Below are 115,343 nucleotides of genomic sequence, written 5' to 3'. Positions count from 1 at the left end.
GCCGAGCCCGGCCGGGGCGATGAGGGCGTAGCCCCACCACTTGTCGCGGTGCCGGAAGCGGCGCTCGCGGCGCTTCAACTCCCGCTGATTCAGCGGCTGTTGGTGACTTCGCTGCGCGGGAACCGCCGCTTTCGGCTGCGTGTCGACGCTCATCAGGCCCTGCCCTTCCTCTCCTGCGCGAGCAGCTGGTTCATGGCGTCCGCGAGGGAGTCGGTGGCGGAGTCGAGGCTCACGACGCCGCTCCACGCCTTGGCGAGCCACATCTGTTCCTTGTGCTGCCAGGCGGCACTGTTGGCGGAACCGGGGAAGGGCACCGCGTAGTCGAGCGCGTCCAGGTGTGCCTTCAGGTTGAAGTGCGGCATGCCCGCGGCCCACGGCTGCGCGGTGCCGTTGCGGGCGGGGATGGCGGTGCCGTACTTGCCCTGGAGGAGGGAGATGCGTTCGGTGCCGAGGAAGCGGACGAAGTCGCGGGCGAGTTCGGGGTTCGGTGTGCGGGCGTACACGACGTTGGCGAGGCCGTGCAGCACACCGGCGCGGTGCTTCCCCCTGGGCATCGGCGCGACGTCGACCTTGGCCCGCAGCTCGCGGTCGCGGTAGAAGGTCGCGGCGTTGTAGGACGCCTCGTAGGTCATGGCCAGCGTGCCCGACTGGAACATCTGGGTGGGGTCGGTGTCGGCCATCTGCTGGAGGGTGGGCGAGGAGCGGTAGCGGTGGATGAGGTCGATCCACAGCCGCAGGCCTTCGCGGGTCCGCTCGTCGGCGTATCCGGAGCTCCGCTTGTCGTCGGAGATGACCCGGCCGCCGGCCTGGGGTATGGAGTTGTAGTAGTTCTCCTGCGCGCGGACGGGCGCCCCCACGCCGTAGATCCCCCGCCCCCGGTCGGTGAGCCGCTGGGAGTGCTCGATGAGGTCCTGCCAGGTCCAACTGCCGTCCGGGTACGGCACCTTGGCGCGGTCGAAGAGTTCCTTGTTGTACCAGAGGGCGACGGTGTCGAAGTCCTTCGGGGCGCCGTACTGGGTGCCCTTCCAGCGGTACAGGGAGACCAGATCGGCCGGGAAGTCGCGGGTCCGCAGCACGGCGTCGCCGCCCTCGGTGTCCAGGGGGAGCAGCTGCCCGGCGTCGGCGTACATGCCGAAGTTGGGCCCGTTCATCCAGAACACGTCGGGCGCGGAGCCGCCGGTGCAGGCGGTGCGCAGCTTCGTCCAGTACGTCCCGTTCGGGGTCAGCTGGACGTCGACGCTCACGCCCGGCCGCGCCCGCTCGAAGGCCCGGGCCGCGCGCTGCATGGCAGGCAGTTGGTAGACGTCCCAGACGCCGTACGTGAGATGGCCGCGCCGCGCGTCGCCGCCGGCGGCGTCCGAGGCGTTCGACGAGGAGGGGCCGCAGCCGGACGTCAGCGGCGCCGCCGCGAGTGTCGTGGCGGCCGCGGCGAGGAGAGAGCGCCTGCGCACAGGGAGCCTTCCTGGTGAAGGGTCGACCGGAATGCAAGGACGCTATTTGCTCGAAGTTGATGGGTCAAGGCTTGTTTCGATCACCTTTACGCAAACGTGGGAGCGAACGGGAAGAATACGGGCATGCGGCGGCCGCAGCAGTCGAGGTGTCACCCGGCGCGGGCGACGTGCGTCCGGGCCGTGGGCCCGACAGTGCCCGGCAGGAGTGCTTGTCCCCCGCCGGGAGGGCGTTGTCATGACGATCACGGATACCGCCCGGCCCCTGGCGGGCCGGATCGTGCAGCAGCTGGTGCACGTCACCATCCTGGACATGGCGACACGCCTCGCGGCGCAGGCCTTCCTGGCCGCCCTGCCGATGCTCATCGCCCTCGCCTCGTTCTTTCCACAGCCGGTGCGGCACGAACTCCTGCGCTCGCTGCGTACGTTGCTCGGGGCGTCGGGACCGGTGGTGGAGCAGGCCAAAAAACTGACCGGGGGCGGCGACTCCGCCCTGCACAGCTGGGGCGCGGCCGGCGTGCTGGTCGCGCTGCTCTCGGCCACCGCGTTCGCCCGGGCCCTGCAGCGGCTGTGCGAGCGGGCCTGGGACGTGCCCCGCTCCGGAGTGCGTGTCGTGGCGTGGCGGTGGGCGGTGTGGCTGCTCGTGTGGGTGGCGATGCTGATCGTGCAGGGCGCGCTGCTCCGGGCGTTCGGCGCGGGCGCCGTCATCGGCTACCCCTTGCAGCTCGGGGCGGCCGTCCTGATGTGGTGGTGGACCCAGCATCTGCTGCTCGCCGGGCGGGTGCCGTGGCTGCCGCTGCTCCCGGGGGCGCTGCTGACCGGGGCGGGAGCGGTGGCGTTCTGCGGGGTGTCGGGGCTGTGGCTGCCGCGGGCGCTGCGGATGAGCACGGACCGCTACGGGGCGCTCGGGTCGGTGTTCACCGTGCTGTCCTGGCTGATCCTGTTCTTCACCGTGGTGGTGTTCGGCGTGGCCGTCGGGCGCGTCCTGGCCCAGGAGGAGTTCCTGCGGCACAGGTTCGGCGGCACGACGGCCACCGGCTCACGCTGACTCCACCGTCACCCTGCCTGCCCGCGCGGCCGCGGCCAGCGCCTCGTGGTCCCGCTCGTTCTGGTCGGCGTAGGCCTCCGCGAAGCGGCCGAGCGCCTGGTCGAAGCGGTCGGAACGACCCAGGTAGGCGGCGAGGGCGACTCGGTCGCCGGAACGGGCGTGGGCGCGGGCCAGCGTCGCGCCGCACGCCCGGCCGAACAGGCCCATGACGCGCGGGGTCATCAGATCCGCCTGCGGAATCACCTTCCAGTCCCTCAACTGCCGCACATAGAAGTCGCGTTGCTCACCGTCGAGCCCTTCCACCCGCTCCCAGCCGAGGAACATGTCACCGGCCGCCTGCATGAGGCGCTGGCCGACGACGACGCGTTCGCCCTCGTTGGTGTGGTCGCCCTGCCCCGCGAAGTCCGCGAGCACGGAGGTCCCCGCCTCCTTCGCCTGCAGCAGCAGTGGATCCCGGTCGTCGCGGCCGAGCAGCAGAATGATCCAGCAGCGGGTTCCCACACTGCCCACCCCGACCACTTTGCGCGCCATGTCGACGACGTGGTACTGGGAGAGCAGCGCCCTGCGTTCGGCGCTGAGCGTGCGCGCGTACCGCTCGATCAGGTCCATCAACTGCGCTTCCAGCTGCTTGCGTTCGACGCCCGGCAGCAGCTGGTCGAGCGGGGTGATCAGAGGCGGATCTGCGGCGATGCGCAGTTCGCCGTCGACGACGTGGGCGAGCTTCTCCAGGGCCTGCATGTGGTCATGGCCGCGGGCCTTGCCGAGCGCATGCGACATGCGCCGCTTGGTGCGGCCGTCCAGCTTCGCGGACACCGTGGCGTACAGCTCGTCCGCCTCGATCCGCGAGTACCAGACGTCGAGCGTGCGCATCCCGGCGAACCGCTCCATCGACTGCCGGTACGAGGCCGCCGTGACCTGCACGACGCGCTCCCGCTCCGTGCGGCCGAAGCCGTTGCCGCGGCCCGCGATGACGAGGCTGGCGGCGAGCCGTTTGACGTCCCATTCCCACGGCCCGCGCAGCGTCTCGTCGAAGTCGTTGACGTCGAACATCAGGCGCCGCTCCGGGGAGGCGAGCAGCCGGAAGTTCAACAGGTGTGCGTCTCCGCACAGTTGGGCGCGCATTCCGGTGACCGGGGTGTGCGCCAGATCGGATGCCATGATCGCGGCAGCGCCCCGGAAGAACCGGAACGGGGACTCCAGCATGCGCCCGTAGCGGATCGGGATCAGCTCCTGGAGCCTGCTCGCCGACTGCCTCTCCAGGATGTCGACGGGATCGGGGCGGTCGGCGGCGGGGGTGTAGGCGTCGTGCCCGGAGCGCGGGACCCTGGACCTCGCGGACCTGCCCGTGCTCGCCCGCTCGCGCGCGGTGCGGCGCCTGCTCGTCATCTCGGTCATGGCGGAGCTCCCTTCCTGGCTGTGCGGCTGTGCCCACCGTGCGCCGGGCCGGGCGCCGCGACGTCACCCCGCCGGTGTGAGGTCGCCTCCCGGGGGTGAGTCCCCGGGGCCTTCCCGGTCGCAGACTGTCGGTCATGGAACCGACGAAACACCGGCGGACGACACAGCAGCGGGGGCAACGGTGGCTGGCGCGTGGGTCGTTGGCCGCCGCGGCGGCCGCCGTGCTGGTCCTGGCCGTCTTCGCGGGGCTGCGGACCTTCGCGCTGCTGGGCGTGGGGATCCTGGGGACGGCGGTCACGGCCGCCGCCGTGTGGTGGGTGCTCAGCAGGCGGGGCCCCGCGCGGTATCTGGCGCTGCTCCTGGCGCTCGCCGCGCCGGTATGGGTGGTGGTCGAGTACGCCCGCGGGCACCTGGTGTGGGTGGTGCTGGTGTCGGGCGGGCTGTGGCTGCTCGCCGCGGGTGCGGGCCGGGCGGCGCTGGGGCCGCGCTCGTCCCCCGCCCCGATGCCCGAGACGGCGGCGCCCGCGATCCACCGGCCGGTGCTGATCATGAATCCGCGCTCGGGCGGCGGGAAGGTCGACCGCTTCGGACTGCGCGCGAAGGCCGAGCAACTGGGCGCCGAAGTCGTGCTGTTGGAGGGTCCTGAGCCGGTCGACGTGGCGGCGCTCGCCCGGACCCGCGCCGCCGCGGGGGCGGACCTCCTCGGCGTCGCGGGCGGCGACGGGACGCAGGCCCTCGTCGCCGACGTCGCCGCCGAACTCGGCCTGCCGTTCCTGGTGATCCCCGCAGGGACCCGCAACCACTTCGCCCTCGACCTGGGCCTGGACCGCGAGGACCCGTCGAAGGCGCTCGACGCGCTGTCCGACGGCGTGGAGCTGCGGGTCGACCTGGGCCGGGCGGGCGGCCTCCCGTTCGTCAACAACGTCTCGTTCGGGGCCTACGCCGAGGTGGTGCAGAGCCCGGCCTACCGCGACGGCAAGACCCGTACCACCCTCGATCTGCTGCCCGATCTGCTCGCCCGGCACCAGGGCGCGGAGCTGACGGCACGGGTCGACGAGCACGAAGTCACCGACCCTCAGGCGCTGTTGGTGAGCAACAACCCGTACGGCGCGCGTGACATCGCGGGCCTCGGCCGGCGCACCCGCCTCGACGGCGGGATCCTCGGCTGCGTCGGCGTGCGGGTCACGAGCGCCGCGCAGGCAGCGGGACTGCTGCGGGGCAGCCGGTCCGCCGGCGTGACGACGCGGACCGCCGCCTCGGTGGTCGTCGACGCCGACCAGGACTCGATCCCCGTCGGCCTCGACGGCGAAGCGGTGCGCATGGACGTCCCCGTCCGTATCGAGGTGCGCCCCGGCGCGCTGCGGGTGATCGTGCCGAGGCAGCGCCCGGGAACGTACCAGGAACGCCCGCCGCTGGACTGGCGCGGCATCACGGGCCTCGCGCTGACGGTGCGGCGCCCCTGAGCGGCAGGGCCCTGTCCGCCTAGAGCGGCGCCCCGTAGACCTTGTGCGCCTCACGGTGTCCGTACATGGCGAGGGCCCAGATCACGAGGATGTCGAGGGCGATGAGGATCGCCGACCACACGGGCTGGTACGGGGTGAAGAAGAAGTTCTCCAGCGCGCTCATCGCAGCGATGATCATGACGACGATCCGCGCCCAGGTGCGCCCGCTGAAGAGGCTGACCGCCGCGGCGAAGACGATGACCCCGGTGATCATCTGCACCCAGCCGCGCGCGTTGACGTTGAAGTCGAACGCGTAGTCGTCCTGCGCTTGGTAGAAGTTCTCGTTGAGTATCGCGGCGAGGCCGGCGATCGCGTGATAGGCGCCGATGATGCCCATCACGAACGCGGCGAAGACGACTCCCCCGACGACACCCACGTTGGCGCGGGGCGCCGGCTCGGGCGCGCCGGAAGGGCCGGAGCGCGCCGGGCCCGGCGACATCTGCTCGGTCATGTCGAACCTCCTCCTCGACGGCCCCGGCTCGATGGCCGCGGAGCCGATGGACCCGGAGCATGCGGCCCGCACCGCCCGGCCCGGTTCACCCGCAGCGGATGAGCCCCGCCCCACGCGCGGCTGTCACCCGTCCGAGGTGATGCCCCCGACCGTGCGTTCGCCGGGAGAATGGCACGCGGGGTGATGCTCGCACTGGAGGTGACGTCATGGACGGGTCACACTCGGGTCCCGGACCCGATCGAACCGGAACGCCCTCCGGAGGCAGCGACTTCGAGATCCGCGTCAGGGGCAGGCTCGGCGATGCCTTCCGGTCGGCGTTCGGCGAGCTGACGGTCGTGCTGCGCCCCGCCGAGACGGTGCTGGTCGGCGCGGGACTCGACCAGGCCGCCCTGTACGGGATCCTCGACCGCATCCAGGGCCTCGGCCTCGAACTCCTCGAGGTCCGCCGGCTCCCTGGGCCGCGGGACCCGAGGGAATAGCCGGACACACAGCCCCTTTCGGCCGCGCAACGGGCCGAACCTCCCGGAAAACGGCGCGGAAGACCCCTTCCGCCGGGCTCGCGCGGGCCCCACCGTGGTGGGGTGATGCCCTCCACATGGGGAGGTGAGGGGCATGCCCACAGTACTGTGCCCACGCACGGTCGATGATCCGGGAAATTCGGGGCGCGCGTCCGCGCTGCGCCTCCAGCTGTGCTCGCTCAACCAAGAAGGTACGGCGGCTGCCGACGCCGCCCTGACGACCTGTCTGATGTGGGTCGCCGGGGTCCTCGTGGAGATCGCGGGGGACGTGGCTGATCCGCGGACCGCCGGTGCGCTGGTGCACCGGGCCTCGGACGCGCTCGCCGCGGTGCCGGCACCGGCGCCCGTCCCACAGGCGAACGGCACACTGCCGTCGCCACAGCGGCTCACCGGCCGTGAACTCGCCGTACTCCAACAGTTGCAGGAGGAGGTTTCGCTGCGGCAGATCGCCGACGATCTCTACGTCTCGCACAACACGGTCAAGAGCCACACGCGCGCCGTGTACCGGAAGCTGGGCGCGCGCTCGCGCGCCGAAGCGCTGGTCCGGGCACGGGAGTTGGGGCTCGTCTGAGACGCTGCCCGGCCCGGCATGCTCACAGGATCTGGAGCTCGCGGGCCCGGCGGACCGCCGCCGAGCGGCGGGACACGGCCAGTTTGCGGTAGACGCTCTTGAGGTGTGTCTTCACCGTGTTGACCGAGAGGTAGAGCTCATCGGCTATCTCCTCGGTGGTCATCATCTGCGCGAGCCGGCCGAGGACATCGCGTTCGCGTGCGCTGAGCCGCTCGGCGGGAACCTGCGCGAGCGGGTCCTGCTCGGGCGGCGCGGCGGCGTGGGCGCGGTGCGGCTGCGCGGGGCTCAGCAGCCGGGCGCAGGTCGGCGCGACCGTCCGTTGCACCGTCTGCGGCAGCCGGGACACCGTCACCGCGTTCGCGACGGCCTCCGCGCCCCGGCCCCCGCGCTCCACCGTGCCCGCGATCCGGGCGACGATCCCGCCGATCTCGGCGAGGAACGTGTCGGAGCCCTTTCCCAACGCCGCTTCGCTGTGGGCGAGTTCGTGCCGGGCCCGGACGGGCTCACCGCGCGCCAGGGCACCCCAGGCCCGCACCAGGTGCAGGGTGGCGCGCGAGGGTTCGCCCGCGGTCCACGGCGGCATCGGCGGCTGGACGGCCTGGGCGGTGAGCTCGTCCGCGGCCCGGAAGCGGCCGCGCAGCGCCTCCAGGAGCGCGAGTTCGACGAGGCAGTCCCGGCGCAGCGCGCCGTTCCCCGCGGCGCCCGCCGCCTTGAGTCCCCGGGTGAGGGAAGCCTGGGCGGCCTTCAGGCTGCCGGCCCGCAGCTCTCCGCTGCCCCGCACGGTCAGGATGAGGGCCGGGATCTCGGGGCGCTCGGCCAGCAGGGTGTGCGGCACTTGCGGTGCCGCCGCCTCCGCGTCGGCCGCGGCGACGCCTGCGCGGCGCGGATCGTGGCAGCGCAGCCGGTCCATCCGGATCACGGCGTGGGTGAGCCGGCACCGTGCGACGCGGTCGTCCTCCCCCTGCGGCAGCCGGTCGAGGAGTTCGGCGGACCGCTCCAGGTTCGTGGTGCACGCCTGGTCGTCCTTGCGGGTCCTGGCGACGGCCGCCGCGAGCAGCGCGGACTCCGGTTCCTCGGCGGGCAGTTCGTCGGGCGAGGGCCGGCCCGCGTCGACGGACAGCCGGGTCCTGGCCAGGCCGAGCACCTGCCCGATGGCGAGGTGGTGGACGATGAGCCGGGCCGCCTCGTCCCCGTCGCCCGCGGCGAACAGGTGCCGCACGGCGTCGGCGAGCAGACCGCACCCGGCGAGCCATGCGGCGGCCGTGCGGTGCAGGGGTGCCACGAGTCCGGGCGTCTCGTGCCGCAGGCAGGTCCGCAGCACGTCGGCGAACATCTGGTGGCAGCGGTACCAGCCCTGCCCCACGGGCCGCAGGAAGGAGTTCTCCCGGACGAGTCCCGCGAACAGGGCGCCGTCGGTGTCGCCCGCGAGTTCGGCGGCCAGTTCGGCGTTCACCCGGTCCAGGATGCTCGTCGTCAGGAGCAGCCTGCGCATGCCGGGCGACTGCTGGTCGAGCACCTCCTCGACCAGATAGCTGGAGATCGCCTCGTCGTCCCCCGCGAGCTGCGCGACGAACCGTTCGGGGTCGCCGCGCCGCTCCATGGACATCGCGGCGAGCCGAAGGCCCGCGGCCCAGCCGTCCGCGCGCCGCCGCAGCGTGCTCACCGTCTGCTTCGTCACGTCGATGCCGTGCTGGGCCAGGAGGGCCGTCGCCTCCCGGTCGTCGAAGGCGAGGTCCGCGGTGCGTACTTCGGCGACCTCGCTGGTGAGCCGCCCGCGGTACAGGTGCAGGGGCGGGTCGCGGCGGGCGAGCACCACGAGGCGCAGCTTGTCGGGGGCGTGCCGGAGCAGGTGCGTGACGCCGCGGGCGATCGGCGAGTCGAGGGCGGGCTGGAAGTCGTCGAGGACGAGGACCGACGGGTCCCCGTGCTCATTGAGGCAGGTGGCGAGGGTCGCGACGAGCAGCGGGCCGTCGTCGCTCGAGGCGGGTTCGGGCACCGTGACGCCCGCGGCGCGCAGCGCGCCGAACACCCGCTGCCAGAACACGCCGGGGTGCTCGGCGGGCCCGTCGCAGGCGACCCAGGCGAGCGGCCAGGGCGGGCGCCGGGTGTGCGCCCACTCCAGGGCGAGGGCCGTCTTGCCCGCGCCCACGGGGCCGACCACGACGGTGAGCGGACCGCGCACGCCCCTGGCCAGTTGGTCGGTGAGGCGGGGGCGCGGCACGATCCAGCCGGGCAGTGCGGGCACGGAGTCGGCCTGCTCCGCGCTGTGCTCGCCGTGCTCGCCGTCGGGTGTGCGGTGTGACCACTCGGCCATGGTGCCCCTCGCTCTCGCAGCGCAGTGGACCCGCCCCGTTGCGGCAAGTGTGGGGGCGGGGGCGCTGCGTCCGGCACATGCCAAGCGCCATCTCACCCGGGTGAAGTTCCGGTGTGAGACGGCGCGTCGACAACGAGGGCGGCCCGGTGGGCGACCCGGCGACTACTTGGACTGCAGAGCCTCGACCAGCTCCTCCTCCCGGTCCTTGGTGAGGGAGGTGTGGATCACGGTGGGGCTGAAGGGGCGCAGCGCTTCCTGTACCCGGTCCGGCGTGGTGCGCCTGACGAGCGTGAAGAGGGCGGCGCGGCCGGGTTCGAGGGCGCGCGCGGTCTCCTTGACGAAGGCGTCGTTGATGCCGATGTCGGTGAGCTTGCCCGCGGCGGCTCCGGTGGCCGCGCCCACGGCGGCGCCGAACACGGGCATCAGGAAGAGCATCCCGAACAGCGCGCCCCACAGGGCGCCGCCGGCCGCTCCCGCTCCGGTGGTGCTGTGCGTCTGGTGGACGTGCAGCTTTCCGTCCATGGTGCGCCAGGCCACCACGGCGTCCTCGAGCTCGAGCAGCTCCTGCCGGGACAGCTCGCCGGCCAGGCGCAGCACCGATTCGGCCTTTTCCTTGTCCGAGAATCCGAGTACGACGAGTTCGGCCATCAGGTCCTCCTGGGACGGTTGCCGGGTTTGGGTACGGGAGTGGGTTTGGGGGCGACCGGATCGCCCAGGCGCTCGGCCGCGGCGGCGAGTTCGACGGCCACGGGCTCCAGGGCCTCCTCGGTGAGGAAGCCCTCGGCGACGGGCACGCCGCCCGCGTCCCTGACCGCCTTGCGCAGATGCTTCGCCCAGACGTGTTCGAGCAGGATGTACGCCGCCGACGTGCCCGGGTCCTGGGCCTCGGCCATCTCCCTGATCTCGCCGGTGCTCAGCCCGAACGCGTTGCCCTCGGTCATGCTCGGATACGCGTCCTGCACGGCACGTATCCGCTCCCGGGAGATTCCGAGCAGGGCGGCGACGGTCTCTCCCATCCCCTCCTGCTGGAAGTCGAGGGAGAACAGGCCACCACTGGGCTCCTTGCTGACGAAGAGCACATCGAGGACGCGGATCTGTTCGTTCGCCTCGAGAATCGCCAGTTCCTCGATGATGCGCCCCTCGAACTTGGCGTCGGGCCCGAACTCGATGGTGAGCAGCTGAACCGGTCCGATGACCGCCATGGCGTCTCCCTCCGACTGTCGACGGAATCTCCACCGTCATCACATCGTTGCCGCCCGCGCCACGCGTCACCCGCCGCAGGTGAGCACCGCGACGCGGACCGCCGCGACGCTGGCCGCTGGAGGTGCCACGCCATGAGCGATGACAAGGCCCCCGGCCCCGGCGAAGCCGCGTCCGGCCCACCGTCCGCCACCGATTCGGAACTGGAGCGGCTGCGCGCCGAGGTCGAGGTACTGCGTGATCGCGCCGGCAGCCAACGCAGGCGCCACGCCCGGACGTTCGCGGTGCGGCGCACGATCGCCGCGATCCTGATCGCGCTCGTCGCGGTGCTCGCGGTCACCTCCGTGGTGGGCGGGTGGGGTTCGCGGACCACCCTGAACACGGACCGCTGGATCTCCACGGTCGGCTCGCTGCCCGAGGACCCGAAGGTGAACGCCGCGGTCTCCAAGTATCTGGCGGACGAGATCTTCGATCAGCTCGACGTGGAGCAGCGGCTGTCCGATGCGCTGCCACCGCGCGCCTCGTTCCTGGCGGGCCCGGTGACGGGTGCCGTGCACGACTTCATGCACGACAAAATCTCGGAGCTGATCGCGACCGAGCGGTTCCAGGAGCTGTGGCGGACCACGAACCGGTTCGCGCACGAGCGCATCGTCGCCCTCCTGGAGAAGCGCAACGAGAACATCAAGGTGAAGGGCGACACGGTCACGCTCAACCTGCTGCCCGTGGTGAACAACCTGCTGGGCTCCCTGGAGACCGAGCTGCCGTCCGTCTTCGGCAAGAAGATCGACCTTCCGACACTGTCCTCCGGGGAGCTGCCGCCCGGTCTGCACCAGCGGATCGAGAAGGCGATCGGGAGGGACCTGCCCGAGAACTTCGCGCAGATCCGCCTCTACAACCGGAACGAGCTGGGTCAGCTCCAGGACGCGGTCCTGCTGTTCAAGAAGGCCGTCATCGGTCTGCTGATCGCCGTCCCGGTCCTCCTCGCCCTCTCCCTGTGGGTGTCACCGAACCGGCGGCGCACCCTGCTCCAGCTCGGCCTGTGGCTGGTGGTGTCGGTCACGGTGCTGACGGCCGTCCTACGAGGCGTGCGCGACCAGTTGCTGGGCCAGGTGCCGGAGGGCGTCTACCGCGACGGACTGCGCTCGGCGCTGTGGACCATCTTCACGATGCTGCGGGAACGGGGCGATCAACTGCTGTGGCTCGGCGTCGCGATCGCCGTCCTCTGCTATCTGATCGGTCCAGGACGGTTGCCGTCCGCGCTGCGCAGGCGGACCGCGCAGGGCGCCCGCGCCACCGGACACGGGGTCTCGAGGGCGAGCGAACATCTTGGGAAGAACAAGCAGTTGAGGCCGTGGCTGGCCCGGCACGTGGATGTGCTGCGCGTCGGCGGGGCCGTCCTGGCGGCCCTGATGTCGATCCTGCTGTCGTCGTGGACCGCGCTCCTCGTCATCGCCGTGCTGCTCGCCGCGTACGAGATCGCGGTCACGCTCGCGGCCCGTGCCGGGAGCTCACCCCCGGAAGGTGAGGCGACCCCGCGACCCCCTGCCGAGACTGGCGCCCCGGGCTGACCCATGAGCACGTGGAGGGTTCACATGAAGAAGGAATCGCGCGTCGGGCCGACCGGCGACGGAAGCGGACGCTCGCGCCTGTGGGGCCCGTACCTGAGCGAGCGGCAGTGGGGAACGGTGCGTGAGGACTACAGCCCGGGGGGCGACGCGTGGTCGTACTTCCCGCACGACCACGCCCGTTCGCGCGCCTACCGGTGGGGCGAGGACGGACTCGGCGGCCTCTGCGACGACAAGCAGCGCCTGTGTCTCGCGGTCGCCCTGTGGAACGGCCGCGACCCCATCCTCAAGGAGCGCGCCTTCGGCCTGACCAACGCGGAGGGCAACCACGGCGAGGACGTCAAGGAGTACTACTTCTACCTCGACGCCACGCCCAGCAACTCCTACCTGAAGTACCTGTACAAGTATCCGCAGGCCCCGTACCCGTACAACGACCTCGTGGCCGTCAACGGCGGGCGCTCCCGGCAGGAGTTCGAGTACGAACTGCTCGACACCGGAATCTTCGGCGAGCAGCGGTACTTCGACGTGACGGTGGAGTACGCCAAGGCGGAACACGACGACATCCTGATGCGGATCACCGTCGACAACCGGGGCCCGGAAGAGGCGACGCTGCACGTCCTGCCGACGCTGTGGTTCCGCAACACCTGGTCGTGGGGCGAGCACTCCGCCGCGGGCCAGAAGCCGGTGCTGCGCGCGGCCGAGGGCTCGCGCTCCACCCGCACGATCCGCGCCGACCACCCGGAGCTCGGCAGCTACGACCTGCGCTGCGACGCCACGGCCGAGCTGCTGTTCACGGAGAACGAGACCAACAGCGAGCGGCTGTTCGGCTCGCCCAACGCCTCCCCCTACGTCAAGGACGGCATCGGCCGGTACGTGATCGAGGGCGACGAGGGGGCCGTCGATCCGGCGCAGCAGGGCACCAAGGCCGCCGCCCACCACACGCTCACCGTGCCCGCCGGCGGGTCCGAGACGCTGCGGCTGCGCCTCGGGCCCGCCGGTGCCCAGCTCAGCCTGGCCCGCGGCTTCGACGCGGTGTTCCGCGACCGGATCGCCGAAGCGGAGGCGTTCTACCGGGAGTTGACGCCGAAGGGTAAGAGCGAGGACGAGGCGCGGGTGATGCGCCAGGCGCTCGCCGGGATGCTGTGGTCCAAGCAGTACTACTCGTTCGACCTGGAGACGTGGCTCGCCGAGCACCACATGACGCCGTGGAGCATGCCACGGGCCGGCGTGCGCAACCGCGAGTGGTTCCACATGGTCAGCGACGACATCGTGTCCATGCCGGACAAGTGGGAGTACCCGTGGTTCGCGGCCTGGGACCTCGCCTTCCACGCGGTGGCCCTGTCCGTCGTCGACATCGACTTCGCCAAGCAGCAGATCGAACTCCTGCTGCGGGACTCCTTCCAGCACCCCAACGGGCAGATCCCGGCCTACGAGTGGAGCTTCGGCGACGTCAATCCGCCGGTGCACGCCTGGGCCGCGTACTTCGTGTACACGGTGGAGAAGGAGACGACCGGCCGCACGGATCACGAGTTCCTGGAGCGCACCTTCCAAAAGCTCCTGACGAACTTCACATGGTGGGTCAACCGCAAGGACCCGACCGGCCGCAATGTCTTCCAGGGCGGCTTCCTCGGCCTCGACAACATCGGCGTCTTCGACCGCAGCGCACCCCTGCCCACCGGCGGCTCCCTGGAGCAGGCCGACGGCACGGCGTGGATGGCCCTGTACTGCCAGTCGATGCTCCAGATCGCCCTCGAACTCGTCGAGCAGAACGAGATGTACGACGATCTGGTCCTGAAGTTCGTCGAGCACTATCTGTGGATCTCCGCGTCCATGGACCGGCTCGGCAACCTCGGTGACGAACTCTGGGACGAGGAGGACGGGTTCTTCTACGACGTGCTGCGGCTGCCCGACGGGGAGGCGGTGCGGCTGAAGGTCCGCTCGATGGTCGGCCTGCTGCCGCTGTGCGCGTCCACCGTCTTCCAGCCGCAGCAGCTGGAGCGCCTCGACGGCCTCGGTGAGCGGTTGCAGCGGTTCGCCTCGCGCCACCCGTCCCTGTCCGTGACGCTGTCACAGGCGCAGGCCGGCAAGGCGGGCGGGCCCCGGCTCCTCTCCGTCGTCGACGAGAAGAAGCTGGTGCGCGTCCTGTCCCGGGTGCTGTCGGAGGACGAGTTCCTCAGCCCGTACGGGATCAGGGCGCTGTCCAAGTACCACGAGGAGAACCCCTACACGTTCACGGTGCACGGCCAGGAGTACTCAGTGGGCTATCTGCCCGCCGAGTCCGACACCGGCATGTTCGGCGGCAACTCCAACTGGCGCGGCCCGGTGTGGATGCCGATGAACGCCCTCGTCATCCGGTCCCTGCTGCATCTGTACGGTTTCTACGGCGACGAGCTCACCGTCGAGTGCCCGACGGGCTCCGGGGTGCGCATGAACCTCTTCGAGGTCGCGGAGGAGATCTCCACGCGGCTCGGCCGCATCTTCCTGCGCGACGAGGACGGGAACCGCCCGGTGTACGGCGGCCAGGCGATTTTCCGGGACGACCCGCACTGGCGCGACCTCATCTCCTTCTACGAGTACTTCCACGGCGACAACGGGGCCGGCATCGGCGCCTCGCACCAGACGGGGTGGACGGGGCTCGTCGCGGCCCTGACGAAGATCTTCGGCACGCTCGGCCCCGACGCCTTCCGACCGCGCAACACCAGGAGGTAGCAGCGATGGCCGCTTTGCCGGCACAGCCAGTCATCCATGAGGTCAACACCCGTGTGTGGCTGCGGGAGACGGGACGCAGGCTCGGCCGCGAGATCGGCCTCGCGGACGTGCCCAAGGACATCTGGGACGAGATCACCCCGTCCGGGGTCGATGTCGTCTGGCTGATGGGCGTGTGGGAACGCAGCCCGGAGGGCCGCGCCATCGCCCTCCAGAACCCCGCGCTGCGGGCCGCGTTCCAGGCGGCCGTCCCCGGCATCGGCGAGCAGGACATCGCGGGCTCCGCGTACTGCATCCGCCGCTACGAGGTGGACGGCGCGCTCGGCGGGGCCGTCGGCCTCACCGCGGCGCGCGCCGAACTCGACCGCAGGGGCGTGGGGTTGCTGCTCGACTACGTGCCGAACCATGTGGCGCCCGACAACCCGTGGGTGGGCGAGTACCCGCAGCTGTTCGTCCGCGGCGACGCCGAGGACCTGCGGCGGGACCCGGACGGCTTCCTCGACACGGGACGCGCGGTGCTCGCGCGGGGCCGGGACCCGTTCTTCCCGCCGTGGCCCGACGTCGTCCAACTCAACGCATTCGCACCGGAGTTGCGGCACTCGACCGTCGAGATCCTCGACCACATCGGCCGGTTCTGCGACGGCGTGCGCTGCGACATGGCGATGCTGATGACGAACGACGTCTTCGAACGCACCTGGGGCGAGCGGGCCGGGAAGCGTCCCGCGGAGGAGTTCTGGGTCGAGGTCATCGGCGCGGTCCACCGCGAGCGCCCGGACATGATCTTCGCCGCGGAGGCGTACTGGGACCTCGAATGGACGCTCCAGCAGCAGGGCTTCGACTTCTGCTACGACAAGCGGCTCTACGACCGGATCCTCGCCCACGACGCCGCGTCCGTGCGGGCCCACCTGCACGCCGACGAGACGTACCAGCGCGGGCTCGTCCGCTTCCTGGAGAACCACGACGAGCCGCGGGCCGCGCACACCCTGGCCCCGGACAAGGAGCGGGCCGCGGCCGCGCTGATCGCCACGCTGCCCGGCGCGACGCTGTGGCACGAGGGCCAGTTCACCGGGCGCCGGGTCCAGCTGCCGGTGTTCCTCGACCAGCGCCCCGAGGAGCCGGCCGACGACGAGCTGCGCTCCTTCCACGAGCGGCTGCTGTCGGCCGTGCACGTCAGCGGCATGCGCACGGGGAGCTGGCGGCTCCTCGACTGCGCGGGCTGGCCGGACAACGACTCGGCCGCGGCGCTGGTCGCGTCGTGCTGGACGGGCCCGGCGGGCCGCTTCCTGACGGTGGTCAACCTCTCCGACCACCGGGCACAGGGCCGGATCCGCCTCCCGTGGTCCGAACTGGGCCCGGAGACCTGGCAGTTGACAAGCCTCCTCGGCACGGACCGCTACGAACGCGCGGGCGCGGAGCTACTGGAAACGGGCCTGTACGTGGACCTGCCGGCGTGGGGAACGCACCTGCTGGCGGCAGCCACTTAAGCCCCGCCGGCGATTGAGGCGCGGGGCCCGGGGCAGAGCCCCGCAACCGCGCCCCCGGCCCCCGCGACTCAATCGCCGCGGGGGCTCGCCGGCGTGGCCGACCACTCCACCCCGGCCCTCTCCCGAAACGCCTCCACCGCACTCTCCACGGTGGGGTAGAACGCCTCCGGCCCGAACGTCCGGGCCAACCCGTACCGCTCGATCTTCCGCCGCACCGGATCCTTCAGCTCGGCGAACACCAACTCCACCCCCCGCTCGCGCAGCGCCTCGTGGAGCTCCTCCAGGACATCCGCCGCGGTCGTGTCCACATCGGTCACCGGCTCCGCGGCAACCACCACACACCGCGGCTCGACCGCCTCCCGCACCGCCCCCCGCACCTCGTCGCGGAACGACTTCGCGTTGGCGAAGAACAGCGGCGCGTCGAAACGCAGCAGCACGAGCCCCGGCAGCCGCTGCGCACCGGAATGTGAACTCACGTCGTGGTAGCCCTCGAGCCCCGCCACCCGCCCGAGCACCGCACTGTACGGCCACCACGCGCGCCGGAAGACGTTCAGGATCGACAGGCCGACCGCGACCGCGATCCCCGGCAGCACACCGAGCAGCGCGACGCCGAGGAACGCGGCCATGCACAGCCAGAACTCGGCCTTGCGCTGCCGCCACAGCCGCCCCGCACCCGACAGGTCGGCCAGCGAGAGCGAGGCCGTGATGACGACGGCGGCGAGCGCGGGCTGCGGCAGGTTGCGGAACAGGCCGGGCAGCAGGACGAGCATGAGCAGGATCAGCGCCACGCCCACGAGTCCCGTCAACTGCGTCTTGGCGCCCGCCCGTTCGGCCACCGCGGTCCGCGATCCGCTGGTGCTCACGGGGAAGCCCTGGAAGAGACCCGCGGCCGCGTTCGCCGCGCCGATGGCGATCATCTCGTTGTTGCCGCGGACCTCCTGGCCGCTGCGGTTCGCGAACGCGGTGGCGTTGGAGATGGTGTCGGCGAGGGAGACCAGGGCGATGCCGAGGGCGCCCACGAACAGCGGGCCGAGGTCGTCCCAGCGGATGTCGGGGACGGTGAACGGCGGCAGCCCCTTCGGCAGCCGGCCGACGAGCTTCACCCCGTGCTCCCCGAGATCGAACACGACGGTCGCGCCGATGGCGAGCACCACCATCACGAGGACGGCGGGCACCTTCGGCAGCAGCCGCTGCAGCAGCAGGACGAGCGCGATGCAGCCGACGCCCACGCCCACCGCCGCCGGCACCGCCGCCCCGTCCGCCAACCCCCGTACCAGCGCGTCGACTTCACCGATCAGACCGTCCGCGTCCACGGAGAACCCGAACAGCTTCGGCAGCTGGCCGACGAGGATGGTCAGGGCGAGCCCGTTCATGTAGCCGATCATCGTGGGCTTGGAGATGAGGTCGGCGATGAAGCCCAGGCGCCCCACGCCCGCCAGCATCGTGATCGCCCCGACCATCAGGGCGAGCACCGAGGCGAGGGCGATCGCCCGATCGCTGTCGCCGCCCGAGGCGACCAGCGGCAGGATCGTCGCCGCGATCATCGGCCCGAGCGAGGAGTCGGGGCCGAGGACGAGGATCCGGGACGGCCCCGCGACGGCGTACGCGAGCAGACACATCACCGACGTATAGAGCCCGGTGATCGCCGGAAGCCCGGCGAGCTCGGCGTACGCCATGCCCTGCGGCACGAGCAGCGTGGTCAGGACGACGCCGGCGACGAGATCCTTGACCAGCCAGGAGCGCCGGTAGGTGCGCAGCGTCTGCACACCGGGCGGCATCGGCAGGGACTTGGGCACCGCTGGGTCACCTCCGCCGGACGATCAGCTTGCCCAGCTCCCACAGCGCGAGGAGCGCGAGGGCGGGCAGCAGCGCCCAGCCGAACTGGCCGATGTGCAGGGGGACGGTGCCGAGCAGCCGGTTGAAGACATCGGTCTGTGTGACGAGCACGGCGAGCACGAACTCGCCCAGGATCGTCCAGTTGAGCTGCTTGCTGTCGAAGGTGTCGACGGTGAGCACGGTCCCGGTCTGGCTGCGGCACTCGACCGCGGCCACGATCAGGCACAGCGCGAACGCCGCGAACGCGATGGAGTTGCCGATGCGGACGCTGTCGTAGCGGGCCTCGCCGAGCTTGATCAGGCTCAGCAGCGCGACGGCGATGCCGGCGCCCACGAGCCCCACCGTGAGCATCAGCGCCGGAGTCATCACCGGTTCGCCGCGCGGCCGCGGGCGCCGTGTCATGAGCCCCGCGCCGACCCGGTCGAAGCCGAGGGAGAAGCCGAAGGCCGCGTTGACGACGAAGTGGATCCACAGCACCTGCGCGGGGTTGAACGGCTCGGCGTCCGCGATGTCGAAGAGCGAGGCGCCGAGGAACGTCAGGACGAACACGACCAGCAGGATCAGCACGAAGCGGATGTACTTGGTGAGGTTGTCGTAGATCTTGCGGCCCTGTTCCACCGCGTGAATGATCGTGGCGAAGTTGTCGTCGGACAGAATCATCCGCCCGGCGTTCTTGGCCACCTCCGTGCCCGATCCCATGGCCACGCCGATGTCGGCGGCCTTGATGGCGGGCGCGTCGTTGACGCCGTCGCCGGTCATGGCGACCACGTCGCCCTTCTTCTTCAACGTCTCGGCGAGCAGCACCTTGTGCTCGGGCGCGACCCTGCCGACGACGCCGATCCGCTCGATCCGTTCGAGCCGCTCGCTCTCGGGCAGCGCCGCGAACTCGGCGCCGAGGATCGCCTCTCCGCCGATCCCGATCTGCTCGGCGATCGCCGCGCCGGTGATCACGTCGTCGCCTGTCACCATGCGTACGCGGATATGGGCGGCCTGGGCCGCGGCGACGGCCGCCTTCGACTCGGGGCGCGCCGGGTCGACCATGCCGACGAGGCTCGTGATCCGCAACTCCCGTATGACGTCCAGGAGTTCACCGTCCGGCTTGAACGTCCCCGGGTCCAGGTCGCGCGTCGCGGCGGCCATGACCCGGCGGCCCGCCCGCTCCATCCGCTCGACCTCGGTGTCGGCCCGGCCGCGCAGTTCCGCGTCGAAGGGGATGCCCGCGCCGTCCGACAGGGCCGTGGTGGTGAGCGCGAGCACGGCGGGCGCGGCGCCCTTGATGAAGCAGCGCACGACGGGCCGCCCCAGCCCGTCGTGCGCCGCGTGGAAGGTGGCCATCAGTTTGTACGCCGGGTCGAACGGCAGGGTGGCGAGGCGGGGCAGCCGCTCGCGCGTGGCCGTCACGTCGAGGCCCGCCTTGTGCCCGAGTACGAGCAGTGCGCCCTCGGTGGGGTCGCCCACCACTTCGCCGTCGACGAGCGAGGTGTCGCTGGCGACGAGGTACGGAAGGATCGCGTCCTCGATGCCGGGCGAGCTGCCCGCCGCGTGGTGGATCCTGCCCTCCAGGCCGTAGCCGGTGCCCGAGACCGTGTACCGGTCGAAGGCGTCGACGACCTCGACGACGGTCATCTGATTCATCGTCAGGGTGCCGGTCTTGTCGGAGTTCACGGCCGACGTGAAGCCCAGTGTCTCCACGGACGGCAGGTCCTTGACGATCGCGTTGCGCTTCGCCAGGTCGAGCCCGCCCATCGAGAGGATGGTCTGCGTCACTGTCGGCAGCGCCTCGGGCACCGCGGCGATGGCCAGGGACACCGCGCTGACGAACAACGCGTCCCAGGGCTCGCCGCGTCCGCGCCCGAGCGCGAACATCACGACCATGGTGAGCGCGGCCGCCCCCACGATCCACAGAGTGAGCCGGTTCAACTCCTTTGACAGTGGGGACAGTTCGCGCGGCGTCGCCGTCAACATCCCCGAGATACGGCCCAGTTCGGTGGCGGACCCGGTGGCGGTCACGAGCAGCACACCGCTGCCGTGCGTCACCGGAGTGGTCATGAACGCCATGTCGCTCTGGTCGGCCGGGCCGAGCTCCTCACCGAACACCGGGTTCGCGTCCTTGGCCGCGGGCACGCTCTCGCCGGTGAGCGCCGACTCGTCGATCTGCAGCGCGGTCGCAGAGACGATCCGGCCGTCCGCCGGCACCTCGTCCCCGGCGGCGAGCAGCACCACGTCCCCGACGACGACGTCCTCCGCGGGGATCTGGGCCTCCCTGCCGTCCCTGCGCACCCGTGCGGTGGCCTTCGTCATCGCCTTCAGGGCGTTCATGGCGCTGTCCGCCTTGCCCTCCTGGCGCAGGCCGATGACCGCGTTCAGGACGGACAGGGCGAGCAGCACCACCGCCGTGCCCCACTCCTGGATGGCGAGGGACACGGCCGCGGACACGACGAGGATGATCTGCATGTACGAGGTGAACTGGCCCAGGAGCCGGCGCAGCGCCGGTGTCGGCTTCTCCTCGGGCAGGGCGTTGGGCCCGTACTTTTCGCGCCGCGCCGCCGCCCGCGCGGTGTCGAGTCCCTCGGCCGGGTCGACACCGAGTTCGCGGGCCACCGAGTCGGCGGGCTCGGCGTGCCACAGGCGCGCCGGCGGGGCGCCGGGCCCGGTCGCCGCCGCGGTCACCGCGCCCGCCTCCGGGCAGCGTACGGGTCGGCCGCGGATCCGGACGGCGCCTCCTTCTCCAACTGCCGCTTCTCCAGCTCCAGTTCCTGACGGGTCTTGTCATCGATCACGGGATACCGCGGATCGATGTCCATCAGGGTGTCCGCGAGCACACCCGCCGCGCAGATCCGTGCGTACCACTTGTGGTCGGCGGGCACGACGTACCACGGCGCCCAGCTTGTGCTCGTGGCGGACAGCATGTCCTCGAACGCCTCCTGGTAGTCGTCCCAGCGGGCGCGTTCACGCGCGTCCGCCGCCGAGAACTTCCAGTTCCGCTCCGGTACGTCGATGCGTTTGAGGAAGCGGACCCGCTGCTCCTCCTTGGACAGGTTCAGGAACAGCTTGACGAGCCTGAATCCGTTGTCCGTCAGATACCGCTCCCACTGGTTGATCTCGCGGTAGCGCCGGCGCCACAGCGCCTTGCCGCTCTGCTTGCGTCCCGGAAGCCGCTGGCGGTCCAGGAGTTCGGGGTGCACCCGCACCACCAGGACCTCCTCGTAGTGCGAGCGGTTGAAGATGCCGATCTCCCCGCGGCGCGGCAGGCCGCGGGAGTAGCGCCAGAGATAGTCGTGGCTCAGCTCGTCCTGCGAGGGCACCTTGAACCCCGCCACGCGCACGCCCTGCGGGTTCACGCCGCTCATGACGTGACGGATCGTGCCGTCCTTGCCGCCGGCGTCGATCGCCTGCAGACACAGCAGGACGCCGTGCGTGCCCTCGGCTGCCAGCCTGCGCTGGTGGTCGGCGAGCAGGGCGACGCCCTCGGCGAGCAGCTCCTTGCCCTGCCGCTTGTTCTTCAGGCCCGACGTGTGGGCGGGATCGAAGTCCTTGGACAGGCGCACCTTCGTTCCGGGCTCGACCCGCAGGGGTGCGATGAACTCGGCGATCCGCTCGGCCCGCTTGTCCTTCGTGCGCGCCCGTCCGTCCTTCATGAGCCACCTCGCTCCGTGTCCACCGCGGGTCGAGCCGGTCCTGTCACTACAACGTGTCCCGCTTCACCACGCACAGGCCCCAGATGACGAGCGCGTTCATCGCGATCAGCGTCAGGGACCAGAACGGGTAGTACGGGATGGAGAGGAAGTTGCCGATCATGATCAGGACAGCGAGGGCCACGCCGAGCACCCTGGCCCATTTCATGGCGACGAAGAGGCCGAAGCTGACGAGCACGGCGACGATGCCGAGGAGCAGATGGATCCAGCCCCAGGTCGTGAGGTCGAACTGGAAGGTGTAGTCGGGCGTGCTGAGGAACACGTTGTCTTTCAGAATCGCCATCAGGCCGCGGAAGAAGCCCATGGTCCCCACGATGAAGAGCATCACCGCGGCGAAGATGGTCAGCCCGCCGGCGGCCGCTTCCCGCGCGCCGCCCATGCCGTGCTGCGAAGTGGTCGAGGTGGCCATCACAGGACCCCCAAGGGTTGAGGAGGGTGCCGATTGCACCGCTGTGCCGCCGAGTGTCATGGCCCGGAGGAGCCGCGGTCGTCACCCTCCGGGGGTGACGACCCGACAGTGCGCCGCGCGGAGGCTGTCGGGGATCCGGCCCGCAAGCTGAAGCGAGGCGATGAGCGTGGCAAGCACTCCCGGGGCGGCCGACGGCCAAGGGCCCCTCCCAGAAGCCGGACCCGGCCCTGACCGAAGTCGGCAGCGCCGCATTCTCGCGCCGCTCGCGCTGGCCCAGTTCATCTGCAGCTTCGCAGGGTCGAACATGAACGTGATGATCAAGGACATCAGCAAGGACCTGGACACCACCGTGCAGGGCGTACAGACCGCGATCACCATCTTCCTGCTGGTCATGGCGGCGCTGATGATCCCCGGCGGGATCCTCGCCGACCGCTACGGCCGCAAGCGCTGCCTCGTCATCGGGCTCTCGATCTACGGGGTCGGGGCGCTGATCAGCGCGGCGGCGCCGGGCCTCGGCGTGCTGATCCTGGGCAACTCGATCCTGGAGGGCATCGGCACCGCCCTGCTGATCCCCCCGGTCTACATCCTCACCACCCTCCTCTTCACCGAAGTGACGAGCCGCGCCAAGGCGTTCGGCACGATCATGGCCTTCGCCGGCATCGGCGCCGCCACGGGACCGCTCCTCGGCGGCCTGATCACGTCGGCGATCAGCTGGCGGGCGGCGTTCGTGTTCCAGGCGGTGGTGGTGGCGGTCATCATCGTGCTGAGCCGCAAGCTCGAGGACCCGCTCCCGGCCGACCCCTCCCTCGACTTCGACACCGTGGGCGCGATCCTGTCGGCGACCGGACTCGTCCTCGTGGTCTGCGGGATCCTCGCGGCGGACGACAACCTCTGGCTCATGGGCGGGCTGCTCCTGGTCGGCACGCTGGTCCTGGTGGCGTTCTTCCGCTGGGTGAAAAGGAGGGAGCGGACCGGAGCCCAACCGCTCCTGCCGACCTCGCTGTTCCGCAACCGGACGTCGAACCTCGGTCTGATCACCCAGCACACCCAGTGGCTGATGCTCATGGGCGTGTCGTTCGTGGTCGCCGCGTATCTCCAGGTCGTCCGCGGCTACAACGCCATCGACACCGGCATCATCTTCACCGCGTCGACCGTGGGCCTGCTCATCAGCTCGCTCGGCGCGGAGCGGTTCGCCAAGCGCCGCGAACAACGCACCCTCATCATGGCCGGTTTCATCGTCACGGTGTGCGGCATCGGCGTGCTCCTGGCCGTGGCGGACGTCTCGTCGAAGGCCTGGGCCTCCACGCCGGGACTGCTCCTGATCGGCCTGGGCGTCGGCCTCATGCTCACGCCGTCGGTCAACGTGGTGCAGTCCAGCTTCCCCGAGGACATGCAGGGCGAGATCTCCGGGCTGTCGCGCAGCGTGTCCAACCTCGGCTCCTCCGTGGGCACGGCGCTCGCCGGCACGATCCTCGTCGCCGACCCGTCCGCCGGGCCCTACGCCGTCTCGCTCGTAGTGCTCGCGGTGATCGGTCTCGGCGGTCTCGGGGCGGCGGCACGGCTGCCACGGACACCGCCGGTGCCGGCGGCGCCGCCGGCACCGGCCCCTCACCCGTAATCGCGGTCGTACGTCACGACGCTGCGCACCACGAGGTCCTGCACCGCCGCGCGATGCTTGCTGAACGGTATCCAGAGCAGCCCCAGGGGAAAGGTCACCGACACCGCGGCCCGCACGAGGGCCCGCACCGTCCGCAGCCGCCGCCCCGCCCGGTCCGTCACGCACACGCCCAGCAGCCGGTCCCCGGGGGTGGCCCCGACGATCGCCCACGAGCCGCCGAGATAGCAGACGGCCAGGGTCCAACCGATCGGCCCGGCCACCCAGTTGGGCACGTCCGGCACCTGGAACGGCGGCCCGACGACCATCAACCGCGCACACCCCGCGCCGACTTGGACGATCAGACCGATCACGGCGAGCACGAGCACGTCGACCAGGGCGGCGAGGCCACGCGAGACGATTCCGGCGGGCCGGGAGCGGAGAGCGGGCCTGCTGTCGGCCGCGGTCACGGAGAGCGCTCATCCGAAGGATCCGAAGGACCGGATCGCCGCAGCATCCTGTCGGCGAACCGGTTGACGCTCCGGTCCCCGCGCTGCCCGAGCAGGCGCACCGCCTCGGCCGCCTCGACGGTGAGCCCTCCCCCGGTGTCCCGCACGATCCGCCCGAGATCGATCTCCCGCAGCACACCACGGGTGATCCCCACCAGGTCGAACCGGGCGAGCACGGCGTCGACGTCGAGTCTGGCGGCGATGTGGTCGACGTCCACGCGAGCGACGATGCGGTCGACATCCACGCGCGCCGCGATCCGGTCCACGTCCACCCGCGCGGCGACCCGGTCCACATCGACGCGGTCGGCCACACCGTCCACATCGACGCGGCGGGCCACCCGGTCCACATCGACGCGGTCCGCGACGGCGTTGACATCGACGCGGGCGGCGACCGCTGCCACGTCCACCCGAGCGGCGACCGCATTGACGTCCACCCGGCCGACGACCGCTGCGATGTCGAGCCGTTCGGCGATCCGGTTCACGTCCACGCGGTCGACCAGCTCGTCCAGGTCGAGGCAGTCGAGCACCACCCCGACCGACCGCCGGATCACGACCCGCGGCACCTTTCCCACCACTCCGATCACACCGAGCACCCCCCGTGCCATCCGACCTGCCACCGCCACCGCGCCGTCCGCACTCACCTCGACCATGCCGCGACCGAAGCAGCCGGCGGCGCGCCCGGCATCCTCCGCGACGGGTGAGTGACACGGATCCGCGACCCCGCACCCCGTGGACGTACGGCAACAGGCCTCACCCCGGGGGCAGTTCAGGCACCGGACGAAGGTCCCCCGCGAAGCCGAACGCCACGCCACGCTGCGCGGCCAGCAGCCGGGCGAGCCGCAACACGCTGAGCCCGCTGACCCCCAGTTCGCGCGCGTGCCGCAGGTCGACCACGACGCCCGCCACACCCGGTCGGATGGCCGCGTGCAGCACCTGCCCGATACGGGCCTCTGCGGCGGGTCCGATCGCCTCGAACACCTCGATCACCAGACAGCCCGCGACGCGCCGCACCACCACGGGTGGGACGTCGGAACGGGGCAACACGGCCTTCGGCCTGCGAGTCACGAGCGGAACGTTCCATGCCATGAATAAGTCCCCCCGAGTGCGCCGGACTTGGGAGAACAGCATCGTCACGCCGGACGGCGGCGGCATCGCTCCGCGAGGGTGAGCGGGTTCGACGGGATCGACAACGACGAGTCCCGTCCGCACTGTTGATCATCGCCCGGGAGGTTCTTAGTCTCGACCCCGTCGCACCGTGGACACGTTTCCACGCCCCGCACGGCCTTGACGAAGGTGGAACACCGCATGAGTCACGCAGATCAGGCACAGCAGGACCAGCAGGCACAGCACACCGGCCCCAGCCGCCGCCGAGTGATCGGCGGCGCGGCCACGCTGGCCGTCGCCGCGACAACGTTGCCCACCGGCATCGCGTCCGCCGCCCCGGACCGGTCCGCCCCCTCCGACCTCGCCCGCTGGAAAAGACAAGCGGCCCGGGTGACGATCACCCGCGACGACTGGGGCATCCCGCACGTGGTGGGCAAGACGGACGCCGACGCGGTGTTCGGGATGATGTACACGCAGGCCGAGGACGACTTCAACCGCATCGAGCGCAACTACCTCGTCAGCCTCGGCCGCCTCGCCGAGTCCGAGGGCGAGAGCGCGCTCTGGCAGGACCTGCGCCAACGCCTGTTCATCGACCCGGAGGAGCTGAAGAAGGAGTACGCGAAGTGCCCGTCGTGGCTTCGCGCCCTGATGCGCGGCTGGGCCGACGGCCTCAACTACTACTTGGCGACCCACCCCGACGTACGCCCCCGGGTACTCACCCACTTCGAGCCGTGGATGCCGCTGAGCTTCTCCGAGGGCAGCATCGGAGGCGACATCGAATCGGTGGCGCTGAGCCAGCTGGAGGCGTTCTACGCACAGCGCGAGATCCCCTGGACGGACGAGGAACGCGGCCTGAAGTTCCGCGAACCGTCCGGCTCCAACGGCATGTCGATCGCCCCGGGCAACACCCGTGACGGCAACGCCCTCCTCCTGATCAACCCGCACACCAGCTTCTTCTTCCGCGCGGAACAGCACGTGACGAGCGAGGAGGGTCTCGACGTCTACGGCGCCGCGACCTGGGGCCAGTTCTTCATCTACCAGGGCTTCAACGAGAACACCGGCTGGATGCACACGTCGAGCGGCGTCGACAACATCGACGAGTTCGCGGAGACGGTCGACCGCACGTCGGACGGCACGTACACCTACCGCTACGGCAAGGACCACCGCCCCGTAACAACAAAGGACATCACCCTCACCTCCCGCACGGAGAACGGCGACACGGAGCGCCACACCTTCACGACGTACGCGACCCACCACGGCCCGATCGTCCGCGAGGCGGACGGCAAATGGATCGCATGCGCGCTCATGAACAAGCCACTGGAAGCCCTGAAGCAAAGCTACTTGCGCACAACAACCCGCAACTACACCGAGTACATGAAGGTGGCGGAGCTGAAGGCCAACAGCTCCAACAACACGCTCTTCGCGGACTCGAAGGGCGACATCGCCTTCCTGATGCCGCAGTTCATGCCGGTCCGCAATGACCGCTTCGACTACATGAAGCCGGTCGACGGCAGCGACCCGGCCACCGACTGGCACGGCCTGCACACCCTGGACAGCATGCCGCAGGCGGTGAACCCGAAGAGCGGCTGGGCGTTCAACAGCAACAACTGGCCCTGGACGGCGGCCGGCACGGACAGCCCGCACGCGTCGGACTACCCCCGATACTTCGACAAGGCGGGCGAGAACCCCCGCGGCCCGCACGCGATCCGCGTCCTCACCTCCAGCCGCAACTTCACCCCCCATTCCCTCATCGAGGGCGCCTTCGACCCATACCTGACGGCATTCGCCCGCCTCCTCCCGGCCCTGACGAAGGCCTGGGACCACCTCCCTACGAGCAGCACCCAAAAGCGCAAACTCGCAGCTCCGACCGCCCTGTTGCGCGACTGGGACCACCGCTGGTCGGCCGCGTCGAAGGCGACATCACTCGCGGTGTTCTGGGGCGAGGCGCTCTGGGCCCTGGTATCCAAGGCGGCAGCGGACGCGGGCCTCTCGGTCTGGGACTACATGGCGGACCGCGCCACGGACACCCAACGCCTCACGGCCCTCGAATCGGCCGTCGACCGCCTCACACAGGACTTCGGCAGCTGGCAGGTCCCGTGGTCCGAGATCAACCGCTACCAGCGCAACGACGGCGCGATCACCCAGACCTTCGACGACACCAAGCCCAGCTACCCGGTCCCCTTCGCCTCCGCCCAATGGGGCTCCCTCGCCTCCTTCGGCGCGAAGCGCTACCCCGGCACGAAGCGCTACTACGGCACGAGCGGCAACAGCTTCGTGGCAGTCGTCGAATTCGGCCCACGTCTCCGGGCCTGGGCAGTGACAGCGGGCGGCGCGAGCGGCCACCCGGACTCCCCCCACTTCGGCGACCAGGTGAAGCGGTACGCGAGCGGGGACCTGCGGCCGGTGTACTTCTATCCGGAGGAGTTGGAGGGGCATGTGGAGCGGAGGTACCGACCGGGCGAGTGATACGACGCACGCGGGGAGCGCAGCAGTTGAGCTCTCCCCTTGGTCGACTACTTCCCCGGACCGAAGTACTTCCCGACGCCGTCAATGGCCGCGTATCCCCTGGCCGTCAGGTACGGCGTCACGTAGCGCGTGGCGCCGTTCGCCGGGTCGGGTCCTGACCACGTCCTGCCACGCTCGGGCACCTGGGAGTCTCCGCGTGCGGCGTGCAGACGGAGGACGCGCGACGTCAGGCCGTCCGCCTCGAAGACGACCCGGAGATCCCAGATGTCGGGGGCCTCGACGGAGTCGTCCGTCAGGCGGCGCGGGGCGACCACAGCGTCGAACGTGGCGTGTTCGCCGTCCTCGCCGGTCCGACGGGCAGGCACGGTCAACTCCGCCCCATGGATGCGGCCCAGCAGAGAGAGCGAGGCGCGGGCACCGTCGACACGGACACCGCCGGCCGCGGAGACGACAAAGGTGAACAACTCGTCGTCTCCCTGCTGCTGTTGCACCATGAGCACGGCGTCGAGAGGCGCGGTCTCCCCGCCGATGTCGAGGACTCCGAGGCCGCCTCTTGTCCGCAGAGCGCGCCAGTACCGCCCGCCGTGCGGAGTGTGCCGGTGGGCCGACATGGGCCAGGCGGCATCCGCGGGTGCGGTCAGCGGGACGTCGCGGACGAGACCGCCCCCGCGCAACCGGGCCCACAGCGCCCACACACCGTCGCCCGGTTCGGACAGTGCCAGCTGTGCGCTCCACGAAGCGTCCGGCCCTTCAGTGTCGGTGTCGGTGTTCGTGGACAGAGCACGAGAGGTACCGTCCACGCGGTGGCGCAGCTGGACCTCGACGTCGGGCGCTCCCTCGTGGCCGGGCAGCCGCAGCACGGCATTCCCGGTGAGGCTGAGGGTGCCGTCCTCCTCAGTGAGGGTGGCAACAGTGGCACGGGCCGGGATGGTGTCGGTGACGTCGTAGACGTCGTCCGGGATGCGCTCCTCGGGGGCGTCGTGGAACCGGAAGAACGGCCACGTCCGGTACGCGCGGCCGCCCTCGATGAGCAGGTCGACGTCCGCTCGATGGCGGTGGAACCAGCCGAGGTACAGCAGCTCGTCGAGCTTGCCGCTGGTCAGGCAGTGCACCATGAGTCGCTCGTAGGGGCCGATTTCGGAGGCGAAGTCATCGCTCCAATAGCGGTCGAAGAGATCCAGCGTGGAGGCGAGGATCTCGGCGGTGTACGCCTCGTCGTAACGGGGTCCGGTGCCGGGGTCGAAGCGGGAGAAGCCGATCACCGGCAGCAGAGTCTTCCCCAGGATGTTCCTGAAGTGCCGGCCGAGGAGCGTGCGCCGCCCACGCGGATCGCTCACCCGCTCGTCCACCATGCTCAGCAGCCGCTCGAACATGACGACCCGCTCCTGAGCGGACTTGGGGCGCTTGCTCAGGTTCTGGCCGTCGTCACGGGCGCGCGCGTAGTAGCACGTGTAGTCGCCGACGACGGAGATCGTCCGGGCCGACAGCAACGCATCGGTCACGAAGACCTGGTCCTCGCCCAGCCACAGGTCCGTGTCGAACCGGATGTGGTTGTCGTCCAGGAGGGAGCGCCGATAGAGCTTCGTCGGACCCAGCGAGCGGTACACCTGACTGGTGTACAGGTCAGCGCGCGGAGCGTGCCGGAAGGCCGCTTCCGCCATACGGCGACCGCCGACACCGGCCATCTTCCCGACCACCACGTCACTGTCCTGCTCGTCGGCCATGGCCACCATGCGAGCAAGCGCCTCGTCACCCAGGTAGTCATCGGCGTCCATGAGAAACACGTAACGGCCGCGGGCCTGGTCGATGCCCTGGTTGCGGGGAACGCTGGGCCCACCGGAGTTCCGCTCGCGGGCCACGACACGGACTTGAGGGTGGCGGTCGGCGAAGCGCCGCAGCTCCTGGAGGCTCGCGTCGGTGGACTTGTCCTCGACGGCGACGATCTCCATCTGCTCGATTCCGAGTGTCTGCCCGACGAGGGAGTCGAGACACTCGGTCAGATACGGCATCGCGTTGTACACGGCCACGACGACCGAGACGGCCGGGGGCGTGGGCTCGCCGGCGGAGGCTTGGGGATCGGTCACGATGGCGCCTATCCATTAAGTGGGCCGGTCGGTCAGGCGGGCTGGGGCCACGGCGAGGGCGCGGCTCGGCCCAGATCGTGGACGCTCACGGTGTGCGCCGCGGCCGGCGACACAAGCGGGCCGAACACGGCGACGACACTCAGGTGGTGCTCGCCGGCGTGCCACGGCTCCTCGCCGAGGAAGGACCAGGAGGCGTCGGCGCGCACCGGGGCCCGACCGATCCGCCGTTCGCCGTCGAACAGGACGACGGCCGACGCGTGCGGCGCCCGGCCCCGGATGCAGGGGTGACCGCCCGACAGCCGTCCGGGCCGCGGCATCGTGACCCGGGGGGCTTCCAGAGCGTCGACGACGTGCACGGGGTGGTCGACCGGTGCGGTGAGGACTCCGTCGGCGCGCTGTCCGACGAGGGTGAGGACGTGCTCACCGGGAGGCCAGTACGTCGTTCGCCGCCACGTCCATTCGCCTTTGGGGCCGATCGGCGTCGCACCGATGCGGGAGCCGTCGAGGTAGAAGCCGATGCGCGTGAGGGTGCGGTCGGCGACGCCGGCGAACTTCTGGGCCGGGACGATGCGCCGCCCGGCGCGCGGTCCACGGATCTTGATGCGCCCCGGTGCGGTACCCGTGCGATCCGAGTGGAGGGGAAGGGTCTCCGCGGTCCTCCCAGGATGGGCGGGCAACTCGGGGGCCTGGGGCGACACGGCACGGAGCACGTGCTCCGAAAGCACCTCCAGCCGTACGAGCTCCGCGGCGACGCGCTGAGCCACACGCCATGCTCCGGCCCGGTTCAGGTGCAGTGAGTCGATCCGGCCGGCCGGGACGTCGGGGTGCCCGCCCGCGTCGTACCAGCGGAAGTGGCGGCGCGTCTCCTCGGGGCCGAGCTCCTGCCACAGCTGGGTGGTCAGCCGGTGGAGGTCGAGCAGGGGGACGCCCGACTCCACGGCCGCCGCCCGGGCGTGCTCGGAATATCCACCGGTGGTGTCCGCCACCGTGCCGTCCTCGGTGAAGTCGGCGGGGCAGAGCTGCGTGACGACCACGGGGACACCTCCGCGTTCGGCGACCGCGGCGGCGAACCGTCGAAGGTTGTCGCGGTACACCCGCGGCGGCACGTACCAGTTGTCACGGCCTAGCTGCTGATCGGTGTTGCCCAAGGCGATGAGGCACACGTCCCCGGGTCTCATCAGGTTGACCAGCGTCGCGGCACGGTGGCGGAGGAACGTCGAGCTGTTGTGCCCCTCCTGCGCGTAGTTGAACAGGGGCGGCTCGGGCACGACGAAGCGCGGCAGGTGCTGGGGCCAGCCCGAGAGGGGATCACTGTCCTTGGCCCGCTGCTGGGTCACGGAGTCACCGGCCACGAAAAGAGCTGGCACTTCCCTGGTGTCCGTCATGCATTCCACTCTCCATGTTCCCCGGGGCGGCCGCCACAGAAGTCGCGCAGTCCCCGGTCCGGTTGGCGGACCGCCCGGACGTGTGTTGGTCTGATGGCTGGAGCGGACTCCCGAACGGACGAAATGGAGACTGCCATCGATACCGATATGCGCGCGCATACCGATATGCAGGAGCGCTGGAATTGCGCGCCGGCCGTCTACATCCTCGGAGACTCCGTAGCAAAAATGGTCGCCCCGAATCGTCGCGACCGCGCCGGCTGGGGCGAAGAGCTCGAGCGGCTTTTCGCCGACGAGGTGCGCGTCTACAACTTCAGCAAGAAGGACTGGTCGATTCTTCGCGCGGCGGAGATATTTCTGCCGTCCGTGTTGAACACCCTGCGCCGCGGCGACATCGTCCTCATCGCCTACGGCCACGTCGACCAACAGCTGCACCGCCACGACCGCTACGTCGCGCCGGCCGACTTCTGTTACGTCCTGTGCCGGATGGCGCGGCAGGTCCGCGACCGTGGTGGGGTTCCCGTGTTCGTCACGCAGGCCACCCGCGCCGGGTTCTACGAGGACGGCACCGTGATCGACGCGACCGGGGGCTACGCCGACCTCGTGCGCGAGACCGCCGCCGCGCACGAGGTACCCGTGCTGGACCTGAGCGAGCTCACCGCACGCCTCTTCCGCTCGCTCGGCCCTCGCGAGACCCGCCTCTACTTCAACTGGTTCGCCGCCGGTGAGCTGCAGGAACTGCCGGACGGCCAGATCGACACCAGTAACTTCAACCGGGCCGGCTGCGCGCGCATCGCCGTACTGATGGCCGAGGAGCTGAAGGCCCAGGGCCTCGTCGAGGCTCGGTGGTTCCTTCTCCCCGCCCCGGTTCCGCCCCCGCTGCCGGGCCGCCCCGAGTGGGACACCGCGCAGATCGAGGCCGAGCTGGCCCGCCGGGCGGTCGTCCCCGAGCTCCCGGTCGAGGTGTCCTTCCAGGATCCCGCCCCGGGAGCCGTCGTCCTGCCGCGCCGCGTCTTCCGCGGGACCGCGGGCCAAGGCGTCCGGCACATCGTCTTCTTCAGCGACGGCCGGCCCGTGGGCGAGACGAGCGTCGGCCCCCAGGGCACCTGGCTGTGGCGGCTCGCGTACTACTGGCCGCCCGGCCCGCACACCCTCACCGCGGTCGGCCTCACCGACAAGGCAGCCACCACCCCGGTCGAACTCCCCCTGCGGGTGATTGCCTCGATCGAGGCGCCGACGGTGACACATCCGCTGCCGGGCCGGGTCGTGCCGGGCACGCCGGTGATCGCCGGAGTGGCCAGGAACGCCTCGAAGGCCGTGTTCCTCCACCACGGCCGCCGTATCGGAGAGACCAAGGTCGACGACGGCGGCCGCTGGTCGTTCACACCGTCCGAGCCCTGGCCCGCCGGGCGGCACACGGTCCGTGTGGTCGCCTGTCACGGCATGGTCATCTCGCCGCCCGCCGACTGGGAGATCGAGGTCGTGGACGCCGTCGCCCCGCCCGCTGAGCTGCCCGGCACGGACACGCTCCCCACCGAGGTCCATGGGTGGCGGCCCGCGCTTCGAAGCGACCGGTAACCGGAAGGGGAGGCCCATCACCATGCGTACCGAGACCGTGTCCGGCGGTCCACGCCCGGCGGATGTCAGCGTTCTGCTCGCGGTCCGGAACGGCATGCCCGAGCTCGGCACGTGTCTCAAGTCGCTGGGCCGGCAGACCCTGGCTTCCGAGCGCATGGAAGTGATCGTCGTGGACGACGCGTCCACCGACGCGAGCGCCGGGGAGGCGGAGGCCTTCGCGTCCGGAGCGGGGTGTCCCGTCAGGGTCGTCCGCCGCGAAACGGCCGCCGCCGTCCCCGGACTCGTACGCAATCAGGCACTCGCCCAGGCCACCGGACGGTACGTGCTGTTCCTCGGAAGCGCGGACCGTCTCGGCGACGAGGCTCTGGAGCGCATGCTCGCCACGGCGGACCGCGACGACAGCGACGTCGTCGTGGGCAAGGTCGTGGGGGGCGGTCTTCGCGGGTTCGAGAAGCAGGCGTTCAAGGCCAAGCCGGGCGAGGAAGGGGCGCGCGCCCAGGCCCTGCGACACCTCGGGGTCATGAAACTCTTCCGCCGCGAACTGCTGTCCCGAAACGACATCCGCTTCGACGCGTCGCTGTGCGGTGGGGACGACGTCGTCTTCGTGACACAGGCCGTGGCCGCCGCCGACCGGGTCTCCTTCGTGTCCGACTACGTCTGCTGCCGCATCGGGCAGGCTCGCGAGCCGGAGGACGGAGTCGTGCCGTACGCGTGCGACTGCGCGGAACGGTCGCTCCCCTTCTTCCGGGCCGCCGCGGCGGTGGCGAAGCGGGCCCGGAGCCAGGTCGAGACCGAGCGGATGCTGTCGGTCCTGCTCGCGCACCACATCGACGAGATGCTCTCGGTCGTCGACTCCGACGCTTCGTACAACGAACGACAGTCCGCGGTCCTCGAGATGCAGCGCATGCGCCAGGCGTACTGGACCAACGGGGTCGGCAGGAGAGTGGGCCTCTATCCCGGCCTGTGCTCGTTCGCCGCCGCCCGCGGGCTCTTCGACGAGGTCTGCTACCTGGCGGTCAACCGCCGCTTCTCCCACCGTGCCCGGACCGTGGTGGAGGGGAACCGCGTCTACCGCGCGTTCCCGTTCTTCCGGGCCCACCGCGGTCCCGGGAACCTCCTGCCCGACCACGTCTTCGAATGCACCGACCGCCTCAGGGCCAGGGGCGAACTGCTCCAGGCCGTGTTGTCGGGACCGACCAAGGTGGTGCTCTCCGGATTCGGTTACGTGGGGTCCCTGGACAGCTCCAAGTGCACGGTCACCCTGCACCTGCGCAGGCGCGGCGGCGGAGGAGCCCTGGTGCTCCCGGTCGAACCGTCCCCCACACCGTTCCTGACGCGCGAGCGCGGTGACGGCGTGCACGACTACGACGACGCCGGCTGGCGCGCCGAAGTGGACTTCGACCGGGTCGACTGGTCCCGGAAGAAGCACGGTCCGTGGGACTTCTGGGTCATCGTGTCCTCGGCCGGGATGGCCAAGGAGGCACGGCTGAAGGCTCCGGCGAGCGTCGGGAGGGCCCTGGACAACGGCCTTTTCACGGGCAACGACTCGACGCGGGTGCGGGTGTACCGGACCCCTGGCGGCTATCTGGCCTGCGAGATCTCCGCGGCCGCTGGCGGCGGGGGGTCTCGATGACGGTGCCCGGCACACGATCCGCGGAGGGGACGGCGACCGATCCCGAGGAGGACGAGGGGCAGGGGCAGGAGGCCGCCGCGTCCCCGGGGCGTCGGCTGCGGCACGCGCTGCGCTTGTCCGGCCGGTGGCTCATGGCGAACACCCTGCTGCTGGCCCTGCTCGGCGCTTACGTGGCCATGGCCTACGGCGTCGCCACGCTGTCCAAATGGTTCTTCGCGACCGGCATCGTCGTCAGCTACGGCGTCGATCTCGCCCTGCCGTACGTCAAGTCCAACGCTCTGTCGCTGCTGCGCAAGAACCGCTTCGGGCTCACGATGCGTTTCCTCATCCGCCAGCTTCTGCTCATCGGGTTCTTCGGTGAGCTGCCACTCTTTCCCCGCCATGCCACCGCGATCCTGGCCTGCGGGTTCATCTACCTCTTTGTTTTCCTGGTGCTGTACGGGCTGCCTCTGGAGACCGCGAAACGGAAACACCGGATGATCCCGGTGACCGTACGGACCCTGGACCTCGGCGAGGCCATCCCGCCACCGCTCCCCCGCAACCTCGTCTACCGGAGCTACGTCCGCAAGATTCTGTATCTCGACGTCCTGATCTCCGCGGGCGCCACGGGGGCGATCGTCACCGACCAAGTGGCTTTCCTGTACGGGGGAATCGGGGCGCTGGTTCTTGTTTCGTTCGTCGCCATGACCGTCATGCTGCCGCAGGCGGCTCGGGCGCACCGGGTGCCCGAGCGCGAGGATTCGCTCGCCGCGGTCAACCGGGCTCTCGGATACGCCGGTCCCGAGGTGGTCGTGTACTTCAGTTTCGCCTCGGCCACGAGCGACTTCATGTACCAGGTCAACATGTGGCTGCCGGTCCTGAAGAGCACCCGCAGAAGCTGTCTGGTCGTACTGCGTGAACGCCGCTCGATGGAACTCCTCGCCCCCACCGACATTCCCGCCATTTGCGTGCCGAAGGCGGATGACCTGGGCGAGATCGAGCTCCCGCACGCGCGGGTCGTGCTCTATCCCGGAAATGCCGGAAAGAACGTGCACATGCTGGGGCGTGCCGAAATGAAGCATGTCTTCGTCGGCCATGGCGACAGCGACAAGCTCGCCTCCAGCAACCGGGTCAGCAAGACGTACGACGAGATCTGGGTGGCCGGCCAGGCGGGCCGGGAACGGTACCGCCGCCTGCGCGGCTCCATACCCGACGAGGCCATCGTGGAGGTCGGCCTGCCGCAGCTCGACGAGGTCGAACCCGCCGCTCCGCAGGCCAAGGAGCACCCGGCCGTCCTGTACGCGCCGACGTGGGAGGGCTGGACCCGGGAAGGGGACTACAGCTCGGTCCCGGACCTCGGCGTCCGCATCATCACCGAACTGCTCCGGCTGAACCCGGAGGGCCGCATCGTCTACCGGCCCCACCCGATGCTCGGCTATCGCTCCCCGGAAGCGGCCGAGGAGCACCGCAAGATTCTGGCGATCCTGGAAGAGGACAACAAACGGCGGCTCACCGAGAACCCCGGACTCGTGGCGGATGCGACGGTCCTCAAGGAAATGGCCGCGCTGGAGGAACGAATGGCGGAACTCCAGGACCGCAGCCGCGACTCACCCGCGTACCACCTGACCGAACAGGAGCGGGTGGTACGCCAGGAATTCGCCATCTCCCGCTGGTACGAGCTCTTCCCGATGGTCAACAGCCCGCGCCTGCACTTCCACAGCACGGGACGGCTGCCGGGCCTGTTCGCCGTGTTCAATGCGGTCGACGGAATGATCAGCGACATTTCCAGTGTGGTGTCCGACTTCCTGGCCAGCGGAAAGCCGTACTCGCTGTCGAACCCGCGCGACCTTTCGGTGGCCGAGCTGACGGAACAGGTGTCCGTGGCGGGCGCCGCGTATCTCGTGCCCGTGGGCGAGGATCTGGCGGTGGGTGACTTCCTGGAGGCCGTACGGGCCGCGGGCGACGACCGGCTCGCGCAGCGCCGCCGCGTTCTGCGGACATTCGTCCTGGGCGGGCCCGAGGCCCAGAAGCGCTTCACGTACGCGGTGGACGATCTGTACGAGCGGGGAATCAGGACGTTCCCGGCCGGCGAGGTCCCGGTGCCGACGGTGGCCACGCCCTTCAATCAGGAGGACACCGAGCAAGAGGACGTTCCACCGGAGATCCAAGAAGAAATCCCGCCGGACATCCAGGAAGAAATCGAATCAATGCCCACCGCGACACGGGAAGGGGATCTCGGCAATGGTTGACATCAGCGTCATCGTTCCGGTGTACAACGCGGAAACCACCATTGAGCGGTGCATCACCTCCGTGGTGCGGCAGAGCATCGGGGTGGACAGGATCGAGCTCATCGTCGTCGACGACGGTTCCATCGACGCCACCCCTACGGAGCTGAGCAGGCTCGCCGCGCTGCACCCCGTGCTGACCGTGCTGACGATCGACCACCGGGGAAAGCCCGCGGCTGCGCGGAACACCGGGATCGAACACGCCCGCGGCCGATTCCTGTACTTCCTCGACGCGGACGACTGGCTCGGCGAGGAAACGCTGGAACGCACACTCACCCTCGCGGAGCGCGGCGGCGCGGACATCGTCCTGGGGAAGATCGTGGGCGTCGGCGGCCGCAGGCCCGCCACGTCGATGTTCCGGGAGACCGTGACCCTCGGGAACATCTTCGACACGTACGCCTATCGGAACCAGGTCGTCTTCAAGCTCTTCCGACGCGAGTTGATCGACCGGCTCGACCTCCGTTTCGACGAAGAGGCCGGTTACGGCGAGGACATCATCTTCGTGTCGACCGCCTACCTGGCGGCCCGCGATTCCATCGGCATCGTGTCGGACTACGACTGCTACTACTGGACCCGGGCCCAGGGTGACCAGCAGGAGCTGTCCCGTACGTACCAGGCGCCGGAGCGCGTCACCAACATCATCGAGCCCGTCCGGCAGATCCAGGAAGCCGACCTGGACCCGGACCAGCGGGACGCCATGATGTCGCGGCACTTCAAGGACGTGGTCGGCTTTCTGCGTCGCTGGGTGGGGGTGCAGGGCGTACCGGCCTCGGAGGCGGCGTTCGACCGTATCGCCACGGTGATCTCCCCTGTCCTCACCGATGGGGCGCTGCTGCACTGCGATCCGTTCGAGCGGCTGTCGGTCGTGCTCCTCACGAAGCACCGCCGAGATCTCCTCTCCGAGCTCTACACCACGGATCTCGTCTCCCACCGCCCGGCGCAGGCGAAGTTCTCGTCGGGCGGACGGTTCTACGCCGATCTGCCGTATCTGCGCGACGCCGAGGCCGCAGTTCCCGACCTGGTCTACGACGTCACGGACTCGCTCGAGGCCTCCGCCGCGCTGGAATCCGCCTTCCACGACGAGGGCGACTTCGCTCTCACCGGCCGCACGGAGGTGCCGGGCCTGCCGATCCGGGACATGGAATTCCACCTGCTGCTGACGCGACGGGACAGCACCGAGGAGGTCGAGCTCCCCCTCACCCCACTCTCGTACGCCGCCTTCGACCTGATGACCTGGCGCGCGCGAATCCCTCTGACCACCTGCAACGAGGGGTCGATCCTGACGCCCGGGGTCTGGGACGTCTCCCTCGTGGGCCGCCTCGGGGAGGCCACCGTCCGGGGCCGGCTGCACGGCGGCGACCTGGGCAGCCATCGAGTCCCCACCCCCGTCTTCGCGGAGCCCCTGCCCGGATACGGCATGTACGAGGCGGAGATGTACGCGACCTCGCGCGCCCACTACGTCGCCATCGGTGTCGCGGGCCGCCACCGGACGCCGGCCAGGGCCTTCCTGGCCGGCGTGACCTGGAAGGACGACTCCGCGCAGCTCGTCGGAGGTGGCTGGAGCGGCCGGGACAGCACGATGCCGCTGACCGCGAGCGTGGTGCTCTCGGAGCGCGGCACACGCCGGGAGATCGAGCTCCCCACCACCGTCACGGACTTCCCGCCCCTCCTGGACCCCCCGGCCGCCCGCGCCCCGCAGAGTCCCGACGGAGGAGCGGACCGGCCCGCGACGGAGACCCCCTGGGCGCCCCCGGTACCCGACTGGGCCATCGGGTTCACGGCCACGTTCACCGCCGAGCTGCGCGAGGGCCTCGACGGCACGTGGGACTGCTATCTCAGACTGCGGCGCGGCAGGGACCTGCGTGACATCCGCGTCGCGGCACCCACGTACGCGGTCTCCGCCGATCTCCAGCCCTTGACCCGTAAGGCGAAGGCGCTGCACTGCAGCCCGTACGTCACGGACAAGCGCAATGTGAGCCTCCGACTGTGAACCAGCACCACCGTCAGCAGACCCTAAATGCCCGGTTTGACGGGTTAGTTCCAGTTGATGCAGCCTGAGTACATTCGACGATCAGACGGCCGACGACACCCGCAGTGACGCAACGCCTACCACTTGCAGTCTGGGGAACGACGTGAATCAGCAGCACGAAAGCGAACAGCAGACCGGCCGTACCGTCGCCGTCATTCTCGCTGGAGGCACGGGCACCCGGGTCGGCCTCGCCGTGCCGAAGCAGCTGGTGAAGATCGCAGGCAAGACGATCATCGAGCACACCCTGGACATCTTCGAGCGAGCGCCGGGCGTCGACGAAATCGTCGTCCTCATGACGAGCGATTTCGTCCCCACGCTGCAGAAGATCGTGGACGCCGCCGGATACACCAAGGTGAGCCGCGTGATAGCGGGCGGAACCTCCCGCAACGAGACCACACGACGCGCCCTCGGAGCCCTGGGGGCCCAGGCCGGCACTCCCCCCGAGGACAACATGAAGGTCCTCTTCCACGACTCGGTGCGCCCCCTCCTCTCCCAGCGGATCGTCGCCGACTGCATCGCCGCCCTGGACCGCTACGACGCGGTGGACGTCGCCATCCCCTCCGCGGACACCATCGCGCACTGCCGCACCCACGGCACCGACGGCGAGTTCATCACCTCGATCCCCGACCGCACCCGGCTCCGCCGTGGCCAGACACCCCAGGGCTTCCGCCTCGCGACGCTCTGGCAGGCCTACGAGAAGGCCTCCGGCGACCCCAACTTCGAGGGCACCGACGACTGCTCCATCGTGCTGCGCTACCTCCCCGACGTGCCGGTGCACGTCGTACGCGGAGAAGAGCAGAACATGAAGGTCACCCACCCCGTCGATGTGTTCCTCACCGACAAGCTGTTCCAGCTCTCCTCCAGCGTCGCTCCCGAGGCCCTGGAAGAGGAGGAGTACCGCAAGCGCCTCGACGGCCGCACCGTTGTGATCTTCGGCGCGAGCTACGGCATCGGGGCGGACATCGCCGACATCGCCCGCAGCCACGGCGCGAAGGTCTTCGCCAACAGCCGCTCGGGAACCGGCACTTACGTCGAGCACCCCGAGCACATCGAACGCGCGCTGACCGAGGCGTACGAGGAGACGGGACGCGTCGACTACGTCGTCAACACCGCGGGCGTGCTCCGCATCGGCAAACTCGCGGAGAGCAGCACGGAGACCATCGAAGAGGCCACGGCGGTGAACTACCTGGCCCCCGTGCACATGGCCCGCTTCGCCCACCGCTACCTGGCCGAGACCAAGGGCCAGCTCCTCCTCTACACCTCCAGCAGCTACACCCGGGGCCGCGGCTCGTACAGCCTCTACTCCTCCGCCAAGGCCGCCACCGTCAACCTCACCCAGGCCCTCGCCGACGAATGGGCCCCCGACGGCATCCGCGTCAACTGCATCAACCCGGAACGCACGGCGACCCCGATGCGCACCAACGCCTTCGGCGACGAACCCTCCTCCTCCCTCCTCACCTCCGAGGCGGTGGCCCAGTCCTCGGTCGACGTCCTGGTGTCACCACTGACCGGCCACGTCATCGACATCCGCCGCCAGGACCCGACACTCAACACGGTGGGCGACGACTTCTACGCGGCGTTGGTGGCCGGGCTCGAGGAGTAGGCGAGGCCTCGGACGTCCGGAAGAGCGATATGAGCAGCCCCCAGCCACAGGCTTCGAACCACGCCCCGCGCGTCTTCGTCGCCGGCGATTCCACCGCTGTCACACGCCCGAACACCCATCTGCCCATGACCGGCTGGGCGCAGGCACTGCATCTCTTCCTCGCCGACGAGGTGGAGGTCGTCAACTGTGCCCGCGCGCGGTCGAGTTCGAAGAGCTTCCGGGAGCGCGGCCGACTGCGGTGGATCCTCGAACAGCTCGCTCCCGGGGACTACTTCATCGTCGGCTTCGGCCAGATCGACTGGAAGCCGGACCCGGGCCTGCACACCGAGCCGTTCGACGACTTCCAGGAGCACCTGCGCGCCTACATCTGCGGCACCCGGGACGCCCAGGCACATCCGGTGATCCTGCTGCCCTACGAGCGGCGCCGGGTGGACCGCCACTCCAATGTCTCCCGCTTCCTCGGTGACTACCCGCTGGCCATGCGGGAGTTGGCCCGCGAGGAGCACGTTCCCGTCGTCGACCTGTACGGGCAGAGCGTCGCCTGGTGGGAGGAGCTGGGGCCCGAGGACTCGAAGCGGGCCTTCACCTATCTGCGTCCGGGGGAGCCTCTGATGGGGGTCGTCCTGGACGCCGACAATGTGCACGTGCGGCCCGAGGGTGCCATCGAGTGCGCCCGCTTCGTCGCCCGCAGCCTCCTCGAACAAGAAGTGCTCCCCGCCCACCTTGTGCAGGACCTCGGCCGCCGCACGTTCTCGTACGAGGAGCTGGGCTGGCTGGACGAGGCCACGTACGACCGGCTGACCAAGGAGCGGGTCTCGCGCCGGCCCGCCCCGGAAGGGCACTGACGATGCCTCACGAACTGTGCCGGGGCCGGGTCACGGGACACTCCACCGCCGACGGGGTCGTGTCCGCCGCGGTCTTCTCCTCGTCGGATCCGGAGCTCGGCGTCCGGCCGGGCGAGGAGCTCCATCTGACGCTCTCCGTGTCCTGCGACGAGCACGCGCACCTGGGGTTCGGTTACCTGCTGGCGAACTCGCTCGACGGGGTGGCGACCGTGGCCGGGTTGCAGGACGTCGAGTACTTTCCGCAGCAGGGCTGGTACCGGGTCCGCGCCGAGCGGCAGCAGACCGCCACCGGAAGCGTCACCGTACGGATCGACGACCGGCCGAAGACCCCGCGCCTGCGTCCTGTCCTCGCCGCGACGCTCCGGCTGCCCACCACCGGGGAGCGGATCCGCGTCAAGCGGCTGACCCACGCCGCGCTGCCGATCCGGGCAGCCGACGTCCGCGGCCTGCGCCTCACGACCGACATCGGCGCACCCGTGTCCGTACACCCCTGGGACAGCCGCCCGGACGCGGGTTCCGTGCTGTCGGTGACCCAGCCCGCGCACGGCGTCGTCGAGCACCCGGGAGACGACTGGATCCACTACCGGCCCACGCCCGAGTTCACGGGCTACGACCGGTTCACATACACGGCCGTGGACGCGAACGGCATTACGGCGACCGCCCCGGTCAACGTCTTCGTGGGGGAGCTGGGCCCGACGCCCGGTGTCTTCCCCGTCGAACCACCGGCACCCGCCTTCACTCCCTGGCAGTGGCCCGAACTCACTGGGAGCCTGCCCTGGCCCGGCATCCCGACCAAGGCATCGCACGGCTGAGGAGCCGCACCCCATGAACGCCAACTCCGCTCCCCCTGTGTCGCTCCCGGACGCGACCGTCGCACTCCGGGTGCAGAACCAGGACGGCCGGCTCGGCGCGTGCCTGGACTCGCTGTTCGCGCAGACCTTGGGGACGGACCGGATGCAGATCGTCGCCGTCGACGACGGTTCGTCGGACTCCAGTGGCAGCCTGCTGCGGGAGCTGTCCGCCGACCGGCCGGAGCTGCTCACCGTGGAGCTGCCGCGGCGCGGCGCCACACCCGCCGAGGCCCGCAACGCGGCCATCGAGCACACCCGGGGCCGATACGTGATCTTCCTTGACGCCTCCGACCAGTTGGCCCCCGACGCCCTGGAGCGCATGGTCCGGGCGGCAGACCGCAACGAGGCCGATGTCGTGCTCGGCAAGCCCGCCGCACTGGGCAAGCGATCCGTACCGACGTCGATGTTCCGCAAGAGCAGCACCTACGCCGCCCCTCTGACCAGCAGGGTCTACTGGACCCTCACGCCGGACAAGCTGTTCCGCACCGAGCTGCTTCGCCGGGCCGGTCTCAGCTTCCCCACCGACCTGCGGTTCGGTGAGGACCAGCCGTTCACCGCCGCCGCCTACCTCGCCGCCGACGCGGTGTCCGTCGTGGCGGACGGTCCGTGCGTCCTCAAGGGCTCCCCCGCGCCGCCGGCCGCACCGGTCGGGCCGTCCGACCGGTGCGGCCTGGCCGAGCGGATGATGTCGATGGTCCACTCCCTCGTCCCGGAGGGGCCGGGCCGCGATCGGCTCCTTTCCCGCCACCTGGAAGTGGAACTCGGCAAGGCGACCGGTGCCGCCCTGCTCGGCAGCGACTCCCCCGAAGAGCGACGGCAGACCCTCACGCATGCCGAGTCACTGCTCAACTCCCTTGCCACACCGGGATCGTTGGCCCTGCTGCCACGGCCGCTCGCCGTCCGGTACGCACTGCTCGCCGGGGGCCACCACGAGCACGCGGTACGGATGGCCGAATACTCCGCCGCGGCCGACCGCCCCACGCCGAAGAAGGTGGTGGACGGCGGCAGGGTGTTCGCCGCTCTGCCGTACTTCCGCGATCCCGCTGTGGAGCTTCCCGACTCCGTTTTCGACATCACCGACCAGATGAAGGTGATGATGGAGCTTCAGACGCTCCGGTGGAGCGGGTCGATCCTGCACCTGGAAGGCTTCGCCTTCTTCGACCAGCTGAGCACCGCGAGCCGCCGAACCCATGTCCTCCTGAGACACCGCGACACCGGGACGGAGGAGCGTTACTCCGTCACCGCCCACCGGGACGACAAGCTCGTCAATTCCAAGGGCCGCCCCCGCGCCATGGGCCGGTTCGCCGCACGCGTCAATCTCGCGCAGAGCTCCGACGGCTGGCCGCTCGCGCCCGGCATCTGGGACGTCCTGCTCTCGGTGAGCTTCGAGGGCGTCACCAGGGAAGTCCCGCTGGGCGCGCGGCGCGCCGCTTCGGTGGATGTCGTCTCGCGCCTGCCGCAGGCCCTGGGAGACTCGCCGCGCACCGAAGACCACCAGCTGGTGGCCGTACCGGCATACACGGAGAAGGGTCACCTGATCCTGGAGATCTCGGAACGGCTGCCGCTCCCGCAGCTGGACTGAGGCAGCGGCCGACCCGGCCGGAGCACACGCCGGCGGCATACGCATATGCCTTATATAAGTCCATATAGGTAAAACCGACCGCGTCAGGCGTTGCCGTACCAAACTTCCCCGCCGGCGCACGTCACCCTTCCAACGGACACACCCGTCTCTGGAGGAAGGGCGCCGATGGACCGCAGCAGACGACCGGCCTGGGGGGTGAGGCTGCGGCGGCTCACCCCCGCACTGGCCGTGACCCTCGGCACGGCGATGGGAACGGCCGTCGCGCTCCCGGCCCTGGCCGAAGCACCGTCAGCCACCGCACAGCCGCCGGAGCACACTCGGGCGGCCGCCGCCGCCCAACCGGGAGTTCCCGAGGACCCGACCGTCGTGTACGACGAGGACTTCGAGAACAATCCGGCCCCGCAGCCCATCAAGCTGACCGACTACACCGGTGGCGCCGCGGCCCAGGGGATGACCTACACGGCGGACGACGCCTGGCTGAACAACTGCAACGGCTGGGTCCTCGACAAGACGGACTCGGACGGCTTCGCCCCCGGCATCCAGGAGTGCGCCGCCAACACCACCAACTGGAACAACCTGCGCAACATCACCGACGCCATCGGGATGTACAACGGCACGGGCAACCCGCCGGACAACCACGCGGTAGCGGCGTACACGTCGGCGGATCCCGGCGCCGACAAGGTGGAGTTCGAAACCGAGCGCCAGATCCCGCTGACCTCGAGAAACCGGTTCCTCACCGCTTCGGTGACCTCGGGTGCATCCGCCTGCTCGGTCTCGGCGCCCGAACTGAACTTCTTCCTGCTCGACGGGGGCACCTCCTACCCGGTCTCCGACAAGCCGATCAATCCCTGCACCGACCCCCAGGCGACGACGTACCCGGCGTCCGAAACCGGCTTCGCCAAAGACATCAACGTCGTGAACAACAGGGCCGACGCCCCGATGATCTACCCCGGCGCCAGCCTGGGCATCCGCATGACGAACGCGAACGGCAGCTACAGCGGCAACGACGCCGCCTTCGACGACATCAAGATCGAGGACGTCACCCCGCACGTCGAGAAGTCGTTCAGCCCGGACGCGGTCGCCGTCGGAGGTACGTCGAAGCTGACGTTCACCGTCACGAACACGTCGGACCTCATGAAGAAGGAGGGCTGGTCGTTCACCGACGACCTGCCCGCCGGGCTGACCGTCGCCGACCCCGCCGGCACCGCGACGACCTGCTCCAACGGCGCGGTCGACACGTCCGCCGGCAGCGGCACCGTGGACTTGAAGGGTGACCTGAAGGAAGGTCAGACCTCCTGCACGCTCAGCGTCGATGTCACCTCCGACCAGGCCGGCTCGTACGAGAACTGCGCCGAGAGCAACATGGCCAACCTGCAAGGTGTGAACCCGCAGGGCTGCGCCCTCGTTGTGTTCGACAAGCCCAGCTACACCCTGTCCAAGACGTCGACCCCGGCCGACGGCAGCACGCTCTCCCAGGGCGACACGGTCGAGTACTCGGTGAAGGTGGAGAACACCGGCGACGTGCCGGTCGACGCCACCGCCAACGACGATCTGAGCGATGTCCTGGACGACGCGAAGTACAACGGGGACGCGAAGGCCAGTACCGGTGATGTGTCGTACGACGACCCGAACCTGAAGTGGTCCGGGACCCTCGATCCCGGTGAGACGGCGACCATCACCTATTCGGTCACCGTCGAGGCCTCGGACGGGAGCAACGCCCACCTGGGCAACGCGGTGACGGGCAACGACTACTCGAACTGCGACACCGGCACGGAAGACGGCTGCAACGACCAGCACGACGTCATGGACCTGGACATCACCAAGTCCGCCGACACCGCCACGGCCAAGGCCGGCGACAAGGTCACGTACACGGTGAAGGTCACCAACCACAGCGCCGACGACGTCAGTGGCGCCGAGGTCAGCGACGATCTGAGCGGGGTTCTCGACGACGCCACGTACAACGGGGACGCCACGGCCTCCTCCGGTTCGGTGTCGTACAACGATCCGAACCTGAAGTGGTCCGGTGACATCCCGGCCGGCGAGACGGTGACGATCACGTACTCCGCCACGGTCAACAGCCCGGACAAGGGCGATCACCAGCTGACCAACACGGTCACAGGACCCGGCGACTCGAACTGCGCGAAGGGTTCGAACGACACGGACTGCCAGACCCTCGTCCCGGTCGCTGAGCTCCAGATCGCCAAGACCTCCGACGCCGACAAGGTCAAGCCCGGTGACAAGGTCACGTACACGGTGACGGTCAAGAACGTCGGCGAGGCCGACTACGACAGCGCCACGCTCACCGACGACATGTCGAACGCGCTCGACGACGCCGTCTACAACGGCGACGCCACCACCGACACCGGTGACGTCTCCTACGACTCGCCGAACCTCACCTGGTCCGGCGACCTGCCCTCCGGTCAGACCGCGACGCTGACCTACTCGATGACCGTCAAGGACCCGATCACCGGCAACGGCACACTCGCCAATGCGGTGGTCGGCCCCGACGGCTCGAACTGCGCGGCCGGTTCGGACGACCCCGCCTGCGGCACCAGCGCCGAGGTCACCCCCGACAACTCGGGCGGCGAACTCCCGGACACCGGCCCTTCGACCGGCACGTTGATCGCGGCGCTGGCGTCCGTGTTCCTGCTGGGGCTCGGTGTGCTGCTGACGACGGCTGTGCGTCGGTCGCGGAAGTGATCACGGCTTTCACCGGCTTACGGCGACAACCGACAGCCGATAGCCGATAGCCGATAGCCGATAGCCGATAGCCGAACAGCGTCGTACGACGTCGGTGGGGCCGCCCTCTTTCCGGAGGGCGGCCCCACCGACGTATGCGGAGACACCTGGGCGTCGGCACAGGCGCGGCGCCGCTGTCAGCAGTCCTCCAACACTCCTTGGATCAACTCCGCAGCCCGCCCCGCCCCTCCCTCCGCATGGAACCGCCGCCCCATCCCCGCGGCCGCCCCGCTCATCCCCGCATCTCCCAACACCCGCTCCACCGACGCCCGCAGCGCAGCGGCCGGTACAGGGCGGTGGGACAGGGGCTGGCGGAGGACCACCGCCGCGCCGCGTTCCGCGACGGCCCGGGCGATCAGCAGTTGTTCCACCTGTTGCGGGACGACCACCAGAGGTACCCCGCAGTGGAGGGATTCGAGCGCGCTGTTCATGCCGCCGTGGGTGACGAACACCGATGCCTCGCGCAGGACCGCGAGTTGAGGGACCGTACGGCGGGCGAGGGTGTTCGGCGGTGTGGGCCCCAGGTCGGCCGGGTCGACTCCACTGCCGGTGGCGAGGACCACGCGGACGGGGAGGTCTCCGAGCGCGGCGCAGCAGGTACGGAAGAAGGACGCGCCGCCGTCGTGCAACGTCCCCAGCGAGACCAGGACGACCGGCTGTCCGCCCGACAGATGGGCGGAGAGCTCGGGGTCCAGCGGTGTGGATACGGCGTCCGGGGTGGTGGTCGGGCCGGTGAAACGGCAGCTGGAGTCCAGGCGCGGGTCGGGTGACTGGAGTTCCTCGGGGATCGGGAACAGCGTGAGGTCGCCGCGCAGCGGCAGCATCGGCGAGGGCGGGACGGCGGCCGTTCCGAACTCCTTGACCAGCGCGCGCCGGGCCCGCAGCGCGGCGGGCATGTCGCGCAGGGTCGGGCCGACGGCCGTCAGGTTCTCCCGCACCGTGAGGGCCTTCAACGCACCCGCCCCGACGAGGAACGTCGTCATGAAGGAGACCGTGGGCAGGCCCAGGGTGGTTGCGGCCAGCCGGCCCCAGAGCGCGTTTGAGTCGTGCATAAGTGCTGATGGGCCCAGCGATCTCGCCTGTTCGACGACGAACGGGACGAGCGCCGAACACGCCCTCAGGACCTTCACCACCACCCCCACACTGCTGCCGGCCCTGGTGGCCTCCGCGATGTCACGGGACGTCAGCACACCCTCGGGGTAGGGCACGAATCCCGCACCCGTGCCCCGGATGCGGTCCTCGAACTCGGTGTCGCACAGGTACACGACGTCGACGCCCGCGCCGACGAGCTCGGTGACGACGGGAAGGGTGGGATTGACGTGTCCCGCGGCCGGCATGCCCGCGATCAGCAGAGTGGTCATGGAATCGACCATAGACATGGACACCGTGAGACACCGTGGTCCGCTAGACCGGCGTCAAGGGATGATGAGGGGCATGGAGTTGAGCGGGGACAAGGTTCTTCTGCGGCCAGTGGCCGGCGGCGAGGCGGAGATTCTTGCCGGGATCGTGCGCGAACCGGAGGTCGCGGCATGGTGGCCGCCCCCGGACGACTACGAGGGCATGCTCGTCGTTGTCCACGAGGGGGAGGTCATCGGCGCGATCCAGTTCGACGAAGAGAACGACCCGGAGTTCCGCCGCGCCGGCATCGACATCTTTCTGACGGCGCGGCAGCACGGGAAGGGGCTGGGGACCGACGCGGTGCGCACGCTGGCCAGGTGGCTGGTGCGGGAGCGCGGTCATCACCGGCTGACCATTGATCCCGCCGCGGCCAACACCGTCGCGATCCGCAGTTACCGCAAGGTCGGCTTCAAGCCCGTGGGGGTCATGCGGGCGTACTGGCGCAATCATCGGACGGGTCTCTGGGAGGACGGGCTGCTCATGGATCTGCTGGCCGAGGAGTTGACCTGACCGGCTCGGTCCGGGGCAGCGGCAGGTACGCACCCTTCGCCAGGATGCGGTCGATCTCGCGCCCCTCGGTCACGGTCACCCGCTTGTGCGGGAGGGGCACGCCCACCATGTGTGCCAGGCGGCGGAGTTGGAGGTCCACGGCCGCTTCGCAGGCGAGGCAGAAGTCGTCGGCTCCGCGGCGACCCTGGGACCAGCCGAGAAGGACCAGGGCGAGGGCGACGGCCGCGGCCGGCCACCAGAACAGCGCGAGCGCGGCGTAGGGCAGCGCCCAGGCGACGCGGACCGTGGCGGCGGCGTACTCGTCCCACGCCGCCGTGACGATCTTGGGGCTCCGCAGGTCGTGGAGTTGCCACAGCCGGGGCCACACCCTGGCGAGCGAGATGCCGTACTGCGCGGCGATCCGCTCGTCCACCAGGGCGAAACGGTCACCGATCCAGGTGGCACGGGAGGGCAGATAGCGCTCGGGCACGGCGTAGCCGCCCTGCCGGGCCGCGTCCAGCGCCATCCGTCGGCGGCGTTGCGTGCCAGGGGTCATGACGCGGCGCAGGGCGTTGGAACGTCCCGTCCAGAGTCGGTGCACGGCGAGGCTCAACTCCCGTACGAGGAGCGCCGTTACGACGACTCCGCCGATGAGCAGGCAGGCGGCCACCGCCCCCTTGGTGCTCGTGGCGGTGTCGCCGAGCGCGTCCAGGCGTCGTACGAGGATGTCGACGTCGAGTGCGTGGGCCGCGCCGGAGGGTGCCATCGCCCAGGCGACGAGCACGGCCGCCGCGAACGGCACGCCGGGCAGGATCAGGAAGGCGAACCAGCGATCGGCGATGCGTTTGCCCAGCTCCGTGAGGATGCCGTCCATCAGCCACCGTCCCGCGGAGGCATGAGCGCCCCGTCGATGTGGCAGCGCGGCTCGGAGGCGTCCGCGTTGCGCCCCCGGGCGGGGCAGCGGCCGCTCGGGCAGCGGAACCACTCGACGACGGGCCGCTCCTGCCAGGAGTCCGCGGCCGGGAGCCCCGAGGAACGGTGGCCGTCGCGCCGGAGGTCGAGCGCGCGGAGCGCCTCGGCGGCGGACTTGCCCGCACGGACCTCGGCGACCTCCCGGTCCAGCGCGGCCCGCCACGCGAACCGGTCGGCCTTCTCCCGCAGTTCGGGCAGGTGGGCGCAGAGCCACGCCAGAGCGGCTTGGTCCGTGTCGACGGTGCCTGTCGCCTCGGCGGAGCCTGTCCCGGAGGCGGCGCCTGTCCCGTCGGCGGCGGCGCGGGCGGCCGTGTTGTCCGGCCTGCGGTGCCAGGGCCAGCGGTCGCGGATGGGCATGGGTGGCGCTCCTCTAGGGTCCGATGTGCAGCAGGGAGGACCAGACGTCCACGTTGCGTGGGGCGGCCTGGCGCAGGGTCTGTGCCGCGTTGTGCACGGCCTGGGCGGCGAGCCTGCTGTCGGGCGGGCCGTGCTCGGTGAGCGTCCGGTACACCTCGCGCGCGGCGTCGAGCGCCCTGTCGCTGTCGACCTCCCACAGGGTGCCCACCACGTGCGTGTACGACTGCAGGTGGAGGAGGGCGGCGAGGTGGATCGCCTCGTCGTACGCGCGCGGGTCAGGGGCGGCGGTGCTGCACGCCGACAGATAGCAGAACTCGGCGCTGGGAAGACCGAGGTCGGCCAGCTGGTCGAGGGAGACCACGCCGTCGGCCACGGCCAGTCCTGCGGCGTCGGCGTGGCAGGCGAAGTGCGCCCAGCGGGCGTCGCGCAGCCGCGTGAGGACGTCGTCGACGTGTGCGGGGTCGAGCGGCACCGCGTCGGGGAAGTGGCGCAGGAACTCGGCGGATTCCTGGGCCACTTGCGGCAGATCGGGCCGGTCGGGGGTCTGCGGTGCGGCGACGACGAGCCGGCCGCGGGCCGTCACGGTGCGCTCGGCGGACCGCAGGAGCGCGCCGATGGTGGGGGTGTAGGAGGAGACGACCTCGTCGAGCAGGGCGGGGCCATCGGGATCGACGGGACCGCCGGGACCGCCGGGACCGCCGGGACCGCCGGGACCGCCGGGACCGCCGGGGCCACCGTGCTGTCCGGCCGCGTGGATCGGCAGGGCGGTGAAGGGGCCGGTGGGGCACCACCAGATCCGCCGGTCGGCCTTGAGGTGGGGCGTCAGGGCCGCCAGTACGGGCACGGCGAGGTCGGCCCACAGTCGTGGCGCGATGACGTTGAGCATGGCCTGGTGGCGGCCGTCCGGATCGACGGACTGCCGGGCCCACTCGACGAGTTCGTCGTGGTCGAGCCGGTCGAGCGGCACGAGGAGGGGTTCGTCCCGGTCGGCCAGCAGGATGATGGCGTCGCAGCGCAGCGGGCCGGCGTTGAGCACCACGACGGGGCCGTGCACCGCGACCCTCGCCAGCTCCCGGTAGCCGGCCCGCTCCGACTCCCTTAGTTGAGCGGCGAGTTGCTCCCACTCCCGGCCGAGACGGATACGCCGCTCCACGTCGGCGCCCGTCCGGCCGTCGGGGCGCCCGCCCGCCTCGTCGCCGGGCATGTCGAGCTCGGCACGGATCTCGGCGAGGCGGCGCGCCAGGTCGGGATCCGCGGCGCGAGCGGCCTCAACTCCCGTACGCAGCCGGGCCAGTTGGCCCCACATGACGGCTCGGCCGTACTCCAGGACCTCGACCGCGTACGTCACCCGGCCCTCGGCGATCGCGGCCGCGGCGGCGGCCGTCGACACCCCCTGCCAGCGGCTGAGCAGCCACCGCTGGTCGTCGCGGCGCAGCCCGATCCAGGCCATCTGCGGCAGGAGTTCGGCCGCCGCCCCGTACCCCTCGACCGACAGCGGTCCTCCGGCGCCGAGTTCACCGAGGCCGACGGCGGCGGCCAGCCGGGTCTGCAACGGCGACGAGGAGTCGCCTACCGCCTCGCGCAAGCACTGCGCGGCCGCGTCGCGCTCGCCCGATACGTCCAGCGCGCGGGCCCTGACCGTCAGGCACACGGCGTGCAGCGGGTGGCCGGGGCCACGCTCCGCCACCAGACGGTCCGCCAACTCCCGTGCCTCGTCGAGGTCTTGACGGTCGCCATCCCGGTCGAACCGTTCGAGCAGCGCCTCGACCGTGCCCGGGTCGGGGTCCCCGCTCCGCCCCTCCCCCACGGCCGCCGCCAGCGCCGCCGGGTCGGCCGTGGCGCGATATCTGATCAGCTCCAGCTCGACGAGGCGGGCCCGCGCCCTGGCCGGATCCCGGTCGGACACCTGCCTGACCAGGGCGAGGGCCCGTTCGAGGTCGGCACGGTCCGCACGCAGCTCGTAGCGGTCCTTGAGTGCCCAGGCCAGTGTCAGGAAGACGACGGGCCAGTCGGTCAACGTGAGCCAGAACCAGCGGTGCGGCTTTGCGGCGAGAGGGGCGAGGACGTCGATCGCCCGGTCCAGGTTGACCGCGGCCCCGGTCCACTCGTAGCGGAGGATGAAGGCCCGAGCCACGTTCACCTCCGCCGCGGGCCGCCCCACCGTGAACAGGACCCGGTCCATCACGTGCCGCGGAGAAGCCTCCAGAGCCGCCGGGCCGTCGCGCAGCAGATCGTCCAGCACGGTGTCGCTGCCCTGGTCCGCCAGCAGGTCGATGGACGCCTCCGCGCGCACAAGACCTGCCAGGGAATCGAAGTCGCGCACGGTGTCCGTCCGGAACACCTCGGCCCGCCGCGCCACGTCGCGCAGGGCGTCCTGCCGCCCGGCACCGGGCCCCGAGGACGCGTTCTTGGCCCGGAACAGGCGGAGTAGCAGCACCATCGTCCCGATGCCCCGAACAACGAGCCACGGCACGTACACCAGCATGGCGACCGCCAGCACGGACCCCATGGTGACACCGAGGAAGACCGCGGTCGGCGGATCCCGGAGGACAGCGGCGATGACATCGCCCTGAGCCAGGTAGGGCACGGCGAGCAGCACCGTCCAGACCCCCAGGACGCCCAGCGTGTTCAGCGGACGCCGCACGGACTCGCGCCAGGTGTACCCCACCAACTGCCGATGCTCGATGGTCCAGTTGACCGCCAGCACGAGGCCCGCCAGACAGCCCACTCCCAGGAGCAGGAACACGTAGGGCATCAGCGGTGAGTCGGGCGCGTACCGATGCAGCTGCCCCGTGTCCAGGTCGAGCCAGCCGCCTCGGGCCGGATCGAAGAGGGCGTTGCGCTCGGCGTCGTAGACGGACGTGTCGTGCGGCCCGGACCGGAACAGCCGGTGCCGCGCCACGCGCTGTCCCCACACCCCACCCAGCACTGCGGCACCCGCAGCCAAAACCCCCACGGCGATCAGCCGCTTCCCCCTTGCCACGGGAGGGATGATACGGCGCGGGCAAGGGATCCGTTGGCACAGTTGAAACAACAGGTCAGGGACAAATGAAACAACCGGTCGGGAACAAATCGGTCACCCCGGGAACAGCCGACTCGTCCCGCGCGGTTGCATCTGCCGAGGGCGCGGCACGACTGCCGCCGCGCCCTCCTACCAGACATGTTTTCGCAGGAGGCCCCTTTCATGTCCGACCGACCCTTGACGCTCATGACCGTGCACGCCCACCCCGACGACGAGGCCACCAGCACCGGAGGGGTCCTCGCGCGATATGCGGCGGAAGGCATCCGCACGGTGCTCGTGACCTGTACCGACGGCGGTTGCGGTGACGGGCCGGGAGGCGTCAAGCCCGGCGAACCCGGGCACGATCCGGTGGCCGTCGCCAAGATGCGCCGCCAGGAGCTCGAGACGAGCTGCGAGGTCCTGAAGATCAGCGACCTGGAGACGCTGGACTACGCCGACTCCGGGATGATCGGCTGGCCGAGCAATGACGCGCCCGGATCCTTCTGGCGGACCCCCGTGGAGGAGGGCGCCGCCCGTCTCGCGGAGCTCATGCGCCACTACCGCCCCGATGTGGTCGTCACCTACGACGAGAACGGTTTCTACGGCCACCCCGACCACATTCAGGCCCACCGCATCACGATGGCGGCGGTGGAGATGACCGACCTGACACCGAAGGTGTACTGGACGACGATGCCCCACTCGGGCATGCAGCGGTTCGGCGAGATCATGCGCGAGTTCAATGAGGACATGCCGGAGCCGGACCCGGCCGAGGCCGCCGCACTGGCCGACATCGGCCTTCCCGATGACGAGATCACGACGTGGGTCGACACCACCGCGTTCAGCGACCAGAAGTTCGACTCCCTGGCCGCGCACGCCAGCCAGGGCGAGAACATCTTCTTCCTCAAGATGGGCAAGGAGCGGTTCGGCGAGCTGATGGGCCTGGAGACCTTCGTCCGCGTCAAGGACACGACCGGGGCGGCCCTGCCCGAGAAGGACCTCTTCGCCGGACTGCGCTGATCCGCCCGTCCGGGCGGAGCCCGAAGGCGCCGCCCGGACCGTTGTCCTCAGCTCCCGGACGGCTCCGCCACCTGCGAGCCCCCGGGCACCTCCGCCCCGTCGCGGGTCCCCGCCGCGTACAGGTCGCGGCGGAAGGACTCCCGGATCGTATAGACCGCGATGAAGGTCAGGACGGAGAGCAGGAGGATGTACGCGGAGACCGACCAGGAGGAGCCCGTCGCGGCCAGCATCGCGGTCATCAGGAACGGGGCGAGGCCGCCGGCGAGCACCGAGGCGGTCTGGTAGCCGAGGGACGCGCCGGAGTAGCGCACCTCCGCGGGGAACATCTCGGCGTACAGCGCGGCCTGCGGACCGTACATGGTGGCGTGGATCGTGAAGCCGATCAGCAGGGACAGGAAGGTCAGCGGCGCCGATCCCGTGTCGATCAGCCAGAACAGGGGGAAGGCGAAGAGGCCCATGAGCGCCGCGCCCGTGAGGTAGAGCTTGCGGCGGGACCAGCGGTCCGAGAGCGCCCCGAAGAGCGGGATCGTGACGATCTGCGTGGCGCCGGCGCCGAGGACGCAGAGCAGCGTGGTGGTGCGGGAGAGCCCGGCGTGGGTGGTGCCGTAGTCGAGCATGCCGCTGATCAGGATGTAGAACGTGGCGTTCACGACGAAGAAGGCGCCGGACGCCTGGAGGATGGCCCGCCAGTGGTGCCGTACGGCCTGGCGCAGTGGGGACTTTTGGGCCCCGGCGGTGTGCTCGGCCTGCGCCGACCGGTCGCGCATGGCCCGGAAGACCGGCGAGTCCTCGATCTTCAGCTGAACGTAGAGGCCGACGGCGACCAGGGCGAGGCCGGTGACGAAGGGGATCCGCCAGCCCCAGCTGGTGAACGCCGAGTCGGACAGGGTCGCGGTGAGCAGCAGGAAGACGGCGTTGCCCGCGACCGCGCCGATGATGGCGCCGGTCTGGACGAGGCTGCCGTAGAAGCCGCGCCGTTCCACGGGTGCGTGCTCGGTGAGGAGCAGCGCGGCGCCGCCCCACTGGGCGCCGACGCCGAGCCCCTGGATCAGGCGGAGGAACACGAGCAGGACGGGTGCCCAGGTGCCGACGGTGGCGTACGTGGGGAGCACGCCGACGCCGAACGTCGCGACACCCATCACCACGAGCGCCCCCACCAGCGGCGGTTTGCGCCCGAACCGGTCGCCGAGGTGGCCTGCGACGATCCCGCCGAGCGGCCGCGCGACGAAGCCCACGGCGAAGGTCGCGAAGGAGGCCAGGGTTCCGGCGATGTCGCTGAAGGACGGGAAGAAGAGGTCCCCGAGGACGAGCGCCGCGGCGGTGGCGTAGATGAGAAAGTCGAACCACTCCAGCGCCGTGGAGAGGACGGCCGCGCCCGCGAGTCGGCGCATTCCGTTGCTGGTCACCGCTGTTCGCCTCCTGTCAGGAGCTGCTGGGCGCGTTCGCGGAGCGCGGCGGCCCGGATCTTGGTGCCGTTCGTGCCCGAGGTGGTGGGCATGCGGTCCAGTACGTGCACGGCCGCCGGGACCTTGAAGCGGGCCAGGCCCTGCGCACACCACTCCCGGAGCCCCTCGGGCCCGGTGGGTGTGTCGAGGACGACGAAGGCGACGGCCTGCGGGGCGCCGTCCTCGCCGCGCGCGCCGACGACCTTCGCGGTCCGTACGGCGGTGTGTGCGGCAAGACGCTGCTCGATCTCCGCCGGGTCGACGAGGAAGCCGCGCAGCCGCAGCACGTCGCCCATCCGGCACACGTACTCGACGGCCCCGTCCTCCGCGAGCGTCGCCAGGTCCCCGGTGCGGAACCATCCGTCGGCGGTGAAGGCGCGCTCGGCGGCCTCCGGGTCACCCAGGTAGGCATCGACCACGTTGGGGCCGCGCAGCTGCAACTCGCCCTGGGCGCCGGGCCGTACGGGGTCGTCCGTCTCCGGGTCGACGACCCGTACGGCGATGTCCGGTGACACCGGACGGCCGCCGCCGAGCCAGCGGCGCGGCGCGGGTTCGCCGGGCGGCCAGCACAGGGCGAGGGCGAAGACCTCCGAGGAGCCGTACACACCGGAGGTGTGAGTCCCGAACTCCTTCTGCGCCCAGGCCGCGATGTCACGGGTGCGGCCGAGGAAGTCGGCCATGCCGAGCCAGCGCAGGCCGGAGAGGTCCCGCGGTGCGCGCCGCCAGGCCTCGACGAGCCGGGAGACCATGTCGTCGCCGCCCACGAGATGGGTCACCCCGTGCCGGGCGAGACCAGCGAGGGCCGTGTCCTCCTGGAAGACCGGTTCGAGGAGGCAGGCGGCGCCTCCTGCGATCGCGGCCATGGCGGTGGTGAAGCCGAAGGTGCCGGAGAGCGGGAGGATGCAGCCGACGACGTCGCCGTCCTCGATGCCGAGGGCTCGGGCGTCGGCCTCCGCGTGGGCGACGACGGCGGACTCGCGGTGCGCGGCGAGTTTGGGTCGGCCCGTGGAGCCGGAGGTGGTGAAGGCGACGGTGAGTTCGTCTCCGGTGGGCGGGGGCACGGCAGTGGTGTGTCCGGTGGACGCGGGGGTGCCTTCGGTGTGCGCGGGCGCCGCAGTGGTGTCTTCGGCGGTACGAGGTGTCCAGGCGCCGGCGCCCATGTCGTACGCGGAGGGGTCGGCCGGCGGGTCGGTGTCAGGGCCCGGGACGACGGCGACCACGGGGGTGGGCGCGGTGGTGCGGGGCAGGGCGCGGCGGAGGATGCCGGCCAGGTCGAGGCCGTGGAAGTCGTGTGCGAGGGCGAGGACCTTGGGCCGGGCCCGGTCGAGTACGTGCACCAACTCGTCGACGTTGTAACGGGTGTTGACCCCGATGACGTGCGCTCCGAGGCCGGCGGCGGCGAACTGCCAGGCCAGTGCGGACGACCAGTTCGGCAGCCAGACCGCCACGCAGTCGCCCCGGCCGACACCGACGTCGGCGAGTTCCGTACGGAGCCGGGCGGCGCGCACCTGGAACTCCCGGCGGGTGACGGCCGCCCGCTCGCCGCCGGCCCCCGCGTCGATGGCGAATACGGCGTCGGGGTCGCGGTCCACGAGTCCGGACAGGAGGTCGGTGAGGGTGGTCATCGGAGTCCTTTCACCGTGCGGGTGGGCAAGACGGTGTTCCCGTGGTCGAAGAGTCCGGCAGGGCGCGGCGCGGCCGGGGCGCAGTGCGGGGCGGGGCTCAGCCGGCCGCGGCGCGGTCCCGGGACAGCTGCCGCAGCCAGCCGTCGAGGAGGCCGGCGAAGCCGTCGACCTCCTCCATCGGGTAGTGGCCGACGCCCGGCAGCAGCGCGTACTGTCCGTGCGGAAGCGCCTCGGCCGTCCGCCGCACCTGTTCGAGGTCGAGCCACAAGTCGTCCTGGCCCGCGACCAGTTGGACCGGGCAGGTCGCGGATTCCAGTGCGTCCCGTACGTCGTGCGTGCCCCAGCCGATCAGGTCGGCACTGGAGACGGCGGGATCCTCGCGACGGTGCATGGTGGCGATGAGTTCGGCCGTGGCGGGCGGCACGGCGGAGCCGACGACGGCGAGGGTGCCGAGGTAGGTCCGGTCGGAGCGGCTGGGCGCGGCCAGATCCTGCAGTTCGCGGCGGAGCCCTGCCACGTTGACGCGTCCGGGACCGGCCTCGGCGGCCAGGGCGACGGCCCCCGCCAGCTCGTCCCCCGCCCGTACCGCCAGCTCGAGGGCGATCTTGCCGCCGATGGAACAGCCGACGACGTACGGGCGCTCCAACTCGAGGGCGCTGATGAGCCATTGACACCATTGCGCGTACTGGGTCAGGTCCTCGACCGGGCCGCTCCGGGCGGGCTCGGAGCGGCCGTGGCCGGGCAGATCCGGGACGATCACGCGGTAGCCGAGTGCGGCGAGCTCCTCGGTGGTGCGGCGCCACTGCACACCACTCTGCCCGGCGGTGTGCAGGCAGAGCACCGGGGCGCCCTCCCGAGGCAGCTCGGTGCCTGACGGGTCGACGCCTGACTGCTCGCCACCTGCCTTTTCGAGGTACGCCTGCTCGACGTAGCCGAACGCTCCGTCGATCTCCAGGTAGCGGGCTTCGTGCCGGATGCGGGTCATGCGCGCGCCTCCTCGGCCAGCGTCCGTGCCGCGTCCGTGATGAGGTGCAGGACCTTGGTCAGGCGCAGGTACTCATAGGCGTCGCCGGTGGCGTGGAACTGCCCGCGCATCATGCGCGCGACGAGGTCGTTGCGTTCCCCGGTGAGCAGTTCGGCCCAGGTCAGCTCGTCGGCGGCGAGGGTGAAGGTCGGCCCGTGCGGGGTGCGGCGGGCGACGTCGATGATGCGGCCGAGGTAGACGCGCAGCTGCACCTCGTTGTCTCCCGCCCTGAGACCGATGGCGCCGTCCCATGTGGCGGTCGCGGCGGCGAACTGGTCGTCCTGGGACAGGAGTTCCGCGACAGCGCTCCCCCACTCAACGGTTCCGGGTGCGAGGGATGCCGGGTCGGGACCGGTTCCGCGGGCGTGCACCAGGACGGCGCTGGTGCCCTCCTGGACGCGTTCGCCCCGCTGATTCTCGAGGACCACGTGCCGGTGGACCACGCCCTGGTGAGGGTCGGACGTGCGGCGACAGCGCGTGATGGTGAGGGTGCACTGGAGGGTGTCGCCGACGTACGAGGGCTTCAGGTAGCGCCAGTTGGTGTCGAGCAGGGCGATGACGGACTCCCCTGCGAGGCCCATGTCGTGGAGGAATCCCAGGAAGGCCGCGATACCGAACGGCCCGTGCAGTATCGGCCGTTCGAAGCGTGTCCGTGCCGCCCACTCGGGGTCGGTGTGCAACGGGTGTCTGTCGCCGCTGAGTTCGGTGAACGCCGCGAGGTCGTCGGCGGTGATCCGGCGTGCGGTACTGGTCCAGCGCTGCCCGGGGCGGAAGTCCTCGAAGTACAGGGACTGCGTTCGGACCGCCGATTGCGATGCCGCCATGCGACTCCTTAAGAACGAACGTTCATGCGTAGACAAGCAGCGCACAAGTCCGGCCGTCAATAGGCGTGTTGAGATACGCATTGCGATGCGTGTTGCGATGTATCGAGCCGCGTTGACCATGACCCGAGAGCCCCGTAGCCTCCCCGCATGAACGATCGTTCTCCCGTACTGGACCTGATCAGCGACTCCGGACGGGGCAATGAGGCGGCCATCCTCCGCGCCGCCCTGCAGCTGTACGCGGAGCGCGGCTTCAACGGCGCCTCGATGCGGGACATCGCCCGCGCCGCGGGCACCAGCCTGTCCAACCTCTACAACTACTTCCCCTCCAAGGCCCGCCTTCTCACGGAGCTCCTGAACCGCGCCAACGCGGTGCTGTCCGCGCAGGTGACATCGGCGGTGGACACCGCGGGCAAGGATGTGGCCGGCCAACTGGGCGCGGCCGTACGCGCCTACGTGAGTTTCGTGGCGGACTACCAGACCGCCATGCTCATCGCGCTGAGCGAGGTGCGCCACCTGGAGGGCGAGGAGCGCGCCCAGGTGGTCGCCGAACGCGACCGCAACCAGGAGATCTTCGAGGAGCTGGTCGCCGCGGGCGCCGCGTCGGGCGTCTTCACCACCCCGTACCCGCAGGACGCGGCGCGCAGCATCCTCGCGATGTGCTCCACCATCGCCACGTGGTACCGCCCGGAGGGACGGCTGACCAAGCAGGACCTGTGCGACCAGCACGCCCGCTACGCCTTGGCGCTCCTGGAGAGCGGGGCCGACGGCCGCTGAATCGCCGTACGGAGCTGAACCGCGGTACGAAGCTGAACCGAGTCACGGAGCTGAACCGCGGTACGAGTCAGAGCCAGTCGCCGTCGGTCACGGAGCCGAGGCCGACTCCGGACAGGCGGCGGTGCAGGGCGACGGCCTGGCCCTCGGTCAGTGACGCGACGTGGTCGGCGGCGGCGCGCAGCGGGTCGCCGTGGAGGGCGAGTTCCTCGGCGCGGTCGGTGGGCAGCAGGTGCGGGGATTCGTGGGTCCAGCGCAGGAGTTGGGAGACGATGCGGCGTTTGCCGTGCTGCTGGGTGGCCAGGGCCGGGCGGTCGATGACGTAGCACCAGACCAGTTCCTTGAGCAGCTCGCAGGCTGTCCGGCGCTCGGTGGGGACGACGAGGCGGGCGCCGTACCGGATCGCTGCCGCGCCGCCGACCTGCAGGTCGATGTCGCGGGTGAAGTGGTCGATCAGCTTGGCGGTACGGGCGTTGAGGGCGACGTCGTCCTCGTGGCGGCCCCCGTACGGCTTCGCGATCGACAGCGCCTTTGCGATGTCGGCCAGGATGTGGACCGCCTCGTCGCGGTCGAAGCCGGCGCCCTCGCGGTGGCGCTTGGCCGCCACGTAATCCAGGAAGCGCTGCGTCTCGCGCTCGGTGTCACCGCCTGCGGCCCCGGGCGCCGGGAACAGCGAGGCCAGCGGGATCAGCCCCGCGCGGTAGAAGTCCTCCACGTCGTGGCAGGCGTAGGTGACATCGTCGGCCCAGTCCATCACCTGCTCCTCGACCGGCACCGCGTCGTCGTCACGGCCCGCCCGCACCCACCGGAACGCCTCCCGGTCGATCGCGTAGACGCCCCATTTGCCGTGCCGCGCGGGGTCGACGTCGCGCGCGGCACGCTCCCACGGGTACTTCGTGGCCGCGTCCAGGCAGGCCCGGGACAGGTGCAGGCCGCGATGGCCCGCGTACTTGTGCGCGGCGAGGAAGGTGAGGATGTGGAGGGTCTGGGCGTTGCCCTCGAAGCTGTCGAGGACGCCGTGCCCGGCGTGCAGCTCGTCCATCGTCGCGCGCAACGCGGTCTCTCCGGCGTGACCGAACGGCGGGTGCCCGATGTCGTGCGCCATGCAGGCCGCCTCGACCAGGGCCGGGTTCGGACCGCCGTAGCGCCGCTCCAGACGTTCGGCCATGCGCCGCCCCAGCTGCGCGACCTTCATCGAGTGGGTGAGCCGCGTGTGGTACGCCCCGAGTTCGCTGCTGGCGACGACCTGGCTCTTGCCCGCGAGCGCCCGCCACTGCGTCGAGTACAGGATGCGGTCCACATCGTGCTCGAACCCCGACCGCTGTCCGTCGTCCGCGACGCGTCGACGGAGGGAGTGCTGCTCCAGGTCATCATCGGTGTAGTGGGCAGGTCGCATGGCGCGATGGTACTGGCCGACCGGGAACGCGTCCTGGCGTTCGGTCGACGCCAGGACGCGTTCCCGGCCGACACCAGGACGCGTTCCGACCCGTTCAGGCCTGGGTCTCGGTGGCCCGGCCGCCACCGAAGACCGCGGGGAGCGGGCCTGCGGCGCAGGGTGTAGTTGGTGTTGGCGTAGCTCCAGTCCGCCCCCGGCTCGAACCGGGCGGGCTTGGACAGCTGAGCCTGGACGAGTCCGTCAGGACCGCATACGACGCGACGTGTTGCGCAACCGCGTGCTGCTACTGGAGGGCGAACGCGACACGGCCGTCGCCGGGTTGCGGGAGCTGGCCGCGAAAGCCCAACACAGCGGCGACATGGGCCTGGCCGCTGAGATCTGACGCCCGGTCGCGGAGACGCCCGCGGGCTAGGCCCTTCTGACGGTTCGACAGGCGTGAGCCCCACGCGGCGTTCGGCGCGGCGAGCACGGTGCCGCTGCCGGACACGGACCGGACCTGGCCGCCGCCCCTTTCCGCGACGGCGGACAATGAGCCCTCCAGGACACTTCGAAAATCGAGGCCGCACCTCAGGAGGGGAAGCGTGACCGAGACCAGCAACACCCGATCCGCCGACAGTGAATCGCCAAAGGCGCCACGGAGCCGGCTGCAGCGCCTGATGCGTTACATCCCCATGATCGCCCCCGTCCTGCTGTGGGCCGTGCCGTGCTGGGTTCTCCTGCACGCCGGTCAGCACTGGCCGCTCCCCGTCGCCCTGATCGGCACCGCGCTGTTCGCCGTCGGCCTGATCGGGATGCCGCTCGCGATGGTGCGCGGCCACGGCCGGCGCCAGCAGGACCGGGCGGCGATCGTCGGTGACACGCTGCTGGGCAGCGTCTGGGTCCTGTTCACGTGGTCCGTTCTGCTCGGCGTTCTGCTGCGGCTCGCCCTGACCGTGGCCGGCGTCGGTGACGGAGAGGGCCGGGCGCGCATCGTCACCTGGGCCGTCCTCGGCGTATCCGCCGTACTGCTCGTCTGGGGGTACGCCGAGGCCCGACGCGTGCCACGTGTGCGCACGCTCGACGTGCAACTCCCGCGCCTGGGAGCCGGGTTGGACGGCACCCGGGTCGTCCTCATCACCGACACCCACTACGGTCCGCTCGACCGTGCCCGCTGGTCGACCCGGCTCTGCGAGACGGTGAACACCCTGGAGGCCGACCTGGTCTGCCACACCGGCGACATCGCGGACGGCACGGCCGAACGCCGTCGCGCCCAGGCGACACCCTTGGGCACCGTTGAGGCGACTCGCGCCCGCGTCTACGTCACCGGCAACCACGAGTACTACAGCGAGGCCCAGGGCTGGGTCGACCTCATGGACGAGCTGGGCTGGGAGCCGCTGCGCAACCGCCATCTGCTCCTCGAACGCGGCGGTGACACCCTCGTGGTCGCCGGCGTCGACGACGTCACGGCCGAGTCCTCCGGACTGGCGGGTCACCGCGCCCACCTCGCGGGAGCCCTCGACGGGGCCGACCCCGACCTTCCGGTGCTACTCCTCGCCCATCAGCCCAAGTTCGTCGACCGCGCGGCGGCCCAGGGCATCGACCTCCAGCTCTCCGGCCACACCCACGGCGGCCAGATCTGGCCCTTCCACCACCTGGTCCGGCTCGACCAACCGGCCCTCGCCGGCCTCAGCCACCACGGCACCCGCACCCTCCTCTACACCAGCCGCGGCGCGGGCTTCTGGGGCCCACCCTTCCGCGTCTTCGCCCCCAGCGAGATCACCCTGCTCGTACTCCGCTCGCCGGAGCGGTCCGCTTCGGCGTAGGCGTGAACGGGTCGAGATGTCCACTCGGAGCGGCACAGGAGACGAAGAGGCACGAGTCCGGAGTCGCCGCGGCGACGGCCTGATCCGAGGGTACGAACGGGAGCAGGCTCATCGCCCCTCCAGGTACGCCGCCAGGTGATGCAGGCGAGTGTGGTAATCGGGATGCGATGACAGAAGCTTCCCTGAGACGCTCGGCCTGCAACGGCGTGCCGTGGGCCCGGTGCCAATCGCTGCCGCGCTGCCACACCCGGACAACGCGGAAGCCGTCACACGTCCGCTTTCCCGTTCTGCCGCCTGCATCATGTGCAACACCTCGGCGAGCATCGGCCCGAACCCGGCCGCTGCCGCATGACGATCCGCTCGCAGCTCGACTCGGCGCGCCACGGCGGCTAGCAGATACGGAGAAGCGACCAGCGGCAGGACGACAAACCAGTAGGACAGTGCGGCGACCAGCACGATGCCGCCCGTTGCTATGAGCAGCACTGCCGCCCAAAAGCCCATCCGCCCACGGCCAATGACGGCGACGAGGCGGACAAGCCCCCATACGGCGGACCACGCGAGCCGAGCCGGAACCGCGTACCACTGCCCCAGTAACGACGTCCATGCGTGACCACGAACGTGGTGACCCAGTTCATGGGCGAGGATCGCGGCCAATTGGCCACCGGACAGTCTCTCCAGAGCAAACCGAGTGACGCCCACGATGTGGCCCGCCGCGGCAAGCGCGTTGAGACGATCGCTGTCCTCGATCCACAACTCGTAGACGCGGCCCTCGACGCCCGTCCGGGCTGTAGCCTCCCGCCACAGCGGTTTCAGCCGGGCCAGTTCCTGCCGGGTGGGGTGACGGAGGTTCAGCAGATGCCGAGCCAGCACTCTCTCGGTGGGCCGGTGAAACGCCATGGCGCCCGAAACGAGCCACAGCAGAGTCCCCAGCCAATCCACGGCAGGGAGCAGGGCATGGGAGAGCACCCCTACGATGACCAGGCTTACGAGGAACGAGGGCAGATGCAAAAGCAGTTGCCCCCAGGCCGTGGCATCAATGCCCCGCTGTCGCTTCGCGAGGTGCACCCGCCCACGCCGACCGAGTTCCTCGTGCGGCGGGCGCCTCCCGGCGCTCGGATCGGACCAGTATTCCGATTCGCCGATGAGGTGGCCCTCGTCAGGCCCTGTCGCGCTACCCGGGTATTGCGACAGGGGTGGAACGGCCTCGCCCCGACAGTGCGGAAGCGGAATCGCCACAGCATCCGGGGAAGCCGAGGGCTCAGCACTGGGAGCGTGGCCGGGGCGGGCGGGATCTGGAGGAGTGATCATGGGATCTTCCTGTGTAAACGTACGGCCGGAACGTGACGGCGCCGTGAGAAATCGGTCGGCGAAGGACCTTCAGCCAACGAGCCGCACGATGGGCAACAGCAGCATTCCCACGCAATAGGCACCCAGGCCGACGCGGATCCACCGGTGTTTGGCGCCGACGATGCGGCTGTTCTGAGCCAGTGCCTCGAGCACTCCCTCGGTCGGATGCGCCTCGGTGACATCGAGTGCCTCCGCGAGCCGACAGTCGTCCGTGGCCCGGCGGATGTCTCCGAAGTACGTCAACGGCCGTCCAGGAGCCCACTGGACGTTGCCGTAACGGGGCACAACGGCGAGGAGCAGACACACCAGTGCGCCGGCCAAGGCCGCCAAGGCCACCCACAACAACGCGCTCCCCGCGACGGAGAGCCGTAATGGAAACCGTCCTCGGGCCGCGAGCAGACCAACGAGCAAGCTCACCGTCATGCTCATGACTCCCAGAAGTAGGGACGCCTTGCTGTCCGCACGGGCCGCCTCGGACCGCAGCTCCGTGAGTAGACGGGCCCCCGCAATCGGAGCTTCCGTCCCACCGCAGGTCATCGCTCCTCCTCGGAGCTGTCGGCGGCCGCCCTGTCCTTCTCCTTGTGGAAACGCACCAGGGTGTCATCGGCCCCGACCCAGGACAGGGCATCCGCTGCGGCAGGAGCAGGAGCTGCAACAGTGACGTTGCGGGCGAGGAATCCCTCCATGATCTCCACGGCCTGCTTGCTGAGACCCGCCCGCTGGTAGTCCTCCAGGTTCCCTTCCTTCAACACCTGCAGGGCGACCTCGGACTGGCTCCGGATCAGGTCCGCCTGGTCCTTGCGCAGGTTCTCCAGGACCAGCCGCGAATCCTCTGGGTGCTCCGCCAGGTGCAGGGCCCACATCGCCACGCCACCGCGCTGGAGGTACTGCTCGTAATAGCGGATCTTCGCTGCCTCCAGCTCCCTCACCTTCTCCTGCTGGCGGCCGTGCAGCATGACCAATTCATGGTCGTGCCGCGCCTGCTCGGTATTTCGCTCCGCCCTGGTCCGGTCCTCCTGCAATGCCAAGTCGTGTGACAGACCCAGCTGTTCGTCGGCGTACCGGAGTCGGCGAACCTCCTGCTGATGGATGATCGCGGCGTCGTCCAGCCTCAGCCGAAGGGCCCACGACGTGCGCAACCCGACTTCGCTTCCCAGCTCGCCCGCGTCGGCGATCACCTGGCACGCGGCGTGCTCGGCACCCGCACTCTCCTCGATGGGGAAGCGCCTGCTCACCGGACGTATCAGCCGCTCTATGCTGCGCTTCAAAAGAGCAGGCACATTCCGCTCGCCGCTGGCCACGAACTGTTCCGGCTGGGAGACCTGCCAGGTCAGGTCCACCTCTGCGGTGAAATCGAAGGCATCATTGTCGCTGGGCATCGGCAGCGAAGCGATGCAAGTGTGCACCCCCATATCTACTTCGTAGACCGCGGTGTACCGCCTGACGGCGAACAGCGAGCGCGCTGGCCGGCGGGGCGGCAGGTAGACCTTAAAGTCCCCCTTGTCCGTGGTGAAGACCAGCGCATTGTCGATCCGGCTGTAACCCCTGCGGTGGTCAAAACGGGACAGCTGACGCACGGTCAGTACGGGGTCGGCCAGGTCACTGTGCCGGTCTGCGCCCTGGTCCCAGTCGGTCTCGCGGCGGAGGTCTGCCATGGCTCGATTCTCCTCACTCAGTGGTGATACGGAACTTCACGGCCCTCAGCCGCAGGTGCGGCGGCAGCGCCACGCAGCACGGCCATCAGACGGCCGGCTACCGCAGGCGGGCCGTCTCCGCGTCGCGCGCACAATGTCCCGAGCATGTAGTCGAGACGCTTACCGTCCTCGGGTGACACGGCGAGCCTGGGAAGTAGCAACGTCAGTTGTCGCTCTACCTGCGGATCGCCGTCCGCCTCGAGAACCCAGCCGGCGAGGCCCTTCAACGCATCGGTGGTGTAACGCAGATCGGCCAGAGCGGTCTGCCACAGCAGGATCAGCTTCTCTGCATCTTCCACGCCCGACGTGGCAGCCTCCGCGTACCACCGCAACAGCAGCCGGCTGTCAGCGCGCGTGCCTGCAAGGACGAACGCATGCAGTGCCAGCCTCCGGCCGGAAGGCTCGTCCTGGAGCAACTCGAGCAGCCGCCCCAATACCCGGCGGCGGACCGGCACCGATTCGTCGCTCAGCAACAGCGCGGTGGACTCGGCGATGTGCTGCGCCTCTTTTTCATCGCCCCCGGTGCGGGCCGCTTCCGCCAACGCTTCCAGCGCTTCGTCGGGCATGTGGGGGCCCACGAGGGCATACGCGCGGATAGCCGTCCAGCGAGTCCGTGGTTCGGCCTCGCCATCGCACCAGGAGCGCAGGATCTGCGGGATGTTCGGGGCACCGACGGCGTACGCCGTGGCCAGAGCATTGGCGGCGACGAGGCAGTCTCGGTAGAGCTTCGACTTTGCCCAGCCTTCGATGAGCAGGGCCATCGCCGACGGCAGGTCGGTCTCGGCCAGCACGGCAGCGGTGACTGCCGCACGGGTGCGCACCAGCGGGCGTCCGTCCTTTGCGAGCTTGCGGAGCCACGCGAGCAGAGCCGGCCGCGCGGAGGGGTGGCTCGTCCACACTTCACGGAGGACCTCTCCGGCGGCTCTGCGTTCCTCGAAGCGTGCCATGCGCTGGAGCACAGGGCCCCACTCGGTGTGTTCCTCCTGCCAGTACTCGACGGCTCGGGCCAGACGAAGCCGCTTGGTTATGGACGTCCCGAAGATGCCGACACGGGGCTCCTTCCCGGCATCTTCGGTCCTCTGGAATTGCCCCCACAGGGAATCGCTGAGCTCCGCGGTCAGGGCGTAGGCGGCTTCGTCGAACGCCGCGAGGGAGATGAGGAACGCCTTGTCCCGAAGTGTGGTCTCGTCGGTTCCGAACCATTCTTGGACCTGATCTCGGACCAATATCGGGCCGACGTCCACCAACTCCTCGTAGGTGATCCTGCCATCCGCGTGCGCGGCCAATGCCTCCGCGAACGACGCCGCCTCCCGCAGTTGATGGTCGTCCCTGCCAAGGAACTCCCGGGAGATCGGCAGGCTCAGCAGGCCGTTCTCCTTCCGCGGGTCCTGTACTCGGGCGTGCAGGTGTGACCGGAGCACGGCCTGGGGCGATGACGGCTGCCATTCGACGACGGCTACACCCCGCAGGGTTGCGAACAGGTCGACAGTGATGACCATGTAGGCATCCTTCTTGCGCAGGGTGTCCTGCACCGCCCATAGGTCGATGTCGCGCAGCGGGTTGTCCCTGTCCGTCACCAGATCGCTGATGAGGTAGCCGAGCGAATCGCCATTCATCTCGTCCGTCAGCGCCGTCGGCCGGGTGTTGGGGTCGATGGCGCGTACACGCGAGGCGTCAATGGACCGCAGCAGCATCAAAGCGGCGCTGCGACGACCCGTGAAGGGCGCGCCGGACAGTACGAGAACCCGCTCCTCGCGCAGCCGGTCACGAAGGGGGTGAACGAGCGTCTCGTATCCGGCGAACACCTCGGCCAGGTGGTCGAGTTCGGCAGCCGGGATGTTGCCGGAGGCATGGGTGGCGGCACCGAAGCGGTAGTGGTGCTCCACCTTGGTTCCGAGGACGACGTCGCCCACGACGCTGCCACCGGTGACACCGGTCTGAGCACCGCCGACCAGGCTGCCGCCGACGGAGGCCGGTACGTGTTCGTACAACTCTCGACGGGCGGCCCAAGGGTCTTGGGGGCGATCTTCCTCCGCGTCGGCGTGCTCGCCGTTCCCCGGTTCCTGCCTGTCGGCTGCCGGGTCGGTGTCGTCCTGGGACGATTCCGCAGACTTGTCGCCGGGCTGCTCGCTCATGGCTGCTCGCTCCCGTTCTCGCACTGGACACTGCCCAAGATCACGTCACCGATGACCCGACCGCCACTGACTCCGGTCTGATCACCCATGACCTGGCTGCCGCCGAACGACACGGTCCCGCCGTTGAATGTGACGTCCGCCCCACTCTTCGCGGGCGCGACACCAGGCGCCTCTCCGACTGCGACGTCCTGCGCATCCGAGCCCTCGCTCCCAGCGGAGGGAGACTCCGGGGCGGGGGTGGTCGTGCCGTACGGGAGCGGACCATGCAGCCACAGCTCGAGTCGGTCCTTCTTCACGGCCACGGGAGCGTGATGGAACTCCTCCGGGCGCAGTCCGCGATGTCCGTGACGGACCACGCCTTCGTAGACCGAGGGCGACACCCCCAGCACACAGTCCGCGTCCCGCTGTGCGAGGGCCTTACGCAGGACCTCGGAGTCGAGCAGACGGCAGGACTGATTGAGGTCGTGCCCGACGAGCCCACCGACAGTGCCACGCTTCGGGTCCAAGGCGACTTCTCCCGAGGCCAGGACCATCCGTAGCCGCATCTGCGCACTGCTCGATGCCAGGCGGTTGTACAGGTGCAACGCATCTGGAGTGGTCGTCAGCAGGACCCGAAGCAGCGCAGTTTTCGGGATGTCGGAACTGATCAGAACGATTAGGCCGTCCCCGCGGTCCTCGCGGTACTGCATGTTCCGCTCGACCCCCGCCTCGGCGAGGGTGTCCTCAACTGCGTTGTGCAGTTCCCGGCGCAGGTAAGCCTGCGCCACATTGTCCCGTCGGCTGAAGTCCTCTATGTCGAACAGCAGAATGGTGCGGTTGACGGGTTCTCTCAGGGCCAGGCTCATACGTGCCTCTCGGACGGTCGGGCTCGGTCCGAAGCACTATCCCGCGAGGGTCTGACATTGAAGAAGGAACACCTGCACACAGCCTCTGTAACCGATGGCACACAACTCGGTCCGGCTGCATGTTTTTTGACTACCCGCCACCCGCGATCCGGCGCAGCAGGTCCGGCCGGATGATCACCATCCCCCTTCGGCTGGTGCGGACGATGTCGCGCTCTCGCAACTCCTTCAGAAGCCTCGCCACCGCCTCTCGCGAAGAGCCGACCGCACCTGCCAGCTCATGTTGGCTGAGGCCCGTGGTCAAGCGCACACCCTCCGCATCCTCCACCCCGTGTGTGCGCGACAGCTCCAAGAGCAGGAGTGACAACCGCTCACGAATCCCAAGGGCTCCTTGATCCACACGCCGCCGGTCACTGGCGCGTGTTCTGTCCCCGATGAGGCTGAGCAGTTGGAGAGCAGTTTCCGGGTACTCCGCAAGATGGCCCAGGAACCTGTCGCGCTCGATCGCGACGGCCTCGACCTTGCCGATCGCAGTGACCATCGCTGAGCGTGGGCGGCCACTGACTGCGGATGCCTCACCGACGACGTCGCCCGGCCCTCTCAGGGCGAGTAGGGCTTCGTAGCCGTTGGCCGCGGAGCGGGTGACCTTGGTCCAGCCGGCAAGGATGATCATCACGTGGGTGGACGGTTCGTTCTGATGCACCAGAACGGACCGTGGGCCGTACTCGATGGGTTGACCCAGTTCCAGCAGCGCGACGCGTACCGGGTGTTCCAGCCGGGCCAGGAACGGAACTTGGTCGTCGAGCCTGTTGGATCGCAGCGGCGCCGGCGGTTGGGACGGCGCGGGAGCGTCCGCCGATCCATGCTGCCCGGGCCTGGCCGTACCGTTAGTCTCCACCCGTACTCCCCCAGGCCAGGCAGCTCCGCCATGCTTCAGCGGATCCCTACCCTCGCTCCGCGCATCCACCCTATGACACGAGAATCAGAACAACCCGGCTGCGTGCTTCCCTCTGGCACCGACTCGCGCCTCGGATCGCTCAACCTGGCCTCACGGTTGGCATGGTCCACGCCCGTGTCCGCGAAGCGCTATCTGAACGACCGCCAGCGCCTCCAGTGCCCCTCCCCTCCCCTCCCCGGAGACCGCCCCGTGGCCGCGGTCCGCGAGAGGCGGCAAATACCGAGGGATACAGAGGTCAAATCCTGGAAGAACAAAGGAAAAGAAGGAGTCAAGCGTGCGGATGCGCCCCAACCCGAGGCGCGTGTGGATGGAGCGGGGAGTTAGCCTGGGTGTTGGTTGTCCGGGGCAACCAACGCTCCCGGGCGGGTGCCACTTGTGCCGGGCGCGGCGTCATGCGCCGACGGCTCCGGACTGCCTCCCCCACGACCAACAAAGCACTACCACCGGCGCGTACGGAGACAAGCGGGTCGGTGGCCCCAGGAGGACAATCCATGCCTGCAGAGGCATCCGCACCCACCCCCACCCCCGCAACACCCCTGGATTCCGAGGGCACTTCGAACGACTCGGTCATATCTGACGCGGCGTCCGGCACCTCGGAACCCTTCCGCACCTTCATCGAGGACAATCTCGCCGCACTGGCGGCCCACCCGGACCGCGAGGTCCTGGTCTACGAGGACCGGCGGCTGACCGCGAGTCAGTTCCACTCGCTGGTGCACCGCATGGCCCATGCCATCGCCGCTCAAGGTGTCACGCGCGAGTCGACCGTCACCCTGCTCAGTGGCAATCTGCCCGAGATCATCGCGGCCCGTTACGCCGCCAATCTCGTGGGCTGCCAGGTCAACCACCTCTACAACAAGCTGTCGGCCGATGTGCAGGCGGCGATCGTTCAGGACGTAGAGACCCAGGTACTGATCGTCGACCCGTACTACGCGGACCGCGCCGTGGAGGTCATCGAGAGCGCGCCCGTGCGGCACGTTCTCGTGCTCGGCGAGGACAAGCGGGAGATCGGGCAGGACCTGCTGGCGCTCGCCGCCGAGCAGCCCGACGAGGCGTTCGTGTCGCGCGCCCGCCCCGATGACATCTGCACCATCCGGCACACCGGCGGTACGACGGGCCACCCCAAGGGCATCGTCACCACCTTCGAGCAGGTCAACCGGATGCGCCGGATGGTGGATCAGGCGCGCCCCGCTGAGCGGGAGTTGCCCCGGCAGCTCGCGTGCACCACCCTCGCGCACGCCGCGGGCATGCTGGCGGACAACGTCATCCATTCCGGCGGCTGCATCGTGCTGCTCGACGACTTCGACGCGGGCGACGTGCTCGCCACCATCGAGCGCGAGCGCATCACGCACCTGTTCCTGCTGCCGCCGCTGGTCTACCAGCTCCTCGACCACCCGGACTCCGAGCGCCGCGACCTGAGCAGCCTGCGCGGCCTGACGTACGGCGGTTGCCAGGCGTCGCCCGCCCGGATCGCGGACGCCGTACGCCGCTTCGGGCCCGTACTCCTGCAGTTCTACGGGCAGAACGAGGCCGGCGGCATCAGCGTGCTCACCCCGGACGACCACGACCTGGACCGGCCCGAGCGGATGCGCTCCGCGGGCAAGGTGCTGCCGGGCGTGGAGGTCGCCATCCGCGACACCGACGGCAAGGACCTGCCGGTCGGCGAGCTGGGCGAGATCTGCATCCGGTCCGAGGGCACCATGACCGGCTACTGGAAGCAACCCGAGCTGACCGCCGAGGTGCTGCGGGACGGCTGGCTGCACACCGGTGACATCGGCTTCCTCGACGACGAGAACTACATCACCGTCGTGGACCGGCTCAAGGACATGATCGTGGTCGTCGGCGGCCACGTGTACACCACCGAGCTGGAGGACCTGCTCAACTCGCACCCGAAGGTGCTGCAGAGCGCGGTCTTCGGCGTCCGGGACGCCGACCGCATGGAGCAGGTGCACGCCGCGGTCGTGGCCGCGCAGGGCGTCGCGGTGGAGGCGGAGGAACTGCGGGCGGCGGTGCGCGGGCAGCGCGGCCCGATGTACGAGCCGGCCCACATCGACTTCGTGGACGCACTGCCCCTGACCGACGCGGGCAAGCCGGACAAGAAGCTGCTGCGGCAGCGTGCGGAGGAGCGGGTCTAGGTCCTGCCGTCAAACTCCCGTCTGCCCGGCGGGAGTTTCACGACAGGCCCTTGCACCCACCGGGTGTCGAACGCGGCGCCGCCCTCTGCCGGAGCAGAGGACGGGGCGGCGTTCAACACACGCCGGGTGGCCGACGCCGCCACGGAGACGTCATGAGCGTGACGGCAGCGAGGGAGCAGCGCGGCCCGGCGCCCGCGGGGTCTCCCGTTCCGCGGTCCGTGCGGGTCGGCGGAGCACCACCAGCGCGACCACGAATGCCGCTCCGATCAGACCGGCCCCGACAGCGAACGCGAGCCGGTACCCGCCGGTGAGCGCGGCGGCCTGCGAACTGCCGCTGTCCATAAGGGCGTTCGCGCGGGACGCGGACAGCGTCGACAGGACCGCCACACCGAGCGCCATGCCGATCTGCTGCGTCGTGTTGAACAGACCGGAGGCCAGCCCGGCATCCTCCTCGCGCGCCGCCGACATCCCGAGCCCCGCGAGCGCCGGGAGCACGAGCCCGCCGCCGGAGATGAGCAGCATCACGGGCAGCAGATCGGGAACGTACTCCCCCTGCACGGGCACCCGGGCGAGATATCCGAGCGCCCCGGCCAGGAGCACGAGTCCGGCGAGCAGCACCCGCCGCGGTCCGAAGCGCGCGGAGAGCCGGGCCGAGGCGCCCAGCGAGACCGCGCCGATCATGACGGCGGCCGGCAGCATCGCGAGGCCGGTCGCCAGGGCCCCGTACCCGAGCACCTCCTGCATATAGAGGGCGGCGAGCACCTGGAAGGCGAACATCGCGGCGAGCGTGAGGATCTGGGTGACATTAGCGCCGACGACGGTGCGCGAGCGCAGGATGCGCAGCGGCATGAGCGGCGTACGGGCCCGGGCCTGGCGCACGACGAACGCGGCGACGAGGACGACCCCGGTCCCGATCAGTCCGGCGGCGCGCCATGAACTCAGCCCGTACGCCTCGATGTTGACGACACCGTAGATGCCGAGCATCAGCCCGGACGTGATCAGCAGCGCACCCCAGGCATCGGCCCCCGCGCGCAACCCGAGGCCGCGGTCGGCGGGGAGCGCGGGCACCGCGAGGGCGAGCACGGCGGCACCGATGGGCAGGTTGATGTAGAAGATCCAGTGCCAGTCGAGGGCGTCGGTGAGAACGCCCCCCAGCACCTGCCCGATCGAGGCTCCGGCGGCGCCGGTGAAGCTGAACACGCCGATGGCGCGGGCCCGTTCACGGGGTTCGGTGAAGAGCGTGACAAGAATTCCGAGGCCGACGGCGGCGGCCATCGCACTGCCGACGCCCTGCAGGAAGCGGGCGGCAAGCAGGACGCTGGGTCCCGTGGCGAGCCCGGCGAGCAGTGAGGCCGCGGTGAAGACGGCGGTGCCCGCGAGGAACATCCGCTTGCGGCCGATGAGATCGCCGAGACGCCCGGCGAGCAGGAGCAGGCTCCCGAAAGCGATGAGGTAGGCGTTGACCACCCAACTCAGCGCGGTGGGCGTGAAGTTGAGGTCGTCCTGGATGGCCGGTAGCGCCACGGTGACGATGGAGCCGTCGAGGATGATCATCAGGGTTCCCGTGGCGATGACGCCGAGGGCGACCCAACGGGACGAGCTCTGCGGCGGGACGGGTGAGGCCGGCGATGCGGACATGACGATGCCCTTCGGTCGAGTCGCCTCCCCTCCCGGGCGGCGACGACAACACGACCGTAGCAGATAGTTTTGTTGCAGACTATTTTTCTCGGAACCACTCGTGGACTACCCTGGACACCATGACCGCCATGACGCCCGCGCCCACCCGGACCAGGCCGGACCTCTCGTACCTCCTGGACCACACCAGCCATGTGCTGCGCACGCAGATGGCGGCGGCGCTCGCGGAGATCGGCCTCACGGCCCGCATGCACTGCGTGCTCGTCCACGCCCTCGAAGAGGAGCGCACACAGAATCAGCTCGCCGAGATCGGCGACATGGACAAGACGACGATGGTCGTGACCGTCGACGCCCTGGAGAAGGCGGGCCTCGCGGAGCGCCGGCCGTCGAGCGCGGACCGGCGGGCGCGGATCATCGCGGTGACCGAGGAGGGCGCGCGGGTCGCCGCACGCAGCCAGGAGATCGTGGACGGGGTGCACGAAAAAGCACTGGCGGCGTTTCCCGCGAAGGACCGGGAGACGTTCCTGCGCCTGATGAACCACCTGGTGGACGGCCACTTGAACACCCCGTCCCCGAGCCCGTCCCCGGCGCGGCGGCCACGGCAGCGCGGTTAGGCTCCGCCATCAACCTCTCCCCCTGTAGGACCTGCCCGTGAAGCATGAAGCCGACATGTCAGATCTGTCGGTTCCGCGTAACAGCTCACGTTTGCGTCGGTCAGGACCTGCGGCAGCGGTCTAGGCTGGGGGGGGCAGTCCTCCACCGCCTTCCTGATGCGGCAGCGAGGGCATCTCCCCGCAGCAGAGTGAGCCTGCGGCGCATCCCACAAGCGCCGGGCTTGCCTTCCCCTCCCGCGGAAGTCGCCGACAGTCCGGCCAGTCCCTCGGGGCAACTTGGAGGCCGGGTAAGAACCACGCCCCCGGCCGCCTGGAGGGAGTGCTCCAGTGGCCGGGGAGCGGCTACCAGGAGGGAGCACGCGGCCGCCGTTCACAACGGCGGCCGCCGCCCGTTCGCCCCCTTGATGCGATCGGACCGGTACGGCGACGCATCGGGTTTTTGGGCGGACATGCGGTCGCCGCGGTGGGAGGCTGGAAGGAGCCCGGTCGCCGTCGCAGCTGTGGCGGCGACCTGGACAGCGCTGGACCACGGCTCCCCCTTGGTCCTCGCGCGAGTTGCCCTCCTGGCGTGAGGGCGGGGCGAGGGCTGCGGGAGTTGCCCCGTCGGCAAGTCACGTGTGGAGAGCAGGGGTTGGAGCCGTGTTGTCGGCGATGCGGCTCCAGCTAGGGCCGGCCCAAGGAGCTCGGAACGACCAGCGCGTTCGCCCCTCTGACCCAGCTCACGAGCACCGCTTCCGCGAAAGCGCCGGGTCAGCACGTCACACGTCAGGCGTCACACGTCACACGCCACACATCAGGCGAGATACCGACCGAAGATCTCCCGACTGTCAGGAGTGAAGGTCCACTGCTGCAGATTCCGCCGCAGCTCGGACTCGGTCAGCCACCCGTGCCAGGCCACTTCTCCCGGATCGGGGACGCCGACCTCCGGAAGCACGGCATCGCACACCCCGAGCCAGTAAGGGCTGAGCCCACTCCGGTTGAGGGACGTGAACCGAAGACACACCGCCGCCCGCACCCCCAACTCCTCACCGAGCTCGCGGGCAGCCGCCTGCTCATAGGACTCACCGACTCCCGCAGCGCCCCCGACACCGAGTTCGTAGTGCCCCGGGAAACGGGACAGCTGCGCGGCACGCCGATGGACGAGAAAGCGACCTCGCCCATCGCGGCACACCACCACGCCGACCCGGTGCAGCCAGCCCTCCCGAACAGCGTCCCGCCGACCGACCACCCCCAGCACACGGTCCCGCGCATCCACACGTTCCACGAGTTCATCCACGACGCACACGGTCGCAGAACCCACTGACACCGGACCTGACCATGTCCGTCTCAGCGGTGGAGGCGGCGCGCCCGACCCCGGGCCGCCGCCGCGCGCCGGTCGTCGCCGACGTTCACCGCACCTTACGTACGGGCAGGAAGGCCGGCGCGCCGGCGAGACACACCAAGGTCAGTACCGAAAATCTTTCGACCAGCGACTCAAGAAGCCGGCGGCGCCGTGCTCTTGCGGACGACGAGGCTCGTCGCCAGTTCGAGGCGGGTGGTCACCGGCTCCTGGACGCGCAACCGCATGATCATCTGCACCGCCTCCTCGGCCATCTCCCGCAACGGCTGGTGCACCGTCGTCAGGGCCGGGCTCGACCAGCGCGCCACCGGGACGTCGTCGTAACCGACCACCGAGAGGTCCTGCGGCACCCGCAGGCCGCGGACCCGGGCCGCCTCCAGGACGCCGAGCGCCTGCAGGTCGCTGCCGGCGAAGATCGCCGTGGGCGGCTCGGGCAGGTCGAGGAGTTCGAGGGCGTGCTCGAAGCCGCCCTCGACATGGAAGTCGCCGTAGCGGACGAGGGCGCGGTCGCCTTCGATGCCCGCCATGCTGAGCGCGGAGCGGTAGCCGTCGAGGCGGGCGTGCGAGCAGAGCACGTCGTCGGGCCCCGTGATGATCCCGATGCGGCGATGCCCGAGGTCCACCAGGTGCCGCGTGGCGACCCGCCCCCCGTTCCAGTTCGCCGAGCCGACGGAGGGCACGTCCGGGTCGGGATCGCCCGCCGGGTCGACGATGACGAACGGGATGGAGCGCGACCGCAGCCGCTCCTTCACCTCGGCGGGCAGCGCCGAGAAGACGAGCACGACGCCGCGCGGCCTGCGCTGCATCACGCCCTCGATCCAGTCCGGGGCGGGCGCGTGCCGCGTCCCGCTCTCGGTCAGCACGACGCTGGTCTGGTGCGCCTTGGCGACGTTCTCCACGCCGCGGATCAGCTCCATCGCCCAGATGCTGTCCAGCTCGTGGAAGACCAGCTCGACGAGCGGCGCCTCGCGGGCGGCCCGCGTCGTGCGCCGGTAGGAGTGCGCCTCCAGGACCCGCTCCACCTTGACCCGCGTCGGGGCGGCAACATCCTGCCTCCCGTTGAGCACTTTCGAAACTGTCGAAATGGAGACGCCTGCCTTTTGGGCCACCTCGGCGAGGGTGATGCGACCCAAGTCCTCGTCATCACGCATGCCTTGGAGCATAAGGCACGGTCAGACCCCTGTGCGTCATAACGCTTTGATAACCCGCCGAAGCGGGGTTGACCGCCCACGGGTCGAGATCTAGCGTCCCGACTCGTGAACTTTCGGTAATTGCAACGAAACAGTTTCGAGAGGCGAGGCGATGACTCTACGCGCACGGTTGCCCAAATCGGTCGCAGCGGGCGGTGCGGCCCTGGCCCTGCTGCTCTCCCTGTCCGGCTGCGGCGGCGGGTCCTCCGCGGCGGGCGACGACGACGGGAAGATCCATGTCCTGGTCTACGGAGACTCCGCGAACAAGGTCGAGAAGCAGCTGATCGCCACCTTCAACAAGAAGTCGAAGGTGAAGGCGGTCCTGGACACCATCCCCGGCGCGGACTACCAGGCGAAGCTCCAGACGATCATCAACAGCAAGCAGGCGCCCGACGTGTTCTTCAACTGGGGCGGCGGCAGCATCAAGCCGTTCGTGGACGCGAACCTGCTCATGCCTCTGGACGACTTCATCGCCGACGACCCCACCCTGAGGTCGAAGTTCCTGCCGTCGGTGTTCAACAGCGCGATGCTGGACGGCAAGTCGTACGGCGTGCCCATGCGCGGCACGCAGCCGGTGCTGCTCTTCCACAACAAGAAGGCACTCGACGAGGCGGGCGTGAAGGCGCCCAGGACCTGGGCCGAACTCCTGGACGCCGTCAAGGCGTTGAAGGCGAAGGGCATCACGCCCATCGCGCTCGGCGGCGGCGACCAGTGGCCGACGCTGATGTGGTTCGAGTACCTCTACGACCGGGTCGCGGGACCAGGCCTGTTCCCGAAGGCCCTCGACGGGAACACGACCGTCTGGGAGAGCGCCGAGAGCAAGAAGGCGCTCGGCATGATCCGGCAACTGGCGAAGGCCGGGGCGTTCGGCACGAACTTCGACTCCGTGAAGTTCACCGACAAGGGCTCCCCCACGCTGCTCGCCACCGGAAAGGCCGGGTTCGAGCTGATGGGTTCGTGGGAGTACTCGACCCAGCAGGACGCCCACCCCGAGTTCGCGAAGAAGGACCTCGGCTACACCACCTTCCCTGCGGTCAAGGGCGGCAAGGGCAACGCGGACAACCTCGTCGGCAACACCAACAACTTCTACTCGGTCCTGAAGAAGACCGAGCACCCCGAGGCCGTCGCGGACTTCCTGAAGCTCCAGTACTCCGACGAGTTCGTGAAGGAGCAGCTCGGCATCGGCAATCTGCCCACCACGACCAACACGCCGGACTACTTCGACAAGGCCGCGAGCCCTGAGTACGCGAAGTTCCAGTTCGACCTGGTGAAGAAGGCGCCCTCGTTCCAGCTGTCGTGGGACCAGGCCTATCCGCAGTCCGCGGCGACCGCGATGCACCAGGCGGTCCAGCAGTTCCTGAACGGGAAGCTGGATGAGGGCGGCTTCATCAAGGCGATGCAGGCCCTGCCGATCTCATGAGCACCGAGACCCTCCTGAAGCGCGAAAAGGCCGCCCCGCCTCCGGCGTCCGCCGCACGCCGCGGCGGTCGCGGTGGCCCCGATGGTCGCGGGAACCGCGGCGGTGGCATCGGAGTGGGCCGTCCCGGCGTCGGCTGGGCGGTCCCCGCCGCGATCTTCTTCGGCCTGTTCGCCCTCGTCCCCCTCGTCCTGGTCGCCGTTCTGTCGTTCGCGACGTGGAACGGCCTGAGTGCCCCTGAGTTCACCGGGCTCGACAACTGGAAGAAGCTCTTCGACGACCCGGTCCTGCTCAAGAGCCTGTGGCTGAGCGTCCTGCTGACCGTGCTCGGTGTCGCCGTGCAGACGCCGCTGAGCATCCTCCTCGGCGTCTGGGCGGCCGGCCACCAGCGCAACCGCGCCGTCCTGTCCGCCATCTACTTCGTACCGCTGCTGCTGTCGGTCGCCGCCGTCTCGGTACTGTGGCGTGCGGTCCTCGACCCGAACTTCGGCGTCCCGGCGCAGGCCAAGTGGCTGTTCGGCGACGGCAACCTGTTCGGCCACCAGGCGAGCGCGGTCGGCGTCCTGGTGTTCGTCAGCACCTGGCAGTTCACACCGCTGCACACACTGCTCTACCAGGGCGCCGCCCGCGCCGTGCCCCAGGTCCTGTACCAGGCCGCGCAGATCGACGGAGCGGGCACGGTCCGGCAGTTCTTCCACATCACCCTGCCGCAGCTGCGCAACAGCATCATCACCTCGATGATCCTGATGGTGGTCGGCGGCCTGACCACGTTCGACACCGTCCTGATCCTCACCCAGGGCGGCCCCGGCACGGACACCACGATCAGCGCGTACTACATGTACCAAAAGGCCTTCAAGAGCTTCGACTACGGAACGGCGTCCGCGATCGGCCTGCTCCTGGTTCTGGTCGCCACGGTCATCTCGCTGGTGATGGTGCGCCTGTCGGGCTACGACAAGATGCGCAGCACGATGGAGGGCCTGTGACACACGTCGAGACCCGGACGGTGCGCCGCCGTCGCGAGCGGCCCAACTACCTCGCCGGATTCGGGTCGTTGATCTGGTTGTTCCTGGTCGGTCTGCCGCTGTACGTGATGCTGGTCGCCACGTTCCAGTCGAGCTCCGACTACGCGGCGAACGGCCCGCTGGCCTTCCCCGAGCACTTCACGCTCGACAACTACATCGACGACTTCAACAACGGCTTCGGCCAGTACTTCGTCAACACCGTCGTCGTCACCGTGTGCGTCGTCGGCATCATCCTGCTCCTGGTGCCGCCTCTCGCGTACGCGATCGTGCGCGGCCGCGGCCGGCTCACGAGTGGTGTGTTCCGGCTGTTCCTGCTCGGCCTCGCGATCCCCGCGCAGGCCGTCATCGTCCCGATGTTCTACGTGATCAGCGAGGCGGGCCTCTACGACAACCTCATCGGCATCATCCTGCCGACGGCGGCCTTCGCCATGCCGGTGTGCACCCTCATCCTGACCGGGTCGATGCGTGACATCACCCCGGAGCTGTACGAGGCGATGACGGTGGACGGCGCCTCACCGCGGCGGATCTTCTTCCGCCTGGTGCTTCCGCTGTCCCGCAGCGGACTGTCGACGATCATCGTGTTCTCCGCGCTTCAGGCGTGGAACGGCTTCCTCTTCCCGCTGGTCCTCACCCAGTCCGCGAGCACCAAGGTCATCACCATGGGTCTCTACGACTTCCAGACGGAACACGGCGTCGACATCCCGGGCCTTCTCGCCGCGGTGGTGCTGTCCATGCTGCCCATCCTGATCGTCTACCTGTTCGCCCGTCGTGCCCTGGTCCAGGGGCTGATGGGAGTCGGAGGAAAGTGACCGAGCACCTGGCCGTACCGGCCGAAGAGACCGACGCGACACATGTGCCCGCGTGGCGCGACGCGAGTCGTACCGCTCAGGCCCGTGCGGACGCGCTGCTCGCCGAGATGACCCTCGAGGAGAAGATCGCCCAGCTCTTCGGTGTATGGGTGGGCGCCTCCGCCGAGGGCGGTGACGTCGCCCCGCACCAGCACGACATGGAGGAGACGGTCCACCTCGACGAGCTTCTCCCTTACGGGCTTGGGCAGTTGACGCGGCCGTTCGGCACGGCACCCGTCGATCCCGCGCTCGGCGCCCTGTCCCTCGCCCGCACCCAGCGCCGCATCGCGGCCGCGAACCGGTTCGGCATTCCGGCGCTTGCCCACGAGGAATGTCTGGCCGGGTTCGCGGCGTGGGGCGCCACCGCGTACCCCGTTCCGCTCGCGTGGGGCGCCTCGTTCGACCCGGACCTGGTCCGGCGGATGGCCGCGGCGATCGGCCGTGACCTGCGCTCGGTCGGCGTGCACCAGGGCCTCGCCCCGGTCCTGGACGTCGTACGTGACGCCCGGTGGGGCCGCGTCGAGGAGACCATCGGCGAGGACCCGTACCTCGTCGGCACGGTCGCCACCGCGTACGTCCAGGGCCTGGAGTCGGCCGGGATCGTCGCCACGCTCAAGCACTTCGCCGGGTACGCGGCCTCCCGCGCGGGACGCAATCTCGCGCCGGTGTCCATGGGCGGGCGGGAGTTCGCCGACGTGGTGCTCCCGCCGTTCGAGATGGCCGTGCGCGAGAGCGGCGTACGGTCCGTCATGCATGCCTACACCGACATCGACGGCATCCCGTCGGCCGCCGACGAGCGCCTGTTGACCGGGCTGCTCCGTGACACGTGGGGCTTCGAAGGGACCGTCGTCGCCGACTACTTCGGCATCGCGTTCCTCAAGACCCTGCATGCGGTGGCCGGTTCGTTCGGCGAGGCCGCGGGCGCCGCGCTCGCGGCGGGTGTCGATGTCGAGCTGCCCACGGTGAAGACGTTCGGCGACCCCCTGCGCAAGGCCATCGCCGACGGGTCCGTACCGGAGACCCTCGTGGACCGCGCGGCCCGCCGAGTCCTCGCCCAGAAAGCCGAGTTGGGCCTGCTTGATGAGGACTGGGACCCGGCTCCTCCCGCCCTCGCGGGAGTCACCGCCGACCGCGCTCGGGCGACCGTCGACCTGGACCGCGAGTCCAACCGTGAGCTGGCCCGCCAGGTGGCCGAGGAGTCGGTCGTCCTGCTGTCGAACGACGGCACACTGCCGCTCGCACCGGACGCCCCGGCCCGCATCGCCGTGATCGGCCCCAACGCGGAGACACCGACGGCCGTCCTCGGCTGCTACTCGTTCCCGGTGCACGTCGGCAGCCGTACGCCAAGTGCCCCGCTCGGCATCGAACTGCCCACGCTGCGCGAGGCGTTGGCGGCGGAGTTTCCCGACAGCGAGGTCGTCACGGCGCCCGGTCTCGCCGAGGCCGACGCCACCGACACCGGCTCCGAAAGTTTCGCGGCGGCCGTCGCCCTGGCCCGCGGGGCGGACCTGGTCGTCGCCGCGCTCGGCGACCGGGCGGGCCTCTTCGGGCGCGGCACGAGCGGCGAGGGCTGCGACGCCGCGTCCCTCTCCCTGCCCGGCGCCCAGGAACAGCTCCTCGACGCGCTCCTGGACACCGGCACACCGGTCGTCCTGACACTGCTCGCCGGCCGGCCGTACGCCCTCGGCCGCGCGGTCCGGGAGAGCTCGGCGATCGTGCAGACCTTCTTCCCCGGCGAGGAAGGCACGACCGCCCTGGCCGGCGTCCTCAGCGGCCGGGTACGTCCCTCCGGCCGGCTGCCGGTCAGCGTCCCCGGTGGGCCGGGCGCCCAGCCGTCCACGTACCTCGCTCCGCGCCTGGGCCAGGCCACCGAGGTCTCGAACCTGGATCCGGCCCCGGCGTTCGGCTTCGGTCACGGTCTGACGTACACCACGTTCGACTGGAGTGATCTGGAGGTCGGCAGCGAACTCGCCGCCACTGACGGCGAGTTCACGCTTGCCTGCACCGTGCGCAACACCGGCGCACTGCCCGGGACCGAGGTCGTCCAGCTGTATCTGCACGACCCGGTCGCGTCCGTGGTGCAGCCGGTGCAGCGACTCATCGGCTACGTACGCCTGCCGCGACTGGCGCCGGACGAAGCCGTACGGGTCCGGGTGCGCGTGCCCGCCGACCTCGCGTCGTTCACCGGGCGCGAGGGACGCCGCGTCGTCGAGCCCGGCGACCTGGAGCTGCGGCTGAGCGCGTCGAGCACCGAGCCACGGCTCACGGCGCGGGTCACGCTCACCGGCCCCGTCCGACATGTCGATCACCGGCGCAGCCTGCACGCCCACTTCGCGTTCAGCACGCTCCATGCGGGAGATGGTGGGCGAGGCACGGCCACCGAACAATAGGTACGCCGGACCGAAAATTTTTCAGTCATCAACCCTCCTTAGAAGCCCCAACTCGCCTCTATCTGCCGCCTGTTGATTGAAGAAGCCCAGCTCGACAGTCGTTTTCCAAGGTCAACGGGGCCGCTCCACCCACCCGAGGCACCAAAAGTCTTTCGCCGAAGCTTCCGAAACCATTGACTCGCTTCAGCCCCAGGGCCACGATGTGCCGCACCGATCCCGGCAACCGATGGCCCCGGGCGCTGCTGTGCTCGACCATCGCCTTCACGAGGAGGACGCGTGCACGAGGACGACACCCCCACCCGGATCAGCCGCAGAGGCGTCATCGGCGGCGTCGGCGCATTGGCGCTCGGCGCCGCGTCCGGCCTGCTGCTCCCCACTTCCGCACATGCGGACACGACCATCACGACGAACCAGACCGGCACCAACAACGGGTTCTACTACTCGTTCTGGACCGACGGCGGCGGCTCCGTCTCCATGACCCTCGGTTCCGGCGGCAACTACCGTACGTCCTGGACGAATTGCGGCAACTTCGTCTGCGGCAAGGGCTGGAGCAACGGCAGCCGCAGGACCGTCCAGTACTCGGGCAGCTTCAACCCGTCCGGCAACGGCTATCTGACCCTCTACGGCTGGACGTCGAACCCGCTCGTCGAGTACTACATCGTCGACAACTGGGGCACATATCGGCCCACCGGCACCTACAAGGGAACGGTGACCAGCGACGGCGGCACCTACGACATCTACCAGACGACGCGGTACAACGCGCCGTCCGTCGAAGGCACCAAGACCTTCAACCAGTACTGGAGCGTGCGGCAGTCGAAGCGCACCGGCGGTGCCATCACCACCGGGAACCACTTCGACGCATGGTCCCGCGCCGGCATGCCTCTGGGTAACTTCAGCTACTACATGATGATGGCGACCGAGGGCTACCAGAGCAGCGGCAGCTCCAACATCACCGTGTCCGGCTGACGCCGCCCCCAACCGTCACGTGCCATGGGCGAAGTACTCACTTCGCCCATGGCACGTGACGGTTCCGCGCCCCGCTCAGCCCGCGTGCCGGGCCATCCATGCCTCGACCTCGTCCGCCGAGCGCGGCAGGCCGGCCGACAGGTTCTCGTGGCCGTCGGCGGTGACCAGCAGGTCGTCCTCGATCCGGACGCCGATGCCGCGCCACTCCTCGGGCACGCTCAGGTCGTCGGCCTGGAAGTACAGGCCGGGCTCGACGGTGAGCACCATGCCCGGCTCGAGGACACCGTCGACGTACTCCTCGGTGTGTGCCTGCGCGCAGTCGTGGACGTCGAGGCCCAGCATGTGGCCGGTGCCCGCCATGGTGAAGCGCCGCTGGAGACCCAGTTCGTAGGCGCGCTCGGCCGGGCCCTCGATGAAGCCCCACTCGACGAGCCGGACCGCCAGGTGCCGCTGCGCCGCCTCGTGGAAGTCCCGGTACGCGGCGCCCGGCTTCACCGCCGCGAAGCCCGCCTCCTGGGCCTCGTACACGGCGTCGTAGACCCGGCGTTGGACGGACGTGAAGGTGCCGTTGATCGGCAGGGTGCGGGTGACGTCGGCGGTGTAGAGGGTGCGCGACTCGACACCGGCGTCGAGCAGGAGCAGGTCGCCGGGGCGCACCGGACCGTCGTTGTCGGTCCAGTGCATGATCGTGGCGTGCTCGCCGGCCGCGCAGATGCTGCCGTAGCCGACGGCGTTGCCCTCAAGTCGCGCGCGGCGGAAGAAGGTTCCCTCGATCCACCGCTCGGACGAGGCGACCGCCTTCGACAACTCCCCCACCACATCGGTGAATCCGCGCACGGTCGAGTCGACCGCGCCGCGGATCTCACCGATCTCCCACTCGTCCTTGACCACGCGCAGGTCGTCGAGCGCAGTCACCAGTTCGGCGTCGCGGTCGGCGTCCGTGGTGACGGCGGCCTCCAGGGCCGGGTCCACACCGCGGACGATGCGGGTGGGTGCGCTGCCGATGGGTGCGCTGCCGGTGGCCAGATCGGACGCGGCCGTGCGCACGTCCCGGCACTCGAGGCCGAGCACGCGCTGCGCCTCCGCGAGGGAACGGCGGCGGCCCATCCAGAGCTCCGCGGTGGCACCGGTCCAGAAGCCGTCGTCGTCGCGGCTGTCGCGCGGAAGCTGGTAGCAGTACGCGTCGTGGCCGCCGTCCGCGCGGGGTTCGAGCACGAGCGCGCCGTCGCGGGCCTGGTCCCCGGTCAGGTGGACGTACGCCGAGTACGGGCGGAACGGGTAGGTGTCGTCGTTGGAGCGCACCTTGAGGTTCCCCGAGGGGATCACGAGCCGCTCGCCGGGGAAGCGCGCGGAGAGCGCGGCGCGCCGGGCGGCCGCGTACGGGGCCTGCTCGTCGGGGGTCAGGTCGCGCCGCTCGGTGTCCGCCCAGCGCGTGCGCATCAGGGCGGACAGTTCCTCGGAGATCCCGGAGTAGAGCCCGTTCCTGCGGCCTTCCGCCATGACGTACGCCTTCCAATCCTGTGGGTGCTGGGTGTGTGCCGCGGCTGGTCGGCTGCGGTGGTCCGCGGCTGGTCGGCCACGGTGTCCCGCCGCCGGTCGGCCGCGATCCTCGCGCACCGTAGTCGACTCGGCGGCCCTCCGGCGCCCAGCAGCGCCACTGGCACGGATCGGCCACGCGCGAGCCCGGGACGCAGCCGATAATGCGCTTCATGACCAACGCGAAACTCGGTGCGTCCCTCCGGCTGCTCGGCCTCGACGACGCGGCGGCCCGGCTCTATCCGGCGCTGCTCGACCTGGCTCCCGCTCCGCTGGACGAGATCGCCGCGGCGGCGGGCCTGGACCGGACCGACGACCCGGCCGCGGCGTACGGCGCGCTCGTCGACGCGGGTCTCGCCGTGGCCACCGGTCCGGACGGGGACCCGGTGGCGCCGGTGCCGCCGGCCGCCGCGCTGGAGGTGCTCGCCCGGCACCGGACGGCGGAACTGGAGGAGTCGCGGGTCGCCGTCGGCGGCGCCTTCGAGTCGTTCCGCCGCCGACGGCTCGCCACCCACCGGGACACGCTCGTCGAGGTCGTCACCGGCGACGCCGTCGGACCCCGGACGCGGCAGGCCTGGGCGAGCGCGCGCGAGCAGATCCGCCAGCTGGAGTCCCCGCCGTACACGCCCATGCCCGAGTCCACGGACGACGCGCTGGCGACACTCGCCCGCGGCGTGACCCAGCGGGTCGTCTACTCACGTGAGTCGCTGGAGCATCCGGGCCGCCTGCGGGAGTCCATCGAGCCGTGCATCAACGCCGGCGAGCAGGCCAGGGTGCTCCCCTCGGTACCGGTCAAGCTCGTGATCATCGACGACGCGTACGCCCTGGTGTCGCTGGCCATCGAGGAGGCCGACGTGAACCACACGACGCTGGTCGTGCAGCCGTGCGGGCTGCTGTCCGCGCTGGTGGCCCTGTTCGAGCAGTGCTGGCGCCAGGCCCTGCCGTTCCACGGCCGCACCACGGCCCCGGGCGGCCTGCCGCCCGCCGACCGCCGTCTGCTGTGGCTCCTCGCGGGCGGCGCGAGCGACGAGACCATCGCCCGCGAACTGGGCATGAGCCGACGCACCCTTTTCCGCCGCCTACAGGTCCTGATGGCCCGCCTCGGCGCCGCGAACCGCTTTCAACTCGCGCTGCACGCGCAGCGCAACGGGTGGCTGTGAGGGATCCCCGCACGTACGACGGACGGGTCGTGGCAGGAGAACCGCCTTAGAGGTGCTAACAAAGGCGTTGGACGTGCCGATGAGTGATCAGGCAGGCGGCCAGCCCGAGGAAGGCTTCATGGATGTCGTCACGCCGCTCCCAGCGGATGCGGAGACGACGGAAGCCGTGCAGCCACGCGATGGTGCGCTCGACCACGTACCGGAAGGTGCCCAGTCCGGTGCCGTGCGGCTGACCGCGTTCGGCAATGACCGGGCGGATGCCGCGCTGTCGTACCTGGCGCCGGTAGATGTCGTGGTCGTAGCCGCGGTCAGCGAACAACAGGTCCGGCCGCTTGCGTGGCCGTCCGACCGTGCCTGCCACGGCGGGGACCTTGTCGAGCAGGGGCAGGAGTTGAGTGACGTCGTTGCGGTTGCCGCCGGTCAGCGATACGGCGAGCGGGATGCCCTGGCCGTCGGTGAGCACGTGGTGCTTGCTGCCCGGCCGCGCGCGGTCGACCGGGCTCGGCCCACTTTTGGGCCCCGCCGAGCGGCCCGCACGTGCGAGGAATCGATCACCGCCCGGGACCAGTCCAGCTTGCCCGCCGACCGTAGCTTCTTCAGCAGCACCAGGTGCAGTTCGTCCCACACCCCCGCCTCGTTCCAGGCGGCCAGCCGGCGCCAGCAGGTCATGCCCGAGCCGAAGCCCAACTCCTGGGGCAGGTACTCCCATTGGATGCCGGTGTGCAGCACAAAGAGGATCCCGCACAGTGCCTGCCGGTCCGGGACCCGTGGTCTGCCCTCGACCTTCTTCGGGCCCGGCTTCGGCAGCAACGGCTCGATCATCGACCACAGTTCGTCCGACACGATCCATGGCCGCGACTGACGCTCTCCCATGACCAGACCTACGGACAGACAGACCGAAACACTCATGATCAGCAGCTTTTGTTAGAGCCTTTAAGGCTCCCGGCCGTCGGTGAGGCCCGCGGGCAGGATCTGCTTGAACGCCTGAAGGCCGCCGGGCTTGCGGGTCAGCGGCACGATCGTCACGCCATTACGCGTGATCGGCTGCGGGTGCACGCGCGGGTCGAGGTCGGCCGGGGCGCCGACCAGTTCGTCGATCGACACCTGGTGGGCCCTGGCCAGCGGCAGCAGCAGTTCGAGCCCCGGCTTGCGGTGCCCGGATTCGAGACGGGACAGGGTGCTGATCGGGATTCCGGTGGCCTCCGACAGGGCTGTCAGGGTGGCGCCGCGGCGCTTGCGCAGCTCACGCAGCCTCGGGCCGACCCCGGCCAGCACCCCGTCGACGTCGTCGCTCATCCGTCCACCGTGCCCGCGTTTTGCGTTTTCCGCAAAGAAGTTTGCCCGTACGCACGCGTGGCGCGACCTTGGCGTCGACGGGGTCACCGTCGAACGGACGAGAGACAGGACCGGACGCCATGGACAACGACATCGCCCAGTACGACACACCTCAGTCGAACACCGACCGGTACGACACCCATCAGCCGGACATCCCCCAGTCGGACATCCCCCAGTCGGACACCGCTCAGGAGTGGGACGAGCGGTACCGCAGCCGCGACCAGCTCTTCAGCGGCAACCCGAACGGTGTGCTCGTGGACGAGGCCGCCGATCTGCCGCCCGGCCAGGCGCTCGACGTCGGCTGCGGCGAGGGCGGCGACGCGCTCTGGCTGGCCCGGCGCGGCTGGCAGGTCACGGCGGTCGACGTCTCCGAGGTCGCCCTGCGCCGCGCGGCCGCGGCCGGCGCCGACGTGGCGGGCCGGGTCTCCTGGGCGCAGGCCGATCTGGCCGTCACGCCGCCGCCCGCGGGCGCCTTCGACCTGGTGACCCTCCAGTACTTCCCGCTGTTGCGCAGCGCGGGGCTGCCGGCGCTGCGCGGGCTCGTCGACGCCGTCGCACCCGGCGGAACGCTGCTCTTCACCACGCACGCCCTGGCGGACCTGACGGAGCACACTGAGGCGACCGCCGAATTCGACCCCGCCGACTACTACTGGGCCGACGACATCGCCGTACTCCTCGACGCCGAGGGCGACCGCACCTGGAAGATCCAGGTCAACGAGACCCGCCCGCGCACCGCCCCGGCCCCGCCCGGCACACACCACCACCGGGACACGGTCCTGCGGGCCCGGCGCACGGCGTAAGCCGCAACGGCGCGCGGAATCGCAACCCGCAGCCGACTCACCCGGCGCCCGACCGACCCCAGCCGCCCACCGCCTACTACCTACCGCCTACCCGGCGACCACGATCTCCGTGTCGTCCGCCCCCGCCACGGGCCCGGCCACCGGCCACCCGCCCTGCGGCACCGCCGCGACCGGACGCCACCACTGCTCCGTGGGCAGCGCCTCGGCGCCCGGCTCGAAGGGCTCGCCGGGGCGCGGCAGCACGATACGGGCGGCGGACCGGCGAGCCGCGGTGACGGTCCCCTCACCGGGCTCGGTCCAGGCGTGCGGCGCGAGGTTGAACGTCCCCCAGTGGATCGGCAGCATCGGCCCGGCCGCGGGCCCGCCCTGCAGGTCGAGGTGGGCGCGCATGCCCTCCTCCGGGGTCATGTGGATGTCGGGCCAGTACTCCGAGTACGCGCCGATCTGGATCATCGTCACGTCGAACGGTCCGTGCTCGGCACCGATGTCCTTGAAGCCCGCGAAATAACCGGTGTCGCCACTGTGGAAGACGCTGTGCTCGGACCCGGCGACCACCCAGGACGCCCACAGGGTGTGCTGCGTGTTGCGCAGGCCGCGGCCGCAGAAGTGGCGGGCGGGGGTGGCGGTCAGCGTCACCCCGGCGACCTTCGTCGACTCGTGCCAGTCCAGCTCGCGCAGCCGGTCCGCGGGCACGCCCCAGTGCTCCAGGTGCGCGCCGACGCCGAGCGGCACCGCGAACACGGTGTCCGTGTGGGCGAGCGCCTTGATGGTGGACATGTCCAGGTGGTCGTAGTGATCGTGGGAGATCACCACCACGTCGACCGGCCCCAGCGCGGCGAGCGGCAGCGGCGCCGGGTGCAGCCGCTTGGGCCCCGCGAAGGCGAACGGTGAACAGCGCTCGCCCCACACCGGGTCGAACAGCACCCGCACCCCATCTATCTCGGCGAGGACGCTGGAGTGGCCCATCCATGTGATCCGCAGCCCGCTCACCGGCGGCTTCGCCAGGTCGGCGACGGTGGTGGCGTGCACCGGCACGGTGCCCGTGGGGGCCCGGCGGGCGCGCTCCTCCTTACGGAAGTAATTCTTCGCGAACTCGAGCATCGAGCCGTCGGGCCGGATGCGCGCGCCCTCCGGGTTCTGGAAGGACCCGTCCGCGAAGTTCGGGGACCGGCGGATCCGGTCCAGCCGCGCCCCTGTGGGTTCGGCGCCAAAGGCATCGGGCTGGAGCGAGCGCAGCCCGGAAGTCAGAGAACGTGACGTCAGCGAACGTGACACGGCGCCTCCCATTGATCGATCAGGTTTCCCATTATGTGCGGCACCACTGACAACGCGCTGAGCGCCTCCTGTGTGCCCGCCCCCGGGACATGTGACCGACGCCCCTCGCCCACCGTCCCCACCTGCCCTCCCACAAACTGATCCTTCATTCAGTACCAGTTCGATTGACAGCACTCTCGTAGACTCCAGATACTGACCGACGATTCAGTAAATCTGTTCAGTGAAGCCGTTCAGTAAAGCCGCTCAGTAAGCCACATGGACCGTCTGGAGGCACCGTGTCGGAACTCCCCACCGAACTGGTCCCGCTCACCCCCGAACAGCACGCCGTCGTCGAGCTCGCCCGGACGTTCGCGGCCGAGGAGATCCGGCCACGCGCGCGTGCCGTCGACGAGGCCGACGTCGAGACGCCCTGGGACCTGTGGCGCAAGGCGGCCAAGGTCGGCATCACCGGGTTCATGCTCCCCGAGGAGTTCGGCGGAGGCGGCTTCACCGACGTGTTCACACAGGTCCTCGTACAGGAGGAGCTGTGCGTCGGCGACCTGGGCATCGGCAACCTGCTCTGCTCCAACGGCTTCTTCGCCGATCCTGTGCTCGCCCTCGGCACCGAGGAGCAGCAGCGCACCTGGCTCACGCCGCTCGCAGGACCCGACACCCCGATGACGTCGCTGGCGACCACCGAACCGGGCGCAGGCTCGGACGCCGCGTCGATCACCACAACAGCCCGCCGCACCGAGGGCGGCTACCTGCTCAACGGCCAGAAGGCCTGGATCTCGAACGCGGGCGAGGCCGACCGCTACGTGGTGTTCGCCAAGACGGACCCGATGCAGCGCTCGCGCGGCGTGACCGCCTTCCTGCTGCACAAGGACACCGAAGGTGTCACCTTCGGCGAGCCGATGCGCAAGATGGGTCAACGCGCCATCGTCTGCAGGGAGATCTTCCTCTCCGACGCGTTCGTCCCCGAGGAGAACCGGCTCGGCGACGAGGGCCAGGGCTTCATCGGCCTGATGCGCACCTTCGACATCTCACGCGCCGTCCTGGGCGCCGCCGCCACCGGTGTCGCCCGCGCCGCCTACGAGTACGCACGCGACTACGCGCGCACGCGCGAACAGTTCGGCAAGCCCGTCATCGAGCACCAGGCGGTCGCGTTCCGCCTCGCCGACATGCGCACCCGCATCGAGCAATCGCGCCTGATGACGTGGCGCGCGGCCCGCCGCCTGGACGCGGGCCTGTCCGCCACCACGGAGGCGGCCATGGCCAAGCTCACCGCGTCGGAGACGGCCGCGTACTGCACCTGGGCGGCCGTGCAGACGCTGGGCGGCTGGGGCTACTCGCGCGAGTTCCCGGTCGAACAGTGGATGCGCGACGCCAAGTTGGAGGAGATCGAAGAGGGCACCTCCGACATCATGCGCCTGATCATTGCGAGGTCACTGTGACGTCTGTCCACGAATCCGCCGCAGTTACGCGTCACAGTCCCGAGCCGCCGCCCCCAGACCGCACCCACCTCACCGGCGGCGAAGCGCTCGTCCGCGCCCTGGCCACCCACGGCGTCACCCAGGCCTTCGGCATCCCGGGCACCCACAACCTGGAGATCTACCGCCACTTGACGGCCTACGGTGTCGCACACGTCGCGCCGCGCCACGAACAGGGCGCGGGATACGCGGCGGACGCATACGCGCGCGTGACGGGCACGCCCGGTGTGGCGATCACCACCACGGGGCCCGCGCTCCTGAACATCGCGGCGGCCGTCGGTCAGGCCTACTCGGACAGTGTGCCGCTGCTGGTGATCTCGCCGGGCATGCCGCTGCGCCACCCGCGCCAGTCGACGGGCCTGCTGCACGAAATGCGCAGCCAGAGCGAGGCGTTGCGGAATGTGGCCGCCTTCAGCCACCGGGTCTCGTCGGTGGCGGAGATCGGTGCGGCGGTGGCGCGGGCGTTCACGCTGTTCCGCTCGGAGCGGCCGCGCCCGGCGCACATCGAGATCCCGCTCGACCTCCTGGAGGCGACGGAGCCCGCGGGCCCGGCCCGCACCGCTCCCCCGGCCGCGCCGCGCGTCCCCGACGCCGCACGCGTCGAGGAGGCCGCCGCGCTCCTTGCCCACGCGGAGCGCCCGGCCCTCGTCCTCGGGGGCGGAGCCCGCGGCGCGGCGACCCAATGCCTTGCCCTGGCCGAGCAGTTGGCGGCGCCGGTGGCCACCACGGCGAACGGCAAGGCGATCGTCGACGAGGAGCATCCGCTCTCCCTCGGCGTGTCCCTGCACAGCACGGCGGTCCAGGAGTGGCTCACGACCCGTGACGTGGTCCTGGCCGTCGGCACGGAGCTGGCCGAGTCCGACATCTGGACCGCCGAACCCCTGCCCTTCCAGGGGCAGTTGATCCGTGTGGATTTCGACCCGGCGCAGATGTACGCGGGTGTCCCGGCGGACGTCCCCCTGGTCGGCGACGCGGCCGCCACGCTGGATGCGCTCGTCACAGGAACCGCGGCCACCACACCGCGCACCACCGGCACCCCAACCGAAACCGCCGCCCACACCGAAACCGCCACCCTCAAGGCGGCCCGCGACAGCGAATCCCGCCCCCGCGACGCCCACTGGCTGCCCTACCTGGAGGCGATCCGCGGCGTCCTCGCCCCGGACGCCGTCGTCACCTCGGACAGCGCCCAGTGCTGCTATTACGGGGCCCTGCCGCACCTCACCCTGGGGCCGCGCGCCCGCTATCTGCACCCCACCGGGTTCGGCACGCTCGGCTACGCCCTGCCCGCGGCGGTCGGTGCGAAGGCCGCCTGCCCGGACCGCCAGGTGGTGGCGCTCAGCGGCGACGGGGGCCTGCAGTTCTCGATCCAGGAACTGGCCACGGCCGCCGCGCTCCAACAACCGCTCGCCGTCGTGGTGTTCGACAACTCCGGCTACGGCGAGATCCGCGACGAGATGAACGCCCGCGGCGACGCACCGCTCGCGGTCGACCACGCGCGCGTGGACCTGCCCGCCCTCGCCCGCGCCTACGGAGGACACGGCGCGACGGCCAACTCCCCCGAGGAGCTCGCGAAGCTGCTGAGCACCGCCCTGACCACTCCCGCCCCCACCCTGATCGTCGTTCCTGAGGAGTCCGCATGACCACCGCCCCCACGCCCGCCGCGCCCGCGCCCGCAGGCACCGCCACGCCCCCGACGCAGCCGACGGCTCCCCTCACCGAGCTCACCTGGACCGACCATGTCACCGGCCGCAACGGCTACTTGGTGATCGACCGCCTGGTGCGCGGCGTCTCCAGCGGCGGCCTGCGGATGCGCAAGGGCTGCACCCTGGAGGAGGTCGCGGGGCTCGCGCGCGGCATGTCGATGAAGGAGGCGCTGCACTACAACCCGGAGGGCCGCTACATCCCGCTGGGCGGCGCCAAGGGCGGCATCGACTGCGACCCGCAGGACCCGGAGGCGTACGGCATTCTGGTGCGCTACCTGAAGGCGATGCGTCCGTACATCGAGTCCTTCTGGACAACGGGCGAGGACCTGGGTCTCACGCAGGACCTGGTCGACAAGGCGGCGGCCGAGGCGGGTCTCGTGTCGTCCATCCAGGCCGTGTACCCGCTCCTGGACGACGAGGAGACGGCCCGTCAGCGGCTGGCGGACGCGTTCGCGGTGGACGTCGACGGCATCGGTCTCGACGAGCTGGTGGGCGGCTGCGGCGTCGCCGAGGCGGTCCTGGTGGCGCTCGACCGCGCCGGCCGCTCCTACGAAGGCACCCGTGTCTCCCTCCAGGGCCTGGGCACCATGGGCGGCGCCACGGCCCGCTTCCTCGCGCGCGCGGGGCTCACGATCGTGGCGGTGGCCGACCTGGAGGGCACCATCGCCAACGACGCGGGCCTCGATGTGGACGCGCTGCTCGCGGCGCGCGACGCCTACGGCACGGTGAACCGCGAGCGGCTGCGGCCGGAGGATCGTGAACTGCCGGGCGACGCCTGGCTTTCGGCGGACGCGGACGTACTGATCCCGGCCGCGGTCTCGTACGCGATCGACGCGGCGAACCAGGAGCGGATCACGGCCTGCTGGGTCGTCGAGGCGGCGAACATGCCGGTCCTCGCGGACGCCGAGGAGCTGCTGACCGGGCGCGGCATCACGGTCCTGCCGGACGTGGTCGTCAACTCCGGGACGAACGCCTGGTGGTGGTGGACCCTGTTCGGCGACATCGGCGCGGACGCGGACGAGGCCTTCGCCTACACGCGGCGCTCCATGCGCTCCCTGATCGACCAGATGCTCGCGCGCGCGGAGGGCGACGGAACGACCCCGAGGGCCGCGGCGCACGCCATCGTCGCCGACCGCCTGCCGATCCTCGCGGAGAGGTTCGGGTGGTACAGGTGACGACGACAACAGGCCTGGACGCGCTGTACGACCCGGCGTCCGTCGCGGTCGTCGGCGCGTCCGACAACCCGGAGAAGTGGGGCTACTGGCTCGCGGCGGGTGCCCTGACCGGCCGCGCCCGCCGGGCCGTCCACCTGGTCAACCGCAGGGGCGGCCATCTCCAGGGCGAGCCGTTCCGCCCCGCCCTGTCCACCCTGGACGCGCCGCCCGAGCACGTGGTGGTCGCGGTCCCGCCCCACCAGGTGCGCCCGGTGGTGCAGGAGGGCCTCGACACGGGCGCCCGCTGCTTCACGGTGATCACGTCGGGCACCACCGAGGAGGACTCCCTCGCGGACCTGGTCACCTCGCACGGCGCCCGCCTGCTCGGCCCCAACTGCATGGGCATCGTCGACACGACGAGCCAACTCCGGCTCAGCTGGGGCGACTTCCCGACCGGCGGCCTCGGTCTCGTTTCGCAGAGCGGCAACCTGGCCCTGGAGATCGGCCGCCACCTGGAACGCGCGGGCGCGGGCTTCTCGCGCTTCGTCTCGCTCGGCAACCAGCGCGACATCGACGCCGCCGACGCCCTGGAATCCCTGATCGCCCACGAGCCAACGAGAGCGATCGCGGCGTACGTGGAGGACTTCCGGGACGGCCGCCGCCTCGCGGACGTCCTGGCGGCCGCTCACGCCGGGGGAAAGCCGGTCCTGCTCCTCACGGTGGGCCGCAGCTCGGCATCGGGCCGCGCGGCCGCCTCCCACACGGGCGCCCTCGTCAGCCCGCACGCCACGGTCGCGGCGGTCTGCCGCGACGCCGGCGCCCTCCTCCTGAACTCCGCGGGCGAACTCGTCGACACCGCCCTCCACTTGATGTCCCCCACCCTCCCTCTCATACGTTCCCGCCCCCAGCCCTCACGCCACGACACGACCCCGACCCCCACCCCCGCCCAACCCGGCGCCGATCCACCCCCACCGCACCGGATCGCCGTGATCGGGGACAGCGGCGGACAGGGCGCGCTGGCCGCCGACTCGTTCGCCGCGTGCGGCTTCGATGTGCCCGCGCTCTCCCCGGCCACCGTCGACGCCCTGGGTGCGCAGCTGCCGCCGGGCGCGGGGCGGGCCAATCCGGTCGACCTTGCTGGGGCGGGCGAGCAGGATCTGGCCGCCTACGCGCGCGTGGCGGCCACCTTGCTGCACAGCGGCGACGCGGAAACGGTCGTACTCACCGGCTACTTCGGGGACTACGCGACCGCGAACCCCGCCCAGGCGGGGCGCGAGTGCGAGATCGCACACGCCCTCGCCGACGCCGCCGGCGCCGCGGGGCGGGCCCTTATCGTGCACACGATGGCCCGCGACACACCGGCCCTCGCCGTCCTCAGGGAGCGCGGTGTGCCGGTGCACGAGCGGGTCGAGCAGGCGGCGACGGCACTCGCGGGCGCCGTGCGTCTGGCCGCCACAACGCCGCACCTGCCGCAGGAGCGAACCACTCCCCCGGCGGCGTACGAGGTCGAGGACGGCGGCTACGAGCGGGTGCGCGAGCTGCTGGCGTCCTACGGAGTCGCGTTCCCCACGGCCGAGTTCGTGACGGACGCGGACGCGGCGGTCGAGGCCGCCTACCGCACGGGCTACCCCTTGGTGCTCAAGGCGATGGGGCTCGCGCACAAGACCGAGGCCGGTGGTGTGGCGCTGTACATCGCGGACGAGGCCGCCCTGCGGACCGCGTTCGCGCGGATGCGGGAGGCCACGGGTGCGGTTCGGTACGCGGTCGAGGCGATGGCCACACCTCCGTACGCGCGCGAACTCATCGTCGGCGTACGGAAGGACGCGGCGTTCGGTCCGGTCGTCATGGTCGGCGCCGGGGGCGTCACCGCCGAGCTGCACGCCGACACGGCGCTGGCTCTGGCCCCGCTCACCCCGGCACGCGCGCGTGCCCTGCTGCTGGAACTGCGGCACGCACCGCTGTTGACCGGGTGGCGCGGCGCACCGGCCGTCCACCTGGAGGCGGCCGCGGCGGCGGTGTGCGCGGTGGCCCAGGCCGCGGCGGACCACCCGGAACTGACCGATCTGGAGGTCAACCCGCTGCTTGTGCATCCCGGCGGCGCCATCGCCCTGGACGCACATGCGGTGGTGGCCGCTGGAAGCCCACTCTAGGACGAGAGCCAGCGGGGTCCGGGGCAGCGCCCCGCGACCTCAACCACTGTGGCCGGAACCGCCAGAGGCCTTCCGCCGGGCCCTGGTTCCGGCCGCGTAGAACACCAACCCGATCACGACGAACAGCAGCAGCGGCAGCACCTGGCTGAGCGTGTACGGCAGCCGCTGGCCCGCGAACGACTCGGGCAGCGAGTCCGCCGGGTTGCCCGAGGTGCCGAACCAACCGACCCCGAAACCGGGCCAGACGAGCACGACCACGGTGAACGCCACGAAGCCGGTGGCGAGCGCGGTCACGATCCAGGCGCCCACCCGGCCGCCGGGCACGGCGTAGGGGCGCTCCTGGTCGGGGTACTTGCGGCGCAGCACGGCGAGGCTCGGGAACGTGATGACGTAGGAGATGAACGTCGTGCTGATGGTCAGGCCGAGGCCCGCCGCGAAGTACTTCTCTCCGTCGCCGCCGGTGAGGTTGAGGGCGACGACGAACAGGATCGAACCGAGCACGGCGGACAGGATGTTGACCCGTACCGGGGTGCCGTGCTTCTCGGAGATGCGGCCCAGCCAGGCCGGACCCGCGCCGTCCGCGCACGCCACGGCCTGCGCGCGGTGGGCGCCCATGGCCCAGGTGACACCGGAGGTGAGCAGGCCGATGATGAGGCCCGCCGCGGCGACGCCGCCGAATACGGCGCCGAGCCCGGTCAGCGTCACCGTGCCGTCGGCCGCGATGGAGCCGCCGTAGACGGTGAAGACGGCCTTGCAGGCGTCGATGAAGCCGCCCAGGCTGCCGATCTCCTGGCTGGGCAGGACGAACAGGATGCCGAGGATGGGGCCTCCGTAGAGGAGCACGGCGGCGAGCCCGGAGCGCAGGATCGACAGGGGGATGTCACGGCGCGGGTTCTTCATCTCCTCGGCGGCCGAGCTGGGCAGTTCGAAGCCTACGTAGTTGAAGATGAGCACCGGGACGAGCGCCACGAAGCCCGCATACGTAGGCGTGAATTCGCCCGCGGGTAGGGCGTGCACGCCATGTTCGGCGGCGTAGACGACGACGGACACGAGGAAGAAGCCGAGCAGCACGACGCGCGCGACGGCGCCCGCGATGGGCACCCACTTGCCGATGCGTACGGACTGCACCACGGCGAGCGCACCGCCCCAGATGAACACGAACCCGGCGACGTACTTCCAGAAGCCCGGCAGCGGCGTGAAGAACTCCTCCCAGGTGGTCAGCGCGATGATGCACAGGCTGCCGCCCACCCAGACCGGGTTGGAGATCCAGTAGAGGAGCTGGTTGACGCCCGCGACGAGCCGGCCGAAGGCCAGGCGCGTCCACACGTACGGGCCGCCCTGCACGGGGAAGGCCGAGCCGAGTTCGGCGACGAGTAGCCCGTAGGGGAGGAAGAAGAGGACCGCCAGGATGACCATCCAGGTCAGGCCCTGCGGGCCCTGTGCGGCGACGGATCCGATGGTGTCCAGGCCGACGAGCGTGCAGATGAGGAAGAACAGCACGTCCAGCCGGCGCAGATCCTTGCGCAGCCGTGAGCGCTGCTCGCCCCAGCCTTCGGAGAGGTCGGGCTCGTCCCCGGCGGGCGGGGTCGGCGAGAGGGATGGCGCTTGGGTCACGATTGCTCCTGGCGAGAACAGCGAGAACGAACGAGGACGGCACTGACAGCACTTCGGGTTTTGCTCAGGCCGCGCTTACCCCCGACCGACCGACTTATTGACTGAACGGACAGTCAGTAGTGGAACGTGATGCGACTGTGACCTGTACGACTGCGAGGCGTCAAGAGTCCTGCACGTGAACGAGTCGACACCCGAGAACAACTAGGCTTGCGGCGTGACCAGAGTCCGGTTGAGCGTGGCCGAGCGGCGCGAAGAGCTGTTGAAGGCCGCCATCGAGCAGATCGAGGTGCGCGGGGTGGCCGCCGTGCGCATCGCCGACGTGGCATCGGCGCTCGGCGTGAGCAACGCGCTGGTGCTGTACCACTTCTCGACGAAGGAGAAGCTCGTCGCGGCCGCGTTCGCGCACGCCGCCGAGAGCGACCTGGCCCATCTGCGCAAGCTGCTCGGTCGCCGCACGACGGCCCTGAAGCGGCTGCGCGCCGCGGTGCGCTGGTACGCGCCGACGGGTCAGGCCAAGGGGTGGCGGCTGTGGATCGAGGGCTGGGCGGCGGCGCTGCGCGAGCCCGCGCTGCGGGAGGTCACGCGGGACCTCGACCGGCAGTGGAAGGCGGCGCTCGCCGAGGTGGTCGCCGAGGGCGTGGTGGCGGGCGAGTTCGTCTGCCCCGACCCGATGGCGGCGGCGCTGCGGCTCACGGCGCTGCTCGACGGGCTCGCCGTGCAGCTGACGGCATACGACGACGGGCGCGCCAGGCCGGCCGCGGTTTCGCGGGCCCGTATGCAGGAGTGGGTGGATGAGGCGCTCGCCCGCGAACTGGGGCTCGAGCGCGCGGAGTTGACCGGGGCGGGGCGCTGACGGGAGGCCGTCAGCGCCACCGCACCGCCGAGGTTCAACGCGTCAGGACGCCGCCTCCAGGTGCGCCTTCACCGCGTGCGGGTCCACGAAGCCCTTCGCCTGTACCCGGTCGCCGGAGGACTCGCCTCGCAGCCGGCGCCCGATCCACGGCACCAGGAACTCGCGCGCCCAGTGCATGTCGTCGCGCCGCACCTCGAACGTGCCGCGGGGCGGGAGCAGCGGCCACGCCTGCTCGGGGTCGGCCGGCACGTCGATGCCCAGCGCCTGACCGGCGCGCAGCGCCACCCGCGTGTGCCCCTCGGGCGACAGGTGGAGGCGGTCGTCGTCCCAGGCCCTGCGGTCCTGGATGGACTTCAGGGACCACAGGTCGAGCATCAGACAGCCGTGCCGGTCGGCGATCGCCCGCACATGCATGTTGTACGTGGCGATCTTGCCGCGCAGGTGCTTGAGCACGGCCACGTCACGGGTGTCGAAGCCGGTGGCCACCATGACGGTGCCCACGGCGTCGGAGAGCCGGGCGACGGCCTTCTCGAAGCGTTCGGCCACGTCGTCCGGGTCGGTGCCGGGGCGGATGATGTCGTTGCCGCCGGCGACCAGGGTCACCAGGTCGGGGGCGAGCTCGACCGCCTTCGGGACCTGGTCCGCGACGACCTGGTCGAGGAGCTTGCCGCGCACGGCCAGGTTCGCGTACTTGAAGGTGTCCTCGGGGACGCGGTCGTCCAGGAGGACGGCGAGCCGGTCGGCCCAGCCCGCGAACTTCCCGTCGGGCCCGGGGTCACCGACTCCTTCGGTGAAGCTGTCGCCCACGGCCGCGTAGGACCGGATCGTGCCGTTGAGTGTCTCCGTGAGTGCTCTCGATTCGTTTGCCACGACCACACATCTTTCACCCTCGACTGTGACCTACGCGACCGTAGCCAGGGGTTGACGCGTGGTGAGATAACCCACTCGCCACCTGGGGAATAAGCGCGGGAACGCACTTCGGCGCCCGGGGGACAGCCCCGGGCGCCGAAGTGAGCGAGCGGTCGCGACCGCTACGAGATGCCTCAGGCGTTCACGCCGTGCTCGCTCAGGTACGCGATCGGGTCGATGTCCGAGCCGTAGTCCGCGGTGGTGCGGACCTCGAAGTGCAGGTGCGGTCCCGTGACGTTGCCCGTCGCGCCGGACTTGGCGATCTCCTGGCCGGCCGTCACGGTGTCGCCCTGGGCGACACCGATCGAGGACAGGTGGCCGTACTGGGAGAAGTGGCCGTCGGCGTGCTCGATGACGACCTCGTTGCCGTACGCGCCGCCCGAGCCGGTCGAGACGACGGTGCCGTCGGCGATCGACTCCACGGAGGTGCCGGTCGGCACCGAGAAGTCGGCGCCGGTGTGGCTGCCGCTGGACCACATGGAGCCGGAGCTGCCGTAGCCCGTGCCCTTGGCGCCGTCGACCGGCGCCGCGTAGTCGCCGGAGGCGGTGGTCTTGGCGCTCGCCTGCGTGGCGGTGGCCGCGCCCTCGGAGCCGGAGTCGCTGTCGGCCGCGCCGCCGACGGCGAGCTTGACGCCGATCTTGAGGTGGTCCGCGTCGGAGCCGACGGCGTCCTTGTTGTCCTCGTAGAGCTTCTTCCAGCCGCCGTCGACGTCCTGCGCCTTGGCGATCTTCGAGAGCGTGTCACCGGCCTTGACGGTGTACGTCGTGGCGTCGGCGGTACCGCCGGACGTCGCGGCCTGCGCGCCGGTGGCGCCCATCAGCGGCAGGGCGAGCGCGGCTCCACCGGCGGAGGCGACGGCGGCGACACGGGCGATGCGCTGGGAGGTCGAAAGGCGGTGCTTTCCCTTTGCGGGCATGCTGAATTTCCTCTCCGTCGCCTACGAGGTGAGCTGTCGGGTTCGGGCTGGAGATGCCCGGCCGTGCCCGGGGTACGGGCACGGCTTCACCCCAAGCCGCTTCGGGAAATCCCTACGCGGCGTCGTGCGTGTGGGTCCCCCGCTCCTGCCGTGACGGGTAGTCGAAAGGAATCCGGGCGGCGGCAGGACTAGGCGTTCCGACCGGATTGATTGGTGACCGTAGGCGAACGGCAATGGCGACGACAAACCCCGAATTCACCTGTGACGGCAATTCCTTGGGTTTCTGAGGCTTCCCTGTGTAACCCTGCGTCGACATTTCTCGCTTTACCAACGCCATACCTTCGGGGATTACTGGGGAGGCAATCCGGGCCGCCCGGCACGCAGCGTCACGAACATGAAGCCGGTCACGCACACGCCCACAAGCCCCTTCGATCCATGCACAGTTGATACAGAACGGGGCGAATCGGACAGAGGGTTGCCTGTGGAACCGATGTCGTATCGTCATGAGCGCGCCCGCCGGCGACCCAACGCCGGTGCACCGATTGGGAGGAGCCCCTGTGACGCAGCACGCACCGTCCACCGAGCCCGAGCTGACCGGAGTGCGCAACTTCCGAGATGTGGGCGGCCTGCCCACCGTGGACGGCCGGCGCGTGCGCCAGGGCGTACTGTTCCGCAGCGGTCACCTCGCCCACGCCACGGCCGAGGACTCGACCTTCCTCTCCTCCCTCGGCCTGCACACGGTCTTCGACTTCCGCAACGCAGCGGACCAGAAGCTGGAAGGCGCGGATGTCGAACTGCCCGGCGTGCGCAATCTGAACCTGCCGCTCAACGACCCGGCCGACGGCGCCGAATTCTGGACCATGGTCCGCGACGGCAACATCGACCAGCTCCGCCAGATCCTCTCCGAGGGCCGCGCGGCGAACCGGCTCGTGGACTCCTACCGCACCATGATCAAGGAGCGCACCGCCGAGCACAGCCGCGTGCTGCACTCCCTCGCCGAGGACAGCCTCCCCGCGCTGATGCACTGCGCGGCGGGCAAGGACCGCGCGGGCCTGTCGATCGCGGTGACGCTGCTCGCGGTGGGCGTGGAGCGCGACGCCATCGAGGCGGACTACCTCAAGTCCAACGAGAAGCACCGCCGCTACGACGTGCGCCGCAGCGCCACCGCGAAGGACGCCTACTCCGCCGAGATCATGGAGCTGCTCAGCCCGCTCTTCGACGCCCGCATCGAATACCTCAACGCGGGCCTCGAAACGATCGACGAACTGTGGGGCAGCACGGACCGCTACCTCGAAGAGGGCCTGAAGCTCACCTCGGCGACGCGCGAGCGGCTGCGCGAGCGCCTTCTCGACTAAGAGGTGCTAACAAAGGCGTTGGACGTGCCGATGAGTGATCAGGCAGGCGGCCAGCCCGAGGAAGGCTTCATGGATGTCGTCACGCCGCTCCCAGCGGATGCGGAGACGACGGAAGCCGTGCAGCCACGCGATGGTGCGCTCGACCACGTACCGGAAGGTGCCCAGTCCGGTGCCGTGCGGCTGACCGCGTTCGGCAATGACCGGGCGGATGCCGCGCTGTCGTACCTGGCGCCGGTAGATGTCGTGGTCGTAGCCGCGGTCAGCGAACAACAGGTCCGGCCGCTTGCGTGGCCGTCCGACCGTGCCTGCCACGGCGGGGACCTTGTCGAGCAGGGGCAGGAGTTGAGTGACGTCGTTGCGGTTGCCGCCGGTCAGCGATACGGCGAGCGGGATGCCCTGGCCGTCGGTGAGCACGTGGTGCTTGCTGCCCGGCCGCGCGCGGTCGACCGGGCTCGGCCCACTTTTGGGCCCCGCCGAGCGGCCCGCACGTGCGAGGAATCGATCACCGCCCGGGACCAGTCCAGCTTGCCCGCCGACCGTAGCTTCTTCAGCAGCACCAGGTGCAGTTCGTCCCACACCCCCGCCTCGTTCCAGGCGGCCAGCCGGCGCCAGCAGGTCATGCCCGAGCCGAAGCCCAACTCCTGGGGCAGGTACTCCCATTGGATGCCGGTGTGCAGCACAAAGAGGATCCCGCACAGTGCCTGCCGGTCCGGGACCCGTGGTCTGCCCTCGACCTTCTTCGGGCCCGGCTTCGGCAGCAACGGCTCGATCATCGACCACAGTTCGTCCGACACGATCCATGGCCGCGACTGACGCTCTCCCATGACCAGACCTACGGACAGACAGACCGAAACACTCATGATCAGCAGCTTTTGTTAGAGCCTTTAAGGCCCGGCACCTGAGGCCCGCCACCGCCCTCTCGACCGAAGCCCGGGCCTGAGCCGTGGCCCCGGGCCCGAGTCGCGGGCCCCGACGTCACCCCTCCCTGTCGCGAAGTGCCGCGCGGGCAGGGAGGGTTACGGCGAGCAGGCCGAGGCACACCGCGCTCGCGGCGAACGTGCCGTACAGCAGCGGCGGTATGTACGGGGACTCCCCCGTCATGCCCCGCATCATCGGGGTCAGCGTGATCAGCGCGATGGTGGTGCCCAGCGCCACCCCTGCCGCCGACACCAGCAGGCTCTCCCAGTGGAGCATCCGCAGCACCTGGCGGCGCGTGGAGCCGACAAGGCGGAGCACGGTGAGTTCGCGACGGCGGTCCAGGACCGTCATCACCAGGGTGTTGACCGCCGCGACGGCGGCGAAGCCGCCCAGGACCGCGGCCATCATGTAGTTGGACCAAGCCCCGAGTTCGCTGTCCACGCTCTGCGCGACGGCATAGCCCGAGGCATCGGTGACCTTGCCCAGTGCGGCGAGCGGCTCGGCGTCGCCGCCGCGCACCAGCAGCGTGCCGTCGAAGCCCGAGGTGACGTGGCCGGCCAGGGACGCGCGGTCCATGGTCACCGCCGCAAGGCCGAGGCCCCTGCCGTAGACCGCGGCGACTTCCGGGCGGGCCTTCGTGCCGTCGGGGAGGTAGAGCGGCAGCTTGTCGCCGACCTGCACCTTCGTCGCCGTGGCGAGCGTCTTGTCGATGGCGATGCGGCCCGGGCCCACACGGTCCAGGCTGCCGCCGCGCACATCCAGGTCCTGCACCTTGGCCAGCTCGGCGCCGGAGCCCGAGATGCCCTGGGTCGCCGTTGCCTGCAACGACGTCTCGCCGCCCGAGTCGACCGGCACAAGCACCTGCGTGTCGAGCAGGCTCACGGCCGCGTCCACACCGGAAGCGTGGGCGGCCCGGTCGGCGGCGCCCGCGGGCAGGCCCGCCGGGTTGGTGACGACGTGGTCCGCCGTGATGCCCTCGCGCAACTGGTCCGCGGAGACCTTGCTCTCGCTCGTGTGCATGAAGACCAGCGTCGAGGCGAAGGCCATCGCCAGCACGATCGGCGTGATCGCGGAGGCCAACCGCCGGGAATTCGACCGGGAATTGGCGGCCGCCAGCGAGGCCGAGGCCCCTCCCCCGCGCAGCAGTAGGCCGAAGAGCGCCGCGCACAGCCGGGCCACCAGCGGGCCGAGCAGCGAGACGGCGAGCATGAAGAGCATGACGACGCCGAGCGAGGCGTTCGCCGCGTCGGCTCCGGCGGTGGAGGCCGCGACGCCGGCGAGCGCCGATCCGCCGCCGAGGGCCGCGACCCCGAGCACCGTACGGATGACGCCCGGGCGCAGCCGCTCCACCGAGGCCTCGGCGAGCGCCTGACCCGGCTTGATCTTCGCGGGCCTGCGCCCGGCGATCCACCCGGCACCGAGCGCCGTGAGCAGCCCGGTCCCGACGGCCGCGACCAGCGGGATCCACGAGACGTGCAGTTCGACCGCCTGCGGGACGGCCCCGCGGTCCTTCAGCTGCCCGAACCACCAGTGCGCGAGCCCGATGCCCGGCAGGCACCCGAGCACCCCGGCGAGCGGCGCGACGAGCAGCGCCTCGGAGGCGACCGCCCGGCGGATCTGCCGTGGGGTGGCGCCGACAGCACGCAGCAGCGCGAACTCGCGGGTGCGCTGGCCGACGGAGAGGGCGACCGTGCCGGCCGCGGTGAAGACGGCGACCAGCGTGGCGATCCCGCCGAAGGAACCGCCGAGTGCGGTGAGCGTCTCCTTCGCGTACGCGAGGCCGTGGTCCTCGACCTCGCCGCGGTCGTCACCGGTGAGCACCTGCGCGCCGGAGCCGGTCAGGGCCTTCTCGACGGCGGTGGCGAGGGCGCCGGTGTCCGCGCCGTCCTTGGCCAGTACGGCGATGGCGTCGGCCTTGCCGGGGTGCCCGGACAGCGCGGGGGCCTCCGCATCGGCGAACCAGGCCATGGTTCCGCCACCGGCCGCCGTGCCTGCCACCGCGGTGTCCCCGGCCCCGGCCTCGGCAAGACCGGACACCCTGAACTCCGCGCGCCCTGCCGCCGTTTCGAGCGTCACGGTGTCGCCGACGCCGGCCTTCGCGCTTCGGGCCGCGGCGGCGTCGAGCGCCACCTCTCCCGTGCGCGGCGCGGCGCCCGCCGACAGCGCGGTCCCGGTGAAGGCGTGCGAGCCCCAGCCGTGGCCGGTGAGCGCGCCGGGCGAGGAGGTGCTCTGCCGCACCGGGAAGGTGAAGTCCGCCACCGCCGCCTCGGCACCCGGCGCCCGGGCCGCCTTCGCCGCGAGCCCCGCGTCCACGCGCGCGGTGTCCGGCAGCGGGTACGCGGATTCCTCGGGACCGTCGACGGTGTCGGCGACGACCCGCGCGGACTGGTCGGCCGCCGCCACGACCGGCGCCCTCGCGTACCGCTCCGCCGGAACCGAAGCACGTACACCCGTCTCCAGCAGGGTGCCGCAGGCCGCGACGATCAGCGCCGACATCAGCAGCGCGACGAATGTGCCTGCGAACGAGGCGGGTTTGAAGCGTACGGCCGCCCGCGCGAGGCCGTTGGGGGCAAGGCTCCTCATGCCGCCGCCCCCGCCATCGCGCCCGCGCGGGAGGTGCGGGCGGCGAGCGTCGCCATCCGCGCCGCGATCTGCTCCGCCGAACCGCGCTCCAGGCTGTCGGCGAAGGCGCCGTCGGCGAGGAACAGCACGCGGTCGGCCCAGGCGGCCGCGGCCGGGTCGTGGGTGACCATGACGACGGTGGCGCCGAGGTGGTCGACGGCGTTGCGGAGCAGGCCCAGGACCTCGGCGGCGGTGCCTGTGTCGAGGGCGCCGGTGGGCTCGTCGGCGAACACCACGTCGGGGCTCGTGACCAGGGCGCGGGCGATGGCCACCCGCTGCTGCTGGCCACCGGAGAGTTCGCCGGGCCGGCGCCGCGCCTTGTCCGCGAGCCCGACCTGCGCGAGCATCGCGGCCGCCCGGCGGCGGTCCTGGCGGCGCCCGGCGAGACGTATGGGCAGCAGCACGTTCTGCTCCACGGTCAGCGACGGCAGCAGGTTGAACGCCTGGAAGACGAAGCCGAGGCGGCTGCGGCGCAGCTCGGTGAGCCGGTTCTCGCTCATGCCGGTGATCTCCGTGCCACCAAGATGCACGGATCCCGCCGAGGGTCGGTCGAGCCCGGCGGCGCACTGCAGGAAGGTGGACTTGCCGGAACCGGACGGCCCCATCACGGCCGTGAACGTGCCGCGCGGCAGAGCGAGGTCGACGCCCGCGAGGGCGTGCACCGCACCGGCACCGCGCCCGTACTGCCGCCGCACACCGCGCAGTTCGACAGCGAGACCCGGCGTGCCGGCCCGCGCCTCCGGCCGGTTGTCCTCAATCGTCCGCTGCTTGCCCCTGCGTAGCCTCATGGCCCGGTCCCGCCCTCTCGCACTCTTCCTCGCTCTGACGGAGAGGAGTGTGCGAGAACGGTCGGGCGCCTGGCGTCATACCCAGGAGCCAATATGGAGGTGCTACTGCAGTAGGGGGTCCCGCCTCACGCGGAGTACCGCCTCACTGATTCCCGCCCAGCGTGAACAGCAAGTAGATGAACCCGGCCAGCGCATGCCCTGCGAATACGTACACGAGGACCCGAACGAGAATGCCGCGCGGGAGCTTGTCCTCTATGTCGCGGCGGGCCGGCCCCGGGGTCGACCCGGTCGTGTCAGCCGTGTCAGCCGTGTGAGCCGCATCGGACGTGTCAGCCATGACGGGTCTCCTTTACCGGTCCCGCCGACGGGCCGAGGCACAGCGCGGCCGTCGGGCTCTGCAGCAGGGTGTGGACGAAGAGGAAGTCGACGCCGCCCTGGTCGACGGCGGCGATGCGGTGCGGGGTGAGCGAGTCGAAGTGGGAACTGTCGCCCGGGTCGAGCAGGTAGGACGTGTCCCCGAGCCGCAGCCGCAGGCGCCCCGACAGGACGTACAGCCACTCCTCCCCCGGATGCACGCGCACGACATCGCCCTGGGACCCGTACGGCGCGTGGACCTGCAACGCCTGCATGCCGCGGCCGGGCGACCCGGCCTGCCGGTACGTCCAGCCCCCGGCCTCGGTGGGCTCCATCGTGCCGCCGCGCACGACCGCGTCCCGGTCGGCGGGGGTCTCGCCGAGCAGTTCGGATACGGTCGTACCGTAGATACGGGCGAGTGAGAGCAGCATCGGGAGCGAAGGCTGACGCTGTCCGGTCTCCAGGCGGGAGAGGTGCGCCGGGGACAGGCCGGCGGTTCCGGCGGCGGCCTCCAGGGTGAGGGCCGCGCGGCGGCGCAGTGCGCGGAGCTGGGGTGCGACGGCGGGAAGTTCCGGCGGTTCCGGGACCTCCGCACCGTCGACCTCGTCCGGCTGGTCCGGCGAGAGGGCAGGGCTCATGCTGTCGATTCAGCCAGAGCCGTGCCCCTCCGGCAACTTTCTTGCCTCAGAGGCAAAAGCCGACCTCGCCCCGAGCCGTGGACGCCCTCAGCGGTTCGCCACCGCCTGTTTGATCAGCGTCTTGCTGAAGTCCCACATCAGCCCGCCCCCACTGTGCGCGTCGTCCATGACCGCCGTGAACGCCTCGACGAAGCGCTCGACGTCGGCCTCGTTCACCACGAGCGGCGGGATCAGTTTGATGACTTCGAGGTGGTCGCCGGAGACCTGGGTCAGGATCCGGTGCTTCTGGAGCAGCGGCACCACGACCATCTGCGCGAACAGGCCCTTGCGCGCGGCCTGCAGCATCGTCCAACGACTGCGCAGTTTCAGGGACTTGGGCCGCCCGAACTCGATGCCGATCATGAGCCCGCGCCCGCGTACGTCACTCAACAGCTCGTAGCGGTCGATGAGTTCGGCGAGCCGGGACTTCAGCAGCTCGCCCATCGCCCGCGCGTTCGCGACCGTCTCCTCGTCCTCCATGACGGACAGGACCGCGAGGCCCGCCGCCATCGCCTGCGCGTTGGAGCCGAAGCTCGCCGAGTGGACGAGGACCCGGTCCATGGACGAGTAGACCTTCTTGAAGATCCAGTCCTTGCCGAGCGTCGCGCCGACCGGCACATACCCGCCCGACAGCGCCTTGGCCACGCACACCAGGTCCGGTTCGACGCCCTCCTCGTGCTGGTAGGCGTAGAAGTCGCCGGTGCGACCGAGACCCGTCTGCACCTCGTCCGCGATCAGCAGCGCCTTGTGCCCCCGCAGCAGCTCCTGCGCGGCCCTCAGATAGCCGGGCGGCGACTCGTACACGCCCTTGCCCTGGATCGGTTCGACGATGAGCCCGGCGACGTCGCCCTTCTTCAATTCCCTTGCCAGCGCGTCGAGATCGCCGAGCGGGACCGCGGTGTCGGGCAGCAGCGGGGCGAAGCCGTCGCGGAAGCCGTCCTCCCCGTTCACCGACAACGCACCGGTCGTCAGGCCGTGGAAGGCGTGCGTGCAGTACAGGACCCGCGGCTTGCCGGTCGCGTACCGCGCGAACTTCAGCGCCGTCTCCACCGCCTCCGTACCGCTGTTGCCGAAGAACACCCGGTCCAGGTGCGGGCTGTGCGCCACCAGTTTCTCGGCGAGCAGGCCCGGCAGCGGCTGGCAGTCGAAGCGGGTCAGGTCGGCGAGCGAGGCGTCGAGGACGTCGTGCAGCGCCTTGCGTACGACGGGGTGGTGCCGGCCGAGGCCCATGACACCGAACCCGGCGAGCATGTCCAGGTAGTCGTTGCCGTCCGCGTCCCAGAAATGCGCACCCTCGGCCCGCTCGTAGACCTTGTCGAAGCCGATGGTGTGGAGCATCTTCGGCAGCTGGTGATTGAGGTACTTGGCGTGCAGCTCGTACCGTTCGGCGCCGCGCTCGGCGAGCAGCGTGCCGAGGTCGAACTCCTTGCTCATGCGTTGATCTCCTTGCCCGCTGTGCCACTACCCGCTGTGGGACTGCCCGTTGTGGAACTACCCGCTGTTCGACTACCCGCAGATCGACTATCCGCTGTGCGGCTCATGCTGGCGCTGATCCGCCCCGCGATCTCCACAGGCGTCAGGCCGATGTCGGCGAGCACCTCGCCCCGCTTGCCGTGCGCCAGAAACTGCTCCGGGATGCCGAACCGCCGTACGGGGACGTCGACTTCGGCCTCGCCGAGGGCGAGCGCGACGGCCGAGCCGACACCCGCCGCCTTGCTGTTGTCCTCGACGACGGCGACCAGCTCGTGCGCGGCGGCGAGCGGCGCGAGGTCGGGGTCGACGGGCTTGACCCAACGCGGGTCCACCACAGTGCAGTTGATGCCGCGCGCCTCCAGCAGATCCGCGGCCTGGAGGCACACCGGCGCCATCACGCCGACCGAGACGAGCAGCACCCGCGGCTCCTCGGCCCGGTGCAGCACGTCGATGCCGCCGACCCGGTCGACGGCCGCGATCGGCTCGCCCACCGACTCCTTGGGGAACCGCAGCATGGTCGGTGCGTCGTCGACGGCGACCGCTTCCCGTAGCTGCGAGCGGAGTTGGTCGGCGTCGCGTGGCGCGGCGATCCGCAGGCCGGGCACGACCTGGAGCACGGACATGTCCCACATGCCGTTGTGGGAGGCCCCGTCGGCGCCGGTGACGCCGGCCCGGTCGAGTACGAAGGTGACTCCGCATTTGTGCAGAGCGACGTCCATGAGGAGCTGGTCGAAGGCCCGGTTGAGGAAGGTCGCGTACACGGCAACGACCGGGTGCAGTCCGCCCGTTGCGAGTCCGGCTGCCGACACGGCGGCGTGCTGTTCGGCGATCCCGACGTCCCACACCCGCTCGGGGAACTCCTCCGCGAACTTGGTGAGCCCCACGGGGTGCAGCATCGCCGCGGTGATCGCGACGACGTCCTCGCGCTCGCGCCCGATCGCCGCGATCTCGTCACCGAACACCGAGGTCCAGGAGGGCCCGTTGGACGGCGCGAGCGGCTCGCAGGTGAGCGGGTCCATCACGCCGACGGTGTGGAAGCGGTCGGCCTCGTCGGCGAGCGCGGGCTCGTAGCCGCGCCCCTTCTCGGTCAGGCAGTGCACAAGTACCGGGCCGTGGAAGCGTTTTGCACGTCGCAGGGCGGATTCGACGGCGCCCACGTCATGGCCGTCGATGGGACCGACGTACTTCAGGCCGAGGTCCTCGAACATGCCCTGCGGCGCGAACGCGTCCTTGAAGCCCTTCTTCGCGCCGTGCAGCGACTCGTAGACCGTGTGCCCGACCACGGGGGTCTTCAGCAGCACGTCCTTGCCCCAGGCCAGCACCTGCTCGTACGAGTCCGTGGTGCGCAGCGTCGCCAAATGGTTGGCGAGGCCGCCGATCGTGGGCGCGTACGAGCGCTCGTTGTCGTTGACGACGATGATCAGCGGCCGGTCCTTGGCGGCCGCGATGTTGTTCAGGGCCTCCCAGGCCATGCCCCCGGTCAGCGCGCCGTCCCCGATGACGGCGACGACGTGCCCGCGCTCGCCCTGCACCTGGCGCGCCTTGGCGAGGCCGTCGGCCCAGCCGAGGGCCGTGGAGGCGTGCGAGTTCTCCACGATGTCGTGCTCGGACTCCTCGCGCGAGGGGTAGCCGGACAGGCCGCCCTTGCCGCGCAGCTTGGAGAAGTCCTGGCGGCCCGTCAGAAGCTTGTGCACATAGCTCTGGTGACCGGTGTCCCACACGAGGCGGTCGACCGGCGATTCGAAGACCCGGTGCAGCGCGATGGACAGTTCCACCACGCCGAGGTTCGGTCCGAGGTGTCCCCCCGTCCTCGCGACCGCGTGAATCAGGAACTCTCTGACCTCATGGGCCAGTTCGCCGATCTCCTCCTCGCTCAGCGCCTTCAGGTCGCGCGGCCCCCGGATGCTCTCCAGAATCGTCACGCTCGAGCCCCCTTCCCGTCCGTACTTAAGAACTCAGCACTTCAGAACTCAGCTCACGGTGACGTCGGGAGCTCCCGACGCGACGCCGTCCTTCTCCATCTGTTCGGCGATCCGCATCGCCTCTTCAATGAGCGTCTCGACGATCTTCGACTCGGGGACGGTCTTGACGACCTCGCCCTTGACGAAGATCTGGCCCTTGCCGTTGCCGGACGCGACACCGAGGTCCGCCTCGCGGGCCTCCCCTGGACCGTTGACCACGCACCCCATGACGGCCACGCGCAGCGGCACCTCCATGCCTTCGAGCCCGGCGGTCACCTCGTCGGCGAGCTTGTAGACGTCGACCTGCGCGCGCCCGCACGACGGGCACGACACGATCTCCAGGCGCCGCTGCCGCAGGCCCAGCGACTCCAGGATCTGGATGCCGACCTTGCACTCCTCGGCGGGCGGCGCGGACAGCGAGACCCGGATGGTGTCTCCGATGCCTTCGGAGAGCAGCGCTCCGAAGGCCACGGCGGACTTGATGGTGCCCTGGAAGGCGGGTCCTGCCTCGGTGACCCCCAGGTGCAGCGGGTAGTCGCACGCGGCGGCGAGCTGCCGGTACGCGTTGACCATCACCACGGGGTCGTTGTGCTTCACCGAGATCTTGATGTCGCGGAAGCCGTGCTCCTCGAAGAGCGAGGCCTCCCACAGCGCCGACTCGACGAGGGCCTCCGGGGTCGCCTTCCCGTACTTCTGGAGCAGGCGCTTGTCCAGCGAGCCGGCGTTGACCCCGATGCGGATCGGTGTGCCGGCGTCCGATGCCGCCCGCGCGATCTGCTTCACCTTGTCGTCGAACTGCTTGATGTTGCCCGGGTTCACGCGCACCGCCGCGCACCCCGCGTCGATGGCGGCGAACACGTACTTCGGCTGGAAGTGGATGTCCGCGATCACGGGGATCTGCGACTTGCGCGCGATGGTCGCGAGCGCGTCCGCGTCGTCCTGCGTGGGGCACGCCACTCGCACGATCTGGCAGCCGGAGGCGGTCAGTTCGGCGATCTGCTGCAGCGTCGCCCCGATGTCGGACGTGCGCGTCGTGGTCATCGACTGTACGGAAACGGGTGCCCCGCCTCCCACGGCCACCGGTCCGACCTGGATCTGACGGCTGACCCGCCGTTCAGCGATAGGTCGGACCGGTACCTCGGGGAGGCCCAGTGGGACGGGCTCTCCGGGATTCATGGCGTCGTCACCCACGATTCCCGGCGACGGTCTCGGACACGGCGCGGATGGACTCCTTCAGCGACCCCATGGTGGCGAGCACGGCCGTCGGCTCGTAGCCGCAGTGCGCCATGCAGTTGTCGCAGCGCGGGTCCTTGCCGCGGCCGTAGGCGTCCCAGTCGGTCTTCTCGATGAGCTCCTTGTACGTGGGCACGTACCCGTCCGCCATCAGATAGCAGGGCTTCTGCCAGCCGAAGAGCGAGTAGTTGGGGATGGCCCACGCGGTGCACGGGAAGTCGACCTTGCCCTCGAGGAAGTCGAGGAACAGGGGCGAGTGATTGAGCCGCCAGCGCCGCCTGTTGCCACCCGTGAACGCCTTCTTGAACAGTTCACGGGTCTGCGTGACGCCCAGGAAGTGGTCCTGGTCGGGCGCCTTCTCGTAGGCGTACGCGGGCGAGATCATCATCTCGTCGACCTGGAGGTCGTCGTTGAGGTAGTTGAGCACCTCAATGATGTTCTGCGGGGTGTCCGTGTTGAAGAAGGTCGAGTTCGTGGTGACCCGGAAGCCGCGCTTCTTGGCCTCCTTGATCGCCTCGACCGCCTCGTCGAAGACGCCTTCCTTGGCGACGGACTCGTCGTGCCGCTCGCGCATGCCGTCGATGTGCACCGTGAAGGCGAAGTACGGCGAGGGCGTGAACTTCTCCATCTTCTTGCGCAGCAGCATCGCGTTGGTGCACAGGAAGACGTACTTCTTCTTGGCCACCAACTGCCGCACGATCTCATGGATCTGAGGGTGCATCAGCGGCTCACCGCCGGCGATGGACACCATCGGCGCGCCCGACTCGAGGACGGCGCCGACGGCCTGGGCGACCGGCATGCGCTGCTTGAGCACCCCGGCCGGGTGCTGGATCTTTCCGCAGCCCTCGCACGCCAGGTTGCAGGCGAAGAGCGGCTCCAATTCGACGATGAGCGGAAACTTGTCCCGCCGGCGGATCTTCTGTTCAACGAGATAGGTCGCGACCTTGATGGATTGACGAAGCGGCATGGCCATCTGGGCTCACCTCCGAGGGAGCAGCAAAGAACGGTGCCATTCAAAAAAAGCGGGAAGGACGGCACGAAGGACACGGAAAGCCGATAGTCCACCGCGAACCGTGCCGATCCTGACGAGTTCATGTTCTGGAGCGTCCACGACCACCCGGACGGCGGCAACCGGACGCTTCCCGGTGCCACCGGCCGCCCGCAGGGTCGCGGCCGACTCCATGTCGACGGCGATCGCGCCGGTCGCGAGCAGGTCGGCACGCTCGTGACCGCGCACCACGTGGTCCGAGCCGGTCAGCGGCCCGGTGTGCACGGTCCTGCCCGGCACGGCCTTGACCAGCTCCTTGACCAGGAGCTCCGTGCCCGCGCACGGCGTGGCGCCGTACGTGTCACGGGTCTCTTCGGCCACCACCAGGTCGCCGGGGTGCATGCCGGGCGCGAGCCCGGCGCAGAACCCGGTGGCCACGACGGCGGCGTCGCGCAGCACGGCGTCACCGAGGGCGCGGGTCACCGCTTGCTCGGCGGCCTTCGGCCCCATGCCCGTACGCAGCACGGTCACGGGGCTCGTGGCCCCGGCCCGGCTGCCGCTGCGCAGCGCGAGGTGCTCGATGCCGAGCGCGCAGGCGACCAGCAGCGGCGCGGTCTCCGGTGGGCGGGCCACCGGCGATGCGGTCATCAGCTCCCCTTGGTGGCGGCGCCCTTGTCACTGAAGGGCTCGCCGTTGACATACCGACCGAGCGCGGTCAGCGGGAACACCTGCCTGTACAGGTGGTAGTTGATCGAGAAGTCCCAGGGGAAGCCGGTCCCGGTGAAGTACGGCTCGTCCCAGGTGCCGTCCTCGGTCTGGGTGTCGGCGAGGTACGTGACACCTCGTTCGACGGCCTTCGTCTCCCGCTCCCCCGCCGCGAGCAGCGCGAGCAGCGCCCACCCGGTCTGCGAGGCGGTCGAGGCGCCGTGCCCCTTCCAGTCCTCGTAGCGGTACGAGCGCAGGTCCTCACCCCAGCCGTCGTCCTCGTTCTGGACGGACTCCAGCCAGCTGACGGCCCGTCTGATCGCGGGGTGCGAGGCGGGCAGGCCGGCCGCGATCAGGGCGGGCACCACGGACCCTGTGCCGTAGACGTAGTTGACGCCCCAGCGGCCGAACCAGGCGCCGCTGTCCTCCTGTTCGGCGAGCAGCCACTCGATGCCGCGCCGGGTGCGCGGGTCGCGCGTGTGGCCCTCGACGGCGAGCATCTCGACGACGTGCCCGGTGACGTCGGCGGACGGCGGGTCGATGACCTCGCCGAAGTCGCAGAACGGCAGCCGGTTGGGGAACGGGCTGGTGTTGTCGACGTCGAAGGCGCCCCACGCGCCGTTCTTCGACTGCATCCCGAGGTTCCAGCGCACGCCGCGCTCGATGGCCCTCTCGACGCGTGCCTTGTCGGGGTGGGCGACACGGCGCAGCGCGAGCACGACCTCGGCGGTGTCGTCGATGTCGGGGTAGTTGTCGTTGTCGAACTCGAAGGCCCAGCCCCCGGGTTCGAGCGCGGGCCTGCGCACGGACCAGTCGCCCGGCCGGTCGATCTGCTCGGTGATCATCCACTCGGCGGCCTTGACGAGCGCCGGGTGGTCGGCGGGCAGGCCCGCGTCGGCGAGCGCGATGATCGCAAGGCACGTGTCCCACACCGGCGACTGGCAGGCCTCGATCATCCGGGCCCCGTCCTCGCGCCACACGGCGAACCGGTCGAGGGACGCCAACCCGGCCTTGAGGACCGGGTGTTCCAGGTCGTAGCCGAGCAGGTGGAGCGCGATGACGGAGTAGACGGCGGGCGGCTGGATGCCGCCCCAGCAGCCGTCGTTCTCCTGGCGCTCGACGATCCAGCGGGCCGCGGAGTTCATCGCCGACTTGCGCAGCCGCTTGAGGGCCACCTTTTGATAGCCGTGCATGATCTTGTCGAGCCGCTGGAACGCGCCGTCCCAACTCGCCACCGGGGCAAGGGGCTTGGTGGGGTTCGGATCGCGGGCGTCGGTGTGCAGCTCGTCCAGCGGGAACGGCGCGGGGCGCACCGGGCGCTTCGCGGAGACCACGGTGAGCGGCACGATCGTCTGCCGCGCCCAGCATCCGAAGTCGTAGATGTTGAGCGGCATCCACTTGGGGAAGTAGATGAGCTCCGGCGGGAGTTCGGGGAGGTCGTCCCACTTCCACCAGCCGAACAGGGCCAGCCAGATCCGGGTGAACACGCGGCTGGCGGCGATGCCGCCGCGCTCGCGGATCCACGCGGAGGCCTTGGCCATGTGCGCGTCGTCCGGGGAGTCACCGGCCAGGCGCAGCGCGACGTACGCCTCGATGGTGGTGGACAGTTCGCCGGGGCCGCCGTAGAAGGTGGCCCAGGTGCCGTCCTCGCGCTGCTCGCCGCGGATGAACAGCGCGGCGGCGTCGGTGGTGGCCTTGTCCCTGATGCCGAGGAACTGGCGCAGCAGCAGGTCTTCGGCGTCCATCGTCACATTGGTGTCGAGGTCGCCCTTCCACCAGCCCCGGTCGTCCTGCCGCGCGAGCAGGAAGTCCGTGGCGCGCTGTATGGCTCGGCCGGCGGCGGTTTGGGGCCCGCTGGCCCCGGGGGTCGTGTCGGTCAGTTGGGCAGTGGTGGCCGAGGTCGTCTGCGGCGCCGTGGCGCCGGAGCTTCCGTCGGTCGTCGCTGTCATGGCTATCCCTTCATGCAGTGCTTCTTCTCTGCTGGGTAACCGTCGGCCGGAGCCCTGGCGGGACACCGGCCGGCGACTGCGAGTCATATACGGCCGATAGTGATCATCTCTTTCGTACGACGACGAAGTCGGCGAGCGCCACGAACTGGGCGCGCACCGTGGCTGACATCTGGACGGAGTCCAGGGCTTCGAGGGCGACGGCGTACTGGCGCCGCGCTTCTTCGGCGGTCCACTCGCGCCCGCCGGCCTCCTCGATGAGGGCGGCTCGGGCGGCGAAGTCCGCCTCGGTGAAGGTGTCGAAGTCGACGTCCTTGGCGTCGGCGGCCAGGAGCTCGCCGAGTTGCTCGGAGGCCGGTCCGCCGGCGCCGAGCGCGGCGACGACCGGCAGGG

General features: G+C 70.4%; 89 protein-coding genes, 1 pseudogene and 1 riboswitch (2 of these 91 cut by a window edge). Of the genes and pseudogenes, 37 read left to right on the top strand and 53 right to left on the bottom strand.

What is annotated here, in order from left to right; genetic code table 11:
- Both OG746_RS18895 and OG746_RS18890 read right to left on the bottom strand, forming a co-directional pair.
- A protein-coding gene (locus OG746_RS18895) for a carbohydrate ABC transporter permease (RefSeq protein ID WP_266715970.1) crosses the window boundary here: on the bottom strand, positions 1 to 153 show its start. It extends 837 nt beyond the left edge of the window; the window shows 153 of its 990 coding nt (coding positions 1-153); its start codon is at positions 151 to 153; its stop codon lies beyond the left edge, outside the window.
- Entirely contained in the window at positions 153 to 1,451 is a 1,299-nt protein-coding gene (locus OG746_RS18890; protein WP_266715968.1) for an ABC transporter substrate-binding protein, read from the bottom strand. The genes OG746_RS18895 and OG746_RS18890 overlap by 1 nt, the downstream gene beginning before the upstream one ends.
- A 235-nt stretch (positions 1,452 to 1,686) precedes the next feature.
- Between OG746_RS18890 and OG746_RS18885 the strand changes: the two genes are divergently transcribed.
- Positions 1,687 to 2,496 carry a YhjD/YihY/BrkB family envelope integrity protein gene (locus OG746_RS18885; protein WP_266715966.1) on the top strand — a complete coding sequence of 270 codons (810 nt, stop codon included), beginning with the start codon at positions 1,687 to 1,689 and terminating at the stop codon, positions 2,494 to 2,496.
- Here OG746_RS18885 and OG746_RS18880 read toward each other — a convergent pair.
- Complete coding sequence (locus OG746_RS18880; RefSeq protein WP_266715964.1) at positions 2,488 to 3,891, bottom strand: DUF2252 domain-containing protein; 1,404 nt, start codon at positions 3,889 to 3,891, stop codon at positions 2,488 to 2,490. The two genes, OG746_RS18885 and OG746_RS18880, sit on opposite strands and share 9 nt — an antisense overlap.
- Before the next feature lie 134 nt (positions 3,892 to 4,025).
- Between OG746_RS18880 and OG746_RS18875 the strand changes: the two genes are divergently transcribed.
- Positions 4,026 to 5,354: a diacylglycerol/lipid kinase family protein gene (locus OG746_RS18875; RefSeq protein ID WP_266715962.1), complete on the top strand. Its 1,329-nt coding sequence runs from the start codon at positions 4,026 to 4,028 to the stop codon at positions 5,352 to 5,354.
- Positions 5,355 to 5,373: 19 nt separating this feature from the next.
- On the opposite strand, the gene OG746_RS18870 is transcribed toward OG746_RS18875, so the two are convergent.
- Complete coding sequence (locus OG746_RS18870; RefSeq protein ID WP_266715960.1) at positions 5,374 to 5,844, bottom strand: DUF7144 family membrane protein; 471 nt, start codon at positions 5,842 to 5,844, stop codon at positions 5,374 to 5,376.
- Positions 5,845 to 6,050: 206 nt separating this feature from the next.
- Here OG746_RS18870 and OG746_RS18865 point away from each other — a divergent pair, with 206 nt between their 5' ends.
- Positions 6,051 to 6,323, top strand: a complete 273-nt coding sequence (locus OG746_RS18865; RefSeq protein WP_266715958.1) for a DUF8691 family protein — start codon at positions 6,051 to 6,053, stop codon at positions 6,321 to 6,323.
- Positions 6,324 to 6,456: 133 nt separating this feature from the next.
- A complete protein-coding gene (locus OG746_RS18860) occupies positions 6,457 to 6,933 on the top strand; it encodes a LuxR C-terminal-related transcriptional regulator (RefSeq protein ID WP_266715956.1) in 477 nt (158 codons plus the stop codon).
- A 22-nt stretch (positions 6,934 to 6,955) separates the two neighbouring features.
- Here the strand turns inward: OG746_RS18860 and OG746_RS18855 are convergent, their stop codons facing one another.
- The 3 genes from OG746_RS18855 to OG746_RS18845 all read right to left on the bottom strand — a co-directional run bounded on the left by OG746_RS18855 (position 6,956) and on the right by OG746_RS18845 (position 10,449).
- Positions 6,956 to 9,247: a LuxR family transcriptional regulator gene (locus OG746_RS18855; protein ID WP_266715954.1), complete on the bottom strand. Its 2,292-nt coding sequence runs from the start codon at positions 9,245 to 9,247 to the stop codon at positions 6,956 to 6,958.
- A 162-nt stretch (positions 9,248 to 9,409) separates the two neighbouring features.
- Complete coding sequence (locus tag OG746_RS18850; RefSeq protein WP_266715952.1) at positions 9,410 to 9,895, bottom strand: DUF1269 domain-containing protein; 486 nt, start codon at positions 9,893 to 9,895, stop codon at positions 9,410 to 9,412.
- Positions 9,895 to 10,449 (bottom strand): DUF1269 domain-containing protein, encoded by a 555-nt coding sequence (locus tag OG746_RS18845; protein ID WP_266715950.1) that lies wholly within the window; start codon positions 10,447 to 10,449, stop codon positions 9,895 to 9,897. The genes OG746_RS18850 and OG746_RS18845 overlap by 1 nt, the downstream gene beginning before the upstream one ends.
- A gap of 132 nt (positions 10,450 to 10,581) precedes the next feature.
- Here OG746_RS18845 and OG746_RS18840 point away from each other — a divergent pair, with 132 nt between their 5' ends.
- From OG746_RS18840 to OG746_RS18830, 3 genes are read left to right on the top strand one after another with little or no spacing between them, the layout of a single operon-like run.
- On the top strand, positions 10,582 to 12,015 hold the full coding sequence (locus OG746_RS18840; RefSeq protein WP_266715948.1) for a hypothetical protein: 1,434 nt from the start codon (positions 10,582 to 10,584) through the stop codon (positions 12,013 to 12,015).
- A gap of 24 nt (positions 12,016 to 12,039) precedes the next feature.
- The gene (locus OG746_RS18835; protein ID WP_266715947.1) at positions 12,040 to 14,721 is read left to right on the top strand and encodes an MGH1-like glycoside hydrolase domain-containing protein; all 2,682 of its coding nucleotides are present in this window, start codon (positions 12,040 to 12,042) and stop codon (positions 14,719 to 14,721) included.
- Positions 14,722 to 14,726: 5 nt separating this feature from the next.
- The gene (locus tag OG746_RS18830) at positions 14,727 to 16,202 is read left to right on the top strand and encodes an alpha-amylase family protein (RefSeq protein ID WP_266715946.1); all 1,476 of its coding nucleotides are present in this window, start codon (positions 14,727 to 14,729) and stop codon (positions 16,200 to 16,202) included.
- Between the two features lie 68 nt (positions 16,203 to 16,270).
- Here the strand turns inward: OG746_RS18830 and sulP are convergent, their stop codons facing one another.
- From sulP to OG746_RS18810, 4 genes are read right to left on the bottom strand one after another with little or no spacing between them, the layout of a single operon-like run.
- Complete coding sequence (gene sulP, locus OG746_RS18825) at positions 16,271 to 17,980, bottom strand: SulP family inorganic anion transporter (RefSeq protein ID WP_266719067.1); 1,710 nt, start codon at positions 17,978 to 17,980, stop codon at positions 16,271 to 16,273.
- 25 nt (positions 17,981 to 18,005) lie between these two features.
- Complete coding sequence (locus OG746_RS18820) at positions 18,006 to 20,666, bottom strand: cation-translocating P-type ATPase (RefSeq protein ID WP_266719065.1); 2,661 nt, start codon at positions 20,664 to 20,666, stop codon at positions 18,006 to 18,008.
- Positions 20,667 to 20,704: 38 nt separating this feature from the next.
- Positions 20,705 to 21,676: a polyphosphate kinase 2 family protein gene (locus OG746_RS18815; RefSeq protein ID WP_266715945.1), complete on the bottom strand. Its 972-nt coding sequence runs from the start codon at positions 21,674 to 21,676 to the stop codon at positions 20,705 to 20,707.
- A 46-nt stretch (positions 21,677 to 21,722) separates the two neighbouring features.
- Complete coding sequence (locus OG746_RS18810; RefSeq protein WP_266715944.1) at positions 21,723 to 22,142, bottom strand: DUF7144 family membrane protein; 420 nt, start codon at positions 22,140 to 22,142, stop codon at positions 21,723 to 21,725.
- A gap of 160 nt (positions 22,143 to 22,302) precedes the next feature.
- On the opposite strand from OG746_RS18810, the gene OG746_RS18805 reads away from it, so the two are divergent.
- Positions 22,303 to 23,760 (top strand): MFS transporter, encoded by a 1,458-nt coding sequence (locus OG746_RS18805; protein WP_524540429.1) that lies wholly within the window; start codon positions 22,303 to 22,305, stop codon positions 23,758 to 23,760.
- Here OG746_RS18805 and OG746_RS18800 read toward each other — a convergent pair.
- The 3 genes from OG746_RS18800 to OG746_RS18790 all read right to left on the bottom strand — a co-directional run bounded on the left by OG746_RS18800 (position 23,751) and on the right by OG746_RS18790 (position 25,331).
- Positions 23,751 to 24,206, bottom strand: a complete 456-nt coding sequence (locus OG746_RS18800) for an RDD family protein (RefSeq protein WP_266715942.1) — start codon at positions 24,204 to 24,206, stop codon at positions 23,751 to 23,753. The two genes, OG746_RS18805 and OG746_RS18800, sit on opposite strands and share 10 nt — an antisense overlap.
- On the bottom strand, positions 24,203 to 24,895 hold the full coding sequence (locus OG746_RS18795; protein WP_266715941.1) for a hypothetical protein: 693 nt from the start codon (positions 24,893 to 24,895) through the stop codon (positions 24,203 to 24,205). Before OG746_RS18795 ends, OG746_RS18800 begins: the two co-directional genes overlap by 4 nt.
- Positions 24,896 to 24,995: 100 nt before the next feature.
- Complete coding sequence (locus OG746_RS18790; RefSeq protein WP_266715940.1) at positions 24,996 to 25,331, bottom strand: STAS domain-containing protein; 336 nt, start codon at positions 25,329 to 25,331, stop codon at positions 24,996 to 24,998.
- A gap of 219 nt (positions 25,332 to 25,550) precedes the next feature.
- Between OG746_RS18790 and OG746_RS18785 the strand changes: the two genes are divergently transcribed.
- Positions 25,551 to 27,815, top strand: coding sequence for a penicillin acylase family protein (locus tag OG746_RS18785; RefSeq protein WP_266715939.1), 2,265 nt, complete (start codon positions 25,551 to 25,553; stop codon positions 27,813 to 27,815).
- A 47-nt stretch (positions 27,816 to 27,862) separates the two neighbouring features.
- Here the strand turns inward: OG746_RS18785 and OG746_RS18780 are convergent, their stop codons facing one another.
- Both OG746_RS18780 and OG746_RS18775 read right to left on the bottom strand, forming a co-directional pair.
- A complete protein-coding gene (locus OG746_RS18780; protein ID WP_266715938.1) occupies positions 27,863 to 29,899 on the bottom strand; it encodes a glycosyltransferase family 2 protein in 2,037 nt (678 codons plus the stop codon).
- Positions 29,900 to 29,931: 32 nt separating this feature from the next.
- Positions 29,932 to 31,284, bottom strand: coding sequence for a GDSL-type esterase/lipase family protein (locus OG746_RS18775; protein WP_266715937.1), 1,353 nt, complete (start codon positions 31,282 to 31,284; stop codon positions 29,932 to 29,934).
- A 225-nt stretch (positions 31,285 to 31,509) separates the two neighbouring features.
- Between OG746_RS18775 and OG746_RS18770 the strand changes: the two genes are divergently transcribed.
- The 9 genes from OG746_RS18770 to OG746_RS18730 all read left to right on the top strand — a co-directional run bounded on the left by OG746_RS18770 (position 31,510) and on the right by OG746_RS18730 (position 46,366).
- The gene (locus OG746_RS18770) at positions 31,510 to 32,859 is read left to right on the top strand and encodes a hypothetical protein (RefSeq protein WP_266715936.1); all 1,350 of its coding nucleotides are present in this window, start codon (positions 31,510 to 31,512) and stop codon (positions 32,857 to 32,859) included.
- Between the two features lie 22 nt (positions 32,860 to 32,881).
- On the top strand, positions 32,882 to 34,492 hold the full coding sequence (locus OG746_RS18765) for a glycosyltransferase family 2 protein (RefSeq protein WP_266715935.1): 1,611 nt from the start codon (positions 32,882 to 32,884) through the stop codon (positions 34,490 to 34,492).
- Positions 34,493 to 34,494: 2 nt separating this feature from the next.
- On the top strand, positions 34,495 to 36,720 hold the full coding sequence (locus OG746_RS18760) for a CDP-glycerol glycerophosphotransferase family protein (protein ID WP_266715934.1): 2,226 nt from the start codon (positions 34,495 to 34,497) through the stop codon (positions 36,718 to 36,720).
- Positions 36,713 to 38,746: a glycosyltransferase family 2 protein gene (locus OG746_RS18755; RefSeq protein WP_266715933.1), complete on the top strand. Its 2,034-nt coding sequence runs from the start codon at positions 36,713 to 36,715 to the stop codon at positions 38,744 to 38,746. The genes OG746_RS18760 and OG746_RS18755 overlap by 8 nt, the downstream gene beginning before the upstream one ends.
- Positions 38,747 to 38,888: 142 nt before the next feature.
- A complete protein-coding gene (locus OG746_RS18750; protein ID WP_266715932.1) occupies positions 38,889 to 40,388 on the top strand; it encodes a bifunctional cytidylyltransferase/SDR family oxidoreductase in 1,500 nt (499 codons plus the stop codon).
- A gap of 29 nt (positions 40,389 to 40,417) precedes the next feature.
- Entirely contained in the window at positions 40,418 to 41,233 is an 816-nt protein-coding gene (locus OG746_RS18745) for a rhamnogalacturonan acetylesterase (protein WP_266715931.1), read from the top strand.
- A 2-nt stretch (positions 41,234 to 41,235) separates the two neighbouring features.
- Positions 41,236 to 42,045, top strand: a complete 810-nt coding sequence (locus tag OG746_RS18740) for an Ig-like domain-containing protein (RefSeq protein WP_266715930.1) — start codon at positions 41,236 to 41,238, stop codon at positions 42,043 to 42,045.
- 13 nt (positions 42,046 to 42,058) lie between these two features.
- Entirely contained in the window at positions 42,059 to 43,666 is a 1,608-nt protein-coding gene (locus OG746_RS18735) for a glycosyltransferase family 2 protein (RefSeq protein WP_266715929.1), read from the top strand.
- Positions 43,667 to 43,831: 165 nt separating this feature from the next.
- Positions 43,832 to 46,366 carry a DUF7927 domain-containing protein gene (locus OG746_RS18730; protein WP_266715928.1) on the top strand — a complete coding sequence of 845 codons (2,535 nt, stop codon included), beginning with the start codon at positions 43,832 to 43,834 and terminating at the stop codon, positions 46,364 to 46,366.
- A gap of 176 nt (positions 46,367 to 46,542) precedes the next feature.
- Here OG746_RS18730 and OG746_RS18725 read toward each other — a convergent pair whose 3' ends face one another.
- Positions 46,543 to 47,766, bottom strand: coding sequence for a macrolide family glycosyltransferase (locus OG746_RS18725; protein WP_266715927.1), 1,224 nt, complete (start codon positions 47,764 to 47,766; stop codon positions 46,543 to 46,545).
- A gap of 73 nt (positions 47,767 to 47,839) precedes the next feature.
- Between OG746_RS18725 and aac(6') the strand changes: the two genes are divergently transcribed.
- On the top strand, positions 47,840 to 48,313 hold the full coding sequence (gene aac(6') / locus OG746_RS18720) for an aminoglycoside 6'-N-acetyltransferase (protein ID WP_266715926.1): 474 nt from the start codon (positions 47,840 to 47,842) through the stop codon (positions 48,311 to 48,313).
- On the opposite strand, the gene OG746_RS18715 is transcribed toward aac(6'), so the two are convergent.
- Genes OG746_RS18715 through OG746_RS18705 form a run of 3 tightly spaced genes read right to left on the bottom strand, consistent with a single transcriptional unit; the run spans position 48,282 to position 52,604 of the window.
- Positions 48,282 to 49,166 (bottom strand): hypothetical protein, encoded by an 885-nt coding sequence (locus OG746_RS18715; RefSeq protein ID WP_266715925.1) that lies wholly within the window; start codon positions 49,164 to 49,166, stop codon positions 48,282 to 48,284. The two genes, aac(6') and OG746_RS18715, sit on opposite strands and share 32 nt — an antisense overlap.
- Positions 49,166 to 49,621, bottom strand: coding sequence for a hypothetical protein (locus OG746_RS18710; protein ID WP_266715924.1), 456 nt, complete (start codon positions 49,619 to 49,621; stop codon positions 49,166 to 49,168). Before OG746_RS18710 ends, OG746_RS18715 begins: the two co-directional genes overlap by 1 nt.
- Positions 49,622 to 49,634: 13 nt before the next feature.
- Positions 49,635 to 52,604 carry a CHAT domain-containing protein gene (locus OG746_RS18705; protein WP_266715923.1) on the bottom strand — a complete coding sequence of 990 codons (2,970 nt, stop codon included), beginning with the start codon at positions 52,602 to 52,604 and terminating at the stop codon, positions 49,635 to 49,637.
- A 201-nt stretch (positions 52,605 to 52,805) separates the two neighbouring features.
- Here OG746_RS18705 and OG746_RS18700 point away from each other — a divergent pair, with 201 nt between their 5' ends.
- The gene (locus tag OG746_RS18700; protein WP_266715922.1) at positions 52,806 to 53,639 is read left to right on the top strand and encodes a PIG-L family deacetylase; all 834 of its coding nucleotides are present in this window, start codon (positions 52,806 to 52,808) and stop codon (positions 53,637 to 53,639) included.
- Between the two features lie 47 nt (positions 53,640 to 53,686).
- Here the strand turns inward: OG746_RS18700 and OG746_RS18695 are convergent, their stop codons facing one another.
- The 4 genes from OG746_RS18695 to OG746_RS18680 form a co-directional block, all read right to left on the bottom strand.
- Positions 53,687 to 55,045 (bottom strand): MFS transporter, encoded by a 1,359-nt coding sequence (locus OG746_RS18695; RefSeq protein WP_323179629.1) that lies wholly within the window; start codon positions 55,043 to 55,045, stop codon positions 53,687 to 53,689.
- Positions 55,042 to 56,709 carry an AMP-binding protein gene (locus tag OG746_RS18690; RefSeq protein WP_266715921.1) on the bottom strand — a complete coding sequence of 556 codons (1,668 nt, stop codon included), beginning with the start codon at positions 56,707 to 56,709 and terminating at the stop codon, positions 55,042 to 55,044. Before OG746_RS18690 ends, OG746_RS18695 begins: the two co-directional genes overlap by 4 nt.
- Before the next feature lie 97 nt (positions 56,710 to 56,806).
- A complete protein-coding gene (locus tag OG746_RS18685) occupies positions 56,807 to 57,694 on the bottom strand; it encodes an alpha/beta fold hydrolase (RefSeq protein WP_266715920.1) in 888 nt (295 codons plus the stop codon).
- Positions 57,691 to 58,557 carry a MaoC/PaaZ C-terminal domain-containing protein gene (locus OG746_RS18680; RefSeq protein ID WP_266715919.1) on the bottom strand — a complete coding sequence of 289 codons (867 nt, stop codon included), beginning with the start codon at positions 58,555 to 58,557 and terminating at the stop codon, positions 57,691 to 57,693. Before OG746_RS18680 ends, OG746_RS18685 begins: the two co-directional genes overlap by 4 nt.
- Before the next feature lie 147 nt (positions 58,558 to 58,704).
- Here OG746_RS18680 and OG746_RS18675 point away from each other — a divergent pair, with 147 nt between their 5' ends.
- Positions 58,705 to 59,331, top strand: a complete 627-nt coding sequence (locus tag OG746_RS18675) for a TetR/AcrR family transcriptional regulator (protein WP_266715918.1) — start codon at positions 58,705 to 58,707, stop codon at positions 59,329 to 59,331.
- Positions 59,332 to 59,398: 67 nt separating this feature from the next.
- Here the strand turns inward: OG746_RS18675 and OG746_RS18670 are convergent, their stop codons facing one another.
- Positions 59,399 to 60,724, bottom strand: a complete 1,326-nt coding sequence (locus tag OG746_RS18670) for a deoxyguanosinetriphosphate triphosphohydrolase family protein (protein WP_266715917.1) — start codon at positions 60,722 to 60,724, stop codon at positions 59,399 to 59,401.
- A 581-nt stretch (positions 60,725 to 61,305) separates the two neighbouring features.
- Here OG746_RS18670 and OG746_RS18665 point away from each other — a divergent pair.
- Positions 61,306 to 62,526, top strand: a complete 1,221-nt coding sequence (locus OG746_RS18665; RefSeq protein ID WP_266715915.1) for a metallophosphoesterase — start codon at positions 61,306 to 61,308, stop codon at positions 62,524 to 62,526.
- 108 nt (positions 62,527 to 62,634) lie between these two features.
- On the opposite strand, the gene OG746_RS18660 is transcribed toward OG746_RS18665, so the two are convergent.
- From OG746_RS18660 to OG746_RS18635, 6 genes are all read right to left on the bottom strand, one after another.
- On the bottom strand, positions 62,635 to 63,591 hold the full coding sequence (locus OG746_RS18660) for a M48 family metalloprotease (RefSeq protein WP_266715913.1): 957 nt from the start codon (positions 63,589 to 63,591) through the stop codon (positions 62,635 to 62,637).
- 312 nt (positions 63,592 to 63,903) lie between these two features.
- Positions 63,904 to 64,410 carry a Pycsar system effector family protein gene (locus tag OG746_RS18655; protein ID WP_524540428.1) on the bottom strand — a complete coding sequence of 169 codons (507 nt, stop codon included), beginning with the start codon at positions 64,408 to 64,410 and terminating at the stop codon, positions 63,904 to 63,906.
- Entirely contained in the window at positions 64,407 to 65,528 is a 1,122-nt protein-coding gene (locus tag OG746_RS18650; RefSeq protein WP_266715909.1) for a PE-PGRS family protein, read from the bottom strand. The genes OG746_RS18655 and OG746_RS18650 overlap by 4 nt, the downstream gene beginning before the upstream one ends.
- Positions 65,529 to 65,545: 17 nt before the next feature.
- Entirely contained in the window at positions 65,546 to 67,702 is a 2,157-nt protein-coding gene (locus OG746_RS18645) for a hypothetical protein (protein WP_266715907.1), read from the bottom strand.
- Positions 67,699 to 68,547, bottom strand: coding sequence for a hypothetical protein (locus OG746_RS18640; protein WP_266715905.1), 849 nt, complete (start codon positions 68,545 to 68,547; stop codon positions 67,699 to 67,701). The genes OG746_RS18645 and OG746_RS18640 overlap by 4 nt, the downstream gene beginning before the upstream one ends.
- A gap of 130 nt (positions 68,548 to 68,677) precedes the next feature.
- Complete coding sequence (locus OG746_RS18635) at positions 68,678 to 69,442, bottom strand: Crp/Fnr family transcriptional regulator (RefSeq protein WP_524540427.1); 765 nt, start codon at positions 69,440 to 69,442, stop codon at positions 68,678 to 68,680.
- Positions 69,443 to 69,993: 551 nt separating this feature from the next.
- Here OG746_RS18635 and OG746_RS18630 point away from each other — a divergent pair.
- The gene (locus tag OG746_RS18630; protein ID WP_266715903.1) at positions 69,994 to 71,634 is read left to right on the top strand and encodes an AMP-binding protein; all 1,641 of its coding nucleotides are present in this window, start codon (positions 69,994 to 69,996) and stop codon (positions 71,632 to 71,634) included.
- Positions 71,635 to 71,784: 150 nt separating this feature from the next.
- Here the strand turns inward: OG746_RS18630 and OG746_RS18625 are convergent, their stop codons facing one another.
- A complete protein-coding gene (locus OG746_RS18625) occupies positions 71,785 to 73,272 on the bottom strand; it encodes an MFS transporter (protein ID WP_266715901.1) in 1,488 nt (495 codons plus the stop codon).
- Positions 73,273 to 73,391: 119 nt separating this feature from the next.
- On the opposite strand from OG746_RS18625, the gene OG746_RS18620 reads away from it, so the two are divergent.
- Entirely contained in the window at positions 73,392 to 73,883 is a 492-nt protein-coding gene (locus OG746_RS18620) for a MarR family winged helix-turn-helix transcriptional regulator (protein WP_266715899.1), read from the top strand.
- Positions 73,884 to 74,676: 793 nt separating this feature from the next.
- Here OG746_RS18620 and OG746_RS18615 read toward each other — a convergent pair.
- A complete protein-coding gene (locus OG746_RS18615; protein WP_266715897.1) occupies positions 74,677 to 75,159 on the bottom strand; it encodes an NUDIX domain-containing protein in 483 nt (160 codons plus the stop codon).
- Positions 75,160 to 75,356: 197 nt separating this feature from the next.
- Positions 75,357 to 76,385 carry a LacI family DNA-binding transcriptional regulator gene (locus OG746_RS18610; RefSeq protein ID WP_266715895.1) on the bottom strand — a complete coding sequence of 343 codons (1,029 nt, stop codon included), beginning with the start codon at positions 76,383 to 76,385 and terminating at the stop codon, positions 75,357 to 75,359.
- 139 nt (positions 76,386 to 76,524) lie between these two features.
- Here OG746_RS18610 and OG746_RS18605 point away from each other — a divergent pair, with 139 nt between their 5' ends.
- The 5 genes from OG746_RS18605 to xynA all read left to right on the top strand — a co-directional run bounded on the left by OG746_RS18605 (position 76,525) and on the right by xynA (position 83,055).
- Entirely contained in the window at positions 76,525 to 77,832 is a 1,308-nt protein-coding gene (locus OG746_RS18605; protein ID WP_266715893.1) for an ABC transporter substrate-binding protein, read from the top strand.
- The gene (locus OG746_RS18600; RefSeq protein ID WP_266715891.1) at positions 77,829 to 78,812 is read left to right on the top strand and encodes a carbohydrate ABC transporter permease; all 984 of its coding nucleotides are present in this window, start codon (positions 77,829 to 77,831) and stop codon (positions 78,810 to 78,812) included. The genes OG746_RS18605 and OG746_RS18600 overlap by 4 nt, the downstream gene beginning before the upstream one ends.
- A complete protein-coding gene (locus tag OG746_RS18595) occupies positions 78,809 to 79,660 on the top strand; it encodes a carbohydrate ABC transporter permease (protein WP_266715889.1) in 852 nt (283 codons plus the stop codon). Before OG746_RS18600 ends, OG746_RS18595 begins: the two co-directional genes overlap by 4 nt.
- 44 nt (positions 79,661 to 79,704) lie before the next feature.
- Positions 79,705 to 82,089 (top strand): beta-xylosidase/alpha-l-arabinosidase, encoded by a 2,385-nt coding sequence (locus OG746_RS18590; protein ID WP_266719059.1) that lies wholly within the window; start codon positions 79,705 to 79,707, stop codon positions 82,087 to 82,089.
- A gap of 276 nt (positions 82,090 to 82,365) precedes the next feature.
- On the top strand, positions 82,366 to 83,055 hold the full coding sequence (gene xynA / locus OG746_RS18585; RefSeq protein WP_524540426.1) for an endo-1,4-beta-xylanase XynA: 690 nt from the start codon (positions 82,366 to 82,368) through the stop codon (positions 83,053 to 83,055).
- Positions 83,056 to 83,130: 75 nt separating this feature from the next.
- On the opposite strand, the gene OG746_RS18580 is transcribed toward xynA, so the two are convergent.
- The gene (locus OG746_RS18580; RefSeq protein ID WP_266715887.1) at positions 83,131 to 84,555 is read right to left on the bottom strand and encodes an aminopeptidase P family protein; all 1,425 of its coding nucleotides are present in this window, start codon (positions 84,553 to 84,555) and stop codon (positions 83,131 to 83,133) included.
- A gap of 209 nt (positions 84,556 to 84,764) precedes the next feature.
- On the opposite strand from OG746_RS18580, the gene OG746_RS18575 reads away from it, so the two are divergent.
- Positions 84,765 to 85,751, top strand: coding sequence for a helix-turn-helix domain-containing protein (locus tag OG746_RS18575; protein WP_266715885.1), 987 nt, complete (start codon positions 84,765 to 84,767; stop codon positions 85,749 to 85,751).
- A gap of 55 nt (positions 85,752 to 85,806) precedes the next feature.
- On the opposite strand, the gene OG746_RS18570 is transcribed toward OG746_RS18575, so the two are convergent.
- Positions 85,807 to 86,624, bottom strand: a protein-coding gene (locus OG746_RS18570; RefSeq protein WP_443059774.1) for an IS5 family transposase whose coding sequence is annotated in 2 segments (ribosomal slippage) — positions 85,807 to 86,292 and positions 86,295 to 86,624 — 816 coding nt in all. Because the reading frame shifts where the segments join, the coding sequence is not laid out codon by codon here.
- A 63-nt stretch (positions 86,625 to 86,687) separates the two neighbouring features.
- Positions 86,688 to 87,047 (bottom strand): annotated as a pseudogene (locus tag OG746_RS18565) (helix-turn-helix domain-containing protein); the annotation flags it as partial.
- Between the two features lie 119 nt (positions 87,048 to 87,166).
- On the opposite strand from OG746_RS18565, the gene OG746_RS18560 reads away from it, so the two are divergent.
- Positions 87,167 to 87,886, top strand: coding sequence for a class I SAM-dependent methyltransferase (locus OG746_RS18560; protein ID WP_266715883.1), 720 nt, complete (start codon positions 87,167 to 87,169; stop codon positions 87,884 to 87,886).
- 87 nt (positions 87,887 to 87,973) lie between these two features.
- On the opposite strand, the gene OG746_RS18555 is transcribed toward OG746_RS18560, so the two are convergent.
- Positions 87,974 to 89,161, bottom strand: coding sequence for an MBL fold metallo-hydrolase (locus tag OG746_RS18555; protein ID WP_266715881.1), 1,188 nt, complete (start codon positions 89,159 to 89,161; stop codon positions 87,974 to 87,976).
- Between the two features lie 275 nt (positions 89,162 to 89,436).
- Here OG746_RS18555 and OG746_RS18550 point away from each other — a divergent pair, with 275 nt between their 5' ends.
- From OG746_RS18550 to OG746_RS18535, 4 genes are read left to right on the top strand one after another with little or no spacing between them, the layout of a single operon-like run.
- Positions 89,437 to 90,594 (top strand): acyl-CoA dehydrogenase family protein, encoded by a 1,158-nt coding sequence (locus OG746_RS18550; protein ID WP_266715879.1) that lies wholly within the window; start codon positions 89,437 to 89,439, stop codon positions 90,592 to 90,594.
- Positions 90,591 to 92,270 carry a 5-guanidino-2-oxopentanoate decarboxylase gene (locus OG746_RS18545; RefSeq protein ID WP_266715877.1) on the top strand — a complete coding sequence of 560 codons (1,680 nt, stop codon included), beginning with the start codon at positions 90,591 to 90,593 and terminating at the stop codon, positions 92,268 to 92,270. Before OG746_RS18550 ends, OG746_RS18545 begins: the two co-directional genes overlap by 4 nt.
- The gene (locus OG746_RS18540; protein WP_266715875.1) at positions 92,267 to 93,508 is read left to right on the top strand and encodes a Glu/Leu/Phe/Val dehydrogenase dimerization domain-containing protein; all 1,242 of its coding nucleotides are present in this window, start codon (positions 92,267 to 92,269) and stop codon (positions 93,506 to 93,508) included. The genes OG746_RS18545 and OG746_RS18540 overlap by 4 nt, the downstream gene beginning before the upstream one ends.
- Complete coding sequence (locus OG746_RS18535) at positions 93,505 to 95,637, top strand: acetate--CoA ligase family protein (RefSeq protein ID WP_266715873.1); 2,133 nt, start codon at positions 93,505 to 93,507, stop codon at positions 95,635 to 95,637. The genes OG746_RS18540 and OG746_RS18535 overlap by 4 nt, the downstream gene beginning before the upstream one ends.
- Positions 95,638 to 95,676: 39 nt before the next feature.
- Here OG746_RS18535 and OG746_RS18530 read toward each other — a convergent pair whose 3' ends face one another.
- A complete protein-coding gene (locus OG746_RS18530; RefSeq protein ID WP_266715871.1) occupies positions 95,677 to 97,251 on the bottom strand; it encodes an APC family permease in 1,575 nt (524 codons plus the stop codon).
- A 214-nt stretch (positions 97,252 to 97,465) separates the two neighbouring features.
- Between OG746_RS18530 and OG746_RS18525 the strand changes: the two genes are divergently transcribed.
- Entirely contained in the window at positions 97,466 to 98,104 is a 639-nt protein-coding gene (locus tag OG746_RS18525) for a TetR/AcrR family transcriptional regulator (RefSeq protein WP_323179628.1), read from the top strand.
- A gap of 42 nt (positions 98,105 to 98,146) precedes the next feature.
- Here OG746_RS18525 and OG746_RS18520 read toward each other — a convergent pair whose 3' ends face one another.
- Entirely contained in the window at positions 98,147 to 98,974 is an 828-nt protein-coding gene (locus tag OG746_RS18520; RefSeq protein WP_266715869.1) for an SGNH/GDSL hydrolase family protein, read from the bottom strand.
- 173 nt (positions 98,975 to 99,147) lie between these two features.
- Positions 99,148 to 99,930 carry a M23 family metallopeptidase gene (locus tag OG746_RS18515; RefSeq protein WP_266715867.1) on the bottom strand — a complete coding sequence of 261 codons (783 nt, stop codon included), beginning with the start codon at positions 99,928 to 99,930 and terminating at the stop codon, positions 99,148 to 99,150.
- Positions 99,931 to 99,933: 3 nt separating this feature from the next.
- Positions 99,934 to 100,104, bottom strand: a riboswitch (cyclic di-AMP (ydaO/yuaA leader).
- A 383-nt stretch (positions 100,105 to 100,487) separates the two neighbouring features.
- Between OG746_RS18515 and OG746_RS18510 the strand changes: the two genes are divergently transcribed.
- A complete protein-coding gene (locus tag OG746_RS18510) occupies positions 100,488 to 101,285 on the top strand; it encodes a tyrosine-protein phosphatase (RefSeq protein ID WP_266715865.1) in 798 nt (265 codons plus the stop codon).
- Positions 101,286 to 101,291: 6 nt separating this feature from the next.
- On the opposite strand, the gene OG746_RS18505 is transcribed toward OG746_RS18510, so the two are convergent.
- The 12 genes from OG746_RS18505 to OG746_RS18450 form a co-directional block, all read right to left on the bottom strand.
- A protein-coding gene (locus OG746_RS18505; protein ID WP_443059774.1) for an IS5 family transposase occupies positions 101,292 to 102,109 on the bottom strand; the annotation gives its coding sequence in 2 pieces (ribosomal slippage) (positions 101,292 to 101,777 and positions 101,780 to 102,109; 816 coding nt in all).
- Positions 102,110 to 102,260: 151 nt separating this feature from the next.
- Complete coding sequence (locus OG746_RS18500; RefSeq protein ID WP_266715863.1) at positions 102,261 to 104,786, bottom strand: ABC transporter permease; 2,526 nt, start codon at positions 104,784 to 104,786, stop codon at positions 102,261 to 102,263.
- Entirely contained in the window at positions 104,783 to 105,613 is an 831-nt protein-coding gene (locus tag OG746_RS18495) for an ABC transporter ATP-binding protein (RefSeq protein WP_266715861.1), read from the bottom strand. Before OG746_RS18495 ends, OG746_RS18500 begins: the two co-directional genes overlap by 4 nt.
- A gap of 142 nt (positions 105,614 to 105,755) precedes the next feature.
- Positions 105,756 to 105,950, bottom strand: coding sequence for a DUF6126 family protein (locus tag OG746_RS18490; protein WP_266715859.1), 195 nt, complete (start codon positions 105,948 to 105,950; stop codon positions 105,756 to 105,758).
- Positions 105,943 to 106,605, bottom strand: coding sequence for a helix-turn-helix domain-containing protein (locus tag OG746_RS18485; RefSeq protein ID WP_266715857.1), 663 nt, complete (start codon positions 106,603 to 106,605; stop codon positions 105,943 to 105,945). The genes OG746_RS18490 and OG746_RS18485 overlap by 8 nt, the downstream gene beginning before the upstream one ends.
- Positions 106,606 to 106,692: 87 nt before the next feature.
- Positions 106,693 to 108,078 (bottom strand): aspartate aminotransferase family protein, encoded by a 1,386-nt coding sequence (locus tag OG746_RS18480; protein ID WP_266715855.1) that lies wholly within the window; start codon positions 108,076 to 108,078, stop codon positions 106,693 to 106,695.
- Positions 108,075 to 110,039, bottom strand: coding sequence for a 1-deoxy-D-xylulose-5-phosphate synthase (gene dxs / locus OG746_RS18475; protein ID WP_266715853.1), 1,965 nt, complete (start codon positions 110,037 to 110,039; stop codon positions 108,075 to 108,077). The genes OG746_RS18480 and dxs overlap by 4 nt, the downstream gene beginning before the upstream one ends.
- A gap of 48 nt (positions 110,040 to 110,087) precedes the next feature.
- Complete coding sequence (gene ispG / locus OG746_RS18470) at positions 110,088 to 111,254, bottom strand: flavodoxin-dependent (E)-4-hydroxy-3-methylbut-2-enyl-diphosphate synthase (RefSeq protein WP_266715851.1); 1,167 nt, start codon at positions 111,252 to 111,254, stop codon at positions 110,088 to 110,090.
- 7 nt (positions 111,255 to 111,261) lie between these two features.
- Positions 111,262 to 112,284: an adenosyl-hopene transferase HpnH gene (hpnH, locus tag OG746_RS18465; RefSeq protein ID WP_266715849.1), complete on the bottom strand. Its 1,023-nt coding sequence runs from the start codon at positions 112,282 to 112,284 to the stop codon at positions 111,262 to 111,264.
- A 6-nt stretch (positions 112,285 to 112,290) separates the two neighbouring features.
- Positions 112,291 to 112,947 carry a phosphorylase family protein gene (locus OG746_RS18460; protein WP_266715847.1) on the bottom strand — a complete coding sequence of 219 codons (657 nt, stop codon included), beginning with the start codon at positions 112,945 to 112,947 and terminating at the stop codon, positions 112,291 to 112,293.
- A complete protein-coding gene (gene shc, locus OG746_RS18455) occupies positions 112,947 to 114,953 on the bottom strand; it encodes a squalene--hopene cyclase (RefSeq protein WP_266715845.1) in 2,007 nt (668 codons plus the stop codon). The genes OG746_RS18460 and shc overlap by 1 nt, the downstream gene beginning before the upstream one ends.
- Positions 114,954 to 115,056: 103 nt before the next feature.
- On the bottom strand, positions 115,057 to 115,343 hold the end of the coding sequence (locus OG746_RS18450; protein WP_266719051.1) for a polyprenyl synthetase family protein. It continues 772 nt past the right edge of the window; 287 of the gene's 1,059 nt are visible here — the last part of the coding sequence; its start codon lies beyond the right edge, outside the window; the stop codon is at positions 115,057 to 115,059.

It is taken from the genome of Streptomyces sp. NBC_01016 (assembly GCF_026341035.1).
Lineage (GTDB): Bacteria > Actinomycetota > Actinomycetes > Streptomycetales > Streptomycetaceae > Streptomyces.
Note: the sequence above shows the minus strand (reverse complement) of the source record. Positions and strands in the feature narration are given on the sequence as shown.

Bases quoted from the DNA above. Each gene is read 5' to 3' on its own strand.
- OG746_RS18495 (WP_266715861.1), bottom strand. From the start codon at position 105,613: ATGAGGCTACGCAGGGGCAAGCAGCGGACGATTGAGGACAACCGGCCG.
- OG746_RS18770 (WP_266715936.1), top strand. From the start codon at position 31,510: ATGGTCGCCCCGAATCGTCGCGACCGCGCCGGCTGGGGCGAAGAGCTC.
- OG746_RS18460 (WP_266715847.1), bottom strand. From the start codon at position 112,947: ATGACCGCATCGCCGGTGGCCCGCCCACCGGAGACCGCGCCGCTGCTG.
- OG746_RS18880 (WP_266715964.1), bottom strand. From the start codon at position 3,891: ATGACCGAGATGACGAGCAGGCGCCGCACCGCGCGCGAGCGGGCGAGC.
- OG746_RS18630 (WP_266715903.1), top strand. From the start codon at position 69,994: ATGCCTGCAGAGGCATCCGCACCCACCCCCACCCCCGCAACACCCCTG.
- OG746_RS18715 (WP_266715925.1), bottom strand. From the start codon at position 49,166: ATGGACGGCATCCTCACGGAGCTGGGCAAACGCATCGCCGATCGCTGG.
- OG746_RS18845 (WP_266715950.1), bottom strand. From the start codon at position 10,449: ATGGCGGTCATCGGACCGGTTCAGCTGCTCACCATCGAGTTCGGGCCC.
- OG746_RS18625 (WP_266715901.1), bottom strand. From the start codon at position 73,272: ATGTCCGCATCGCCGGCCTCACCCGTCCCGCCGCAGAGCTCGTCCCGT.
- OG746_RS18725 (WP_266715927.1), bottom strand. From the start codon at position 47,766: ATGACCACTCTGCTGATCGCGGGCATGCCGGCCGCGGGACACGTCAAT.
- OG746_RS18685 (WP_266715920.1), bottom strand. From the start codon at position 57,694: ATGACCCGCATCCGGCACGAAGCCCGCTACCTGGAGATCGACGGAGCG.
- OG746_RS18850 (WP_266715952.1), bottom strand. From the start codon at position 9,895: ATGGCCGAACTCGTCGTACTCGGATTCTCGGACAAGGAAAAGGCCGAA.
- OG746_RS18765 (WP_266715935.1), top strand. From the start codon at position 32,882: ATGCGTACCGAGACCGTGTCCGGCGGTCCACGCCCGGCGGATGTCAGC.
- OG746_RS18710 (WP_266715924.1), bottom strand. From the start codon at position 49,621: ATGCCCATCCGCGACCGCTGGCCCTGGCACCGCAGGCCGGACAACACG.
- OG746_RS18840 (WP_266715948.1), top strand. From the start codon at position 10,582: ATGAGCGATGACAAGGCCCCCGGCCCCGGCGAAGCCGCGTCCGGCCCA.
- OG746_RS18885 (WP_266715966.1), top strand. From the start codon at position 1,687: ATGACGATCACGGATACCGCCCGGCCCCTGGCGGGCCGGATCGTGCAG.
- OG746_RS18870 (WP_266715960.1), bottom strand. From the start codon at position 5,844: ATGACCGAGCAGATGTCGCCGGGCCCGGCGCGCTCCGGCCCTTCCGGC.
- OG746_RS18785 (WP_266715939.1), top strand. From the start codon at position 25,551: ATGAGTCACGCAGATCAGGCACAGCAGGACCAGCAGGCACAGCACACC.
- OG746_RS18875 (WP_266715962.1), top strand. From the start codon at position 4,026: ATGGAACCGACGAAACACCGGCGGACGACACAGCAGCGGGGGCAACGG.
- OG746_RS18835 (WP_266715947.1), top strand. From the start codon at position 12,040: ATGAAGAAGGAATCGCGCGTCGGGCCGACCGGCGACGGAAGCGGACGC.
- ispG (WP_266715851.1), bottom strand. From the start codon at position 111,254: ATGAATCCCGGAGAGCCCGTCCCACTGGGCCTCCCCGAGGTACCGGTC.
- OG746_RS18680 (WP_266715919.1), bottom strand. From the start codon at position 58,557: ATGGCGGCATCGCAATCGGCGGTCCGAACGCAGTCCCTGTACTTCGAG.
- OG746_RS18830 (WP_266715946.1), top strand. From the start codon at position 14,727: ATGGCCGCTTTGCCGGCACAGCCAGTCATCCATGAGGTCAACACCCGT.
- OG746_RS18480 (WP_266715855.1), bottom strand. From the start codon at position 108,078: ATGAGCAAGGAGTTCGACCTCGGCACGCTGCTCGCCGAGCGCGGCGCC.
- hpnH (WP_266715849.1), bottom strand. From the start codon at position 112,284: ATGGCCATGCCGCTTCGTCAATCCATCAAGGTCGCGACCTATCTCGTT.
- OG746_RS18860 (WP_266715956.1), top strand. From the start codon at position 6,457: ATGCCCACAGTACTGTGCCCACGCACGGTCGATGATCCGGGAAATTCG.
- OG746_RS18500 (WP_266715863.1), bottom strand. From the start codon at position 104,786: ATGAGGAGCCTTGCCCCCAACGGCCTCGCGCGGGCGGCCGTACGCTTC.
- OG746_RS18490 (WP_266715859.1), bottom strand. From the start codon at position 105,950: ATGGCTGACACGTCCGATGCGGCTCACACGGCTGACACGGCTGACACG.
- OG746_RS18675 (WP_266715918.1), top strand. From the start codon at position 58,705: ATGAACGATCGTTCTCCCGTACTGGACCTGATCAGCGACTCCGGACGG.
- OG746_RS18790 (WP_266715940.1), bottom strand. From the start codon at position 25,331: ATGGCATGGAACGTTCCGCTCGTGACTCGCAGGCCGAAGGCCGTGTTG.
- OG746_RS18855 (WP_266715954.1), bottom strand. From the start codon at position 9,247: ATGGCCGAGTGGTCACACCGCACACCCGACGGCGAGCACGGCGAGCAC.
- OG746_RS18745 (WP_266715931.1), top strand. From the start codon at position 40,418: ATGAGCAGCCCCCAGCCACAGGCTTCGAACCACGCCCCGCGCGTCTTC.
- OG746_RS18650 (WP_266715909.1), bottom strand. From the start codon at position 65,528: ATGGCAGACCTCCGCCGCGAGACCGACTGGGACCAGGGCGCAGACCGG.
- OG746_RS18645 (WP_266715907.1), bottom strand. From the start codon at position 67,702: ATGAGCGAGCAGCCCGGCGACAAGTCTGCGGAATCGTCCCAGGACGAC.
- OG746_RS18610 (WP_266715895.1), bottom strand. From the start codon at position 76,385: ATGCTCCAAGGCATGCGTGATGACGAGGACTTGGGTCGCATCACCCTC.
- OG746_RS18775 (WP_266715937.1), bottom strand. From the start codon at position 31,284: ATGACGGACACCAGGGAAGTGCCAGCTCTTTTCGTGGCCGGTGACTCC.
- OG746_RS18730 (WP_266715928.1), top strand. From the start codon at position 43,832: ATGGACCGCAGCAGACGACCGGCCTGGGGGGTGAGGCTGCGGCGGCTC.
- OG746_RS18485 (WP_266715857.1), bottom strand. From the start codon at position 106,605: ATGAGCCCTGCCCTCTCGCCGGACCAGCCGGACGAGGTCGACGGTGCG.
- OG746_RS18580 (WP_266715887.1), bottom strand. From the start codon at position 84,555: ATGGCGGAAGGCCGCAGGAACGGGCTCTACTCCGGGATCTCCGAGGAA.
- shc (WP_266715845.1), bottom strand. From the start codon at position 114,953: ATGACAGCGACGACCGACGGAAGCTCCGGCGCCACGGCGCCGCAGACG.
- OG746_RS18740 (WP_266715930.1), top strand. From the start codon at position 41,236: ATGCCTCACGAACTGTGCCGGGGCCGGGTCACGGGACACTCCACCGCC.
- OG746_RS18735 (WP_266715929.1), top strand. From the start codon at position 42,059: ATGAACGCCAACTCCGCTCCCCCTGTGTCGCTCCCGGACGCGACCGTC.
- OG746_RS18690 (WP_266715921.1), bottom strand. From the start codon at position 56,709: ATGACCACCCTCACCGACCTCCTGTCCGGACTCGTGGACCGCGACCCC.
- OG746_RS18795 (WP_266715941.1), bottom strand. From the start codon at position 24,895: ATGGTCGAGGTGAGTGCGGACGGCGCGGTGGCGGTGGCAGGTCGGATG.
- OG746_RS18655 (WP_524540428.1), bottom strand. From the start codon at position 64,410: ATGACCTGCGGTGGGACGGAAGCTCCGATTGCGGGGGCCCGTCTACTC.
- OG746_RS18815 (WP_266715945.1), bottom strand. From the start codon at position 21,676: ATGAAGGACGGACGGGCGCGCACGAAGGACAAGCGGGCCGAGCGGATC.
- sulP (WP_266719067.1), bottom strand. From the start codon at position 17,980: ATGCCGCCCGGTGTGCAGACGCTGCGCACCTACCGGCGCTCCTGGCTG.
- OG746_RS18620 (WP_266715899.1), top strand. From the start codon at position 73,392: ATGACCGCCATGACGCCCGCGCCCACCCGGACCAGGCCGGACCTCTCG.
- OG746_RS18805 (WP_524540429.1), top strand. From the start codon at position 22,303: ATGAGCGTGGCAAGCACTCCCGGGGCGGCCGACGGCCAAGGGCCCCTC.
- OG746_RS18600 (WP_266715891.1), top strand. From the start codon at position 77,829: ATGAGCACCGAGACCCTCCTGAAGCGCGAAAAGGCCGCCCCGCCTCCG.
- OG746_RS18605 (WP_266715893.1), top strand. From the start codon at position 76,525: ATGACTCTACGCGCACGGTTGCCCAAATCGGTCGCAGCGGGCGGTGCG.
- OG746_RS18755 (WP_266715933.1), top strand. From the start codon at position 36,713: ATGGTTGACATCAGCGTCATCGTTCCGGTGTACAACGCGGAAACCACC.
- OG746_RS18575 (WP_266715885.1), top strand. From the start codon at position 84,765: ATGACCAACGCGAAACTCGGTGCGTCCCTCCGGCTGCTCGGCCTCGAC.
- OG746_RS18515 (WP_266715867.1), bottom strand. From the start codon at position 99,930: ATGCCCGCAAAGGGAAAGCACCGCCTTTCGACCTCCCAGCGCATCGCC.
- OG746_RS18810 (WP_266715944.1), bottom strand. From the start codon at position 22,142: ATGGCCACCTCGACCACTTCGCAGCACGGCATGGGCGGCGCGCGGGAA.
- OG746_RS18670 (WP_266715917.1), bottom strand. From the start codon at position 60,724: ATGCGACCTGCCCACTACACCGATGATGACCTGGAGCAGCACTCCCTC.
- OG746_RS18540 (WP_266715875.1), top strand. From the start codon at position 92,267: ATGACCACCGCCCCCACGCCCGCCGCGCCCGCGCCCGCAGGCACCGCC.
- OG746_RS18700 (WP_266715922.1), top strand. From the start codon at position 52,806: ATGTCCGACCGACCCTTGACGCTCATGACCGTGCACGCCCACCCCGAC.
- OG746_RS18560 (WP_266715883.1), top strand. From the start codon at position 87,167: ATGGACAACGACATCGCCCAGTACGACACACCTCAGTCGAACACCGAC.
- OG746_RS18865 (WP_266715958.1), top strand. From the start codon at position 6,051: ATGGACGGGTCACACTCGGGTCCCGGACCCGATCGAACCGGAACGCCC.
- OG746_RS18640 (WP_266715905.1), bottom strand. From the start codon at position 68,547: ATGAGCCTGGCCCTGAGAGAACCCGTCAACCGCACCATTCTGCTGTTC.